The organism is Microbispora catharanthi (assembly GCF_006334915.2).
GTDB classification, from domain to species: domain Bacteria; phylum Actinomycetota; class Actinomycetes; order Streptosporangiales; family Streptosporangiaceae; genus Microbispora; species Microbispora catharanthi.
Genome location: NZ_VDMA02000010.1, coordinates 57672 through 170777 on the forward strand (window position 1 = coordinate 57672; position 113106 = coordinate 170777).

A 113106-nucleotide genomic window follows, 5' to 3' on the forward strand; every position below is an offset into this window, starting at 1 on the left:
AGCTGGTCCCGAACCTGAAGAACCTCTACCCCGAGGCGTCCCAGCTCGACTACGACAAGGGCAACGTCTTCTCCGTCCCGTACACCTGGGGGACCACCGGGTTGTGTTACCGCAGCGACCTGGTGAAGACGCCGCCGACGAGCTGGAACGACCTGCTCAGCCCGGCCCCCGAGCTGAAGAAGAAGATCACCATGATGACCACCGAGCGGTGGCTGGCGCTGCCGGCGCTCAAGCTGCTCGGAGCCTCGGTCAACACCACCGACCAGGCCACGCTCGACAAGGCCAAGGAGCTGCTGCTGAAGGTCAAGCCCGACCTGCTGGCCTACGACGACACCACGTTCGGCGACCGGCTCAAGTCCGGCGAGGCCGTGATGGTCGAGGCATGGGACGGCTGGTGCCCGACGTCGGAGAAGAACGTCGAGTTCGCGGTGCCGAAGGAGGGCAGCGACCTCTGGGCGGACACGATGGTGATCCTCAAGAGCTCCGCGAACAAGGAGGCGGCGCACGCCTTCGTCAACTACATCCTCGACCCCGAGGTGCATGGCTGGGTGCCCGCGAACATCCTTTACCGGATTCCCAACAAGGCGGCCATGGACAAGGTCGACCCGGCACTGCTCAAGAGCTACCCGGCGCTGGCGGAGCCGCCGTCCGAACTGCTCAAGGGTGAGAGCCTGATCGACCTGGGCGAGGCCTCCACCGCGTACACGCGCCTGTCCACCGAGGTCTCGGCGGCGCAATGACGGCTCGACAGCCCGCCCGCGTCGTCGGCAAGGCGGCCGGCCGCCTCGCCACGATGGGGCCCGGGTTCGGCTACCTGACCGTCTTCCTGCTGGTCCCGCTGGCGCTGGTGCTGAGCTACACCGTGTTCAGGCGGGGCCGGTTCGGGGGAGTGGTCTACGAGCCGACGGGGGAGAACTTCACCCGCCTCGCCGACCCGCTCTACCTCGACGTGGTGATCGGGTCGGTGAGGCTCGCGGCGATCACGACGCTGCTCGCCCTGCTGCTCGGGTATCCGACGGCGTACATGATCGCGAGGCTGCCCGCCCGGTGGAAGGTCGTCGCCCTGGTGGCGGTCGTGCTGCCGTTCTGGACGAACTTCCTCATCCGTACGTACGCCTGGATCGTGCTGCTCAACTCCGAGGGGCCGGTGAACTCCGGGCTGAAGGCGCTCGGCCTGGGGACGGTGGACCTGCTCTACACGGACGGCGCCATCGTCGCCGGGCTGCTCTACGCCTACCTCCCGCTGATGATCCTCCCGCTGTATTCGGCCGTGGAGCGGCTGGACCCGCAACTGCGGGAGGCCTCTGCGAACCTGGGCGCACGGCCGGCCAGGACGTTCTGGTCGGTGACGCTCCCCCTGTCGCTGCCCGGCGTGCTGACCGGATGCGTGTTCGTGTTCGTGCCGAGCCTGGGCAACTTCGTCATCCCGGAACTGCTCGGCGGCGGACGCCGGATCATGGTCGGCAACCTCATCCGCGACCAGTTCCTCAAGGCCCGCGACTGGCCGTTCGGGTCGGTGCTGGCGCTTGCCGTGATCGCCGTGCTCGTGTTGCTGCTGTTCGCCCAGGCGTGGGCCGCGCGGAGGGCGGGACGCGGTGCGTAGACACGGCTGGCTCCGGCTGCCCTTCTGGCTGACCTATCTGTTCCTGTACGCGCCGATCGTCATGCTCGTCGTGATGTCGTTCAACAGGAACAAGTCGCCCTACTCGTGGGGCGGCTTCTCGCTCGACTGGTACGGCAGGCTGGCGGGCAACGCCTCGATCCGCACCGGGCTGCTGAACACGCTGATCGTCGCTCTCGGCTCGACGGCGCTGTCCACGGTGCTCGGCACGCTGCTCGCGGTCGGGCTGGCCCGCCACACGCGCTCGCGGCTGCTCGACGCGCTCTCGACGCTGCCCGCGATCCTGCCCGACCTCGTCATCGCGATCGGGCTGCTGGCGTTCTACTCCGCGATCAAGCTGACGCTCGGGCTGCACTCCGTGCTGATCGCGCACACCGTCTTCGGCATGGCGTTCGTCGCGGCCGTCGTCCGGGCCCGGCTCGGCGGCATGGACACGTCGCTGGAGGAGGCGTCCCGGGACCTCGGCGCGACCCCGCTGACCACGTTCGTCAAGGTCACCCTGCCCACGCTCGCGCCGGGCATCCTCGCGGGCGCGCTGCTCGCCTTCACGCTCTCCCTGGACGAGTTCGTGATCGCGTTCTTCACCGCGGCTCCGTCCGAGCCGACGCTGCCGATCGTCATCTACTCCATGGTGCGGTTCGGCGTGACCCCCGAGATCAACGCGCTGGCGACGCTGCTGCTCGCGGTGAGCTTCACCGTCGTGATCGTCGCGCAGCGCCTGACCAGACTGACCGAGGCCCTGCGATGACTCTCATATCCATCGACGGCGTCAGCCGCCGGTTCGGCGAGGTGACCGCGCTCGACTCGGTCGGCCTCGACATCCGGCAGGGCGAGTTCTTCGCCCTGCTGGGGCCGTCCGGCTGCGGCAAGACCACCCTGCTGCGGATCCTCGCCGGGTTCGAGCAGCCGGACGCCGGATCGGTGCGCCTCGACGGCGCCGACCTGCTCGCGATCCCCGCGCACCGTCGCCCGGTCAACCTCATGTTCCAGTCGTACGCCCTGTTCCCCCACATGAGCGTGGAGAAGAACGTGGCGTACGGCCTGGAACGGGAGCGGCTGCCCCGCGCGGAGATCCGGGAACGGGTCGGCGCCGTGCTGGAGACCGTCGGCCTGGCCGCGCAGGCCCGCCGCAGGCCGCACGAGCTGTCGGGCGGGCAACGCCAGCGCGTCGCCCTGGCCAGGGCCATCGTCAAGCGTCCCCGGCTGCTGCTGCTCGACGAGCCGCTGAGCGCCCTGGACAAGAAGGTCCGCTCGGAGATGCAACTCGAACTCAAGCGGCTGCAGCACGAGGTCGGCATCACCTTCGTCGTGGTCACCCACGACCAGGAGGAGGCCATGTCGCTCGCCGACCGCATCGCGGTGATGAACGGCGGCCGGGTCGAGCAGGTGGACGCCCCCGTGGACCTCTACGAACGGCCGCGCACGCCCTTCGTGGCCGGCTTCATCGGGGCCAACAACCTCTTCACCGGCAGGGTCACGGGCAAGGGTCTGGAGGTCGACGGGCTGGGCGTGCTCCCCGCGCCCGCGGGGAGCGAGGAGGGCGGGACGGCGATGCTCGCGGTGCGGCCGGAACGGATCCGCCTCGGCCCGGTCACGGACGGCGAAGGGGTGCTGCGAGGCCGGGTCGTCGACGTCAGCTTCTACGGCGGCGTCTCCCATCTGGCGCTGAGCGTGCCCGGTCACGACCGCGCGGTGCTGGCGGCCACGCAGGGGCGGGCGAGGGTGGAGGCCGGCGCCGAGGTCGCCGTCTCCTGGGACGCCGCCGACGCCGCCCTCGTCGACGGGGTCAGCGGCGATCGGCGGGCCTGAGCGGGTTGCCCGTGGCCAGGCGGGCGTAGTCGAGGATCAGCTCGACGGCCTTGTCCGGGTCGATCGAGTGGTGCCGGGCGATGATGCGGTAGCCGTACGCGTCCTCGAGTGCGACGAGGTTGCGGGCGATGGTCTCGGAGTCCTGCGCCAGCGTGAAGACGCCGTGGGCGGCGCCCGTCTCCAGAATCGTCTGGTACATCGACACCTGCCGGTCGAACAGCGTGGTCAGCAGCGTCGCGTAGACGCGGTTGCGGCCGGCGGCGCCGCCGAGCTCGCACAGCAGCCGCACCCCCGCGTCGTCCGGGCCGTCGGGCAGGCCCGAGCGGATCGTGACGATGAGCTTGTCCGCCGGATCGGAGATGCCGCTGATCTTCTTCACGCGCCGCTCGTAGAAGCGCTCCATGCCGGCGTGCTGGGCCTCGATCAGCAGCTCGCGCAGGTCGGGGTAGTGGTAGAGCACCGCGCCGGAGGTGAGCCCCGCCTCCTCGGCGATCTGGTTGAGGTGGACCCCCTCGGCGCCGTGCTGGATCATCGCCCGGTGGGCCGCGTCGATGAGGTCGAGCCGCCGGTCCGCCTTGCTCTTGCGCTGTGTCATCCCACCCCTTCCATTGCACCCCGCTTCACATCGCGCCCACGATACTCCCCCAGCTCTTGACGGGTGTATCCCCCTCGTATTTGAATCTCGATTCAACTAGCCTCAGAGGAGCCCCGAATGACGGCCACGCCCTTGACGATCCTGTTCATGCCGGAGAGCGCCTACGGACCGACGAACAACTGCGTCGGGATCGGCGACGTCCTGCGCCGCCGTGGCCACCGCGTGGTGTTCGCCGCCGAGGCGTCGTGGAAGGGCAAGCTGGAGGCGCTCGGCTTCGAGGAGGACCTGGTCGACCTGGCGCCTCCGGCGCCCGAAGAACAGGACGCGGCGGAGCAGGACGCGGGCCAGTTCTGGAAGGACTTCATCCGCGACACCGCGCCGGAGTACCGCAAGAGCACCCTGGAGCAGCTGGAGACGGTCATCAAGCCGATCTGGGAGGCGCTCGCCGACGGCGCCAAGTACTGCGAGCCGCAGCTCAAGGCCATCATCGAGCGGGTCCGGCCGGACGTGATCGTCGAGGACAACGTGGTGGCCTTCCCCGCCCTGGTGACGGCGGGCGTCCCGTTCGTACGGATCGTCTCGTGCAACCCGCTGGAGGTGAAGGGCCCGGGAGTGGCCCCGCCGTTCTCCGGACTGCCGGCCGACGGCACCGGCTGGGCGGAGTTCCGGGCGGAGTACGACCGGACCCATCGTGAGCTGTGGGAGGCGTTCAACGCGTGGGTCGTCGAGCAGGGCGCCCCGGCCCTGCAGGATCTGGAGTTCATCCACGAGGGCGACGCGAACCTGTACGTGTATCCCGAGATCGCGGACTACACGGCGGAGCGTCCCCTGGGGGACTCCTGGACCCGTGTCGACTCGTCCGTCCGGGAGACCGACGAGGAGTTCACGCTGCCGGACATCCCCGGCGAGGGCTCGCTGATCTACTTCTCGCTGGGTTCGCTCGGCTCGGCCGACGTCGAGCTGATGCGCCGCGTGATCTCCGTGCTGGCCCGCACGCCGCATCGGTACATCGTTTCCAAGGGCCCGCTGCACGAGGAGATCGAGCTGGCCCCCAACATGTGGGGCGCGGAGTTCGTGCCGCAGACGAAGATCATCCCGCTGGTCGACCTGGTGATCACGCACGGCGGCAACAACACGACGACCGAGGCGTTCCACTTCGGCAAGCCCATGATCGTCATGCCGCTGTTCTGGGACCAGTACGACAACGCCCAGCGCGTGCACGAGACCGGGCACGGCGTCCGCCTGGACACCTACGGATTCGCCGACGAGGAGCTGACCGGGGCCATCGAGAGGCTCCTCGGCGACCAGGACCTGCGCGACCGGCTCGCGGCGGCCGGCGAGGAGATCCGCCGCCGTGACGGCCTGCGCGTGGCCGCGGACGTCATCGAGAACATCGCCACCAAATGATCAAGGGCAGCCGGCTGATCGAGGACGCCGCCCCACGGGTCTTCTGGACCGACCGGCCCGGGGCTCCCGGCCCGTACGAGCCCCTGCACGGCCGCACCACGGCGGACCTGCTGGTGGTCGGCGGCGGCTTCACCGGCCTGTGGGCCGCTGTGCTGGCCAAGGAGGAGAACCCCGCCTGCGACGTCGTCCTCCTGGAGGCGCGCTCGATCGCGTACGGCGCGAGCGGCCGCAACGGCGGGTTCGTCTCCGACTCGCTGACCCACGGGCTGGGGCAGGGAGCGAGGTTGTGGCCGTCGGAGAACGCGGCCCTGCTCGCGCTCGGGCGGGCGAACCTCGCGGCCATCGCCCGCTTCGTCGACGACCACGGCATCGACGCCGACCTCCGCCTGGTCGGCAAGACCACGGTCGCGGTGGCGCCTCATCAGGTGGAGGAGCTGAGGCGGGCCGAGAAGCTGCACCGCGAGCACGGCGAGGACGCGGTGTTCCTCGGCCGCGACGAGATGCGCGCGGACGTCGAATCGCCCACCTATCTCGCGGGGCTGCGCCTGCGCGGCACCGGCGGCGTTCTCGACCCCGCCGCGCTCGCGTGGGGCCTGGCCCGCGTCGCGGCGCGGCTCGGGGTGCGCATCCACGAGGGCACCGAGGTCACCGGGCTGACCCGGACCCGGACCGGCGTGGAGGCCGGGACGAGAGGCCATGCCGTGGTGAACGGCGCGGTGAGCGCCGGGCAGGTGCTGCTGGCCACCAACGCCTTCCCCTCGCCCCTGCGCAGGCTGGGCCTGTTCGTGCTGCCGATCTGGGACTACGTGCTCGTCACCGAGCCGCTGTCGCCCGAGCAGCGGGCGTCGCTCCGGTGGCCGGAGGGCCAGGGCCTGACCGACGCGGGCAACCGGTTCCACTACTACCGGCTCACCCGGGACGATCGCATCCTGTGGGGCGGGTACGACGCGATCTACAACTTCGGCGGCGGCGGCTCCGAGCAGCGGGACGCCACGCACGAGCGGCTCGCGCGGCACTTCTTCGCGACGTTCCCGCAGTTGCGTGGCCTGCGCTTCACGCACAGGTGGGGCGGGATGATCGACTCGACCAGCCGGTTCACCCCGTTCTTCGGCACGGCGATGGGCGGACGGCTGGCCTACGCCCTCGGATACACCGGCCTCGGCGTCGGCGCGTCCAGGTTCGGCGCGCTGACCGGCCTCGACCTGCTGGCCCGGCGGTCCACCGCGCGGACGCGGCTGCGCATGACCCGCCGACACCCGGTGCCGTTCCCGCCAGAGCCGCTGCGCTGGCCGGTGGTGCAGCTCACCCGCCGCGAACTCGCCCGCGCCGACGAGAACGAGGGCCGCAGGGGGCCCTGGCTGCGGTCACTCGACCGTTTCGGCATCGGCTTCGACAGCTGAGGACGACCTCATGACGACATTGATCAATCCCGCCGACGGCCGGGCCGTCGAGGACGTGCCCGACACCCCGCTCGACGGGGTGGCGCGGGCCGTACGCCTGGCCAGGGAGGCCTTCGAGCAGTGGCGTGAGACGACGCCGGGGGAGCGGGCGCTGGTGCTGCTGCGCCTGGCGGACCTCGTCGAGCGGGACGCCGCGGAGCTGACCCGGCTGGAGGTGGAGGAGACCGGCAAGCCCGCCGCCGTGTTCCGGGACGGCGAGCTGCCGTTCGCCGCCGACAACCTCCGGTTCTTCGCCGGTGGGGCCAGGTCCCTCGACGGCACGGGCGCCGGCGTGTTCAGCGCCGGATACACGTCCGTGCTGATCAGGCGGCCGATCGGGGTCGTGGGGGCGATCGCGCCGTGGAACTTCCCCCTCATCATGGCAGTCTGGAAGATCGGCCCGGCCGTCGCCGCGGGGAACGCCGTCGTGATCAAGCCGGCTCCCCGGACGCCCCGCACCACGCTGCGGCTCGCCGAGCTGTTCGCCGAGGCAGGGGCCCCGGAGGGCCTCGTGCGGGTGGTGACCGGCGGCGCGGACGTGGGACGGGCCCTGGTGACCGACCCCGGCGTGGACATGGTCAGCGTCACCGGGTCCACCGCCACCGGCCGCGAGGTCATGCGCGGCGCGGTGGACGGCCTCAAGCGGGTCCATCTGGAGCTGGGCGGCAAGGCCCCCGCGCTCGTGTTCGCCGACGCCTCGCTGGAGGACATGGCGGCCGGGGTGGTCATGGGCGCCACCTACAACACCGGGCAGGACTGCACGGCCGCGACCAGGGTGTACGTCGAGAGATCGCGGTACGCCGAGGCGGTCGAGGCGCTGCGGGAGGCCGTCGCCCGCGTCCGGCCCGGCGACCCCTGGGCGCCGGACGCCGACATCGGCCCGCTGATCAGCGCCGAGCACCGTGAGCGGGTCCACGGCTTCGTGACCAGGGCGTCCGGCCGCGTCGTCCACGGGGGCGCGCCGATCGACGGCCCCGGCTTCCACTACGCGCCGACGCTGATCGCCGACGCCGATCCGGCGAGCGAGATCGTGCGGAGCGAGGTCTTCGGCCCGGTGCTGGTGGCGATGCCGTTCGACGGCGAGGACGAGGCGGTGCGGCTCGCCAACGCCACGCCGTACGGGCTGGCCTCGTCGGTGTGGTCCACGGACGTGGCCCGCGCCCTGCGCGTCTCCCACCGGCTGGACGTGGGCGTGACGTGGGTGAACGACCACCTGCCGATCGCCTCGGAGGCGCCGCACGGAGGCGTGAAGGGCAGCGGGTTCGGCAAGGACATGAGCCAGGAGGCCGTGCTGGAGTATTCGGTCACCCGGCACCTCATGATCAAGCACGCGGCCCCGCAGGCGCGCGACTCGTTCCGCCCCGCCTGAGCAGCCCGCCCGCTCTATGCGTCAGGGACGTTGCGCAGCGCCTCGCGGCGGCTCAGCCCGCTGATGCCCTGGTGCTTCACGTAGCGGAGCACCTCCTGCGGGTTGGTCTTCGCGTACTCCCGCAGCGCCCAGCCGATCGCCTTGCGGGCGAAGAAGTCGGTGTCCGACAGGCTCGGCTCGATGCAGGCGTAGAGCAGGTGGACGTCGGTCCGGTCCTTGAAGGAGTTCTGGCTCAGGATGGCGGTGCGCCGCTTCCACAGGTCGGGGTCGTGCGCCCACTCAAGCACCAGGCGGCGCATGCTCTCGGGATAGAGCCGCAGCAGCGTGCCGATCCGGTGCACGGCGATGTCGTCCACCAGGTCCCACCACGCCCCGGTGACGATCATCTCCTCGTACATGGGGATCGTGTAGAGCGTCTGCCAGGACCGGTAGAAGCGGTGCGCGGACAGCTCGATGGCGGCGTAGCGCTCCTCGCGGTATTCCGCCTCGCGCCACAGCGCCAGCACCGCCCTGCGCCACTCGGGGGCGCTGTCCAGCCGGTGCTCGGCGAAGACCTTGCGCAGCGCGGCCCGCCGCGGCACGGCCGTCACCCCGAGGAAGGGCATCTCCGACTTCATGTACGACCGCATGCCCTCGGCGCGCGCGGGGTCGGCCAGCTCGGTCAGCGCGAGCCGTACGGCCTTGAGTAGCGTCATGACGGCTGGCTCGCCCGCTCACCGGTCGCCAGGCCGTCGAACAGCAGCTTGACGAAGTGGTCGGCCAGGGCGTCGGTGTCGAGCCTGCCGCCGGGGCGGAACCAGCGCACGGTCACCCAGATCGTGTCGCGGATCATCCGGTAGGTGAGCTTGGGATCGACGTCGGGGCGGAACTGGCCGGCGGCCTGGCCGCTCGTGATCTGCTCCACCCACATGCGCTCGACCTCGTCCTCGGCCCGCACCAGGTAGTCGAACCGGTCGCCGGGCAGCGAGCGCAGGTAGTTCCAGTCGTTCTGCATGACCGTGATGGCCGCCCGGTGGTCCTCCAGCGTGCCGAAGCCGATGCGGACCATCTCCGCCAGGACCGAGCGCGGGTCGGTGTGCGTGCCCAGCGCCGCGCGGTAGCGGTTGATCAGATCCTCGAGGAAGGTGCGCAGCACCTCGTCGACGATCGTCTCCTTGGAGTCGAAGTGGTGGTAGAGGCTGCCGGACAGGATGCCGGCCTCCAACGCGATCTCCCGCACGGTGGTGGCCTGGAAGCCCTTGCGCGCGAACAACTCGGCGGCGAGCTTGACGAGGTGGTCGCGCCGTTCGGACGCCGAACCGGCCGCCCCCCGCTTCGCCTTGACCGGCGCGGCCGTGCCGCCGGAGTCCTTACGCTGGTTCACGGCTCCCATTATGGCCGTCGAGCAAGAGCTTGTTCACATTCTCGCCTCGCCCGACCTTCCCGCATGGGCGGGATCAGTAGGGCAGGATCGAACCCATGGCGAAATTGGGCTATCCGTTCACCTTGGGGGTGGCGTCAGGAGAGCCGTTATCCGACGGCGTGATCCTGTGGACCCGTCTGGCCCCCGAGCCGCTGCATCCGACACAGCCCGGCGGCATGCCCAACCGGGCGATGACCGTACGGTGGGAGCTCGCCGAGGACGAGGCGTTCACGAAGGTGATCCAGTCGGGCACCGCGCCCGCGCAGCCGGACTGGGCGCACAGCGTGCACGTACGGGTGACCGGGCTGCGGCCCGGGGCCGGCTACTTCTACCGCTTCTCCATCGAGGGCCACGCCAGCCCGGTGGGCCGCACCAGGACGGCGCCCGGCCCGGACTCGACCGCCCCCGTCCGGTTCTGTTTCGTCTCCTGCCAGCGCTACGAGCACGGCTACTTCACGGCGCTGCGCCACCTCGCCGCCGAGCGGCCCGACCTGGTCCTCCACCTCGGCGACTACATCTACGAGTACGGCAAGCCGAAGAACCCCAAGCCGGGCCGCTGGGTGCGCCCGCTCGAGTCGACGGCCGAGTGCACGACGCTCGGCGCCTACCGCGACCGCTACGCCCGCTACAAGATGGACCCGGACCTGCAGGCCGCCCACGCCGCCGCGCCGTGGGTCGCGATCCCCGACGACCACGAGGTCCGCGACAACTGGGCGGGCGCGCTGCCCGGTGACGGCGGCAGCCCCGCCGCCTTCCTCAAGCGCAGGGCCGCCGCGTTCAAGGCGTACTACGAGCACCAGCCGCTGCGCGTCCATCCGTCCGGCTCCGGCCTGCAGAACTACCGCCGGCGGCCGTACGGCCGGGTGGCCGACTTCCTGCTCGCCGACACGCGGCAGTATCGCGAGGGGCGCGACATGCTCGGCGCCGAGCAGGAGAAGTGGCTGAAGGACCGGCTGCACGAATCGACGGCCCGGTGGAAGGTGCTCGCGCAGGCGGTGTTCTTGTCCCAGCGGAAGTTCCCGCTCGAACCCGTCAGTGCCGACGCCTGGGACGGCTACCCCGACTCGCGCGCCCGCGTGCTCGCCGCCGCCCCCGACGGGCTGGTCGTGCTGAGCGGCGACGTGCACAGCGCGTACGCCTGCGACGTGCGCGCCGACTGGGCGGACCCGGCCTCCCGCGCCCTCGGGGTCGAGTTCGTCGGGCCGTCGGTGACGAGCATGCCGGGCGTCACCGACGCGAGCGCGATCCTCGACCTGAACCCGCACATCGCGTTCTTCGACAGCCGCCACGGCTACGTGTCCTGCGTGGCGGACATGGAGAACTTCCGCGCGGACTACCGGGCCGTGGCCTTCGTGGACCGACCCGGCGCGCCGCTGACGACGATCGCCGGCTTCGAGGTGAAGGAGAACAAGCTCCACCGCACCGACGTGTGATCAGGAAACGGGCGACAACCCAGGCCTGCCCCCTAGCAAATAGGAAACTTTCCTATTAGATTGCGGGGCATGCCTGAGCGATGCCCTGCGGGCGCAGCATGAAGCGAAGCCCTGACCTGCTCCGTCTGGCCGACACGGTCCTGTTGCCCGGCTTCACCGGGACCACCGCCCCCGACTGGGTGCGGCGGCGGCTCGCCGGCGGGCTCGCCGGTGTGGTGCTGTTCTCCCGGAACGTCGACACCCCGGCCCAGCTCGCCGCACTCACCTCGGCCCTGCGCGCGGAGAATCCCGAGATCCTGATCGGCATCGACGAGGAGGCCGGGGAGGTGACGAGGCTTGAGGCCCGCACGGGCAGCTCACGACCGGGCAACTACGCCCTGGGCGTCGTGGACGACGTGGGCCTGACCGAGCGGGTGGCCCGCGACATCGGACGGGACCTGCGGGCGGCGGGGGTGAACATCGACTTCGCGCCGGCCGCCGACGTCAACTCCAACCCGGACAATCCGGTCATCGGTCTGCGGTCGTTCGGCGCCGATCCGCTGCTCGTCGCGCGGCACACGGCCGCCTGGATCCGCGGCCTGCAGTCCACCGGCGTGGCGGCCTGCGCCAAGCACTTCCCCGGGCACGGCGACACGTCGGTCGACTCCCACCACGGCGTCCCGCGTGTGACGGCCTCCCGGGAGGAGCTGGCCGAGATCGAGCTGGAGCCGTTCCGGGTGGCCATCGACGAGGGCGTGCGCTCGATCATGACCGGCCACCTGCTGGTCACGGCGTACGACGAGGAGCTGCCGGCGACGCTCAGCCCCCGCGTCCTCACCGGCCTGCTGCGGGAGGAGCTGGGCTTCGACGGCCTGATCGTCACCGACGGCATCGAGATGGCCGCCGTCTCGGGCCGGTACGGCCTGGGCGGCGCGAGCGCGATGGCCGTGGCGGCGGGGGCCGACGCGGTCTGCGTGGGCGGGGAGAACGCCGACGAGGCGACCCACGAGCACATCCGCGACGCCGTCGCGGACGCGGTGACCGAGGGCGGGCTGTCGGAGGAACGGCTCGCGGACGCCGCCGCGCGGGTGCGCGCCCTGACCGCCTGGCAGGCGCAGGCCCCGCCCATGGACGACCGCCAGGACGAGATCGGGCTGGTCGCCGCCCGCCGGGCCGTACGCGTGACCCGGCGCGGGGCCGGCGTGCTGCCGCTGGCCGCCGCCCCGCACGTGGTCGAGCTGGCGCCGGAGACCAACCTCGCGATCGACAAGGACATGCCGTGGGGCGCGGGGGAGCCGCTGAGCAAGCTGCTGCCCGGCACCACGGTCGCCCGGCTGCGGCGGCAGGACGTCCACGACGGCGTCGCCGGCACGGTGTTAAGCCAGGCCGCCGACCGGCCGCTCGTCATCGTGGTGCGGGACGCCCACCGGCACCCCTGGCAGACCGACCTGCTGGAGCGTCTGCTGGCCGCCCGGCCGGACGGCGTCGTGGTCGAGATGGGGCTGCCGGGCCGTACGGACCTGGGGGCGGCGCACATCGCCACGCACGGCGCCGCGCGCGTCTGCGGCCAGGCGGCGGCGGAGGTGCTGGCCGGCCTCGTCTGACATTGCCCATAGCATTGGTCACTGCTGACATGCGGATGGGAGCGTCATGAAGGTCGCCTACGTCACCACGGACCATCCGGCCGCCGAGCACGACGACGAGCGGGAGATCGCCCTCGCCGCCTGGCTCGGGGCCGGCATCGAGGGCTCGCCGGTGAACTGGCGCGACCCCCGCGTCGACTGGTCGGAGTTCGACGCGGCGGTCGTCCGCTCCGCCTGGGACTACATCGACCGCCGTGACGAGTTCGTCGCGTGGGCTCACCGGGTGGAGTCGGTGACGCGGCTGTTCAACCCGGCGCCGGTGATCGAGTGGAACACCGACAAGACCTACCTGCGCACGCTCGGTGTGCCCACCGTCCCCACGCACTGGGCCGAACCCGGGACGGACCTGCCCGAATGGGATGAGTACGTGGTCAAGCCCGCCGTCTCCGCGGGCGCCCGCGACACCATGCGCACCACGGACCGGGACGCCGCCGCGGGCCACGCGGCGACGCTGCTCGCCGCGGGCCGCACGGTCATGGTGCAGCCGTACATCCCGTCCGTCGAGCAGGAGGGGGAGCTGTCGCTGCTGTACTTCGGCGGCCATTTCAGCCACGCCGTACGGCGGCACCCGATGCTCGCCGGGGTGGCGGAGACCGCGGAGAACCGCGCCACGCTGCGCGACCCGGACGACGACCAGTTCGCCCTCGCCGAGCGGGTCCTGGCCGCCGTGCCGGCGAACCTGCTGTACGCCCGGGTGGACCTGGTGCGGATGCCGGACGGCGAGCCGGTCCTGATCGAGCTGGAGCTCACCGAGCCCTACCTGTTCCTCCGGGACGAGCTGGCCGCACCCGACCTGTTCGCCGAGACCCTCGCCGAGATGCTCAAGGGCTGAGACTGTCTAGGGGCTGAGCGGGCGGGCCCGCTCGGCGGCGGCGAGCGCCAGCCGCACGGCCTCGGCCGGGCCGGCGGCGGCCACCGGACCGGGCACGGGACGGCCCTCGGCGTCGAGGACCCGCCAGCCCCCGAGGGTGATCACCGGCGTGCCGCCCCGCTGGGCGAGCGCCAGCTCCGAGAGCGTGCCCCAGGAGCCGCCCACGACGACGACCGCGTCGGCGGCCCGCACGATCAGCGCGTTGCGGGCCTCGCCCAGGCCGGTGGGAAGGGCCACGGTGAGGTCCGGGCTCGCCCCGGCGCGGTCCCGGCCCGACAGGACGCCGACCACGACGCCTCCGACCTCCCGCGCGCCCGCCGCCGCGGCGGCCATCACCCCGCCGTACCCGCCGCACAGCACGACCGCGCCGCGCTCGGCCAGCAGGCGGCCCACGTCGCGGGCCGCCCGGGCGTCCTGCGGGGTGCACTCGCCCGGCCCGCACACCGCGATCTGCCGCATGGAGACCTGCCGCATGGGGGCCAGGCTACGCGGAGATCCCGCCGTCCACCGGGATCACGGCGCCGGTCAGGTAGGACCCGGCGCGTGAGGCCAGGAAGACCGCCGCGCCCGCCATGTCGTCGGGCCTGCCGATGCGGCCGAGCGGGACGTTGCTCTCGATCGCGCCGCGCATCTGGGGGTCGTCGAGCGCGAAGGCCATCATCTTCGACTCGAACGGCCCGGGCGCGATCGCGTTCACCGTGATCGACTCCCGGGCGAGCTGGCGGGCCAGATGCCGGGTCAGCATGTGGACGCCCGCCTTGGCCGCCGAGTACGCGTAGTTCTCCATGAACGGCACCCGGAGCCCGTCGATCGACCCGATGTTGATCACGCGTGCCGGGTCGTCGGGCGACGCGGCGGCGCGCAGGAGCGGCAGGAGGCGGCGGGTGAGGAAGAAGACGCCCTTGACGTTGATGTCCCAGAGCTTGTCGAATGCGTGCTCCGGATACTCCTCCAGCGGCGCGCCCCAACTCGCCCCCGCGTTGTTGACGAGCACGTCGAGCCGGCTCTCCCGCTCCGACACCGCCTGCGCCAGCGTCTCGACGCCGTCGGGGGTGGACAGGTCCGCCTGTACGGCATGACAGCCCAGCTCGGCGGCCGTGGCCTCCAGCTCGTCCTTCTTCCGTGAGGAGATGTAGACGGTGGCGCCCGCGTCGAGGAACCCCCGCGCGATCATCTTCCCGATGCCCCGGGACCCGCCCGTGACGACGACCGTCTTGCCTTCCACCGAGAACAGAGTCATGCGGGCAGCATACCGACCGGTCGGTTCCGCGTCAGGCACGTCACGCCTCGAAGCTCCCATAGGCTCCGCGGAAGAACACCAGCGGGCCGCCGTCGTCGTGCCGGTCGAGCCCCGTGACCCGGGCGACGACGATCACGTGGTCGCCGGCCGGATGCTCCTTGTCCACCGTGCAGTCGATCCAGGCGAGCGCGCCGTCCAGCACGGGCGCGCCGCCGGGGGACAGGGCCCACGGAAGGCCGCCGAACTTGTCCCCGCCCTTCGCGGCGAGCCGATCGCACACCTGCCGCTGGTGGTCGGCGAGCACGTTGACGCACAGGGTCGTCGCGGCCTTGAGGCGCGGCCAGCTCGTGCTGGTCCGCGAGACGCAGAACGACACCAGTGGCGGATCGAGGCTCACGGACGTGAAGGAGTTGACGGCCAGGCCGCACGGCTCCCCGGTCTCCGGGTCGATCGCGGTGACGGCCACGACGCCGGTGGCGTACCTGCCGAGGACGTTCCTGAAGTGCTGGGGATTGACGGCCGGAATCCTCCTGGCGCCGTCATGGCCGACCCTCCGGGCCACAGGGATGCTCATCGCGCACGTGCCTCCTCGGTCGCCTCCCCATGAAGTCAAGGAGGGCCGGAGTCGATGCATTCCCTGTGTGTGGTTAACGGTGGCGCGTCCTGGCGGGCGTGGGGGACCCGCCAGGACGCGCTCCGCCCCGGCGCGAGACCTCGACCCCGGCGAGGGTTGGGGTCGAGATCTCGTTCAATCGCACGGAGTCCATGGGGAGCGGCCGTCCTCGACCGGCCGCTCCGGCGTGCGGTGGTACCGCGTGCTCGGGCATGTCACGCCGTTCCCGCACAAGGCGGTCATGTCGGTGGATACCGACAGCTCTGACATGTCGTTCCCGTCGCTCTGATAGGTCTGGGCTCTGGCAGGTCTGGGCTCGCGCCAGGGCGACTTCGGCGTTCCCGCACCGACCGCCCTCACGGGCCCACCTCCATTGGATGGATTTGTACCAACGTTTGGATAATGCGCGGCTGGGTGGGCTCTGGTCAAGGGGTTGTTTCCCGGTAGAGCGAGATCCTCTAGATTTGTTGGAACAAAAGGGTGGATTGAGGAAAGATGGCACGATCGTCGCTCTACCAGCAGGTGGCCGCCGAGGTACGCAGGGCCATCTACGCGGGCGAACTCGCGCCGGGCGACCAGATCCCGACCGAGGCCGACCTCATGGAGGCGCACGGCGTCAGCCGCAACACCGTACGGCTGGCCCTGGGCGAGCTGGAGAACGAGGGTCTCATCCTGCGGATGCGCCGGCGTGGAACGTTCGTACGCGAGCGCCGTCCCCTCCTCATGCGCCCCCAGGACGAGTTCCTCCCGTACGACCAGGAGGGGCGGCGGTTCGACACGTTCGTCCACGCGGTCCGCTCCGAGGGCCGTACGGCGGACCAGAGGATCGAGGTCTCGATCGTCGAGCCGCCCGAGGACGTGACCACCCGCCTCGCCCTCGCCGACGGCGCCCTGGCCGTCGTGCGCCGCCGGCTGCGCTTCGTGGACGGCCAGCCGTACAACACGCTGGACTCGTACTTCCCCCTGGAGATCGTGGGGGGCTCCGAGATCGCCAGGCCCGGCGACATCACGCGCGGGGCCAACCGGGTGCTTGAGGAGCTGGGCCATCTCCAGGTTCGCGTGATCGACGACCTGTCGGCCCGCATGCCGACCTCTGACGAGTCGTCGCGGCTTCAGCTGGAGCCCGGCACTCCGGTCGTCGTCCACACCCGGGTCGGCTACGACGCCGACGACACGCCCGTCCGCGTCGCCGTGTCCGTGCTGCCCGCCGACAAGCATCTGATCCGATACGAGCTGGAACGTCATTGACGAGGCCCGGACGCCCCCTGGCCTGAGCGGGCGTCCCCGGCCGCCGGGCCCTCCTCAGGAGGGCCGCTCCCGCGATTCCCGTCCTGACCCCGGCAGGGGACCCCGCCGCACCCGCGCGCCCTAGCCGGGTCCGCCGTCTCCGGACGGACGCTGCACGGCATCATGCCGTCACTCTCAGTGATCAAACCGCCGCCGTCGGCACGAAAGGAATCAGGCATGCCCGCGAACACCCTGGATCTTGTTACGGAACTCACGCTGCGTCGCGCCACCCCGGCCGATCTGCAGGGGGTCCTCGCCCTGCTGGCGCGCACCGCCGGGTGGCTGAACGGTCTCGGCGTACGGCAGTGGCCCGCCGGGGGCTTTCCCGCCGAGCGCATCGAACCGCTGATCGGCGCGGGCGTCATGTACCTCCTGGACGCCGGCTCCCAGGTGCCGGCCGCCACGATCGCCGTGGACGGCCATGCCGACCCGGAGTTCTGGACCCCCGCCGACCGCCCCGGGGACGCGCTCTACGTCCACAAGCTCGCCGTGAGCAGGACCTACTCGGGCCGGGGCCTGGGGGACACGCTGCTCGACTGGGCCGCCCTGCGGGCCGCCGCTCACGACCGGCCGTACCTGCGGCTGGACTGCGCCAAGGACAACGCCCGCCTGCAGTCGTACTACCGGAAGGCGGGCTTCCGGCACGTCCGCACCGTCGACCTGCCGCACCGCGCCTCCGGCGCGCTGTTCGAGCGGGACGCCAGCGCCGCGATCCCGGCCGCGTTGTCCTATCGCCGCACGCCGGCGGTGCCGGCCCAGCGCTCGGGACATGCGGCGCAATCCTGGAGGGTTCTTGACATCACTGCACACAACGAGTTGATCGAGTGCTGAACAGGGCGGACGCCGTGAGGCGCCGCAAAGGGACCGGATACTGTTCACTTCATGACGGGATCCCTCCTTGAAGTGATCGCGCTCGACCTGCGTGACGCCGTGGCCGCCGAGGAGGGCGGAGCGGATCGCCTGGAGATCGTGTCCGACATGGACTCGGACGGGCTCACCCCCTCGGCGGAGCTCGTCGCGGCGATCTCGCGCGAGTGCGGGCTGCCGCAGATGGTCATGCTCCGCTGCAACGCCGGGTTCACCGTGACCCCGGAGGAGCTCGACCGGCTGCGCGGCCACGTCAAGGAACTCGCCGAGGCCGGCGCGGCGGGCTTCGTCTTCGGCTTCCTGTCCGAGGACGGGTCGGTCGACAGGGAGGCGACGGACGCGCTGATCCACGCGGTCTCGCCGCTGCCCTGGACCTTCCACCGCGCCGTGGACCACGCCGCCGACGTGCGGGCCGCCTGGCGCGCCGTACGGCTGCTGCCGAACCTGGCGACCGTCCTCACGTCCGGTTCGCCCGAGGGCGTCGGCAGCGGCCTCGGCGTGTTACGCGCGCGGGCCGAGGCGGGGGACGCCTCGCTCGTGCTCGCCGGCGGCGGGCTGCGCGAGGAGCACGTGCCGGTGCTGCTCGACTACGGCGTCCGCGCCTTCCACGTGGGCAGCGCCGTGCGGGGCTCGTGGCGCGAGCCGGTCGACCCGGACCGCGTCCGGCGCTGGCGCCGCGTCGTCGACCGGCTGTGACCGCCCGGTTGTGACCGAACAGCTCAGGCGCGGCGGCGGGCGACCAGGACGGCGTCGCGGATGGTGACCTCGCCGCCCTCCGGGTCCACCGCCGTGCGCGGCCGGGCCTCGGCCGCCGTGACCTCCCACTCGGCCGGATCGAGCGACGCCGCGACCTCCTCGGCGGTGAACATCATCTGCGGGAAGTGCATCCGCCGGACCTTGGTCAGCAGGTCCGACGGGTGGTGCCCGACGATCAGCAGGGTGCCGCCAGGAGCCACCGCGGCGGCCAGCCGGGCGAACAGCGTCCGCCTGGCCTCGCGCGGCAGGTGCATGTACTGCGCCGACACCAGGTCGTACGCGCCCTCGGGAAGGGCGTGGTCGCGCAGGTCCGCGCGCACCCACTCGGTGCGGTCCGCGACGTCCGCGCCCGCGTCGGCGGCGTGGGCGGCGGCCCGCTCCAGCGCCGTGGCGGAGATGTCGGCTCCCGTCACCCGCCAGCCCCTTGCGGCGAGCCAGACGGCGTCGGCGCCCTCGCCGGTGCCGACGTCGAGGGCCCGGCCCGGGGGCAGCTGCGCGGCCTCGGCCACAAGCTGCGGGTTCGGGCGGCCGCTCCAGACCGCCGGCCGGGAGCGGTAGCGCTCCTCCCAGGTCGCCTCATCGAACAGCGTGCGCACCTCGTTCCGGTAGGCGTCGACGGCCTCCCGGGTCTCCTCGGCAATGAGATCCATGTTGATCGCCGCGCCGGCGGCCAGGCCCGCCGCGGCGGACGCGATCACCACGGCGCGCACGTCCGTCACGTTCCCCGCCACCCAGACACCGGGCACGGCGGTCGCCCCGGTCGGCTCCGCGGCGATCCGGGTGCCCGCCACGTGACCGCCGAGCTCCACCTCGACCGGCTTGAGACCGAGCGATTCCAGCACCCCGGACCGGGCGGTGAGCGGCGCGCCGACGACGAGCGCGTCGAGCGCGACGACCTCGCCGGAGGCCAGCCGAACCCCGGTGAGCGCGTCGCCGGTCACCTCGATCCCCGTGACCGGGCCGTCGGCGACGGGGATCCGGCGCGCGGCGAGCCGCTCGGCATCCTCCTCGGACGGCGCGGGGCAGTGGTGGGCCAGGAACACCACGTCCTCGCTCCACTGCCGCCACAGAAGGGCCTGCTCGACGGCGAGCGGCCCGGTGGCCAGCACGCCGATGCGCCGGTCGCGGACCTCCCACCCGTGGCAGTACGGGCAGTGCAGCACGTCGCGGCCCCAGCGCTCGGCCAGGCCCGGCACGTCGGGCAACTCGTCCACGGCCCCGGTCGCCACCAGCAGGCGGCGGGCCCGGACGGCACGGCCGTCGTCCAGCGTCACGAGGAAGTCGTCGCCCTCCCGCGTCGCGGCCTCGGCCCGCCCGGCGACGACCTCGCCGCCGTAGCTGATCACTTCCTCGCGTCCGGCCGCTCGCAACTCGGCGGGCGGCGTGCCGTCCCCCGGCCGAGGTAGTTGTGCATGTGCGCGGCCGGCGCGTTGCGCGGCTCTCCTGCGTCCACCACCAGCACCGACCGCCGGGCCCGCGCCAGCGCCAGCGCGCCGCTGAGCCCCGCGGGGCCGCCGCCCACCACGACCACGTCGTACTTCTTCTTCTCGTCCACCCCGTGCCTCCTGCGTCGACGTCCGCTTCAGATGTCTGCTGTCGAACAGTGCGGCACAGGCGGCGAGAGCGGCAAGGAACCTTGCCGATACGGCAAACCTCAGCAGAGGGCGCGGTCGGCCCGGGCCAGGGCGGCGACCAGAGTCCTGATCGTCGCGGGCTCGTCCAGCACGCCCCCCGCGGCCTCGCGCCGTTCCTGCCAGGCGCGCACCCGGTCGGCGTACTTCTCGTAGCAGGCGAGGTGGAAGGCGTACACGGTCGTGAAGCGGCTGACGAGGTGCGAGGGGTGCATGTCCCACCCCTGATAGAAGCCGTGCGCCAGCGAGTGCGACACCAGCGCCGAGTGCCTGCGCAGCAGGGCGTGCACGTCGGCCGCCGCGTCCGAGGCCGGGGCCGCGGCCAGTGAGCCGTCCGACAGCTCCACCCCCGTCCCCGACAGCGCCGTCTGCATGACGTGCCGCGCGTGGTCGCAGGCCGGGTGGTCGAGCCGCTGCTCGCCCGGCGGCAGCCCGAGCGCGGCCGTGTAGTCGAACACTCCGAAGTGGGCCGCCGCCAGCCGCCCGCCCAGCGAGGGCACCAGGTCGGCCGACCGCTGGAGCATGAGCACGGTCTGCGGGGCCTCCACCTGCATCTCGAAGCGCAGTGTGCCTGAGGGCAGGCGCAACGCGCGCTCCAGCGCCTCCAGGCAGCCGGCGAACTGGCGCAGGTAGTCCTCCATCAAGACCTTGGGGAAGGTCACCGTGAACCCGTCCGGAAGCCTGCCGGCCCGCCGCACGACCCCGGTGAGGAACCCGTCGAGCGTGCGCACCGAGCGCAGGGGGTCGCCGTCGGCGAACGACTTCACCCGCAGCCCCCACCTGCGGGGCAGCGTGCCCGCCTCGTGCATCGCGGCCACGGCCGCCGCCGCCGACTCGGCGTGCCGGTCCTCCTCCTCGGGGGAGCGCCCGCCGTATCCGTCCTCGAAGTCGACGCGCAGGTCCTCGATCGGCTCGGCGTGCAGCTTCCGGCGTACCCGGTCGTGCACGGGCTGGGCCAGCTCGGGGTCGAGCTCGAACAGCGCGGCCAGCTCGGCGGGGGTGAACAGGAGCCGGTGGAGGAGGTCGGTCGCGGCGTGCCGCCACTGCTGGACGATCTCCGCCGTCACCCGGTCCGCGGGCACGTACACGGTGTGCACCGGCTGCCATGCGGGTTCCCGTACGGGAAACCGGGCGAGCTGCTCGCGATGGGTGCCGGCGAAGCCGTCGAGCACCCCGTCCACGCCGGTCAGCGTCGTCTCCATGGGGACGATCCTCGCAGAGTCCCGCCACGGTGAGGGCAATCACGCAACGTCGCTGCATGACGACGCAGCGTTGGCTATCCTTTTCCTCGAACAGCCGATCGAACAGGTGAGCGAAAAAGAAACGGCCCCCTGTCGGGGGCCGTAGAGCCCGGGGACGTAGCCGCGGGCGCGGTGACTCCATGTTAGGAGATGATGGCGGTGAGCGACAACCCCGTTCCCCAAGTCGTGCGTGTCGGGGTCTACGTCGACGGGTTCAATCTCTACTACGGGCTGCGCTCCCTACGGGGGCGGCGCTATCTCTGGCTCGATCTACGGGCGCTGGCCCTGCGGCTGCTGAGGACCGGGCAGACGCTGACCGCCGTCCGCTACTTCACCGCTCCCGTCCGAGGCGACGCTCGTGCCCTCGCCTGCCAGCAGACCTATCAGGCGGCCCTGGAGACCCTGGGGGTCGAGGTGGTGCTCGGGCGTTTCCAGGAGCAGCGGGCCTCCTGCCGGGCCTGCGGCGTCTCCTGGCGGACCTACGAGGAGAAGCAGTCCGACGTCGCCCTGGCCGCCGCCATGGTCGGCGACGTCGCGCTCGACCTGGTCGACACAGTGCTGCTGCTGTCGGCGGACTCCGATCTGTGCGCGGCCATCGAGGCGGTGCGCGAGGTGGACGCCCGGCGCGGCGGCAAGACCCGGGTCGTCACCGTCTTCCCGCCCGGCAGGCGCTCGGACGGCCTGCGCCTCGCGAGCGACGCCTGGTTTCCCCTCGGCGAGGCGCTCATCCGGCAGTCGCAGCTGCCCGGCTTCGTGCCCGGCCGCGACGGCGCGCGCTACCACCGGCCGGCCCACTGGTCCTGACCAGGACTCCCCCGAGGACGCGACACCCGTCAGGACCCGACACCCGTCAGGACGGGCCCCCCGGCCGGGCGAGCCGGCCGCACGCGCCCAGCATCGCGTCCCTGCCCACCAGCTTCACCCGTTCGCCCCTGCTCAGGCTGCCGGCCAGCGAGGCCTCCGCGGCCTCGATCGCGAGCCAGTCCTCGTACGTCACCGGGCTCAGCCCGCGCGCGGCGAGCAGGTCGTCCAGCCGGGCGGTCGCGGTTCCCGGCACCGCTTCGGCGAGCAGCGTGCGCACGGTCTCGGCGGCGTCGGACTTGTTCGTCCCGATCACGCCCGTCGGCCCCCGCTTGAGCCAGCCCGCGACGTACTGCCGGTCCGCCGCCTTGCCGGCGACGTTCGGCACCGTCATCGACCCCGGGTCGAACGGCACCCCGGGCAGCGCCACGCTCTGGTAGCCCACCGAGCGCATCACCATGTCCGCCGGGATCGTCTCGAAGTCGCCGGTCCCGACGACCCGCCCGTTCTCCAGCCGGGTCCGCTCCAGCCGCACGCCCTCGACCCGGGACACGCCGAGGATCTCCACGGGACGCAGCCAGAAGCGCACCTCCAGGCGGCGGGGCCGGTCGGCCGTCTTGCGCTCCGACCACGACCGCAGCACGTCCACATTGCCCCTGACCTGCCGCGACAGCGTGGTCATGTCGGCGACCGCGACCTCGTCCGGGAAGGTGAGGACGTCGGCGTTCAGCAGCTCGCCGAGCTCGCGCAGCTCCTTCAGGGTGAATTTCGCGTGCTCGGGGCCGCGCCTGCCGACCATGTGGACGCGCTTCACCTTGGAGGCGGCCAGCCGGTCGAGCACCTCCTCGGGCACGTCGGTGCCGCGCAGCTCGTCGGCCGTCTTGGCCATGATCCGCACCACGTCCACGGCGACGTTGCCGACGCCGATGACGACGACCTCCTCCGCGTCGAGGGAGAAGGCGTCCGGCGGTACGTCGGGATGGCCGCAGTACCAGTTGACGAAGTCGGTCGCCGCGACGCTGCCCGGCAGGTCCTCGCCCGGGACGCCGAGGTGCCTGTCGACCATCGCCCCTGTGCAGTAGACGACGGCGTCGTAGCAGGACAGCAGGTCGTCCACCGAGAGGTCCGCGCCCAGCTCGACGCCGCCCAGGAAGCGCACCCCCGGAGTCTCCAGCACCCTTCGCAGGTAGCCGGCGATCGACTTGATCGACGTGTGGTCGGGGGCCACGCCGTACCGGACGAGCCCGTACGGCGTCGGCAGGCGTTCGAGGACGTCCACCTCGACGGGGTCGTGCGACTGTTTGACCAGTGCCTCGGCCGTGTAGATGCCGGCCGGGCCCGACCCGACGATCGCGACGCGCAGTGTCACCATGGCCTCCAGCAGCGGCGTCTTCAGCGGCGATTCTTCACCATAGGAGGGCGTGCGGCCAGGACCACGGGGAAACCGGCCGCGGCGAGGGCGTGTCGCCGCGGCGGGCGGTCACCATCCGCGGTCTCTGATGACCACCGATTGTGCGTTGCCGGTGGCCTGGTCGATGGCGTGAACGCTCAGCACGCCGTTGGCGTCGATGTCGAAGGTGACCTCGATCCGCGGTACGCCGTGCGGCGCCGGGGGGATGCCGGTCAGTTCGAAGGTGGCCAGCTTCCTGTTGTCCGCCGCGATCTCGCGCTCGCCCTGGTGAACCTGGATCTGCACGGACGGCTGGTTGTCCTCGGCGGTGGTGAAGATCTCCGAGCGCTTCGTCGGGATCGTCGTGTTGCGCTCGATGATCCTGGTGAAGACGCCGCCCTTGGTCTCGAGACCCACGGAGATCGGCAGAACGTCGAAGAGGAAGCCGGGGGTCTCCCCCCGGAGCATCCCGGCATGCAGTGCGGCGCCGATCGAAACGACCTCGTCCGGGTTGACACCCCCTTCGGGCTTCCTGCCGGTCAGCTCCGCGACCAGGCCGGACACGGCCGGCATACGGGTCGAGCCGCCGACCAGGATCACCCGGTCGATCTCGGAGACCCTGATCCCCGCGTCCTTGACGACCTGGTGGAAGGGGCCCTTGCAGCGCTCGAGCAGGTCCGCGGTGATCCGCTGGAACTTCGCCCGGGTCAGCTTCTCCTCCAGGTGCAGCGGACCCTCGGAGGAGGCGGTGATGTAGGGCAGGCTGATCGTGGTCTCGGTCTGGGCCGAAAGCTCGATCTTGGCCTTCTCCGCCGCCTCGCGCAGGCGCTGGAGGACCATTGCGTCCCGCGACAGGTCCACGCCGTGGGCGCGCTTGAAACGGGTCACCAGCTCGTCGACGATCCGCTGGTCCCAGTCGTCCCCACCGAGCCGGTTGTCACCGCTGGTGGCCTTGACCTCGACGAGATCGAGCCGGTCCGAGTCGTCGAGGACGTACACCTCGAGGAGGGACACGTCGAGGGTGCCGCCGCCGAGATCGAAGACCAGGACGAGCTGTTCCTGGTCGGTGCCATGGTCCGCGCAGTAGACCAGGGCCGCGGAGCTGGGCTCGTTGACGATGCGCAGCACGTTGAGACCCGCGCTTCGTCCGGCCTCCTTGGTGGCCTGCCGCTGGGCGTCGTCGAAGTACGCCGGGACGGTGACGACCGCGTCGGTGACCGTCTCACCCAGGTATGCCTCCGCGTCCTGCTTGAGCTTGCGCAGGACGAACGCGCTGATCTGCTGGGGCGTGAGCCTCTTGCCGTCGATCTCGACGGTCCAGTCCGTGCCCATGTGGCGCTTGACCGAGCGGATGGTCCTGCCGACGTTGGTCACCGCCTGCCGCTTGGCGACCTCGCCGACGAGAACCTCCCCGTTCTTCGCGAACGCGACCACCGACGGGGTGGTCCGCGACCCCTGCCCGTTCATGACGACCACGGGTGTCCCGCCCTCGACGACCGAGACGACGGAGTTGGTCGTGCCCAGGTCGATGCCGACGTAGCGTCCGGTGGGAGTGGCCCGGGAGGAAGAGGCCTGCGGTTCGGTCCTGACCGAGTGCACGGGCTCCCGCGCCGTCGGGACGGGCGAGGCGGGACCGGACGGTCCGCGGGCGCTCCGGAGGCTCCATTGGCGGTTGCGCACCAGGCCGATGCGGTCGCCGTTGTCGTACTGGCTGGACCTCGGCTCGGGCATGCCCTGTTTGAGGAGATTTAGCCGAACTATATGTGCTATGTCCGAGAGGGCGAGATATTCGCTCGTGGTCGAAATCCCTTCTCGCAGCACGCGGAGGAGTTGGCCGGTGAACACGGTGTTCCGCTCTCCGGGAAGAGCCAGCGACAGGGCGTTCTTCGCGGATGAGGTCATCACGTACGCGTTGGTCCGGCTGATCTGGGCGTCGAGAAACGACGCGTTGTCGGCCATTCCATGCGCCATGCCGCTGTAACAGCAATCCAGGATCACCACCGCGTTGAGGCAGCGGCGTGTCCGGATGAGGTGGCTCACGTCCGAATACACGACGCTGCGGTACGGCTTGTCCATGGTGGTCGTGGAGAGGGTCAGGCGTAATTCCTGGAAGGTGCGAGAGCCGTGCCCGGCGTAATAGATGATGGCGGTGTCGTTCGCCTTACGGGTCGCCTCCGCGATTGCGTCGAGCACGTCGCCGCCGTCCCGGGGGTCGAGCAGGGTGGTGCAGTTCTCCTCCGGGAGCCCCCAGAGCTCCGGATCGGTGAGAGTCTGCCGCAGGTCGGCCACGTTGGCGCGGACCGCGGGCAGCGGGGGCCACTCCTGGGGGTCCGCGTAGTCGGCGACACCGATCAGCACCGCTCGGGAGGCCCGCGGATCGGGATGGTAGATCATTTCTCCCTTGATTTCGGCTCGGTGAGGTCGAGTTCGCGCAGCAGCTCGATGATCTGCCGCGGATCCCTGGCGGATTTGGCGTCCACTTCCACCGTCCGGTCGCCGTTGGAGATTCTCACGGTGATTCCCGAGGGGCGGCCGCGGAGCCAGCCGAAGACGCCCTCGACCACCGCGACGCCGGCGCCGCCCGTGGTGAACGCCACGAGGAGAGTCTCGGTTATCGGTCCCATCCCGCCTGCCGGCAGGCTTGTGCGGCTTTCTATGGTCGCGCCTCGAAGCGCGTCGTCAATGAGCAGATCTTCCCGTAAGGACTCCAGCTCGACGCCTGTCGATTCGGGTGCGGTGAGCTCGATGGTGAGATTCACGATGCAAGTATCGGCATGCCGCGCAGAGTGGCGCAATGAGCGGAGAAACAGGCCGCGTCCGCGATTCTCCGGCGTGGGCCGGGGCCGCTCATTTCCTCCATATCCCCGCGAACCTCCCGGGGCTCCCGCGCCTCGCGGGGAGGCTGCGGGGGTTTGCGGCGACCCGGCCGCGGGGGTTGCGGCGACCAGGCGGCCGCGATCAAAGTGATGCCCGTGGGCAGTGGGGCTAAAAGACGGGGAAACCCGCGGACGAGAAGGCCGGGCGGTGGCACCCTCCCTGACATGAGGGGACTCCGCGGGGGGCGGGACGAGCCCGGGGCCTCACCGGCCACGGCGTACGGCCCGCAGAACGGTCAAGACGACGGCGACGCGCCGTCGCCGCACGGCTCGGGGCCGGACGGGCTCAGGTATGAGGCGCTGGGGCGGGTCATGGCAGCCCTGTCCGGCGAGGCAGAGACGTTGGAAGCGTGCCGCGACCTCACGTGGTGGCGGGGCACCGACCGCTCCTGGCACATCGAGTGGCGCGACGGCCCGTACGCCGCCGAGGTGGCGGCGCTGCTCCTGGAACGGATCGGCGAGCCGGGCCCGGACGCCGTGCGGGCGGCGCCCGCGGGCCCGGCGACCACGTCGACCGCGATGCTGAACGTGATGGGCGTCACCTTCGTGCTGCGGGCCATCGACCCGTTCGGCATGGAGCGGCTGCGGACCAGGCCCGGCCTGTGGCGGCTGTCGGCGGCGCTGGACGGCCCGGCAGGCCCCGTGGGCATGGGCGGGCGGTCCCGTCAGCACTGGGAGGAACTGCTCGGCGGCTGACATCGGCGGGCCGATATCGGCTCGCCCGTCGTTTACGTGAGGCGGTGGGGCCCCCGGAGTCGATAGCCTTGGGAGCACATCGTCTTCGTCTCGTCTCTCCGGTCGTCTCCGAGGGTCCGCGAGGAGATCCGCATCTCGCTTCCCGAGGAGGCGCCGCGGACGAGACCTCTCACGAGCAAGGAGTAGCCGTGCTGCTGCGTATGTCGACCCTGTTCCTGCGCACCCTGCGTGAGGATCCGGCGGACGCGGAAGTGCCGAGCCACAAGCTGCTCGTCCGCGCCGGCTACATCCGCCGCGTCGCGCCCGGCATCTACTCCTGGCTGCCGCTCGGCAAGATCGTGCTGGAGAACGTCGCGCGGGTCGTGCGGGAGGAGATGGACCGGATGGGCGCGCAGGAGGTGCTGTTCCCCGCGCTGCTGCCCCGGGACTTCTACGAGCCCACGGGCCGCTGGACCGAGTACGGCGACACGCTGTTCCGGCTGAAGGACCGCAAGGGCGCCGACTACCTCCTCGGGCCGACCCACGAGGAGATGTTCACCGACATGGTGAAGGGGGAGTACTCCTCCTACAAGGACTATCCCGTCACCCTCTATCAGATCCAGACCAAATACCGCGACGAGGCCCGGCCCCGGGCGGGCATCCTGCGGGGCCGCGAGTTCGTCATGAAGGACTCCTACTCCTTCGACCTCGACGACGACGGCCTGAAGCGGTCCTACGAGATGCACCGCGAGGCGTACATCCGCATCTTCGAGCGTCTCGGCATCGACTACCGGATCTGCTTCGCGATGTCGGGAGCGATGGGCGGGTCGGCCTCCGAGGAGTTCCTCGCCCCCTGCCCGACCGGTGAGGACACCTTCGTGGCCTGCCACAACTGCGGCTACGCGGCCAACGCCGAGGCCGTCGTCACGCCCGCGCCGCCCGCGGTCACCGCCACGCAGCCGCCCATGCAGGTGCTCGACACGCCCGACACCCCGACGATCGAGTCGCTCGTCTCGTACGTCAACGAGCGCCACAGCCTCGGCATCACCGCCGCCGACACGCTGAAGAACCTCGTCGTCAAGGTCCGCACGCCGGGCTCCGACGAGATCAAGACGGTGATCATCGGCGTGCCCGGCGACCGCGAGGTCGACTTCAAGCGCCTGGAGGCGGCGCTCTCGCCCGGCGTGCCGGAGATCTTCGAGGCCGAGGACTTCGCCCGCCACCCCGGCCTGGTGCGCGGCTACATCGGCCCTCAGGTGCTCAGGGACCTGGGGATCACCTACCTGGTCGACCCGCGCGTGGTGGACGGCTCGGCCTGGGTGACGGGCGCCAACGAGCCGGGCAGGCACGCCGCGCACGTGGTCGCGGGCCGCGACTTCCAGCCCGACGGCACGATCGAGGCCGCCGAGGTGCGGGCGGGCGACTCCTGCCCCCGCTGCGCGCACCCGCTGTCGATCGACCGGGGCATCGAGATCGGCCACATCTTCCAGCTCGGCCGCAAGTACGCCGACGCCGCCCAGCTCGACGCGCTCGGGCCCGACGGCAAGCCCATCCGCATCACCATGGGCTCGTACGGCGTCGGCGTGTCCCGGGCGGTGGCCGTGCTCGCCGAGCAGCGCCACGACGAGCTGGGCCTGGTGTGGCCCAGGGAGGTGGCGCCCGCCGACGTGCACATCGTGGGCACCGGCAAGGAGAACCAGATCGAGGTCGCCAGCACGCTCGCCGAGACCCTCGAGGCGCGGGGGCTGCGGGTGCTCGTGGACGACCGTCCCGGTGTGTCGCCCGGCGTCAAGTTCAAGGACTCCGAGCTGCTCGGCCTGCCCACCGTGCTGATCGTCGGCCGGGGCCTGGCCAACGGCGTGGTCGAGCTGCGCGACCGGGTCACCGGGACCAAGGAGGAGATCCCGCTGGACGAGGCCGTCGAGCGGGTGCTGGCCGCCTGCCGGGCCTGATCGCCGCGGACACAGGGCGCCGCCGTCCCCCATGGGGGCGGCGGCGCCGCCTTTCCCGGGAGCCGCTCCTTGTGCGGGAGCCGCTCACGGCCGTGGGTCGCGGCCCGCGCCGTCTACTGGCCGTCCGGCGCGGACGGCTCCGGCTGGGCCTCCTGGCCGGGTGCGCCGGCGGACCCCGCCGGCCCCGAGGAGGCCGCCGACGGGGACTCGGCCCCCGGAGTGGGGATGGCGACGTCGAAGTCGGCACCGGCTCGGTCCATGCCCGGGAAGGGGCCGATCTTCGGCTGCCAGCCGTACGCCCGGGTCGCGCACTCCTGCGCGGCCAGCGCGGCGATCCGCCGCAGCGCCGGGTCGCGGTCGGCGGCGAGCTCCAGGTAGGCGGTGGTCACCCGCTGCTCCACCAGCACGGCCAGGCGCACCGCGTCGGCCGGTCCGCGCACCTCGAAGGGCAGGCGGTAGGTGGGGCCGGGCTCGGCGGGCGTCCCGCCCCGCTGCGTGATGAGCGTGCGGAGCTGGTCGCGCCGTGCCCGGTGGGCGTCGAACCCCGCGGTGGCGCGCCTGAGCAGCGCGCCGCTCGTCTTCCCGCCGATCACCCCGTACGCGTACACGGCGGCGTGCTCGGCGGACAGGGCCCGGCCGAGCGCGTCGCCGACCGGTGCCCCGGTCGGCGCTCGGGCGGGCTCGGCCGAGGTCTCAGTCACGCACCCTCCCCAGGGCGACGACGTGGACGGCCTCGCACGCGCCGATGCTCGCCAGGAGCTGGGCGAGCGCGGGGGAGGCCGTGGCCATCTGCGCCGGTCGCGCCGACGCCGCGCGCCGCTCGGCGTCCCTGAGCGCCTCGACGGAGACCGCGGACGGGCGCTCCGACGGGGACGCGGAGGACGACGCCGGCGCAGGGCTCGCGGGGAACGTTCCCGTGCCGCTACCGGCGGGCAGGAGCGCGCGCAGGGCCTGCAGATGAGCCGCGTGACGCTGGCGGAACGGCTCCAGCGCGGCGGTCCGGGCGGGCAGGGCGGCGACCGCGCGCCCGTAGAGCGACACCAGTTGCTCCTTGCCCGCGATCAACGAGGTGAGCAGCACGGTCTGCGGATCCGGAGGGGCAGGCGCGGCAGGTTTGCGCGGGGCCGAGGAACAGCCGGCCGCGGCCAGACCGGCCGCGGCGGCGGAGCCCAGCAACGCGCGTCTCGTCACCTGTGCCCCGCCGCTGTGTCTCACGACACAGCATCGTACGGCGCGCCGCCCACTGGTCATCGCCCGTGACCGTGATGATCGTGCACGTGTCGGATCGCCGCTCGGGTGTGGCGCTGTTTCCACCTCCCGGTGTCGATAGGCTGTTGGCACATCGGGCTAGGCACACGGTCACAGCCACACGGTCATTGGGAGGTCGGCATGGGCATCGACGCTCGACGCGGCCGCCTGGTTGAGCTGCTCGGCCCGGTGGTCGCCGCCGAGGGATTCGACCTGGAGGACGTCACGGTCACACCGGCGGGTCGCCGGCGGCTGGTGCGCGTCGTGGTGGACAAGGACGGCGGCGTGAGCCTGGACGACGTGGCCGACGTGAGCCAGTCCGTCTCCAAGCGGCTGGACGAGGTGGACGTCCTCGGCGGCAGCCCGTACGTCCTCGAGGTCACCTCTCCCGGAGTCGACAGGCCGCTCACCGAGCCGCGCCACTGGCGCCGGGCGCGCGGGCGGCTGGTGAAGGCGGAGCTGAGTGACGGCACCTCCGCGGAGGGCCGTGTGACCGAGGCCGACGAGACCGGTGTGGAGCTGGACGGCGCGCGCCGCATCGCGTACGGCGAGCTGGTGCGCGGCCGGGTGCAGGTCGAGTTCAACCGGCGCGACGCCGGGCTCGACGACGAACTTGATGAGGACCTCGATGTCGACGAAGACATCGACGACGCCGACGACGAGGGCTAGGGGGAGCCTTGTGGACATTGACATGAGCGTCCTGCGCAGCCTGGAGCGGGAGAAGGACATCTCCTTCGACCTGGTCGTCAAGGCGATCGAGGACGCATTGCTGATCGCGTACTTCCGCACGGAGGGCGCGGCGCAGAAGGCGCGGGCCGAGCTGGACCGCGACACGGGCCACGTGATCATCTGGGCCGCCGAGCTGGACGAGAACGGCGAGGTCGTGCGGGAGTACGACGACACCCCGTCCAACTTCAGCCGGATCGCCGCCACCACGGCCAAGCAGGTGATCCTCCAGCAGTTGCGCGACGCCGAGGACGAGGTCAACTTCGGCGAGTTCGCCAGCCGCGAGGGCGAGCTGGTCGCGGGCGTCATCCAGCAGGGCAAGGACCCGCGGGTGGTGCTGGTCGACCTCGGCAAGATCGAGGCGATCTTGCCGCACAACGAGCAGGTCCCGGGCGAGGAGTACGCGCACGGCGAGCGCATCCGCTGCTACGTGGTGCAGGTGAAGAAGGGGCCCAAGGGGCCGTCGGTCACCCTTTCGCGCACGCACCCCAACCTCGTGAAGAAGCTCTTCGCGCTGGAGGTGCCGGAGATCGCCGACGGCACGGTGGAGATCGCAGCCATCGCCCGTGAGGCCGGCCACCGCACCAAGATCGCGGTGAGGTCGCGCAAGCCCGGCGTCAACGCCAAGGGCGCCTGCATCGGCCCGATGGGCTCGCGCGTGCGCAACGTCATGACGGAGCTGCACGGCGAGAAGATCGACATCATCGACTGGTCGGAGGATCCGGCCGAGTTCGTCGGGAATGCCCTGTCGCCGGCGCGTGTTTCCCGTGTCGAGGTGGTCGACGCCGACAGCCGCACCGCGCGGGTGATCGTGCCCGACTACCAGTTGTCCCTGGCGATCGGCAAGGAGGGCCAGAACGCCCGCCTCGCCAACCGTCTGACGGGCTGGCGGATCGACATCCGGCCGGACACCGAGCAGGCACCTGCTGATCCCGCTGATGCGTCGGCAAGGTAAGCTGGAATATGGTTGCCGGGCAGCCCCGCTGAGAACATGTGTGGGCTGCCGGGTTCGCACGGTAAAGTCCGAGTTGCTCCGCTTGGTTGTGGTCGAGGGCGTGATCGTCCCCGACACGCGAGGACGGCTCCCGGGACGCGGTGCCTCGTTGCACCCGTCCCCGCGCTGTCTGGAGCTCGCCGAGCGTCGCCGGGCGTTCCCACGCGCGTTCCGCGCGCAGGGATCGCTTGACACGTCGCTCTTGCGGGCTCACTTGGAGGGGTTGACTCCGGGGCGGTCCGGGTGAATGGTTACCGCTGGCCCTCGGTATCGGCTCCGGGAGCCAGGGCACAACGAAATTGTCATGTAGGACGCCGAGTTGATGGGCGGAGTCAGATTGCTATGAGCGCCTGATGAGCACGCGGCGATGAGTACGTTCAGGTAGCGACGGTCCGGCGGCACTGCGAGCCTCCCGGGCCGAGTTAGGGAGTGCAGTGGCGAAGGTCCGGGTATACGAGCTCGCCAAGGAGTTCGGGGTCGAGAGCAAGGTCGTCATGGCCAAGCTCACCGAAATGGGCGAGTTCGTGAGGTCGGCGTCCTCGACGATAGAGGCGCCGGTCGTCCGCAAACTGACCGAGGCGTTCAAGGGTGACGCCTCCAAGGGCGGGGGCAAGCCCGCCCGTCCGGCGCAGCCGAAGCCTGCGCCGAGGCCGGCAGAGAGCCAGGCCAACGGGGGCGCCCCACAGGCGCCCGTTTCCCAGTCCACCGGCGCGGTGGCCAAGCCGGGCCCGAAGCCCGGTCCGCGGCCCGCTCCGCGTCCGGTTCCGATGCCTCACCCGCCGGTGTCACAGCCGGACGCGGCGCGCCCCGAGGCCGCCCGTCCGCAGACGCCTCGCCCGGAGGCCCCGCGTCCCGCGGCCGCCGGCCCGAGGTCGGGTGGCCCCGGCGCCGGTGCGCCCAAGCCGGGCCCCAGGCCGGCTCCGGCCCCGCGCCCGGGTGGCGCACCCGCCGGTCCCGGCGCGCCCACAGGTGGCGCTCCGCGCCCCGGCGGGCCCAAGCCGGGTCCGCGCGGCCCGCGTCCGGGCAACAACCCGTTCTCCTCGACCGCAAGCGGCATGGGTCAGCGCCCCGCGCGGCCCGGCGGCCGTGACGGCGGTCGTCCCGACCGCGGGGACCGTCCCGAGCGTGGCGACGGCGCCCCCCGCGAGCCGCGTCGTGACGGCGCCATGCCGCGTCCGCCGGGCGCGCGTTCCGGCGCTCCGGGCGCCGGCGGCCCGCGTCCCGGACCCGCGGGTCCGCGTCCCGGGCCGGGCATGGGCGGTCCGCGTCCGGGTCCCGGCGCAGGTGGTCCGCGTCCGGGTGGTCCGCGTCCGAACCCGATGATGATGCCGCAGGGCCGTCCGGCCGCGCCGGGCGGCGGTGGCCCTCGTCCCGGCGGCGGCGGCGGTCGTCCCGGTGGTCCCGGCGGCGGTGGCCGTCCGGGCGGCGGCGGCGGTCGTCCCGGTGGGGGCTTCGGCGGTCCGCGTCCCGGTGCCACGGGTGCCGGTCGCCCCGGTGGTCCCGGCGGCGGTCCTGGCGGTGGCGGCGGCGGTTTCGCCGGCCGTCCGGGCGGTGGCGGCGGCCGTGGCCGCGGTGGCGGCACGGCGGGCGCCTTCGGGCGTCCGGGAGGCCGTCCGACCCGTGGCCGCAAGTCCAAGCGCCAGAGGCGCCAGGAGTTCGACAACATGCAGGCCCCGGCGATCGGCGGCGTGCAGGTTCCGCGTGGCGGCGGCCAGATCATCCGCCTCCCGCGTGGCGCGTCCCTGTCGGACTTCGCCGACCGGATCGGCGCCAACCCCGCCTCGCTCGTGCAGATCATGCTGCACCTCGGCGAGATGGTGACGGCGACCCAGTCGGTCAACGAGGAGACGCTGCAGCTTCTCGGCGCCGAGCTGGACTACAACGTCCAGGTCGTCAGCCCGGAGGAGGAGGACCGCGAGCTCCTCGAGTCCTTCAAGATCGAGTTCGGTGAGGACGAGGGCGACGAGGGCGACCTCGCGCCGCGCCCGCCGGTCGTGACCGTCATGGGTCACGTCGACCACGGTAAGACGAAGCTGCTCGACGCGATCCGCCACACCAACGTGGTGGCCCGCGAGGCCGGCGGCATCACCCAGCACATCGGCGCCTACCAGGTGGCGACGACGCACGAGGGCGAGCAGCGGAAGATCACCTTCATCGACACCCCGGGTCACGAGGCGTTCACCGCCATGCGTGCCCGTGGTGCGCAGGCCACCGACATCGCGGTGCTGGTGGTCGCGGCCGACGACGGTGTGAAGCCGCAGACCATCGAGGCGCTGAACCACGCCCAGGCGGCGAACGTCCCGGTCGTGGTGGCGGTCAACAAGATCGACAAGGAGGGCGCGGACCCGACCAAGGTGCGGGCCCAGCTCACCGAGTACGGCCTGGTGGCCGAGGAGTTCGGTGGCTCCACCCTGTTCGTGGACATCTCCGCCAAGCAGGGCGTCGGCATCGACAACCTGCTCGAGGCCATCCTGCTGACCGCGGACGCCGAGCTGGACCTCCGGGCCAACCCGGAGATGGACGCCCAGGGCCTCGCGATCGAGGCGCACCTCGACAAGGGCCGCGGCCCGGTGGCGACCGTGCTCGTGCAGCGCGGCACGCTGCGGGTGGGCGACTCGATCGTCTGTGGTGAGGCGTTCGGCCGCGTCCGCGCCATGCTGGACGACAACGGCGAGACGGTCGACGAGGCCGACCCGTCGCGTCCGGTCCTGGTCCTCGGTCTGACGGCCGTCCCGCGCGCCGGTGACAACTTCATCGTCGTCACCGACGACCGCATGGCCCGCCAGATCGCCCAGCAGCGGGCGGCCAGGCAGCGGATCGCCGACATGGCCAAGTCCGGCCGCCGGCGCACCCTCGAGGAGCTGTTCAAGGACCTCGAGAAGGGCCAGGTCGACGAGCTCAAGCTCATCATCAAGGGTGACGTCTCCGGTTCCGTCGAGGCCCTGGAGGACGCGCTGCTCAAGATCGACGTCGGCGAGGAGGTGCGCCTGCGGGTGCTCCACCGCGCGGTCGGCGCCATCACCGAGCACGACGTCAACCTGGCGATGGGCGACGACAACGCCGTCATCATCGGCTTCAACGTGCGTCCCGAGGTGCGGGCGCGCGACCTGGCCGAGCGCGAGGGCGTGGACATCCGGTACTACTCGGTCATCTACCAGGCGATCGAGGAGATCGAGGCGGCCCTCAAGGGCATGCTCAAGCCGGAGTTCGAGGAGGTCAGGACCGGCACCGCCGAGATCCGCGAGGTCTTCAAGGTCCCGCGGATCGGCAACGTCGCCGGTTCGATCGTCCGCTCGGGCGTGATCACCCGCAACAGCAAGGCCCGGCTCATCCGCGACGGCGTCGTGGTGGCCGACAACCTCACCGTCTCGTCGCTGCGTCGCTTCAAGGACGACGCGACCGAGGTCCGCGAGGGCTTCGAGTGCGGTATCGGTATCGGCTACAGCGACATCAAGCTCGAGGACGTCATCGAGACGTTCGAGATGCAGGAGAAGCCGCGCGTCTGACGCTCCGTCCCGCCGCCCCCGCCACGCGCGGGGGCGGCGGCCGGGCGTCCGTGACGTGGTGACAACGCATGTTCATCGGTGCTCTCACTCTTGACATCCTGCTGGGCGACGTCCGTTCGCTGAAGCAGAAGCGCTCGGTGGTCCGGCCGATCATCGCCGAGATCCAGCGGAAGTACCCCGCCGTCGCCGTCGCCGAGGCGGGCCACCTCGACCTGCACCGGCGCGCCGAGATCGGCGTCGCCGTGATATCGGCGTCCGCGGCCAACTGCGACGAGGTGCTGGACGCCTGCGAACGCCTGGTCGCCTACCACCCCGAGATCGAGCTGCTGTCCGCGCGGCGGCGGCTCTTCAACGACCACGAGGAATAGACGGCCCGGCCCGCGCGTCAGCCGTACAGATACGAGGGAGCGTGAGCATGGACGCAGCGCGTGCCAGGAAGCTGGCCGACCGCATCCAGCAGGTGGTCGCGGAGATGCTGGAGCGGCGGATCAAGGATCCGCGGCTGGGGTTCGTGACGGTGACAGACGCGAGGGTCACCGCGGACCTGAGCGACGCGACCGTCTACTACACGGTCTTCGGCTCCGAGGCGGAGCGGGCCGACACGGCCGCCGCCCTGGAGAGCGCCAAGGGCATCATCCGCTCCGAGGTCGGACGGCAGACCGGCCTGCGGCACACTCCCAGCCTCACGTTCGTGCACGACCCCCTCCCCGACAGCGCCCGCCACATGAACGACCTCTTCGAACTGGCGAAGGCGAAGGACGCGGAGATCGCCCGCCAGTCGGAGGGCGCGCAGTTCGCCGGCGACTCCGACCCCTACCGCTTCGAGGAGGACCTCGACGCCGAGGCGGCCGAGGAGGCGGGCGAGGACGAGCCCACCGGCCAGGCGGGGCGCCCCGCCCGGTGACCACGAACGAAAGCGCCGTCGGCGAGGCGGACTGGCGGCGCGCGACCGAACTGATCCGTGCGGCCGACACGCCGGCGCTCGCCTGCCACGTGTCCCCGGACGCGGACGCCCTCGGCTCGATGCTGGGCCTCGGGCTGGCGCTTGCGCGTACGGGCAAGAAGGTCGTCGCGTCCTTCGGTGACCGCGTATTCGCCGTGCCCCGGCTGCTGCGGTTCCTGCCCGGTCAGCACCTGCTGGTGGAGCCCCCGGCCTACCCCGCCGAGCCCGACCTGATGATCACCTTCGACGCCTCCACGATGGAGCGGCTGGGCCTGCTCGCGCCCCACGCGGGCAAGGCCGGCGAACTCCTCGTGATCGACCATCACGTGTCGAACACCCGCTTCGGGACGGTCCACCTCGTGGATCCCGGGGCGGCCTCGACCACGATGGTCGTCGAGGAGCTCATCGACCGGCTCGGCCTCCCGATCGACCGGGAGGTCGCCACCTGCCTGTACGCGGGGCTGGTGACCGACACCGGCTCCTTCCGGCACTCCATCACCACCCCGGCCGCGCACGCCCTGGCCGGCCGGTTGCTGGCCACGGGGCTGCGCCCGGAGGAGATCGCCAGGGACCTGTGGGACCGCTCGCCGTTCGCGTACCTGCGGGTGCTCGGCACGGCGCTCGGGCGGGCCACCCTGGAGCCGGACGCCGTAGGCGGCCTGGGGCTGGTGTGGACCTACGTGACCCGCGCCGACCGCGCCGCGGAGGGCCTGCCGTACGACGAGGTGGAAGGTATGATCGACGTCGTGCGCCGGGTCGACGAGGCGGAGGTCGCGGTCGTGCTCAAGGAGGACGACGAGGGCGGCTGGAACGTCTCGACCCGGTCGAAGGGCACGGTGGACGTGGCCCGGGCCTGCGCCGCGCTCGGCGGCGGCGGTCACCCGCGTGCCGCCGGGTTCTCCTCGGCGCTGACCGTGGCGGACACGATGGCCGCCCTGCGTCCCCTCCTCGCTCCGGAAGGGAGCCGGTCGTGAGCACGGCCAAAGCCAGAAGGACCCCGCCGCCGAGCGGTCTGATCATCGTGGACAAGCCCGCCGACTGGACGTCGCACGACGTCGTCGGCAAGATGCGCGGCATCGCGGGGACCCGCAAGGTCGGCCACGCGGGCACGCTCGACCCGATGGCCACCGGCGTGCTGGTGGTCGGGGTGGAGAAGGCGACCCGCCTCCTCGGGCACCTCGCGCTGACCGAGAAGGTCTACGAGGCGACGATCCGCCTGGGCGTGACGACGAACACCGACGACGCCGAGGGCGAGGTGGTCGCCACCACCCTCGCCGGGCACGTCACCGACGAGCAGGTGCGCAAGGGCGTCGCCGCGCTCACCGGCGAGATCATGCAGGTGCCGCCGCAGGTGAGCGCCATCAAGGTCGACGGGCAGCGGGCCTACAAGCGGGCCCGCGCCGGCGAGGAGGTGGCACTGGCCGCCCGGCCGGTCACGATCCACGCGTTCGAGGTCGGGGAGATCCGGCGGACCCCGGAGACGGTGGACCTGGACGCGGTGATCACCTGCTCCAGCGGCACCTACATCCGGGCGCTGGCCCGCGACCTCGGTGCGTCGCTCGGCGTCGGCGGCCATCTCACCCGGCTGCGCCGCACCCGCGTCGGGCCGTACGGCATCGAGGCGGCGCGCACGATCGAGGACCTGGCCCGGGAGTGCGTGATCATGCCCATGGCCGACGCGGTGGCGGCGGCCTTCCCCCGCAGGGACGTGGGCGAGGACGAGGCGCGGCTGGTCGCGCACGGCGGGAGGCTGCGCGCGGCGGGCCTCGGGACGGGCCCGATCGGCGTCTTCGGGCCCGACGGCGCGCTGCTCGCGCTCGCCGAGGAGCGCGGCGGGACGGCCAGGCCTCTGGTGGTCTTCGCCTCCTGACGCCGGGGGCTGGTTCCCCGGCACCCCGCGGGGCATGGCAGTCTTGTCTACTGCGCTTCCGATGCGGGGCAACTCAGCCGCCTTGCCGAAGGCGAGGCAATCAGACACGAAGCGAGGTCGAGGTGCAGAGCTGGCACGGGCTGGACGAGGTCCCGCAGGACTGGGGCAGGTCCGTCGTCACGATCGGCGTGTTCGACGGTGTGCATCTCGGTCACCAGCGGATGGTGGCCCGCGCGGTGGACATGGCCCGCGACCTGGAGCTGCCCGCCGTGGCGGTCACCTTCGACCCGCACCCCGACGAGGTCGTGCGGCCGGGCAGTCATCCGCCGCGGCTCACCACCACCGACCGCCGGGCCGAGCTGCTCTTCGCGCTGGGCATGGACGCGGTGTGCGTGCTGCCGTTCACGCTGGAGTTCTCCCGGATGTCGCCGGACGAGTTCGTCCAGACGGCTCTGGTCGACCGGCTGCACGCGGCGGGGGTCGTGGTGGGGGAGAACTTCCGCTTCGGCCACAAGGCGTCGGGCGACCTGGAGACGCTGCGGACGCTGGGGGAGAAGTACGACTTCCAGGCCGAGGGCGTGCCCCTGGTCAGCGACGGCGACGCCATCTCCTCCACGGTGATCCGGGAGCGGCTGGCCGTGGGTGACGTCGCGGGCGCGGCCGTCCTGATGGGCCGCCCGCACCGGGTCGAGGGCGTGGTGGTCCGGGGCCACCAGCGCGGCCGGGCGCTCGGCTTCCCCACCGCCAACGTCGAGTCGCCGCAGCACACCGCCATCCCCGCCGAGGGCGTCTACGCGGGATGGCTGCAGTGCACCCAGAGCCCCTCGCCGTACGAGGGGGAGCGCTGGCCGGCCGCGATCTCGATCGGGACCAACCCCACGTTCGACGGGGTGGAGCGAACGGTCGAGGCGTACGCGCTGGACCGCGACGACCTGGACCTGTACGGCGCGCACGTGGCCGTGGACTTCGGCGAGCGGCTGCGCGACACGCTGAGGTTCGACTCGATCGAGGCGCTGATCGAGCAGATGCACGCCGACGTCGCCAGGGCCCGCGAGTTCACCTCCTGAACCTGCTGCGTGGCGCGTCGTGACTGGATGTGTCCGACGAGCTGGTAGGGTTGTATGTCAGCCATGCTCAGGTGGTGTGAGCCACCCGGCTGTCCTGTCACGGCGACTGTAGGCACGCACGGTCGTTCGCGGGATGGGAACCGTTGCGCGTGCCATTTCACCAGAACGGAGAAGCAGTGTCGCTTGACGCCGCTACCACCAAGTCCATCATCAGCGAGTACGGCACCACCGAGGGTGACACCGGGTCGCCGGAGGTCCAGATCGCGCTTCTGAGCAAGCGGATCAGCGACCTCACCGAGCACCTGAAGACGCACAAGCACGACCACCACAGCCGTCGTGGTCTGCTCCTGCTGGTGGGCCGCCGGCGCCGGCTGCTGAAGTACCTGCAGGCCAAGGACATCACCCGCTACCGCTCCCTCATTGAGCGGCTGGGCCTTCGCCGATAAGGTGAGGAAGGAGCGGCGATTCTTCGCCGCTCCTTTTCCATAACCGGCCACAATGGCCTGAGCACAACAACCGAATAGCCGAGACCAAGTGCCCCGCGTCCGCAAGCAAGCCGCAGCGCGATCCCGCGGCGTGAGAGGGCCGGTCCTCGGTAGTGGCCCCCGGTCGGCACGGCGACAGCCGTGCGGACGGACCGGGCGCTTCGATCGAAGACCGGCACTGCACCTGAACGGGGAGCCCGGCGACGCAGGACGCGGGAGACCGACCCAAGAGGAGGTCCCCCGTGGAGGGTGTCCACAGCACAGAGGCCGTTATCGACAACGGTCCCTTCGGCACGCGCACGATCAGGTTCGAGACCGGGCGGCTGGCCCGGCAGGCGGCGGGCAGCGCCGTCGCGTACCTGGACGACGAGACGATGATCCTGTCCGCGACCACCGCGTCCAAGCATCCCAAGGAGAACCTGGACTTCTTCCCGCTGACGGTCGACGTCGAGGAGCGGATGTACGCGGCCGGCCGCATTCCCGGCTCGTTCTTCCGCCGGGAGGGCAGGCCGTCCGAGGACGCGATCCTCACCTGCCGTCTCATCGACCGGCCGCTGCGCCCGTCGTTCGTGAAGGGCCTGCGCAACGAGATCCAGATCGTCGCGACGGTCATGGCCCTGCACCCCGAGCACCTGTACGACGTGATCGCGATCAACGCCGCGAGCATGTCCACGCAGCTCGCCGGGCTGCCGTTCTCCGGCCCGATCGGCGGCGTGCGCGTCGCGCTGATCGACGGCCAGTGGGTGGCGTTCCCGACCCACACCGACCTGGAGCGCGCCACGTTCGACATGGTCGTCGCCGGGCGCGTCCTGGCCGACGGCGACGTCGCGATCATGATGGTCGAGGCCGAGTCGACCCGCGACACGCTCAAGCTGGTCGCCGATGGCGCGGTCGCCCCGACCGAGGAGGCCGTGGCCCAGGGCCTGGAGGCCGCCAAGCCGTTCATCAAGGTGCTCTGCGAGGCCCAGTCGAAGCTGGCCGAGGTCGCCGCCAAGCCGACCGCCGAGTACCCGATCTTCCTCGACTACCAGGACGACGCCCTGGAGGCCGTGACCGCCGCCGTGAAGAGCGAGCTCGCCTCGGCGCTGACGATCGCGGGCAAGCAGGAGCGCGAGCTGGAGATCGAGCGGGTCAAGATGCTGGCGGCGGAGAAGCTGCTGCCCGACTTCGAGGGCCGTGAGAAGGAGATCGGCGCCGCGTTCCGGTCGCTCACCAAGAAGCTGATGCGCGAGCGCGTCATCAGCGAGGGCGTCCGCATCGACGGCCGCGGGCCGAAGGACATCCGGCAGCTCAACGCCGAGGTCCACGTGGTGCCGCGGGTGCACGGGTCGGCCCTGTTCGAGCGGGGCGAGACGCAGATCCTCGGCATCACGACGCTGAACATGCTGCGCATGGAGCAGATGATCGACACGCTCAATCCCGAGCGGACCAAGCGCTACATGCACAACTACAACTTCCCGCCGTACTCCACGGGCGAGACGGGCCGCGTCGGTTCGCCGAAGCGCCGCGAGATCGGCCACGGCGCGCTGGCCGAGCGGGCGCTGATCCCCGTGCTGCCGACGCGTGAGGAGTTCCCGTACGCCATCCGGCAGGTGTCGGAGGCGCTCGGATCGAACGGCTCGACCTCCATGGGGTCGGTCTGCGCCTCGACGATGGCCCTGCTCGACGCGGGTGTCCCGCTCAAGGAGATGGTCGCCGGCATCGCGATGGGGCTCATCGGCGAGGGCGACACCTACGTCACGCTGACCGACATCCTCGGGGCCGAGGACGCCATGGGCGACATGGACTTCAAGGTCGCCGGCACCAAGGACGTCATCACCGCGCTGCAGCTGGACACCAAGCTGGACGGCATCCCGGCCAGCGTGCTGGCCGCCGCGCTGAAGCAGGCGAGGGGCGCCCGGCTCGCGATCCTCGACGTGATGCAGGAGGCGATCGACTCCCCGGCGGAGATGAACCCGACCGCGCCTCGCATCATCACGATCAAGGTCCCGGTAGACAAGATCGGCGAGGTCATCGGCCCGAAGGGCAAGATGATCAACCAGATCCAGGACGACACGGGCGCCGAGATCACCATCGAGGACGACGGCACGATCTACATCGGCGCCACCGACGGCCCGTCCGCCGAGGCCGCCCGTACGCTGATCAACGGCATCGCGAACCCGCACATGCCGGAGGTCGGCGAGCGTTACCTGGGCACGGTCGTCAAGATCGCCGCCTTCGGCGCGTTCGTCTCGCTGCTGCCGGGCAAGGACGGCCTGCTGCACGTCTCGCAGATCCGCAAGCTGCACGGCGGCCGCCGGATCGAGAACGTCGAGGACGTCATGAACGTCGGCGAGAAGATCCAGGTGGAGATCGCCGAGATCGACTCGCGTGGCAAGCTCTCGCTGGTCCCGGTCGAGGTGGTCGAGAAGGAGGCCGCCGAGAAGGCCGCCGCGGACGAGAACGGCGAGGCCGCGCCCGCTCCGGCGGAGGCCGCCGCCGCGCCGGCGGATGAGGAGCAGCCGCGAACGCCGCGGCGCAGCCGCAGCCGCACCCGTGGCGGTCGGGACGAGCGCAACTCGTGACGACTGAGACACTGTTCCCGGGCAAGGACGGTGCGGGGGTCATCCGCCGCACCGTCCTCCCCGGCGGCCTGCGGGTCGTGACCGAGACGATGCCGACCGTGCGCAGTGTGGCGGTCGGCCTCTGGGTGGGCATCGGGTCGCGCGACGAGGCCCCCGAGCACATGGGGGCCACCCACTTCCTGGAGCACCTGCTCTTCAAGGGCACGCCCACGCGCGACGCCATGGAGATCTCGGCGTCCATCGAGGGCATCGGCGGTGAGATCAACGCGTTCACCGCCAAGGAGTACACCTGCTACTACGCCCGGGTGCTCGACGAGGACCTGCCGCTGGCGATCGACGTGCTCGCCGACGTGGTGACCTCCTCGCTGATCACCGAGGAGGACGTGGAGTCGGAGCGCGGCGTGATCCTGGAGGAGATCGCCATGCACGACGACGACCCCTCCGACGTGGTGCACGAGCAGTTCTCCGCCGAGCTGTACGGCGACACGCCGATCGGCCGCCCGATCCTCGGCAACGAGGAGTCGATCAACGCGCTCAGCCGTGACCGCATCCGCGAGTACTACCAGCGGTTCTACGTCCCGCCCCGCACGGTCGTGTCGGTGGCGGGCAACATCGACCACGAGCAGGTGGTCGCACTGGTCGCGGCGGCGTACGAGCGGGCGGGCGCGCTGGGCGGCTCCGCCGCGCCCGCGTCCCCGCGCATCGGCGGCCCCGGCGTGGACGTCAGGACCGGTGTCCGGGTGGTCGACCGGCCCACCGAGCAGGCCAACCTGGTCCTCGGCATGACCGCCTTCCACCGCAACGACGACCGGCGCTTCGCCCTCGGCGTCCTGAACGCCGCGCTCGGCGGCGGCATGTCGTCGCGTCTGTTCCAGGAGATCCGGGAGAAGCGCGGCCTTGCCTACAGCGCCTACAGCTACACCTCGCAGTACGCCGACACCGGCCAGTTCGGCATCTACGTGGGCTGCCTGCCCTCGAAGGTGGACGACGTGCTGAAGATCTGCCGTGACGAGGTGGCCAGGGTCGTGGCCGAGGGGATCAGCGCCGACGAGATCGCCCGCGGCAAGGGCCAGATGCGCGGCGGACTGGTGCTCGGCCTGGAGGACACCGGCTCGCGCATGTCCAGGATCGGCAAGAGCGAGCTCGTGTACGAGCGGCTCATGACGGTCGACGAGGTGCTCGGGCGGATCGAGGCGGTCACCCCCGAGGAGATCGCCGCGGTCGCGGAGGACATCCTCAACCGGCCGCTGACGCTCGCGGTGATCGGTCCCTACACCGACAAGGACTTCGGCTCCGCCATCGCCTGACCGTGCCGTTGGAGGCCGCGCCGATGCTCTTCCGCACCGGCGCGGCCTCGTCGTTCCTCCCCCTACGGCTCTCGCCTGAGGCGGCCCCTCCCGCCGCACGGGACTCGGGCGCGTCGGTCCGCTCCTCGCCGTCCCGCCTCCCACCGTCACGTATAGCCTTGGGCGCGTGATTAAGGTCGGTGTTCTGGGCGCCCGCGGGCGCGTGGGTGTGGAAGTGTGCAAGGCCGTCGCGGCGGCCGATGACCTGGAGCTCGTGGCGGAGGTCGACAAGGGCGATCCGCTCGACGCGCTGACCGGGGCCGAGGTGGTGGTGGACTTCACCCACCCCGCCATCGTCATGGGCAACCTCGAGTGGTGCGTCTCCCACGGCATCCACACGGTCGTGGGCACGACTGGTTTCGACGCCGGACGGCTGGAGACCGTGCGGGGCTGGCTGGCCGCCAACCCCGGCACGAACTCGCTCATCGCCCCCAACTTCGGCATCGCGGCCGTGCTGATGATGCACTTCGCCGCGCAGGCGGCCAAGCACTTCGAGTCGGTCGAGATCGTCGAACTGCACCACCCGCACAAGGCCGACGCCCCCTCCGGCACCGCCCGCCGTACGGCGGAACTGGTGGCGCGGGCGCGGCGCGAGGCGGGTCTCGGCCCCTCTCCCGACGCGACCACCACCGCACTCGACGGCGCCAGGGGCGCGGACGTCGACGGCGTCCATGTGCACGCCGTACGGCTCGCCGGGCTGATCGCCCACCAGGAGGTCATCCTGGGCGGCGAGGGGGAGACCCTCACGATCCGGCACGACACGATGAACCGGGCGTCGTTCACGCCGGGCGTCCTGCTGGGCGTACGCCGCGTGCAGGGGCTCGACGGCCTCACCGTGGGCCTGGAGCGCCTTCTCGACCTGTAGTAGTCGCGCCCGCCGCCCGGCCTGGACGTCATCCCGGACAGGGCCGGGCGGCCTCTCGTCGTTGCGCGGTCGACCGGCTCAGCGCCGGTCGACGGCGGCCCGGTGAGCCGGCGGTGAGGGAACGGTGAGCGGTCCTCGTCAGTGTTGAGCCATCGCCGGATCCACCGGGGATCGGCCTCAGAGAGGGAACACGACGATGGGCGAGCTGAGCGGCAAGACGGCGCTGGTGACGGGCGGATCGCGGGGGATCGGGCGCGCGGTCGCGTTGCGGCTGGCCGGCGAGGGGGCTCTGGTCTGCGTCCACTACGGCGGTGACGAGGACGCGGCCAAGGAGACCGTGGCGCGGATCCTGGACGCGGGTGGCCGGTCGTTCGCCGTACGGGCCCGGTTCGGTGAGGACGGCGCGGTGGACAGGCTGTTCGAGGGGCTGACCGCAGGGCTGGCGGAACACGGCGTGAACGGCCTGGACATCCTGGTCAACAACGCGGGCATCGCTTCCACCAGCCCTATCGCGCAGGTCACCGAGGAGGAGTTCGGCAGGCTGCTGGCGATCAATGTGAGCACCCCGTTCTTCGTGATTCAGCGGGCACTGCCGCTGCTGAACGACGGCGGCCGGATCATCAACATGGGCTCGACGGCCAGCCGGTTCGCGGTCACCATTCAGATCGGTTACACCATCAGCAAGGCGGCGCTGGAGTCGATGGCCCCGACGCTGGCCAACGAGCTGGGCAGGCGCGGCATCACCGTGAACACGGTCGCGCCCGGCGCGGTCTGGACCGATATGACCATCGGCTACACCTCGATGCCCGAGGTGGTGGCGGGGCTGGAGGCGATGGTCGCGCTGGGGCGGCTCGGCGAGCCGGAGGACGTCGCGGACGTGGTCGGGTTCCTGGCGGGTCCACGCGGCCGGTGGGTGACCGGGCAGACCGTCGACGTGTCGGGCGGGACCTACCTGGGGCCCATCGTCCCCGCGTGATCTCCACTGTGATCTTCCCTCGGGGGATATCGCGGGATAATCACGGGCATGCGGTTCGGAATCCTCGGCGAGACCCGGGTGTGGCGCGACGACGGGACCGAGGTCCCCCTGGGCGGACCGGCGCGGCGCGCGCTGCTGGCGCTGCTGCTGATCCGCCCCGGTCAGGTGGTGTCGTCCGACCGGCTGATCGAGGAGATCGATCCCGACGGCGCGCTGTCGGCGCACGCGCTGCAGTCGCAGGTGTCCCGGCTGCGCACCGCGCTGGGGCCGGCGGCCGCGATCGAGCGGAGCGGCGCGGGATACCGCGTCGTCGTCACGGACGACGACGTGGACGCCTGCCGGTTCGAGCGGCTGGCCGGGCAGGGCCGGACGGCGTTGCGCGACGGCGAGGCGGAACGAGCGGTGACGCTGCTGCGCGAGGCGCTGGACCTCTGGCGCGGCCCCGCGCTGGCCGAGCTCACCGAGAGCGAGACGGCACAGGCCGCCGCGATGCGGCTGGAGGAGCTGCGGCTGGCGGCCCTGGAGGACCGGATCGAGGGCGAGCTGCGGCTCGGCGAGCATCGCGCCGCCATCGCGGAGCTGCGCGAGCTGGTCGGCCGCCACCCGCTCAGGGAACGGCTGGCCGGATTGCTGATGCGCGCGCTGTCCGCCGAGGGCGGGCAGGCCGAGGCGCTGGTCGTGTTCGAGGAGAGCAGGCGCCACCTGGCAGAGGAGCTGGGCGCGGATCCTTCGCCCGAGCTGGTCGCGCTGCACCGGGAGTTGCTGAGCGTCGATCCTTCGCCGTCGCCGGCCGCGCCGCCCGCCCAGCTGACCTCCTTCGTCGGCCGCGACGAGGAGGTGGCGGAGGTCGCCGGCCTGCTTCGGGTGGCCCGGCTGGTCACGTTGCTCGGCCCCGGCGGTGTGGGCAAGACCCGGCTGTCTGTCGAGGTGGCCGGGGTGGCGGCCGACGAGGTGTGCTTCGTGGAGCTGGCCGCGCTGGCCACGCCGGGCGACGGGGCCGGGCCGGCGCGGGCGGTGCTCGGCGCGCTCGGCCTGCGCGAGAGCGGGCTGCAGGTGGGGGACGGCCCGCGGACGCCGGTCGACCGCCTGATCGCGGCGCTGTCCCACCGGGTGCTCCTGCTCGTGCTGGACAACTGCGAGCACGTGGTCGAGGAGGCGGCCGCGCTGGCGGCGCGGCTGCTGGCGGCCTGCCCCTGGCTGCGGGTCCTGGCCACCAGCCGTGAACCGCTGGGAGTCATCGGCGAGCACCTCTACCAGGTGCGTCCGCTCGACGGCGACGCCGCGGTGCGGCTGTTCGCCGACCGGGCCCGCGCCGTGCGACGCGGTTTCGCCGCCGACCCTCGGCGCGTACGGCGAGTCTGCGCGGCTCTGGACGACCTGCCGCTGGCCGTCGAACTCGCGGCTGCGCGGCTGCGCTCGCTGGACCTCGGCGAACTCGAGGGGCGGCTGAACGACCGGCTCGCGATCGCGTCCCGCGGCAGCCGCCCGGCCGACGGCCGGCACCGGACGCTGCGTTCGGTGGTCGCGTGGAGCTGGGACATGCTGACCGAACCCGAGCGGCGAGCCGCCCGGCGGTTCACCGTCTTCGCGGGAGGCGCGACGGCGGAGTCGGCGCGGCAGGTGTGCGGAACGGACGCCGAGACGCTGGAGTCGCTCGCCGACAAGTCGCTCCTGGAGGTCTCCCGCGGCCGCTACCGGATGCTGGAGACGATCCGCGCCTACGGCACCGAGCGGCTCGACGAGGCGGGCGACCGCGAGACGGCGCTGCGCGCCCACGCCCGGCACGTCCTGGAGCTGGTGCGGACCGCCGATCCGCACCTGCGGCGGGCGGAGCAACTGGAATGGCTGCCGCTCCTCGTCGCCGAGCACGAGAACCTGCTGGCGGCGGTGCGCTGGGCGGTCGAGGCCCGGGAGATCGCGACGGCGCTGGAACTGCTCGCCGCGGCCTCGGCCTACCTGTGGATCCGGGGCGCGTCCGCCGCGGTCGCGCCGTACGCGATCGGGCTGCTCGGCGCGCTCGATGACACGCCTCCGGACGGCCTCGGCGAGGAGTACGCGACGTGCGTGCTGCTGGGCGCGTTCGACCGCGCGACATGGCTCCGCCACCGCGCGGCGGCGGACAGGGCCCTGGCCGCCGCGTGGTCGGGCGACCGGCCGGGCCGCTACCCGGCGGCCCTGCTGACGTGGATGATGCGGAACGTCGGCGAAAGCGACGCGCAGGCCGCGTTCACCCTCCTGTCGGCTCAGCACGACAGCCCCGAGCCGTGGGTGCGGGCGGTCGCCCGATTCGTGTCAGGCTTCGGCGCCCTGGACGCGAGGGACGTCGCACCGGCGGAGCGTGAGTTCGGCGCGGCCGCCGAGGAGTTCCGCGTTCTCGGCGACCGATGGGGCGCCGCACTGACTCTGGACATGCTCGCCGGGCTGGCGGGCGGGCGTGGCGACCACGCGCGCGCGATCGCGCTGACCGATGAGGCCCTCACCCTGAGCGGGCGGCTCGGCGCCCAGGAGGACGCCGCCGATCTGCTGGTCAACCGGGGCGACTACCTCGCCGCCGCCGACGACGCGCAGGCGGCTCGCGCCGACTATGCGAAAGCCGCCGATCTGGCCCGCCGCGCCGGCAGCACCACCTGCCTGGGGGCGGCCCTGCGGGGACTCGGCGACATCGCCCTGCGGAAGGGCGACCTGGACGAGGCGGAACGGCTGTACACCGAGGCCGCGGAACGGATCGACCCCCACTGGATCAGAAGCCTCGGCAACCGGGTGCGCACGCTCGCCGGGCTGGGCCGCGTCGCCGAAGCGCGCGGCGACCACGCCACGGCCCGGACACGCTACCGGGAGGCCGCCGAGGCCGCGGCGGCGAGCGGCTCGGCCCCCGACGCGCTGCGCCTGCTGGGACTTCCCGATGCCCTTTCCGATGCCCTCGCAGAGGCGGTGAGCCGGCGGTGAGCCTCCGGTGAGCCCTCACCGGCAGGCTCTCTGCCATGGACAACGCAATGACGAACCGCAGCGTGCTGATCTCCGGTGCCTCCGTCGCCGGCCCCGCCCTCGCCTACTGGCTCCACCGCCACGGCTTCACCCCCACCGTCGTGGAGCGCGCCCCCGCGCTGCGCGACGGCGGCTACGCCGTCGACTTCCGGGGTGAGGCGCACCTGTCGATCCTGCGCCGGATGGGCATCCTGGACGACATCGAACGCGCCCGCACCGGCATGGGCTCCATGTCGTACGTCAACAGCGCCGGCAAGCCGCTGGCCAGGATGCCCGCCGACCTGTTCGCCGGAGACGTCGAGATCCTCCGCGGCGATCTGGCCCGCATCCTCTACGACGCCACCAAGGAGCACACCGAGTATGTCTTCGGCGACTCGATCACCTCGCTCACCGAGGACGCCCACGGGGTGACGGTCACCTTCGAACGTGGCGCGCCGCGCCGGTTCGACCTGGTCGTCGGCGCCGACGGCCTGCATTCCATCACCCGCCGCCTGGCCTTCGGACCCGAGGAGGACTACGTCAGGCACCTGGGGCTCTACTGCGCGATCTTCACCACCGCCAACCACCTCGGTCTCGACCACACCGGCCACGTCTACCGCACCGCCAACAAGCTGGTGGCGATGTACAGCGCGCGCCGCAACACCGAGGCCAAGGCCGTCTTCTACTTCGGCTCGCCGATCCTGGACCTGGACCGCCGCGACGTGGCCCGGCAGCAGGCCGTCCTCGCCGACCAGTTCGCCGGCAACGGCTGGCAGAGCGATCGGCTGCTGCGGGAGATGCGCGTCGCGCCGGACTTCTACTTCGACTCGGTCGGCCAGGTCCGCATGGACTCCTGGACCCGGGGGCGGGTGGCTCTGGTAGGCGACGCCGCCTACTGCCCGTCCTCCCTGTCCGGGATGGGGTCCGGCCTCGCCCTGGTCGGCGCGTACGTCCTGGCGGGTGAACTGGCCGCCGCGCACGGCGACCACCGCGTCGCGTTCGCCGCCTACGAGCGGGAGATGCGCGAGTACGCGGAGGGCTGCCAGAAGATGGGCGACGGCGTGGCCAAGCTCATGGTCCCCGGCAGCCGATTCCTGGCCTCGGCCCTCAACCGCTACTACAAGATCATGCCCTACCTGCCGGGAAAGAACATGGCCACCAAGATCGCCCGCAAGACCGCCGAGAACATCACCCTCCGCGACTACGCCGAAGTCAGCGCAGCTCGACCGTGACGTCTGCCTCGGCGAACATGCCCGCCCGCGGGGGACCGGCCGGATCGCAGCCGAGCAGCGTGTAGCGCTCCGGTTCCGGCAGCGGCTCGGGTGCGACGAACATCCCGTCGACGTCGGCGCAGACCCCCACCGCGACGTCCGTGTCGCCCGTGTACCCGTCGACCAGCAGCCACCGCAGCGGCAGGTGCCGGTCCCAGGTCCACAGGTGTTCCATCGGATTCCCAGCCAGACGCGGGCGCGGTCAGAACAGGGCCAGGCCGAGGGTGAACAGGGCGCCGAAGACCAGTTGCAGGCGGCCCGTCTGCTGGAGCGTCGCGATGAGCGCGGGACCGGTCGCCCCCGAGCGGACCGCCCTGATCGGGGCCACCACGAAGGGGAGCGCCAGCACGGTCAGCGCGGCGAAGGGCCGCACCGGCACCAGGGCGAGCGCGAACACGAAGGGCAGCACCAGGGTCGCCGAGTAGGACAGGCGCGTGCGGCTGTCACCCAGCACCACGGCCAGCGTGCGCTTGCCGGAGGGGCCGTCGGTCACGATGTCGCGGAGGTTGTTGACCATGAGGAGCGCGCAGGCGAGCAGCCCCACGGGCACGGCCGCGGCCAGCGAGAGCCAGGTCAGCCGCTCCACCTGGACGTACGTCGTCCCGGCGACGGCCACGATGCCGAAGAACACGAAGACCGAGATCTCCCCGAGCGCGCGGTAGCCGTACGGGCGGGAGCCTCCCGTGTAGAACCAGGCGGCCAGGATGGAGGCGAGGCCGACGAGCAGCAGCCACCACGCGCGGGTGGCGACCACCAGGACGAGCCCGGCGACCGCGGCGGCGAGGAAGCAGCCGAGGGCGGCGGCGAGCACCTGCTTCGGGGCCGCGACGCCCGAGCCGACCAGCCGCAGGGGCCCGACGCGGTCCTTGTCGGTGCCCTTCACGCCGTCGCTGTAGTCGTTGGCGTAGTTGACGCCGATCTGCAGCGCCAGCGCGACGAACAGTGCGAGCAGGGCTCGCCACCAGACCGCGCCGTCCTCCGCGACGGCGGCGCCGGTGCCGACGGCGACCGGGACGACGGCGGCGGGCAGCGTACGGGGGCGTGCGCCCGCTAACCATTGAGCTGGGGTGGCCACGTGACTCCCTTTTCCTACCTGTGCGTAGCCGGTGAAGGCGTACCTAGTTTGGCCAATCCCCTGTCAAGTCGTGACAGCGGGGTTGGCGGAGGCGACACCGCCGGGGGCGAAAGCCGTACGGACGGGCGGAAAGGGAGGTCACTCAGCTGATGTCGGTGGTGAGGCGGATCATCCTGATCGGGCGGCCCATGTCGAGGACGCGCTCGGCCTCGTCCTCGCCCCAGCCGGCCGACTCAAGGAAACCGATCATCTGGTGGTTGTCGGCGAAGACCCAGGTGACGACCGTGTTGTAGCCGTCCTCGCGCAGGTGGTCGACCGTGGCGTTGAGCAGCCTGCTGCCGTGTCCGCGCCTGATGTGGTTGGGATCGACGAGCAACGTCATCAACTCGGCCGTGGTGGCCGGGTGCAGATCGGGGTCCTCGGCGGGTCCGTGCGACGCCAGCCCCACGACCCGGTCGGAGGCACGCTGCGCCGCGGTCGCCAGGATGCCGCCGGGGCCGAGCGCGGTGAACGCGTCGGTGTCGGGCACCACCCGCTCGACGGCGACGAGCAGACGGTGACGGGGCGTGGGCGGCGAGAGGATCGCCTCCTCCCACTGGCGGCGCCACATCTTCTCCGCCGCCGGCCCGGTCATCTGCTCCAACGGGATCGGTGGCAGGAAGTCGCGATAAACCGCCTTCCACGCCCGGATCTGGGTGCTGGTCACCGCGTCGACGTCCTCGAGGCGGGCAGCTCTAACACCCATTCGGCGGGCTCCTTTCTTAGCCTGTAACACCGTACTGGTCAGGAGGGCCTCGGCGTACCTTCCGCCTGGCGTCGTGCCCGATATGCCCGGGTTTTTGTGCGGTTTCCGCAGACGCGCATGGAGCACCAGGAGCGAGACCGGTTTTTCGAGGAGTCGATGAACGCCCATTGACAGGTGCTCTCGGCGCAGACCTTCAGCCGTGGCCAGGTGCCGTCGGCGTGGGCGGCCGGGATCAGCGCCGCGAGCCGTGTGAGCCCGCCCGCCACTCCGGACCTCACGGGCTCGAGCGCCGGCGTCCCCGCCGAGAGCGTCACGCGGACCGGCAGTCCCGCCAGCGCCGCGTCCAGCCCCTCCGGAACCTCGTACGGACCTCCGTCGTGGTTGCCGCGCAACGCGGCCCGCAGTCCTTCGCGCAGCTGGGTCGCCACCGCGAGGTCCTCGTCGGCGGCGCGGTCGTCGTCGCCGATCAGCCCGCGTTCGCGCAGCCAGACGGACAGTTCGGCCGGCGAGGCCAGCTCGTCGGCGTCTCCCTCGACGTCGTAGGTGTTCACGAAGTCGCGGAGCAGCTCCGCCGGGCCCGTCATGATCGATCACCCCTCGTGACCACTGTACGACAGTCGGAGGTCGCGAAATACCAACACCATCGCAAGCGTTTCACTGGTGTCGGCTATTCCGAGGAGGATTCCATGCGTGTCGGCTACCTGGCCTATCTGGCATCGCGAAACAAGGAGCGCCGCGAGCGCGTGTCGGAGGAGCGCCGGCGAGCGGAGGCGCCGATGACCCAGGGATCTAGAGTCCGAGCCGCCGCACCGCGGTCCGCCAGTTCTTGGCGATAGCCTGCTGCGCCTTGGCGAGCGGCACCTCGCCGTGGCACACGGCCCTCCACAGGGTGAGCTCGACCGCGTCCTTGTCGGCCGGGGTCTTGCCCTTGCCCGCCAGAACCGGCTGGGGCCACAGGTTCTTCGCGCTCTTGGGCGACCCGCCCAGGGACAGCGGGATGAGGTGGTCCTCCTTGTAGTGCGACGGCCTCCTGTCCGCGTAGCCGTACTGGGCGATCTGCGTGACGCGCAGCGCGTTGGCGTAGCTCACCGGAGGCGCGACCTTCCTGCTGTAGCCGGGGCTGCAGATCGTGGACTTGATCGTCTCCTGGGTGACCGCGGGGTTACGCGTCCCCGGCTGGCACTTCGGGTCCGGCAGCGGCAGGTACTTCTGGGAGCATTTCGACCCCGCCGGCCTCGCGGTCGGCGTGGGCTTCGGGGTCGGCTTCGGGGTCGGCTTGGCCGTCGGCTCCTGTGTCGCGCCGCCGGAGGAGCCGGCCGGCTTCCACCGCCAGTAGGAGCCGTCCTGCACACAGCGGTAGGAGTCGCCGTCCTCCGAGGTTCCGTTCCTGCCGTGCGCCGCCGCCGGGCAGAAGGCGCCGGGCGTGACGCATTCCCAATGGTCCCCGACCTGGTGGTAGCAGCCCGCCGAGGCGGAGGAAGTCCCGGTGGGGGCGGCCTCGGCGGCGAACGGGACGACGAGCAGGCCGGCTGACGCGAGCACGGCGCATAACGCGATCAACAGAGAGCGGACGCGCACGGTGTCTCCTCTGTGAGGGGGTTGAAGGGCGACAGAGAAAAGACGACTCAGCCGGGGCGAAGGTTCACCAGTGGGACTGATGTGGCTCGCGGGACAGGACCGGGGCGAGGCGGCGGATGCCCTCTTCCAGCTCGGGCAGGCCGGTCGCGGCCGTGTGGGTCAGCCGCAGCCGCGGTCCCGGGGGCTCGGCGGGGTAGTAGATGCGCCCCGGGCTCACCAGCACGCCCCGCGCCTGCGCCGTCTCGACCACCTCCGCCTCGTCGGTGCCGGGCGGCAGCCGTACCCAGACGTGCAGGCCACCGGGAGGCGCCAGGTGCACCTCGGCGGCGGGCGCGTGGCGGGCGAGCCCGGTCAGCAGCGTGGCCTGCCGCACGCCGATCTCCTGCCGGACGGTGCCGATGTGACGCCGCCAGGCGGTGGAGCCCACGAACTCCACGGCCGTCTCCTGCAGGGGCCGGGCGACGAAGAACGACTCCACCACCTGGCAGGCCCGCAGCCGGTGCGCGGCCGGGCCCCGCGCGGTCAGGCCCGCCACTCGCAGACTGGGCGATGTGATCTTGCTCAGCGACAGGATGTGGACCACCGTGCCGTGGGCGTCCATGGTCACCATGGGCGGCGGGACCGGTCCTGTGGCCAGATATCGCGCGTAGTCGTCCTCGATCACGAACGCCCCCGCCGCCCGGGCCACGGCGAGCACCTGCTCCCTGCGCTCGCGGGTCAGCGTCGCCCCGGTGGGATTGTGCAGCGTCGGCTGGCAGTAGAACACCCGCGCCCCCGTCATAGCGAACGCCTCCGCCAGGAGGTCGGGCCGCACGCCGTCCTTGTCGAGCGGCACCGCGCTCGCGCGCAGTCCGGCCGCCTTGGCCGCCGCGAGCGCGCCCGGGTAGGTGGGGGTCTCGACAAGGATCGGCGAGCCGGGAGCCGCCAGCGCGCGGAACGCGAGAGTGAGCGCCGACTGTCCGCCGCTCACCACGAGCACGTCGTTCTGCGTCACCGCGCCGCCGACCTCCATGGCGAACCACCGGCGCAGCTCCGGCAGGCCGTTCAGCGGCGGCATGCTCCACGCCTCCGGCCGGCGTACGGCTCTCGCCGCCGCCGCGGCCAGCCCCTTGACCGGGCGCAGCTCGGGGTTGAGATAGCCGCCCGTGAGCGGCACGACACCGTCGGGGGGCTGGGCCAGCAGGCTCGCCGTCGCCGAGTCGTCCACCACCCGGTCGCCCAGGGCCACGGTCTGCCACGACAGGTCGGGCGCCTCCGCGACCGGCCGCCGGGCCGGGGCCACGAACACGCCCGCGCCGGGACGGGTGACGACCCGGCCCTCCGCCGCGAGCTGCGCGATCGCCCGCGAGACCGTCACCGGGCCCACGCCGTGGCGGCGCATGATCTCCCTGCTGGACGGCAGCCGTTCGCCCGGCCGCGACCGTTCCGTCTCCTCCCGGAGTATCGCGGCGAGACGGACGATACTGCTATCGTCATGCATGAAAGCTGACGATAGCGCTATTGACCTCCTTCCGATAGCGGACGCTCCCGCCGCGAATGCCCCTCGCCGCCTGGCATGGCGGGGCAGCCTCCTGGCGGGCGCGGGCGTCCTGTCGTTCTCGGGCTCGTTTCCCGCGACCGTGTTCGCGATGCGGGGGTTCGATCCGTACCTCGTCGCGATCGGGCGCGCCGCGCTCGCGGCGCTCGCCGCGGTGATCTGCCTGAAGGCCGCCGGGGCGCCGCTCCTGCCGCCCCGCGCCCACCTGCGGTCGTACGCGATGATCGCGCTGGGCGTGGTTCTCGGCTTCCCGCTGTTCAGCGGCCTGGCCCTGGACGGCGGCGCGAGCACGGCCCACTCGGCCGTCGTCATCGGCCTGCTCCCGGCCGCCACGGCCGCGTTCGCCGTGCTGCGGGCGGGGGAGCGGCCGAAACCCCTGTTCTGGGTGGCCTGTGCGGCCGGCGCGCTGTCGATCACCGTGTTCACGCTGACCCGGGGGACCGGCCGCTTCGCCGGGGCCGACGTGCTGCTCGTGCTCGCCCTGCTGTCGGCCGCCGTCGGCTACACCGAGGGCGGACGCCTCGCGCGGGAGACCCCCGGCTGGCGCGTCATCTCGTACGCCCTGGTGCTCGCGGCCCCGCTCACCGTGCCCGTGACGGCGGTGCTGGCGATCACCACGCCCATGGAGCCGTCGGCCGAGTCGCTGGCCGGGTTCGCGTACGTCGGGCTGGTGTCGATGTTCCTCGGGTTCATCCCGTGGTATGCCGGGCTCGCGATGGGCGGGATCGCCCGTGCCGGCCAGATCCAGCTCGCCCAGCCGCTGATCACGCTGGTGTGGGCCTGGCTGCTGCTGCACGAGGAGATCGGCGTCGCGACGATCGCGGCGGCCCTGGCCGTGCTCGTGTGCGTGGCGGTCACACAAGCCAGCCGCGGGCGGCGCGGTGTGGCCACTTGATTGGTGTGACGGCACGGCGCAGGATGAGGCTGACGGTGTTACAAGATGGGGTTACGCAAGCGAGCCGGTCACACGCACGCGGGATGGTGAGGCGATGTCGGACGTCGTGGTTCCTGAGGGTGGTTTCTGGCCGGCGCCCGAGATCCCGCAGCCCAACATCTACCCGATGGAGTGGCGGGTGGAGACCGAGAAGCTCGCGGCGATCTACGAGAAGTCCAAGCGGATGGTCTGGAACCCCGCCGACCTGCCGTGGAACCTGCTCGATCCCGGCCAGTTCACGGCCGAGCAGCGGCTGGGGATCATGTACTGGTTCTCCGTGCTGGCCAACTTCGACGCCTCAGGCCCGGCCGTCTTCGCCCGCGCCACCATCCAGGCGTTCGAGAAGCACGAGGAGGATCCCGTACGCAAGTGCTTCTTCTCGATCACCCGTGACGAGATGAACCACGAGGAGTGCTGCCAGCGCGCGATCGCGCGGCTGTGGCCCGGCGGCCCGCTCGACTGGCAGCCCTCCACCGACCTGGAGCGGGCGGCGCACAACAATATCGGCTGGCTCTACCACAATGGCGGGCGCTACTGGAACGGCTACAACGCGGCCGTGGGCAAGTACTCGCTCGCCGTGCTGTTCACGAGCTTCATGATGGGGGAGATGGCGGCCTCGACGCTGTTCCGGGGGATGGCCTCCGGCACCGAGCACCCCCTGTTCTCGGACATGTTCCACAAGATCGGCCGGGACGAGTCGCGGCACCTCCAGATCTGCATGACGATCCTGGAGAACGAGTGGCCCGGGCTCACCGACGACGTACGCGGCCTGATCACGCGGCAGCTGCGCGCCGGGTTCGTGTTCCTGTCGATGATCCTGTGGGAGCCGCCCGAGGGCTTCTGGGAGCTCCCGCCGTACTTCCTGCACAACCACCGCGTGCTGATGGACCACGCGCGGGAGGGCGGCCTCGGCGTGCTGTCGTACGAGGAGCAGGCCGACAACTGGCGGGTGGCGATGGCCCGCGTACGCGCGATCGTCGAGCGGTGGGGGATCGAGTTCCCCGCGATCCCGGAACTCGACATCGACGGTGTGGATGTCGACGTCATCGACCCGGAGGACATCATCCCGGTGTTCTGAGCCCTATCGAACGGCGGAACGCAGGGCCGCGATCAGCGCGACGACGGCGGGGTGGCCGCCGGCGCCCCGGCGGAAGGCGACACGGGTGCGGCGGCGCATCGACAGCGCGGTCAGCGTGACGCCTTCGGGCGGGTCGGCGGTGCCCAGCTCCGGCACGAGCGCCACGCCCTGCCCGACGGCGACCATCGCCAGGACCGTGGCGAAGTCGTCGATATGGTGGCGTACGCGAGGGGAGAAACCGGCCGCCTGGCAGGCGCGCACGGTCATCGCGTGGCAGAGCGTGCCGGGGGTGGAGACGATCCACGGCGCGTCCCGGCAGGTGAGGAGCGTGGCCGCGTCCCCCTCGCCGCTCACGGTGTGCACGGTGGCCAGGTACATGGGTTCGTCGAGGAGGGGGACGGCGTCCAGGGCGAGGTCGGGCTCGGCCGGGACGAAGTCGTACTCGTGGACCAGGGCGACGTCGAGCTCGCCGGCGCGCAGGCGCGGCGCGACCTCGGCCGGGTCGACCTCGTCCACCATCGGATCCAGGCTCGGGTGGCTGCGGGCGAGCGCCGCCAGGGCGGAGGGGAGGATGGCGCGGGTCGCCGTGGGAAAGGCGCCGATCCGCACGGTCCCGGCCAGGTTGGTTCCGGACAGGTCGGTCCTGGCCGCGGCGAGTTCCGCCGCCGCCTGCTCCAGCCGTTCGAGGACGGCCTCCGCGTGCCGCACCAGCGCCACGCCGGCGGGGGTGAGCACGACCCGGCGTCCGGTGCGCTCCAGCAGGGCGACCCCCGCCTCGCGTTCCAGCGCGGCGAGCTGCTGGGAGACGGCCGAGGGGGTGAACGTCAGCGCCTCGGCCACCGCCGCGATCGTGCCACGGTAGGCGAGCTCACGGAGCAGGCGGAGCCTGCGGACATCGAGCATCAGCGCAGGCGGAGCCTGTGGGTATCGATCATCAGTTCAGCTTAACGGTTTCGACAGAAATGCGAACTGGACCTACACGGTTGCTCGCCGGAAGGATCGCGGTATGACTCTTTCCGGCATCCATGTCCCGCTGATCACCCCATTCGCCGAGGACGGCGAGATCGCGTTCGAATCGCTCGAAGACCTGGCCCACGCCGTGCTCGACGACGGCGCGTCCGGGCTCGTCGCGCTCGGCACCACCGCGGAGGTCGCCACGCTGGCCGAGGAGGAACGGCGCGCGGTGATCGAGATCTGCGGCCGGGTCTGCCGGGAGCGGGGCGCCACGCTCACCGTCGGCGCGGGGTCGGCCGACACGCGGAGCACGGCCGAGGCGCTGCGCGCCCTCAAGGGGGAGGCGGACGCGGCGCTGGTGACGGTTCCGGCGTTCGTCCGCCCGTCCGAGGCCGGCGTGCTCGCCCACTTCACCGCGCTGTCCGAGCAGACCCCGGTGCCGCTGGTCGTCTACAACATCCCCTACCGGACCGGGCAGTCGGTGGGCGCGGCCACGCTGCGCCGGCTGGGCGAGCTGCCCATGGTGGCCGGGGTCAAGCACGCGGTCGGCGGCGTCGACCTCGACACGGTCGCCCTGCTCGCCGACCCGCCGGCCGACTTCGCGGTGCTCGCCGGGGACGACCCGTTCCTGTCCGCGCTGCTCGCCCTGGGCGCCGCCGGCGGCATCCTCGCCTCCGCCCACCTGCGCACCGGCGAGTTCGCCGAGCTCTTCCAGGCGTGGCGGGCCGGGGAGGTCGAGCACGCCCGCGCCCTCGGTCACCGGCTGTCGCTCATGTCGGCGGCCATGTTCGCCGAGCCCAATCCGACCGTCCTGAAGGGCGTCCTGCACGCGCAGGGCCGCATTCCCACCGCCGCCGTACGGCTCCCGCTCGTCCCGGCGAGTCAGGCGTCGATCGAGGCCGCCCTGCGGACACTGTGACCGCCGGAGGGGGACGCCGGCAGGACTCTTGGAGATAATCCGCAAGCGGACGAATTGATAGCCTGGACGCATGACCGCCATGGCACCCTCGCGTAACGAGCCCGACCTGTCCTTCCTGCTCGACCACACCAGCCACGTGCTGCGAACGCAGATGGCGGCGGCCCTCGCCGAGATCGGCCTGACGGCGCGCATGCACTGCGTGCTCGTCCACGCGCTGCAGGAGGAGCGTACGCAGATCCAGCTCGCCGAGCTCGGCGACATGGACAAGACCACGATGGTGGTCACCCTCGACGCTCTGGAGAAGGCCGGCCTCGCCGAGCGCCGCCCGTCCAGCACCGACCGGCGCGCCCGGATCGTCGCGGTCACGGAGAAGGGCGCGCAGGTGGCGAAGCGGAGCCAGGAGGTCGTCGACGGCGTCCACCGGGCCGCCCTCGGGTCGCTGCCGGAGGAGGAGGCGGAGGTGCTCGTACGCGCGCTCAACCGGCTGGTCACGGGGCATCTGGCCACGGCGGTGGAGGCGCCGCAGCCGGTCAGGCGGGCGCGTCACCGCGGATGATCGGTCCATAAGGGATCGTCTACAACAAAACTATCTGCTACGGTTTTTCCTGTTCCTCATGAACAGGAGGCGACTCATGTCGCGTATATCCCGATCCCGGTGGCTCGTGCTGGGCGTGCTGTCCGCCACGATGCTGATGACGGTGCTCGACGGCAGCATCGTGACTGTGGCCATGCCCGCCATCCAGCGGGATCTCGGCTTCGCGCCCGCTGAGCTGAGCTGGACGGTGAACGCCTACCTCATCGCGTATGGCGGACTGCTCCTGCTGGCGGGCCGGCTGGGCGACCTGATCGGCCGCCGGGCCATGTTCCTGGCGGGCAACGCCGTCTTCGCCGCCGCCTCCCTGCTGGCCGGAGCCGCCACCGGGCCGGGGGCGCTGATCGGCGCCCGATTCCTTCAAGGCGTCGGCAGCGCCATGGCCTCGGCGGTCGTGCTCGGCATCCTGGTGACGACCTTCACGGACGCGGGGGAGAGGGCGAAGGCCATCGGCGTCTTCAGCTTCACCGGCGCCGCCGGGGCGTCGCTGGGCCAGGTGCTCGGCGGAGTCCTCACCGACGCGCTGGGCTGGAACTACATCTTCCTCGTCAACGTGCCGATCGGCGTGGTCACGATCGCGCTGGCGGTCCGGGCGCTGCCCGCCGAGAGGGGGCTCGGGCTGTCGGCGGGCGCGGACGCCGTCGGCGCCCTGCTGGTCACGGCCGGTCTCATGCTGGGCATCTACGCCGTGGTCCAGATCGAGCGGTACGGCCTGCGCTCCCTGTGGTTCGGCGCGGTGTCGCTCGTGCTGCTGGCCGCGTTCCTCGTCCGCCAGGCGACCGCCCGGACCCCGCTCATGCCGCTGCGGATCCTCCGCTCGCGCGCCGTCGCCGGGGCCAACCTGGTGCAGGTCCTGACGCTGGGCGCGATGTTCGCCTTCCAGGTCATGGCGGCGCTGTTCATGCAGCAGGTGCTCCGGTATGGCGCGCTCGACACCGGCCTGGCCATGCTCCCGGCGGCGCTGGCCATCGCGGGGGTGTCGCTGTTCGCGTCCCCGCGGCTGAGCACCCGCTTCGGCGCGCGTGCCGTGCTGCTGGGCGGCCTGGTGCTCCTTATCGGCGCGATGGCCTGGCTCACCCGCGTCCCTGTCGACGCCCGCTACGTGACCGACCTGCTCCCCGTGATGGTGCTCATCATGGGCGGAGGCCTGGTGCTTCCGGCGCTGACCGCGCTCGGCATGTCCGGCGCCCGTTCCGACGACGCGGGCCTGGTCTCGGGGTTCTTCAACACGACCCAGCAGGTCGGGATGGCCGTCGGCGTCGCGCTGCTGTCCACGCTGGCCGCCTCCCGCACGGAGGGGCTGCTGGCGGGCGGGGCGAGCGAGGCGGTCGCGCTGACCGGCGGCTACCGGCTGGCCTTCACGGTCTCCCTGGTCCTGCTGGTCAGCGCCCTCGTGGCCGCGTACGTCGTCCTGCGACGGCCCCGGGCGGGCGTGGAGCAGGCGGCGGAGCTCCAGCCCGAGCGAGTCTGAGGGCTGCCGCGCCCCAGGGCCCTGTGACTCCAACGAAACGGCCCCCGGCTGTCACCGGCCGGGGGCCATGCTGCGTCCTCTCCCGTGCGACCAGTGTTGACGGAGGCGGAGATGCGCGTTCCCTCGCAGGCCATGCGCGCACCCGCGGTGCGGGTGACGACCCGCGCCCGCCTCACGCACTGCCTCGCCCGGCCGGTGAGTGACGGTGACCGCGCCCCCGCGCGACCGGCTTCCGTACGGCGACGCGTTCGTCGCCGGTCTGTCCCCCGACTACGGAGCCATGGTGGATTCCCAGACTCTTCTCGTCCTCGCCGGAGCCTTCTTCGGCATCTGGCTCGTCTCCGACTACGTACGCAACTACCTGTCCAGGTGCCCCAAGTGCAAGGGCAGTGGCACGCTCAAGGCCACCTGGTGGTCCGGGCGATACCGGCCCTGCCCGCGCTGCGGACGCAAGGGAGAGGTCCCGCACGCCTTCGGCCCCAAGAGCTGAGCCGCCGGGAAACATCGCTTTCCGGATGATCCGTTGTCAGGCTGCTCCTGACGGCCTAGCCTGTGGGGCGAGCGTCAGGAACAGCCTGACACGTTATCCCCTTGGAGGCGACATGCCGGCTCCTTCTCTGGCGGAACAGGACATCCGCTGCTCGTTCTGCTCCAAGCCGAAGACCGATGTGGCCAAGATGATCGCCGGTGCCGGCGTCCACATCTGCAACGAATGCGTCGGGCTCTGCGCCGAGATCCTGGCAGCCCAGTCGGTCGAGACGCCGGAGATCCCGTACACCGAGAGCATGACCGTCGAGCAGATCCTGGAGTTCCTTCCGCGGATCGCCGAGGTGGGCGCGCAGGTCGAGGACAACCTGCGGGTCTGGGTCCAGCGGGCGCGCGACCGGGGCGCCACCTGGGCCAGGATCGGTGCCGCGCTCGGCATGACCCGGCAGTCCGCCTGGGAGAGGTTCTCCGGCGAGGAGTGACGCGGGGCCGATCGTGTTCTCGAGGTTCAGGTGCACTTGGCGCCGTTGACGCTGAAGAACGTCGGCGCCGGATTCGTTCCGGTGTTCGTGCCGGTGAAGCCGATGTACACGGTCTGCCCGGGAGCGAGGTCCCTGTTCCACTCGTAGCCCTGGGCGTCCACACTGCTCCCGCTCTGGGTCCACTGGGCCGACCAGCCGGAGGTCACGTGCTGGCCGCCCGAGGGGAAGACGAACGCCAGGTGCCAGCCGGGAATGATCCGCGAACCGGTGTTGGTGACCGCGATGGAGGTGCTCGTGCCGCCCTGCCGGGACGTGGAGGTGTAGTTCACCTGGCAGGAGGGCGGGATGGGCGGCGCCGACGGAGACGGCGAGGTGGGCAGCACGTCGTTGTAGACCGTCACCGTGACCGGCTCCGACGGGGCCCGGGACGCCCTTGGTGTCGACGGCCCTCACGTAGAGGGTGTGCGTCTCGGACGCGACCCCGTACGGGGGGAACGGCAGGGTGACGGTCCCTTCGGTCGCGAGGGGGATCGCCGCGACCGCTGCTCGTCCTCCACACCTCCGACCTCGACGTGGTCGCCAAGCGGCTGCGCGAGCACGGCGTACGGGTCTGGGACGAGCGCGAGGACCCCGGCAGCCGCTCCCTCCACTTCGCCGACCTGTACGGCAACGTCATCGTCGTGGCCCACCTGCTGTCGTCTTGATCACCTTCGCTGCGCATGCCGTCCCGCGCAGCGGGACTGTTGCCGCCGAGAGGCGTGCGCCCGGCGCGGCGGCTGAGCATCGGACTCCCGTCAGGGCACGAGCACGATCTTGCCCATGGCGGCCCTGTCCTCCATGCGCCGGTGTGCCTTCGCGGCTTCCGCGAGTGGGAGCACGGTGTCGACCTGCGGGAGGAGGCGGCCCTCGGCGACCATGCCCAGCACGTCCGCGCGGGCGGCCAGCACCCCCTGAGCCCAGGCGTCCATGCCGCCGCAGCCCACGAGGGTCAGCCCGCGCCGCAGGAGGTCCATGGGAGCGATGCCGGGCGCGCCGTTGAGTACGCCGTAGAACATGATCCGGCCGCTGCCGGGCGTGAGCGCGTCCAGCAGTCGCCCGGCCGAGGCGCCGCCGAGGGATTCGAAGACCACGTCCACCGTCTCGCCGTCGAGAGCGTCGCGTACCCCGTCGGGCCAGTCAGGGTCCGAGTGGTCGAGCACGTGGTCGGCGCCCAAGGCCTCTGCCCTGCGTCGCTTGGCTTCGCTGGCCGCCGTCCCGATCACCCGGCCGGCGCCCGACTCCCTGGCGAGCAGGGTCAGGTAGCCCCCGGTGCCGCCTCCCGCCGCTTCGATCAGCACGTTCTCCGTTCCGTTCAGGCGCGCCGCCCGTAGCAGGGCCAGCGCCAACGCCCCCTGCACGGCCACGGCGACGGCGTCCGTCGCCGTCACCTCGTCGGGAATGAGGGTGAGAGCACCCGCGTCCGCCGCCACGTACTCGGCGTACGCGCCGCTCGCGCCGTCCAGGTTCATCACGTGTGCGCGGGCGCCGGACAGGGACGGGTCCACCCCCTTCCCGACCTCGGTGACCGTCCCGGCGGCCTCGAAGCCGAACACCGCCGGAAGCGGCGCGGGGAAGGGGAACGCGCCCCCGCGCAGCAGCGTGTCGGCGTAGCCGACGCCCACCGCCTCCGTCCGTACGAGCACCTGCCCGGGGCCCGCGGTGGGTGTGGGGACCTCTTCCAGCCGAAGGACCTCGGGTCCGCCGCTCTCGTGCATCACGATCGCACGCATGTGTTTCCCCTCTTTCCGGAGTTAACTGGACCTCAGGTCAAGTTGATGTGAGCGCTACTATATGGACCGTTGGTCAAGTTGTCTATCGAGAGGGCACGAGTGGGCGAACAGCGGCGCGAGCGCGCTGACGCGGCGCGAAATCGGCGCGCGATCCTGGAGGCGGCGGAGGAACTGCTGCGGCTGCACCGGCCCGACGAGGTGTCGATTGAGCAGGTCGCGGCGGCCGCGGGCGTGGGCAAGGGCACGGTGTTCCACCGTTTCGGCAGTCGGGCAGGGCTGATGCTCGCCCTGATGGAGGAACGCGCACAGGAGCTGAGCGAGGCCATCGCCGCCGGTCCCCCTCCGCTGGGTCCGGGGGCGCCGCCGCACGAGAGGATCCTGGCCTTCCTCGACGCCATGGTGGCTCTCGCCTCGCGAAACGTCGGCCTGATCACGGCGCACGAACACGCCGTGGCCACGCAGAGAAGCGCGGCCGGTCCCCGGGAGGCCAACCCGGTCTACCGGCGGTGGCATGCTCATGTCTCGGAGCTGATCGCGCGGGCGCGCCCGGACCTGGACGCCACGCTCGTCGCCCACCTCCTCATCGGCTCGCTGCACAACGAACCGGTGGCGCGGCTGCTGCTCGACGGTGAGTCCGAGCGGCTCGCCGCCGGACTGCGGTCGCTCGCGACGTCCCTGCTCGGCCCGGGCTCGGCCCCGATGTAGTGGAGATCACGGTGCAGTGGAGATCACGGTGCGGTGGGGATCAGCGGCGCGAGCGAGGTGTGATGCCGCAGCCGGGCGGCCGTGGCAGGCCGCCACCCGGCCGCCCGGCAGCAGGAGCGCGCCCACGTGGGTGCCGGTCATCGTGCCCTCGGTGAAGGCGGGGTCCTCGCAGGGAGCCTTGCATCAGGCGGTGTAGCAGATGTCGGGGAAGCTCTTGCAGAGGGGCGGGCCGCGATCGCAGCCTCGTGGCGCCCGTTGGCGTAATGTGCAATATCCGTGTCGTTGACGCCATGAAGCCCCGCTCGGAAGCATTGGGGCATGCAGCGACGCGTGGTCATCGTGATCTTCGATGGCTTTCAGATGTTCGATCTCGCCGGACCGGCCGACGTCTTCACCACGGCGAACCTGCTCGTGCTGGAGCCCGGCTACCGGGTCGAGGTGACGGCCGTGCGCGGCGGTGCCATACCGGCCCAGAACGGGATCGCGACCGTCGCGGAGACTCCGCTGGCCGAGGTCGCGGTGCCGATCGACACGCTGCTGGTCGTGGGCGGGCTGTCGGTGCCGGAACACCTGCGCGATCGGGAGCTGATCGCTGGCGTCGCCCGGCTGGCGGCGGGGGCCGGGCGCGTCGCCTCCGTCTGCAACGGGAGCTTTCTCCTCGCGGAGGCCGGGCTGCTCGGCGGCAGGCGCGCGACCACCCACTGGCTGGTCGCGGGGGAGATGGCCGACCGCTATCCGGACGTCGAGGTGGACGCCGATCCCATCTACATCCGCGACGGGAACGTCTGGACTTCGGCCGGGGTCAGCTCGGGAGTGGATCTCGCCCTGGCGCTCGTGGCCGACGACCACGGCCACACGCTCGCCCGCAACGTCGCCCGCGGACTCGTGGTGTACCTGCACCGCCCGGGCGGGCAGAGCCAGTTCAGCGCGCCGATGAGGGCAGCGGTCCCGCGCGCCGAGCCGCTGCGCGAGATCCAGGCGTTCATCGACGCCAACCCGGCCGCGGACCTGAGCGTGCCCGCGCTCGCCCGGCGGGCCGGGATGAGCGAGCGGCACTTCTCCCGCGTCTTCACCGAGCAGACCGGGGTCTCACCCGGCAGGTACGTCGAACGCAGCAGGGCCGACGCCGCCCGGCGGCTGCTGGAGACCACCGGCCACCCCCTGGACAGGGTGGCCAGGGAGTCGGGACTCGGCGTCCCCGAGACCCTCTACCGGGTCTTCCACCGCCACTGGCGCGTCTCACCCGGCGACTACCGCCGCCGGTTCCGATCGAAGGAAGGCAGCAGATGACGAACATCGCCATCCCCCTCTATCCCCGGTTCACCGCGCTCGACGCCGTCGGGCCGTACACGGTGCTGGCCTTCGCCCCGGGCTGCACGGTCACGTTCGTCGCGGCCGAGCCCGGGCCCGTGCTCGACGACCGGGGGAGCCTCAGCCTCGCGGCCACCGCGTCGTACGACGACCTGCCCGCGCCGGACGTGATCGTCGTACCGGGAGGACCCGGAACGATCGAGGCACTGTCCGACGCGGAGCTTCTGGGCTGGATCGCGCGGGCCCACGAGCGCACCCGGTGGACCACCTCGGTGTGCAGCGGCTCGTTCCTGCTGGGCGCGGCGGGCCTGCTGAAGGGCCGCAGGGCGACGACCCATTGGGGATGGCTCGACCAGCTCGCCGGGTTCGGCGCCGAGCCGGTGAGCGAGCGCGTGGTGGTCGACGGCAAGATCGTGACGGCGGCGGGGGTGTCCTCCGGCATCGACATGGCTCTGACCCTGCTGGCCGCGATGCGCGACGAGGAGACGGCGCAGGCCGTGCAGCTCGCGATCGAGTACGACCCGCGGCCGCCCTTCGACGCCGGCAACCCGAAGACCGCCCCGGCGGGCCTGAGCGACAAGGCGATGGCCCTCATCAACTGAGCCTTTCCATCCGGCGGGCTTCGGGGAGGCGCCGGCGACGCCTGATGATGCTCTCGACCACGACCAGGTTGACGACCCAGCCCAAGGTCTGACCGATCGGGATCATCGAGATCGCGAGTTCTCCCGTCGATCCCGGATCGGCCCCGCGGAAGGGGATCTGGACCAGCAGGAACAGGGGAACGAGGATGCGCGCGGTGACCGCGAGGAACGTCAGGGCGTAGTTGCGCATCATCCAGTTGCGGTGGGCGGTGAAGTCGCGCCGGCGGGCGGCCCGGTACGCGAGACCGCCGGTGATCAGCCACAGAACGGCCGCGGTCGTGAGGCCGACCTGCGTCATGAGGCGGCCCGACCACAGCGCTACCGGGATCGTGGCCACCGCGGACGGCAGCACCCCGGCGAGGAGATAGACCCGGCCGAGCGTCCGGTGGACCCGCCTGCGCGCCCGCACCTTGGGCATGAACTGCAGGGAGCCGAGCACGAGCGCGACCGCGGCGGTCCCGATATGACCGACCAGAACGTAATAGTGGAGGCTGTCGCGCACATCGAGGCGGCTGTCGTCGATATCAAGGCCCAGGTACGGATAGACGAGCACCGAAGTCGCGATGACCGCGACGGTGAAGATCACCCATGCCGTTCGCCTGTTCATGGCCCGGAGCCTCGCAGGCACGGGCTGCTCCGGCATCCGCCCGCGGATGGCTGCGCGCCTACGCAATTCGGCGTACGGACCCCGTCGCTTGAGCGTTCCGTCGGCCCTTCGACGGCGGCAGCCGGAGAAACGCGGCCTCGTCAGGCGACTCCCCTCATGCCCGAGGAAGCGCGGAGGGGGATCGGGGAGTCGCCCGACGTTCGCGGTTACGCTTCGAGGCCCTCGCTCTTGGCGATCACACGAGCGACCTTGTCGGAGAACTCCTCCCGCCACGCCTTCTGGATCCGGATTTCGTCCAGTACGACGGCGAAAGCGCCGCGGAACTCCTCCAACGTCTGGCGGATCGCGGCTGTGTCGGCGCGCAGCTCTTCCTGCCCCTTGCGGAGGTCGTCCGTGATGGAACGCAGCTCCTCTTGCCCCTTGCGGAGCTCAGCCGTTTCGGTTCGCAGCTCGTCCTGTCCGGCTCGCAGTTCGTCCTGGCCGGCTCGCAGTTCGTCCTGGCCGGTACGCAGTTCGGCTGTGATGGTGCGGAGCTCTTCCTGCCCCTTCTGCAGCTCGTGCTGACCCGTGCGCAGATCGCTCATCTGCTCACCGCACTTGATCAGCATGGCGTTCTGCAGTCGGACATCGCTCCTGATGCCGGTGATTTCCCGCTCTATGGCGTCGATGCGTTCCTCGGTCTGTGGCATGCCGACAGGATAGGGACATCGGAGCGATCACGCACAGTGAAATCACGATCTCTCTGTGTCCGAATCTTGCGGCTGTCCTTCCGGTCGGTACGCGCCAGGAAGTTCAGACGGACGTGAACTGCCATGAGACGGCGGTCAGACGCGGTACGGCATCCGGATTCGCGAACTGCGCGAAGGCTGGACGGCTCAGGTCGAGGTGGTTGGCCGCGCAGCCGGGACAGAGGTCTCTGATCGGCACCTTGATGGTCTTGCCGCCGTACGTGATCAGCACTGCCTGCTTGCAGAGCGGGTCGTTCATGTGCGTGGTGCCTCCGCAGGAACCGTAGCCCGCGCGCGCGAGCATGTGTCTCGTCGATAGAGATCCCCCAGCGGACTCGTGAGGTGATTGCTCGGAAACGCTACGTCGCCGATCTTGTGAACTCCATCAGCGTCGCGGCGGGGTCGTGAACCAGACATGCACGCAGTGGAAGCTGAGGATCACCTGTTGGTGAGACGGTGTCGGGGCCGCTCAAGCTCTCGGACAGCGTCGCCAGGTCGGTCAGGCCAGTTCTCGGGCGCGCGCACGTAGGAACCGCGATGAGGGACGGTGAAGACGTAGCCCTGGTCCCGGAGGAGTCCGATGGCCTGGCGCACGGTCACCTTGGCCACGCCGTACTGCTGCATGAGTGACTTCTCGCTCGGGATCGGCCGGTTCGGTTTCAGCTCTCGCCGCCTGATGCGTTCAGCGATCTCTGTCGCGATCAGCTCGTACAGGGGCGGGTTACGACGGGGACGGTAGACGGTGCCGTCTCCTACGAAGGTCCCTACCCCTTGCAGGGTATGAACGAGGCCAAGATCCCTCAGTTCCCGGGTGACGCGCCGTGCCGTGGGGCGAGCCACCCTGTATTCGGCCTCCATCTCAGCCTCACTCGGGATGGCATCACCTTCGACCAGCTCGCCCCGGCGGATCTGTTCCTGGATCAGGTCGGCGATCTGCTTGTAAACGGGTACCGGTCCATCACGGTCAAGCATGGGTCGACCGTAGACCGACCCAGACGACTAGACGATGGAAACCGCTAATCCGCCGGCCACTTGTCCTCCGGTGAGACGAAGCTCCCTCGCTGGGGGACGGTGTAAACCCAGCCCTGCTCGCGGAGACGACCGATCGCCCTGCGTACCGTCTCGCGTGCCACCTCGTACTTCTGGACCAGCGCTGTCTCGCTTGGTATGGGACGACGCGGGCGCAGGTCGCCGTCGCGAATCCCCGCGACGATGTCGTCTGCGATCTTCCGGTACATCGGAATCTTTCGCGGCTCTCGCGGCGCGGTGTCCGGTGAGGTCACGAACGTGCCCTCGCCCTGCACCGTGTAGATCAGGCCTTCTTCCCGCAGCATGTGGAAGGCGCGTCGTGCTGTGGTCCGGGCCACGCCGAACTCACTCTGGATGGTGGCCTCGCTCGGAATGGGGTGTCCGGGCGGAAGGTCACCTCGCTGGATCTGCTGCCGGATGATCTCGGCTATCTGCACGTACAGATGCGTGTCACCGTCGTGGTCGAGCACGCGCGAAGCCTAGACGACCCACTACGAGCCGGTCTGTATGACTATGCCTGATTAGGCGTTGTGTTTTGTCCTGGGCAAGGCCATACAACTAGACGTACTATGCAACTATGCATTCTCGGGAGGAGGCCAAGGGACGCGGCGCCAGGCGGTGTCGGTGACGATCACGTGGTCGAGGAAGCGGAGGCCGACGGTGTCGGCGGCCTCGTGGAGGCGGGCGGTGACCTCGACATCGGCGGGGCTGGGGACGAGCGATCCGCTCGGGTGGTTGTGGGCGAGGCCGAAGGCGGCCCCGCCGGAGAGGAGGACGGTGGTGACGATGTCGCGGACGGGCGCGGGGGTGTGGTCGCTGCCGCCCTCGGTGACCACGGCGAGGCGCAGCACGCCGCCGCGCCCGTCGCACACGACCACGACGAGCCGCTCGCGCGGCTGTCCGTGCAGCAGGGGAGCGGCAGCCGAAGCGATGTCGGCCGAGCAGGTGATCCGGCTTCGCTCCGGCTCCGCCTGGGCCCGCCGTACGAGATGGAACGCGGCCGCCACGCGGGCGGCCTTGGCGGGACCCACGCCGGGGACGGCGAGCAGCCGATGGGCTTCGGAGCGGGCCAGCTCGCCGAGGTCGCCGCAGTGGGCGATGAGCTGGGAGGCGAGCTCGACGGCGCTCACGCCCCTGCTGCCCGAGCCGAGCAGCAGGGCGAGCAACTCCCTGTCGGCGAGCGCGGCGGCTCCCGACGCCAGCAGCCGCTCACGCGGCTGGTCGGCCAGGGGCATGTCCTTGACGCGCATCGGCACCTCCGGATGGGGGATCCGGATCGGTTGTACCAGTGGGCACCGACAGTCAGAGGGGACTGGGAATGCCGTAGACCAGGCGGAATCTGTCGCCGGGCACCACGGCGTCGCTGGTCTCCACCGGGCGCTCCCCGGCCCAGTACGTGCGCTCGATCTGGAGCACCTGGACGCCGGCGGGCAGCTCGAGCAGGTCGCTCTCGGTCGGCTGGGGGACACGGATGAGCACGGTCTCGCTGATCTCGGTGAGCGGCAGGCCGCTCGCCACGAGCCGGAAGGCCGCGCTCCTGCGTTCGTACGTGCCCTCCTCGGGCGCCTGGCTCTGGCCTGGCTCGACCGGTTCGTACGAGGTGAGCAACTGCACCGGGCGGCCGTCCCCGCGGAAGACGTAGCGGGTCCTGATCACGGGGCTGCACTCCCCGACGCGCAACCGGTGGGCGATGTCGGGAGGGGCGTCGGCGAGCTCGCTGCGCCAGCTCCAGCTGGGTTGTCGTCCGCCCGCCTGCATGTCGTTGGCGAAGGCGGCGTGCGGTTCGGGGAGGCGGCTGCGGTGGAGCGGGAGCAGGATCGGTTTCTCCCGCACCCGGTGCCCGGAGCCCACGCGGCCGATGATGAGGCCCTCCTGGGCGAGCACGCGCAGCGCGTGGCGGGCGGCCGTCTCACCGACGCTGTACTTCCGGGTGATCTGGTGCCGCGAGGGGATCGGTGCGCCCGGGGGGAGCGTGCCGTCGACGATCTGGCGGCGAATGTCCTCGACTACGCGCAGGTAGACCGGATCAGAGTTTGCCATCAATCCATCCCTGAGGGGGTGACGGGTCCTCCAAATCTTGGCGTATTCGCCGGGCGACCGAGAGTGACGGAGATGGCCTGTGACTCCAACTTTGCCTGGTGAAAGGGCTGCTAATGGGTGATTGTGCCGCTAAGCGGCCAGGTGCTGATATTCCCCTCCCGCCGCCCTATCACGGCATCCATGCCAGCCCTCCCAGGGACGGGCACAAGAAGATCAGCTGGATGAAGCCCACCAACCGGAGCGATCGCGTGCGGGTGCGCCGCCACACGTGTGAGTGCAAGGCGACGATCTACGAGCTGTGCGCGGCGGGCGGGCTGTTGTTCATCCGGCGGACGACGCGGGGCAAGAAGGTGGAGATCCGCGAGACCGAGCGCCTCGTCGCCACGCGGATGGAGGAGCTGTGGGTGAGGCTCCTCTCGGGGGAGGTCCACTGATCCGCTGGGGCGTATCCCGCCGAGGCTCTGCCGCCGGCCCCCGAAGGCGCCCCAGGGGTGCAGAAGCCGCTGTTCGCGGGCGTTCCGGAAAAATTTCGTCAGCGGTGTGTAACATCCGCGTAAGGCGCGGCGATTCCCGGTTAGAGGTCGCTGATGTGTGTACCCCCGAGCACATATCGGCGGCCTCTTCCGCTGCCGGCGGCGTCCGCGGGGCGGTACTGGACATAACGGGGTGGCGAGGTCCATCACTCCTGCGGATCCGGGTACCGTTCGGTCTATGGCATCGCCTACTGGAACCTCCGACGCCCCCTTCGGCCGCACGCTGACCGCGATGGTCACGCCGTTCACCTCTGACGGCGCCGTCGATTACGAGGGCGTCCAGCGGCTCGCCGCCTATCTCGTGGACGAGCAGCGCAACGACGGCCTGGTCGTCAGCGGCACCACGGGGGAGTCCCCCACCACCTCCGACGAGGAGAAGGACCGGATCCTCCGTGCGGTCGTCGAGGCCGTGGGCGATCGGGCCACCGTCGTGGCCGGCGCCGGTACGAACGACACGCGGCACAGCGTCGAGCTGGCCGAGGCCGCGGAGCGGGCGGGTGCGCACGGTCTCCTGGTGGTGACGCCGTACTACAACAAACCGCCGCAGGAGGGCCTGCTCCGGCACTTCACGGCCGTCGCGGACGCGACCGGCCTTCCGGTGATGCTGTACGACATTCCCGGCCGCGCCGGGGTGCCCATCACGATCGAGACCCTGTTCCGGCTGGCCGAGCACCCGCGCATCGCCGCCGTCAAGGACGCCAAGGGCGACCTGTTCGCGGGCTCGCAGGTGATGGCCTCCACCGACCTCGTCTTCTACTCCGGCGACGACCTGCTGAACCTGCCGTGGCTCTCGGTCGGCGCCGCGGGGTACGTCAGCGTGGTGGGCCACGTGGTGGGCGCCGAGCTGGCCTCGATGGTCGACTCCTACCGGTCCGGTGATGTCGAGAACGCACTGGCCGTCCACCGTCAGCTCCTCCCGGTGGTCTCGGCGATCATGACACGCACCCAGGGGGCGATCATGGTCAAGGCGGCGCTGAAGCTGGTGGGCCAGGACGCCGGGTACGTCCGCCCGCCGCTCGTGGACGCCACGGAGGAGCAGATCACAGCGCTTCGGGAGGACCTCATCACGGGGGGCCTCAAGCTTGTGGATTAGATCAACAGATGGAGCCGAATGAGCGACTTGACCAGAAGAAATGAAAACAGGGAACCGCGCGTGAGCGCGTACGGCGCCGGGCGCGGGGCGGAGGGCGCGGAATGAGTCATCCGCATCCCGAACTCGGGCCGCCTCCGCCGCTGCCGGAAAACGGCCTGCGCATCGTCGCGCTGGGCGGTCTCGGGGAGATCGGCCGCAACATGGCGGTCTTCGAATACGACGGCCGTCTGCTCGTGGTGGACTGCGGCGTGCTGTTCCCCGAGCCCGACCAGCCGGGCGTCGATCTCATCCTGCCCGACTTCGACTACATACGGGGGCGGCTCGACGACATCGAGGCGCTCGTGCTCACCCACGCCCACGAGGACCACATCGGCGCGGTGCCGTACCTGCTGCGGGAGCGGCGCGACATCCCGGTCGTCGGCTCGCGGCTGACGCTCGGGCTCATCGAGAGCAAGCTGAGCGAGCACCGGATGCAGCCGGTCAAGGTCGAGGTGATCGAGGGCGAGCGGCGTTCGTTCGGGCCGTTCGAGTGCGAGTTCGTCTCGGTCAACCACTCGATCCCCGACGCGCTGGCCGTGGCGGTCCGCACTCCTGCGGGCCTCGTCCTGCACACCGGCGACTTCAAGATGGACCAGCTTCCGCTGGACGGGCGGCTGACCGACCTCGGGGCGTTCGCCCGGCTCGGGGGCGAGGGCGTCGACCTGCTGATGTCCGACTCCACCAACTCGGAGGTGCCGGGCTTCGTCACCAGCGAGCGGGAGATCGCGCCGGTCATCGACGACGTCTTCCGCGGCGCGTCCAAGCGGATCATCGTGGCGAGCTTCGCCTCGCACATCCACCGCGTCCAGCAGATCATGGACGCGGCCGAGAAGCACGGCCGCAAGGTCGCGCTCATCGGCAGGTCGATGGTCCGCAACATGGGCGTGGCACGCGAACTCGGCTACCTGAAGGTGCCCGCGGGGCTGCTCGTGGACTCCCGGGAGATCGAGGAGTGGCCGCCTGAGGACGTGGTGCTGATCTGCACCGGCTCCCAGGGCGAGCCCATGGCGGCGCTGTCGCGCATGGCCAACCGCGACCACCCGATCAGGATCGCCGAGGGCGACACCGTCCTGCTCGCCTCGTCGCTCGTGCCGGGCAACGAGACGGCGGTCAGCAAGGTCATCAACGGCCTCAACCGCTGGGGCGCGCGCGTGGTCCACAAGGGCAACGCGCGGGTGCACGTCTCCGGCCACGCCGCCGCGGGCGAGCTGCTGTACGTGCTCAACCTCACCAAGCCGTCCAACTTCATGCCGGTGCACGGGGAGTGGCGGCACCTGCGGGCGCACGCGCGGCTGGCCGAGCTGACCGGCGTCCCCCAGGAGAACATCGTCATCGCCGAGGACGGCGTGGTCGTGGACCTCGTCGACGGCCAGGCGAGGATCACCGGCGCGGTCCCGTGCGGGTACGTCTTCGTCGACGGCACCTCGGTGGGCGACATCACCGACGTGGCGCTCAAGGACCGGCGCATCCTGGGCGACGAGGGGTTCATCTCCATCGTCGTCGTCGTGGACTCCACCACCGGGAAGCTCACCGGCGGGCCGGAGATCACCGCCCGCGGCTCGGGCATCGACCCCGACGCGTTCGACGCGGTCATCCCGCAGATCGAGGCCGCGCTGCAGGAGGTCGCCGCGTCCGGCGTGGCCGACGAGATGCAGATCCGCCGGACCATCCGGCGTACGGTGGGCCGCTGGGTGAGCGACACCTACCGCCGCCGCCCGATGATCATCCCGGTGGTCGTCGAGGTCTAGCCGGTAATCCCGTTGTACTCGGAGACGGGCGTGGCGTAGCGTCCCGCCCGTGTCCGAGGTGAGGATCATCTACCGCAAGTACGGCGGATCGCTGCACTGGCACCACCACGCGAGGGTGCTGGGCGAGGACGAGCACGGAGTCTGGGTCGGCTGTCCCTCCGGGATGATCGCCCAGCGGGGGCACGAGCCCTCGACGATCTTCGAGTTCGCGTCCGTCATCCTGTTTCCCCGCGACGCGTGGTGGACGGCGGCGTTCAACGCGCCGCCGCACAAGGCGGAGATCTACTGCGACATCACGACGGTCCCCGTGCGCGGCGACGCCCGGATCACGATGGTCGACCTCGACCTCGACGTGCTGCGGATGCGCGACGGACGACTGATCCTGGACGACGAGGACGAGTTCGCCGAGCACCAGGTGCGGTACGCGTACCCGGAGGAGATCATCAGGCAGGCGGAGCGGTCGGCCGCCTGGCTGATGAAGGCCGTGGGCAGCCGTACCGGCCCCTTCGACGGCGCCCACGACCGCTGGCTGTCCCAAGTCACATGACCGGGGATCACTTGACCGGGACCGGCTCGTCCACGGTCTCGGGGATCACCTTGGGCACGCCGCGCAGCGCGAACGGCACCGCGACCGCGAGCACGAGCAGGATGGCCGCGCCGGTCAGCACGGTGACGTGGATGCCCTCGACGAACGCCTGGCGGGCGGCCCGGGCGACGGCCCCCGCGGCGTCGCCCGGGAGCGCGGCAGCGGCCTTCAGCGCGCCGGCGAGCGTGTCGCGGGCCTCGGCCGCCGCGCCGCCGGGCAGGCCGGGCGGAAGCACCAGGCCGTTGCGGTAGGTGCTGGTCAGCACGGTGCCGAGCACGGCGATGCCGAGCGCGCCGCCCATCTCGTGAGCGGTCTCCGAGATCGCGCTCGCCGCGCCGGCCCGTTCCTTGGGCACCGAGGCGAGCAGCGTGTCGCCGGTCACCGCGAACGTGAAGCCCATGCCGACGCCCTGGATGAGCATGGCGACGAGCATGTAGAGGTAGGGCGTCTCGGTATCGATCCGGCTGAACAGGATGAACCCGATCGCGGTCAGCACCAGCCCGAGGCTGACGACCGGTCCACGCCCCAAGCGGTGCACGAGCACTCCTGACAACGCGCCGCCGAGGCCCCCGGCGAGGCCGCCCGGCATGCCGGCGAGCCCGGAGGTCAGCGGCGACCAGCCCATGACGAGCTGGAAGTACTGCGCGAAGACCACCGACATGGCGAGCATCGCGAAGACCGCGACCAGTTCGGCGCCGACCGTGGCCGCGAACGCGCGCCGCCGGAACAGCGCGATGTCGATCAGGGGCTCGGCCAGCCGGGTCTGCCTGCGGACGAACACGACCAGCGCGGCGACCGCGATCACCGTCGCGACGATCACGGGGGCCTGCGCGACGCCGCCGGTCGTGGCCTCCTTCATCGCGTAGATCAGGCCGAGCACGCCCACGGCGGACAGCGGGACGCTGACGAGGTCGAGCCGTCCGGGACGGGGGTTGCGCGACTCGGGCAGCACGACGAATCCGGCGGCCAGGACGGCCACGACGACGGGCACGTTGATCAGGAAGACCGAGCCCCACCAGAAGTGGCCGAGCAGCAGGCCGCCGACGATCGGCCCGAGGGCGAACCCGACCGCGCCCACGCTGCTCCAGATGCCGACCGCGGTGGTCCGCTCCTTCGGGTCGGGGAACACGTTGCGGATCAGCGACAGCGTCGAGGGCATGATCGTCGCGCCGGCCACGCCGAGCAGGGCGCGGGCGGCGATCAGCAGCGGCGCGTTCGGCGCGTACGCCGTCAGCACCGAGGTCGCGCCGAAGGCGGCCAAGCCGACGAGCAGCAGCCGCCTGCGCCCGATCCGGTCGCCGATGTTGCCCATGGTGACGAGCAACGCGGCCAGCGCGAAGCCGTAGATGTCGGCGATCCACAGCAGTTGGGTGGCCGAGGGTGCGAGGTCCTCGCCGAGCTTCGGCAGGGCGAGGTGCAGCACGGTGAGGTCGAGGGACAGCAGGAGCATGGCCAGGCAGGCGATGACCAGCGTGCCCCACTTGCGGGAGGTGTCGTTCATGGCCGTCAGCGTGCGCGCGGACGCTGACGGCTCACCCACCGAGCGCTGACAGGTGCCCTTCGACGATGGTCAGCGCCGCCCCATCCGTGTCCGCGGTGATCGCCATCCGCTCGCGCGCGTACGCCCTGCCCTGGCCGTACGCCCGGTCGAACGCCTCGCCGCCAAGGGCGGCCCGCGAGCGCCCCTCGACCCGGGCGACGTCCGGGTCGCCCGCGGCCGGGGCCCCGCGCAGGGCGGCGCCCACGCCCAGCAGCCACGCGGACCGCCCGGGATCCCCCTCCAGCAGCGCGACGCCGGCGACTCCCTCCGCGACCGCGGCGGTCATCCCGAAGCTGCGGCGAGTGCCGGGCACGGTGGTGAGGGCGCGGCGGTGCCACGCCAGCGCCTCGGCGGCCGACTCGGAATTCTGCGCGGCCCAGCCGAGCGCGAGGTAGATGCGCGAGCGCGTCTCCTCGACGTTGAACCACGCGGTCGTGCACTCCGCGAGGGCCGCCTCATACCGGCGCCGGGCCCCGGCCATGTCACCGTCCAGCCTGGCGAGCTCGCCGAGCCCGAGGAGCGCCGCGGCGAGCACCTCCGGGGCGCCCGTGCGGCGGGACAGTGCGGCGGCGCGGTCGTAGTCGTCCTTCGCGGCGTCCACGCGTCCGGAGCGCATCCGTGCCCAGGCGCGCCGGCAGAGGGTCTCCGCGACGTCCGACGTCGCGCCGAGCCGCTCGGCCAGCTCAAGCGCCTCGTTCACCAGCGCCTCGACCTGTTCGTGGTCTCCCCGCCGGTCGGCGACGTCGGCCACCGCGGACAGGATGATCACCAGGACCCACAGGTCGCCGATGGAACGGGCCTCTCGGAGCGCTTCGGCGAGCTCCTGTTCCGCCTCCGCGAGCCGGCCGTCGAACATCTTCAGGTACGAGAGGCTGAAGCGGCTGAGCGTCCGCGTCCACGGGTCGCGGTTGAGCGCGTCGAACAGGCCCCCCAGGTCGTGGAACTCCTCCCGTGGGGGCGGGCCGTTGATCAAGGCGTGCAGGACGAGGAGGAACGGCTGCCGGGGCGGCATGGGCAGGGTGTAGGTCCGCCGGGCGGCCTCGGCCACGCGGGTGTCCAGGCCGGGGCCGCTCATTCCGCCCCAGCCCACGAGGCAGGCGCACACGATGTACTCCTCTTCCAGCCCCTCGGGCGGCGCGGAGCCGATCCTGCCGAGCAGTTCGGCGGCCGACCGGGCCGCCTCCCCACGCAGGCCGCGCAGGATCCAGTAGCCGCTCATGGCCGACAGCATCCGCAACGCCGGCGCCACATCACCCGCGCGTACGGCGCGGCGCAGCGCGGCCTGAAGGTCGTCGCGCTCGCCGTCCAGCCGGCGCAGCCACTCGATCTGGTCCGGCCCGCGCAGGTGCGGGTCGGCCGTGGTGACCAGGTCCAGGACGTACGCGAGGTGGGCCTTGCGCATGGGCTCGCTCTCGCCGGCCTCGGCCAGCCGTTCGGCGCAGAAGGCCCGGATCGTCTCCAGCATCCGGTAGCGGTCGTCAACCACCTCGACGAGTGACTTGTCCACCAGAGAGGCGAGCACGCCGTCGGTGTCGGGCAGGCCGCACACCCGCTCGGCCGCCTCCAGCGTCGCACCGCCCGCGAAGATCGTCAGGCGTCGCGCGAGCGCGCGTTCCGGTTCGTCGAGCAGGTCCCAGCTCCACTCGACGACCGCGCGCAGCGTCCGGTGGCGCGGCTGCGCCGTACGGCTGCCGCGCGACAGCAGCGCGAAGCGGGGCGCGTCGCCCTCCGCCACGGGGTCGCCGTCGTCGCTTCCGAGACGGGCGGCGATCCGGGCGAGGGGCAGCGAGCGCAGCCGCGCGGCGGCCAGCTCGACGGCGAGCGGCAGCCCGTCCAACGCCCGGCAGATCCGCAGCACGTGCTCGACGTCGCCGGGCGCGAGGGCGAAGCCGGGCCGTACGGCGGCCGCCCGCTCGACGAACAGCCCTACGGCCGGATAGGCGAGCGCGTCCTCGACCGCGAGCTCGTCGCCGGGCGGGGGGACCCGGAGCGGGGGAACCGGGCACAGGCGCTCGCCGGTGATGCCGAGCGCCTCTCTGCCGGTGGCCAGCACGCGCAGGGCGGGGCACGCCGCGAGCAGCCGGTCGGCGAGCCGGGCCGCCTCCTCCACGACGTGCTCGCAGTTGTCGAGCACGAGCAGCACCGGCCGCAGGGTGAGGGCCGCCACCAGACGGGTGACGGGATCGGCGGTGGTCTGCCGGGTCCCGGGAGTGGGGATGGTCACGGCGGTCTCGCGCAGCCCGAGCGCGCCGAGCACGGCCTGCGGCACGTCGGCGCCGTCGGTGAGCGGGGCCAGTTCCACGAGGCAGACCTCGCCGGGCCACCGGGTGGCCGCCTCGAGCGCCAGCCGGGTCTTCCCGGTGCCGCCCGGACCGGTCAGCGTCACCAGCCGCGCCTCGGCGAGCAGCGCCTCGATGCGCTCCAGCTCGGCGGCGCGGCCCACGAGCGAGGTGAGCGGCACCGGCCGCCCGCCGGGCGCTGCGGAGGCGGGGGTGAGGGCCGGATCGGAGCGCAGCACCGCGAGGTGGATCGCGGAAAGCTCGGCCGACGGGTCGGCGCCCAGTTCGTCGGCGAGGACCCGCCGGGTGTCGTCGTAGGCGGCCAGCGCCTCCGCCGGGCGGCCCGCGGCGTACAGCGCGCGCATGAGCTGCCCGCGCGAGCGCTCCCGCAGCGGGTGCGCGGCGATCCGTTCCTGCAGCTCAGGGAGCAGGTCGCGGTGCCGTCCGAGGGCCAGGCCCGCCTCGGCGAGGTCCTCGGCCGCCGACAGGCGCAGCTCCTCCAGCCGGGCCGCCTGGGCGGGTGCGAACGGCGCGTCGGGCACGTCCGCGAGCGCCGGGCCGCGCCACAGCGCGAGGGCCTGACCGAGCAGGCCGGCGGCCCTGGCGGGGTCGCCCGCGTCGAGCGCCCGCCGCCCCTCGGCCGCCAGCCGTTCGAAGCGCGACGCGTCCACGTCGTCCGGGTCCACCGCCAGCCGGTAGCCCGCCGGTTCCCGCACGACCAGGTCGCCCAGGTCGCCCAGGCTGGCGAGGTGCCGGCGTAGCCGCGACACCTGGGCCTGCAGCGCGTTGTCCGCCCCGGAGGGAGGCTCGGCGCCGTACAGGCCGTCGATCAGGCGGTCGATGGTGACCACCCGCCCCGCGTTGAGGAGCAGCAGGCCGAGCAGCGCCCGCAGCCCCGGCCCGCCGACCGGCACCGGGCGGTCGCCGTCGGGCCGCGCCTCCGTCGGGCCGAGGATGCCGAACCGCATGCCCATGATTGTCCCGCATCGTCCGGCACTGTGCGGCGCGGTGCGCGGTGCGGCGCGGTGCGGCTCAGCGGCGGACGGCCTCCGTGATCGCCTTCAGCCGGGCGGCGGAGGCGAGGCCGCCGTGATACCAGTGGATCTCGGCGGCGCCGGCCGCCGTGTAGGCCTCGGCCAGGAACGACAGCGCCGCGCCGTCCGCCGGGCGCGGGGGCAGGGCCAGCACGTACGCGCCCACGCGGGGGCCGAGCCGGCCCAGGGCGCGCAGCCCGGCCTCGTCCACCTCGGGGGCGTTCCAGCAGTTGCCGACGAGCAGGTCGACGTCCACCCCCTCGGCCACGGTCGCGAACGGGCCGGTCGCCCACGGGTCGGCGTTCGCGTGCAGGGCGATCTTCAGGTCCGGCCGCACCGCTCTGGCCTCGGCCAGCAGCAGGTCGCGCAGTTCGCCCGCGAGCCCCGTGCGCAGGTCGCGCATCGCGCCGGCCAGGTCGCCGAGCGCGTCCTCGACCGAGCCCGGCGCGCCGTCGACGCCCGCCCGCACCCGCGCGCGTACCTCGGCGACGTCCAGCCCGGCCGCCTCGTAGCGGCGTACGCAGGCCGCGCAGAAGCACAGCGACAGCAGCGCGACCTGCGCGGGCGACCAGTCCGCGCCGTCGGTCTTCTCGTGGTGGCCGCCGTGGCGGAAGCCGAGCGCGCCGCACGCCTCCAGGATCAGCGCGTCGGGGTCGCCCACCTCGACGACCTCGTGGACCAGCGTGCGGCAGTAGTCGCGCACGTCCGCCGCCGCCGGGCACAGTGCATAGGGGTAGATCTCGCCGAAGGCGTTGGTGACGACCAGGTCGGGGTTGGCCGAGCCGAGCAGCGTGTTGTGGGTCAACACGGTCCACGCCTGCACCGGCAGGCCGGCGGCGCGCAGGGCGTCTCTGGCCTCCCCGAACGGGTCGGCCGAGTCCATCCACGACGGCGTGCCGGGCACCAGCCGGTTGCCCTTCCACGCCTCCTCGCGTACGGGGACGTAGCAGGCCGCGTGCCGCGCCTCGACCAGCCGGTGGGCCGGATGGGCGGGGGTCGCGGCGCGAGTGGTGTGGTAAGACGCGGCGAGCGCCACCGCGTCGACGCCGAGCGCCTTGAGGCGCGCGGCGGCGCCGGGGTCGCCGGCGATGTCCCAGGGGTAGGCGTAGATGACGTTCACCAGCGTGGCCTCCGTGCGGAGAAGGACGGGTCGACCGACCTCATGTACGTCGTGTCGTCGCGGGAGCGGACCCCGCACTTCTCATACTGCTCGTTCATGATTGCGAGGGCGTCGCGGTCGAGTTCCACCCCGAGCCCCGGGCCGTCCGGCACCGGGACCGCGCCGTCCACGAACCGCAGCGCGCCTTTACCGCCCGAAGACGGGGCGACCACGTCCTGGCCGTCCTGCCAGGGGGTGTGGGTGTCGCAGGCGTGGGTGACCGCCGGGGTGGCGGCGGCCAGATGGGTCATCGCGGCGAGGCTGATGCCGAGGTGGGAGTTGGAGTGCATGGACAGCTCGATGCCGAAGGTCTCGCACAGTGTGGCGATGTGCGCCGAGCGCACCAGACCGCCCCAGTAGTGGTGGTCGGTGAGCAGCACGCCGATGGCTCCCTGGCGTACGGCCGACGGGATGTGCTCGGGGGTGACGACGCACATGTTCGTGGCGAGCGGCATCGGCACCTCGGCGGCGACCCGCGCCATGCCCTCGATGCCCTCGGTCGGGTCCTCCAGGTATTCCAGCACGCCGTCGAGCTCGCGGCCCACGCGGATCGAGGTCTCCACGCTCCAGACGGCGTTGGGGTCGAGGCGCAGCGGATGCTCGGGGAACGCCTCACGCAGCGCGCGGATCGCCTCGATCTCCTGCTCGGGCGGGAACACGCCGCCCTTGAGCTTGATCGAGCGGAAGCCGTACCGGCCGATCAGCAGGCGGGCCTGCTCGACCACCCCCTCGGGGTCGAGTGCGGCGCCGAAGCCGTCCTCCGGCGCGCCCGGATGACCCGCCCACTTGTAGAACAGGTAGGCGCTGTACGGCACGGCGTCGCGCACCCTGCCGCCGAGCAGGTCCACGACGGGCCGGCCCACGGCCTTGCCGCGGATGTCCAGGCAGGCGACCTCGAAGGGGGAGAAGATCCGGTCGACGGTCTTGGCCCGTGAGGAGGTGCCGGTCAGGCCGTGCAGGTCGGTGACGACGTCGGCCCCGACGAGGCCGGCCACGGTGGCGTACATCGCGTTGTGGCCGTAGACGTCGTGGCCGATCAGCGCCTCGGCGGCGGCCCGCACCCGCACGAGGTGGTCGAGGTCGCCGTAGGTCTCCCCGAGGCCGGTCAGCCCCTCGTCGGTGACGACCTCGACGACCGTGCGCAGCGCCCAGGGCTCGTGGACGCCTGCGGCGTTGAGCAGCGGCGGGTCGCGGAAGGCGACCGGCGTGACGTTGATCTCGCGAATCCTCATCCGGCTCCTCATCCGACGATGTCCAGTCCGGTCGCGATCAGCTTCTCCAGCCGGGCGACGTGCTCGGGCGCCGCGTCGACCAGCGGCGGCCGCACCGGGCCCACGTCGAGGCCGCGCAGGGCGACGCCCGCCTTGACGAGCGAGACGGCGTAGCCGGGCACCAGGTCGCGCAGCTCGACCAGGGGGCGGTAGAAACCGGCGAGCAGGCGCCGCACGAGGTCGTCGTCCCCGGCGGTCACGGCCTTGTGGAAGGCCAGCGCCACCTCCGGGAGGAAGCAGAACACGGCGGAGGAGTACAGGCTCACGCCGATCCCCCGATAGGCGGGCACGGTCATCTCGGCCGTCGGCAGCCCGTTGAAGAAGGTGAAGTCGCGGTCGGTCGCCTCCCGCACGGCGAGGATGATCCGCTGCATCGCGTCGATGTCACCGAGGCCGTCCTTGAACCCGACGACGCTGGGGATCTCGGTCAGCGCCGCCGCGGCGGCGGCCGTGAAGCGGGCGTTGGCCCGCTGGTAGACGATGATCGGCAGGTCGGTGGCCGCCGCGACCTCGCGGACGTAGCGCACCAGCCCGTCGGCGGGCGCGCTGACCAGGTAGGGCGGCAGCAGCAGCAGACCGTCCGCGCCCGCGTCGGCGGCCCTGCGTGCGCACTCGCGGGCGAACGGGAGCGAGCCTCCGGCGCCGGACAGGACGGGAACCCGCCCACCCGCCGACTCGACGGCGATCCGCACCACCCGCGCGTACTCGTCGATGCCCAGCGCGTTGAACTCGCCCGTGCCGCAGGCGGCGAACACCCCGCCCGCTCCCTCGGTCACCCCCCGGGTCACGTGCTTGGCCAGCACGTCCTCGGCCAGCTCACCGTCCGGGCCGAACGGTGTGACCGGAAAGAAGAGAACGCCGTCGAGCTGCATCCGCCCACTCCCTTGGGTGTCCATATATATGGACAAAGTTCTTCAATATGTCCACGAAGCTAGCCGGGTGATCCGACGAAAGTCAACCTGGCCAGCCTTGACCGCGGCGCTGGTCAGCCCGCGCATGAACTGCCGCTCGAAGGCCGGGAACGTGAGCGGTCGTGCGTAGCCGACCGAGTGGATGACGCTGACCGGGTAGACGACGCGGCATGCGCCCGCCTCCAGTTCGCATGCTCGACCTGTCCACGTTTCTGAATCGGCTCCGCAATTGTGTTTAGTTGCTAGCAAGACCGTAGAAATTGACAACAGTTGCGTCAAGAAGAGATCGTGGGTCAGATATGTGAATCATGCCCGTAGTTGTGAACGGTTGAGAGTTACTGCGAGACTGGCGCCGTTCGGCATTGACACGGTCCGCACGTCGCGCGGACGATCACGGAGCGCCGCGCTCTATTGCAGGGCCGATCCGACAGGAGGCACATGCGAATTCTCATGACCGGCGCGGCGGGCGGCGTCGGCACCCTGCTGCGACCCCGGCTGGCCAGGGAGGGGCGCGTGCTGCGCCTGCTCGACGTCGTCCCGCTGGAGGCGGGGCCGGGCGAGGAGGCGGTGACCGCCGACATCACCGACCCCGAGGCGATGGACGCGGCGATGGACGGCGTGGACGCGGTGCTGCACCTGGGCGGCCACAGCCTCGAACAGCCGTGGGCGGACATCCTGCAGGTCAACATCCACGGCACCTACGTGGTGCTGGAGGCCGCGAGGCGGGCCGGAGTGCGCCACGTCGTGCTGGCCAGCAGCAACCACGCGGTCGGGTTCTTCCCGCGCAGCGAGGGCGAGGCCCCCGACTACCTGTTCCCGCGCCCCGACACCTTCTACGGCGTGAGCAAGGTGACCAAGGAGGCGCTCGGCTCGCTCTATCACGACCGTTACGGCATGCAGGTGACGTGCCTGCGCATCGGCTCGTGTTTCGAGCAGCCCAAGGACGTGCGCATGCTGTCGACCTGGCTGTCCCCGGACGACTGCGCCCGGCTGGCCGAGGCGTCGCTGGCGGCCGACGGCTTCCACGTGGTGTGGGGCGTGTCGGCCAACACGCGCCGCTGGTGGTCGCTGGAGGAGGGCCGGGCCATCGGCTACGAGCCCAAGGACGACTCGGAGGCCTACGCCGAGAAGCTCATCGCCGAGCACGGCGAGCCCGATCTCGGCGAGCTGCCGCATTCGCTGGTCGGCGGGGCGTTCTGCGGCCCCCGCTACGATGTCGAGAACCTTACGACGGGGGGATGAGGTGACCGGCCAGGTGAACGATGCCGTCCAGGCGGCGGTCGAGCGGGCCGCCGCGGCGGGCGAGGCATGGCGGGCGACGCCCCCGGCCGAGCGTGCCACCGTGCTCGAAGGCGTCTCCGACGCCCTGCTCAAGCACGCCGAGGAGCTGTGGCCGGCCGCCGCGGAGGAGACCCGGCTGCCGGAGGCGCGGCTGCGCGGCGAGATCGCCCGTACGGCCGCGCAGTTCCGGCTGTTCGCCGACGTCCTGCGGGACGGCGGCTGGGTCGAGGCGGTGATCGACCACCCCGACCCCGGCGCCACTCCGCCGTGTCCCGACGTGCGCCGGATGAACCACCCGCTCGGCGTCGTGGCCGTCTTCGCGGCCAGCAACTTCCCCTTCGCGTTCTCAGTGGCGGGCGGCGACACGGTGTCGGCGCTCGCGGCCGGCTGCCCGGTCGTGGTCAAGGCCCACGAGGGGCATCCCCGCACCTCCGACCTGACCGCCTCCGTCGTACGGCAGGCTCTGCCGGACCCCGACCTGCTCGGGCTCGTGCACGGGTTCGAGGCGGGGGCCCCGCTGGTGAAGCACCCGCTCGTCACGGCGGTCGGCTTCACCGGCTCGCTCGCGGGCGGGAAGGCCATCCAGAAGCTGATCGACGAGCGGCCCGACCCCATCCCGTTCTACGGCGAGCTGGGCAGCGTCAATCCGGTCGTCGTGCTGTCCTCGGCCGACCCCGCCGAGGTGGCCTCCGGGTTCGCGGCCTCGCTGACGCTGGGCGTGGGACAGTTCTGCACCAACCCCGGCCTGGTGTTCGTCCCGGCGGAGGGAGGGTTCGAGCAGGCCGTCGCCGAGGCGGTGGGCGCGACCAGCGGCGGGCCCATGCTGACCGACAAGATCCGCGAGGGCTATCTGCGGGCGTCCGGCCGGCTGGCCGAGCGGCTCACCGTGCTGGCGAGCGGGGGCGCGGTGGACGGCATCACCCCGCAGGTCTTCGCCGCCGACCTGGAGGCGTTCGCGGACGGGCTGCCCGAGCTGGGGGAGGAGTGCTTCGGCCCGTCGGCGATCGTCGTCCGCTACCGCGACCCCGCCGACCTGCCCGCGGTGCTGCGCCGGCTGCCCGGGTCGCTGACCGCGACCGTCCACGCGGCCGGCCCGGAGGAGGCCCGCGACCTGGTGCCGGTGCTGAACCGGCTGGCCGGGCGGCTCATCTGGAACGGCTGGCCCACCGGTGTCGCCGTCTGCTGGGCGATGCACCACGGCGGCCCCTGGCCCGCATCCACGGCCCCGGCGCACACCTCCGTCGGCGCGGCCTCGATCAGGCGCTGGACGACCCCCGTGGCCTACCAGGACTGGCCGGCGGACCTGCTGCCGCCGGAACTGCGCGACGACAACCCTCTCGGCGTGCCGCAACGTGTGGACGGCCGCCCGCGCGTCTGACGCCCCGCCGTGCGCGTTTCCGCGCCGCTCTCCCTTCTGGGGGAGCGGCGCCTCCATGCTCGGACCCGGACGAAGAGGACAAAAACCTCGTCTCGATAGCCTGGACTTCCGGATGCGGGAATCGGGGGTCTCGCGGTGGTCGACGTGGTGGACCGATATTTCGGCGCGTACAACGCCCATGATCTGGACGCGCTCATGGGGTGTTACTGCTCCCAGCCCGTCGCGGTGGGGCCCGGCGGACCCGCGAGGGGCCGCTCGGATGTCGCGTCCTACCACACGCTGCTCTGGCAGGCGTTCCCCGACGCGCGCGTCACGGTATGGCAGAAGATCGTCAAGGACGAGGCCGTGGCCGCCGTCGGCGTGGGAATCGGCACGCACACGGGCCCGTTCCCGCTCACCACGGGCGAGGTCGTCGAGGCCACCGGACGTCGGGTAAGCGTGCGCTGCTGCTGGATATTCGAGATCGAGGGCTGCCTGATCGCCTGCAGCGAGGTGTTCTACGACCAGCTCGAGCTGTGCATCCAGCTCGGACTCCGCCTGCCCGCCTGAGGCGCGCCGTACGGAACGCGCGGCCCCTCTGGGGTGCAGAGGGGCCGCGCGCCTCCGGCCGTCAGTGGATCTCGCCGGCCCCGGCGTGCCGGGAGACCTCCCTGCGCACGGTCTCGGCGGGGTCGATCCCCGTGTGCAGGGTCGGCGTCCAGCCCGCGTCGGCGCCGAGGTCGGGGTCGTTCTTCGCGTTGTAGGCGGCGATCAGGTCGATGGGCTGCTCCTCGCCGCCGACTCGCAGCAGGTTGCCCTTGGCCGTCAGTGTCGTGCCGCCCCAGTTGTAGAGCAGGTCGGCCGGGTCCACGCTCCGGCTCAGCCGGAAGTAGTTGTTCTCGGCGTAGATCTGGGACTCCACGCCCACGCCCAGCGCGTACTCGAAGGGCTCGGCGTCGGGCACCTGGTAGTAGTTGTTGTAGACGTGCACCTTGCCGAACCGCACGCGGGGCAGCCGCTGGAGGTTGCCGGAGAACTCGTTGTGGTGCACGGTGACGCTGAGCTTGCCCCGGTCGTTGGCGGGGTTGTTGGTCGAGCCGATCAGCATCGTCTTGTCGTGGTCGGAGAACTTGTTCCACGACACGGTCACGAAGTCGGACGCGCTGGTGATGTCGGCCTGCCCGTCGTGCACCTGGTAGGGCCGGCCGAAGTAGACCGGCTGGTTGGAGTCGGGGTTGTCTCCGTCGGTGAACGAGTTGTGGTCGATCCAGACGTGGGTCGAGTTGGTGACCGAGATGTTGTCGTAGAGGGAGTTCCAGTTGCCCTCGGCGCCGTCGGTGGGGTCCCACTGGGGGAAGCAGTCGGCCGCGTCCTCGAACCGGATGTTGCGGATGATGACGTTGTCCGCCTTGTCCACGTGCAGGTTGATGTGCCGGATGGTCGCTCCCGGCAGGCCCACGATCGTGGTGCCGGACGGCACCTTGAGCTTGATGTACTTCGTCTGCGCCGCGGCGGAGGCCGCCCGCGCATCCTCCATCGGCCCGGACGGCTCGGCGTCGCGGCCCCACACCGCCGGGTCGTACGCCGCGAGGTAACCGGCCGGCGTGTAGCCGCCGGTGGCGAAGTCCGCACAGGTCTTGTCGACGTCGATGACGCCCTTGACGTAGATGATGCGGGGGCCGGGGGAGGCGAGCGCCGCGGCCAGGCCCGCGCGGTCGGTCACGACGTGGACGTTCGACGCGGGGGCCGCCGCGCCGCCGGTGGTGCCGGTGCCGGCCGAGGCCCAGCCGTCGCCCGCGGGCAGCGTCTGCCGCCCGAGATCGGCCGGCTTCCCGGCCGGCGGGGTGGCCGCCCCGGCGGGGCCCGCTCCCAGCACGGGGACGGCGGCCGTGATCGCGAGGGCGGCCGACAGGAGTAAGGATCTTCCGGGCATGACTGTCTCCGTTCCGCGGTCGCTCCCCCGAGACGAGTCCGTACGTGTCGCCGGCGCTCAGGCCGGGTTGGGCGACCGCTCCAGTTCTTCGAGAAGGGCGAGACCGCGGTCGATCAGCGCGGCGAGCCTGTCGAGGTGCTCGGGGCTGGGATCGGACAGCGGCCGGCGGACGGGTCCCACGTCCAGACCACGCAGGCGCACACCCGCCTTGACGAGCGAGACGGCGTATCCCGGGCCCTCGCCGCGGAGGTCGACCAGGGGACGGTAGAAGCCCTCGATCAGACGGTTCGCGACGTCGTCGCGGCCGTCCCGCAGCGCCCGGTAGCAGGCGAGCGCGAGGTCGGGGAGGAAACAGAAGACGGCGGAGGAGTAGCGGACCACCCCGAGGTCCCGGTAACCGGGCTGGGACAGCTCCGCTGTCGGCAGGCCGTTGAAATAGAGCATTCCGGGCGGGGCGGCCTCGATGATCCGGCGCATGAGGCCGAGGTCGCCGTAGCCGTCCTTGAGCCCGATGACGCCCGGGTGCTCCGCGAGCGCCGCGACCGTCTCCGGCTCGAAGACGGCGTTGTCCCGCTGGTAGAGGATGATCGGCAGCCGGGTGCCGTCCGCGATCGCCTCGTAGTGGCGGCGCAGGCCGTCCTGACCCGCCTGCACGAGGTATGGCGGCAGCGCGAGCAGGGCCGAGGCCCCGCCGTCCGCTGCCGCCCTGGCGAACTCCAGGGCCATCGCGGTGCCGTAGCCGGTCCCGGCGACCACCGGGACGCGGCCGGCCGCCTCCTCGACCGCCGCGGCCACGCAGGCGGTGTAGTCGCGCAGGCTGAGCGAGGGGAACTCACCGGTGCCGCAGCAGGCGAACACCGCGCCGCACCCCGCCTCGACGCCCTGCCGCACGTGCCGGCGGAACACCTCGAGGTCGAGCCGCTCCTCCTCGTCGCAGGGCGTGACCGGGAAGAACAGCAGGCCGTCGAATGTCACCGGCTTCCTCCGTCATCCTTCTGAGTTGTCATTCATCTGACATCCATCTGAACCTGATTCATATTCATGAACACCGGGACCGTACGGTGCGCGGCGGCGCGCGGTCAAGACGTGCGCCTCAAGAGGGTGAATGTTTCGAATAGGACACGGGTTCTTGACAGGACCGAGGCCCGAACATCACCGTTGATCCGTCCACGTTTGTGAACTACGTTCAGGAATATGTCTTGAACATGGTTCAGGAAAAGTCACAGAGGAGATGCGCCGGTGACGACGATGCGCCGCAGGGCCGTGCCGTACCTGCTGATCTCACCGACGGTCGCGCTCATCGCCGCGTTTCTCGTCTACCCGATCGCCAGCGTCGCGTACTACAGCCTGCAGCACCGCAACCTCACCCGGCCATGGGCGGACGGCTTCGCCGGTCTCGACAACTTCCGGCAGATGCTGTTCGAGGACGAGGTCTTCTGGCACAGCCTGGGCTTCACCGCCAAATGGGTGGTCGTCGAGATCGGCCTTCAGCTGATCCTCGGGCTGGCCCTGGCCCTGATCGTCAATGAAAGTTTCATCGGCAGGGGGCTCGCCCGGTCGCTCGTCTTCTCCCCCTGGGCCGTCTCCGGGGTGCTGACGACGGGCATCTGGATCCTGCTCTACACGCCGAGCACCGGGGTGCTGCGCTTCCTCGGGCAGCCCGAGGCGGCGGTCCTCGGCAATCCCGACACGGTCTTCCCGGCCGTGGTGGTGACCGAGCTGTGGCGCGGCGTGCCGTTCTTCGCGATCCTCCTGCTCGCCGGCCTGCAGGGCATCCCGGGCGAGCTCTACGAGGCGGCGGCGGTGGACGGCGCCGGGCGGATCAGGCGCTTCCTCCACGTCACGCTGCCGCACCTGCGGGACGCGATCGTGCTGGCCACGCTGCTGCGCGGGGTCTGGGAGTTCAACAACGTCGACCTGCTCTACACGCTCACCGGCGGCGGCCCGGCGCAGGTCACGACCACGCTGCCGCTGTACGTCGCGCAGCGGGCCGTCGACTCCAAGGACTTCGGGTACGGCTCGGCGCTGACGATGGCGGGCTTCGTGATCCTGCTGTTCTGCTCCATCCTCTACCTCCGGCTCAGCCGGTTCGGCGAGGAACGATGAAGAGGCGAGGGGTTTCGCAATGAGCGCCGACGTGATGACCCGCCCGCGCACCCGAGCGGTGCCCGCGGGGACCCGCCGACGGAAGAGGCGCGATCCCGGCCGCGTGCTGCGGCTCTACGTCCCCCTCGGGATGTACCTGGTCTTCACCCTCGTGCCGTTCTACTGGATGCTCGTGTTCGCCCTGCGGCCGGCCGGATCGACCGACCCGGTGCCCTGGCCGATCACGTTCGAGCACTTCGAGACCGTCTGGAACGACATCGGCTACGCGGTGTTCTTCAGGAACAGCGTGATCGTCGGGGTCTGGTCGCTGCTGTTCACCACGGTCATCGCGGTCATGGGCGGGTACGCGCTGTCGCGCTACCGGTTCCGCGGCCGGGGCCTGTTCATGGTCGTGCTGCTGTGCACCCAGTTCATCCCCGGCGCGATGATGCTGATCCCGCTGTTTTCGATCTTCAAGACGCTCGGCCTGATCAATAACCTGGCCAGCCTCGTCGTCGCCGACACCGTCTTCAACCTGCCCCTGTCGATCATTTTGATGAGCGGGTTCATCTCGGCCGTGCCGTTCACGGTCGAGGAGGCCGCGATGGTCGACGGCTGCACCCGGTTCCGCGGTTTCCTCGCCATCGTGCTGCCGCAGCTGCGGCCCGGCCTGATCGCCGTGGGGTCGTTCGCCTTCATCCACACGTGGAACAACTTCCTGTTCGCGCTGATGTTCGTCAGCAAGCAGGACAGCTTCACGATCCCCGTCGGGCTCAGCTACACGATCGGGGAGTACAGCGCCGACTTCGGGGCTCTCGCGGCCGGGGGCGTCGTCGCCGCCCTGCCGGTGGTCTGCGTGTTCGCAGTGGTCCAGCGCTATCTCGTGCACGGCATCAGCGCCGGTGCGGTCAAGGGATAGCAACCCCCCAACCATTGAAGAGACCAGCCTGTCGTAAGCAGGAGGAACCATGAAGATCAAAGTGGCCTGGGCGGCGCTCGCCGTTCTCGCCGTCACCGCTACCGCATGTGGGTCGGACTCGGGTTCCGGCGAGGGCTCAGGCAAGACGACCATCACGTTCTGGGACAACAACGGGGGCGCCCGCACCCCGATCTATCAGGAGCTGATCAAGCGGTTCGAGGCGGCCAACCCCTCGATCCACGTCGAGTACGTCGGCGTCCCCATCGCCTCCGTCCAGCAGAAGTACGACACCGCCATCGCCGGCGGGGACACCCCAGACGTCGGCGGCGTCACCACGTCGTACCTGGCCAACCTGACCGGCCAGCAGGCGCTGGAGCCGGCGGACGAGTGGCTGGCCAAGAGCTCGGTGAACGGCAAGCTGGCCACGCCGATGCTCGACTCGGTCCGCAAGACCGTGCCCGACGGCAAGCTCTACCTGGTGCCCAACACCTCCAACATGGACGTGGTGTGGTACCTGAAGGACAAGCTCCAGCAGGCGCCGAACACCTGGGACGAGTTCTTCAAGGACGCCGACGACCTGACCAAGAAGCCCGACGAGTACGGCTACACCATCCGCGGCGGCGCCGGCTCGATCTTCCAGGTCCTGGCCGAGATGTACTCCTACTCGGGCGTGAGCGAGTTCTTCGACGGGTCCGGCAAGAGCACGGTCAACGACCCGAAGAACGTCGAGTTCCTCACCAAGATGGCCGGGCTGTACAAGAAGGACACCCCCGAGGCCGACGTCACCAACGACTTCCCGAAGATGGTCGCCGCGTTCGGCACCGGGAAGATCGCGATGATGCACCACAACCTGGGCTCCTACAACGACCACGTCAAGGCGCACGGCAAGGACAAGATCGGCGCCTTCGCGCTGCCGACCGGTCCCGGCGGCAAGCGGACCGTCGTCGCCAACCCCGTGGACGGCTTCGCGGTGTTCAAGAGCAGCGAGCACAAGGACGCCGCCTGGAAGTTCGTGGAGTTCCTGGTCTCCCACGACAGCAACAGCTACTGGAACCAGCAGACGGGCCAGATCCCGGCCAACACCGAGGCGCAGGGCGACTCCTGGCTGCAGGGCCTGGAGCACCTGAAGACCGCCGTCGACACGCTGAACGACCCGAACACCCAGGTCGTGTCGCCGCCCTACTACCTGCCCCAGTTCTCCTCCATCACCAAGGCCGACACCGAGCCCCTCTTCCAGAAGGTGCTGCTCGGCCAGATGAAGCCCCAGGAGTTCCTCGACACCCTGGCGCAGAAGCTGACCGACGCCCAGGCCGAATGGAAGAAGGCGACCGGCGGCTGACAACCGCCGCCGCGTCCCGGGACCGGGCCGGTGCGTCCCTGACCGCGCACCGGCCCTCCGGGCCCCTCCAGCACCGAAAGAGAAGGGAAGAGTCCATGGCGGTCGTCGAACGCGTCATCGTCACGGTCTTCGCCACGGTCACCAAGTCCGTGGTCGACGGGCACGGCCACCGGCATCCCGGCCCGCCGCGGGAGGTGCGGGAGGCGCTGCTGGCCATCACCGACAGCGACGGCGCGACCGGATACTGCCTGGCGGCGCCGGACACCGTCAGGGAGGCGGTGATCACGAGCCACATCGGGCCGGCGCTGATGGGTCAGGACAGCCTCGACCGGGAGCGGCTGTGGCACCGCGTCGCCCGCCGGCAGCGGGGCGCGCAGGGCAACCTGTCCGACCGGGCGCTCAGCGCGGCCGACCAGGCCCTGTGGGACCTCGCCGGGCGCAAGCTCGGCCTGCCGGTCTGGAAGCTTCTCGGCGGCGCCCGCTCCGAGGTGCCCGCCTACGCGAGCACGATGTGCGGCGACGACATCCCCGGCGGCCTGGCCACCCCCGAGGACTACGCCGCCTTCGCCAAGGAACTCGTCTCCCGCGGCTATCGCGGGATCAAGCTGCACACCTGGATGCCGCCCATGCCGTACGGCGTGGACCGCGACATCGAGGCGTGCGCCGCGGTCCGGGAGGCGGTCGGCCCGGACGTCGCGCTCATGCTCGACAGCAACCACTGGTACTCCCGCTCCGAGGCCCTGGCCCTCGGCAGGGCCCTCGACGAGCTGAACTTCGCGTGGTACGAGGAGCCCATGGAGGAGGCCTCGGTGCAGTCGTACCGATGGCTCGCCGACCAGCTCAGGACGCCGATCCTCGGGCCGGAGACCTCCTGGGGCAAGCACATGGCGCGGGCGGAGTGGGTGGCCGCGGGGGCCTGCGACATCCTCAGGGTCGGCGTGGTCGGCTCCGGCGGGATCATCCCGGCGATCAAGGCGGTCCACCTGGCCGAGTCGTTCGGCATGGACTGCGAGATCCACGGCAACGGCTCCGGCGCCCTCGCCGTGATCGGCGCCACGCTGTGCGGACAGTGGTACGAGCGGGGGCTGCTGCACCCGCACTCGAACTACGACACGCCCGCCCCGCACCTGCGGTCGATCGTCGATCCGCTCGCCGACGGAAAGGTGCGGATGCCGGACACTCCCGGACTGGGGGATGATCTGGATATGGACTACATCGCCTCCCGGACGGTCACCTCCTGGGGAACCGGCTCACAATAGGAGGCGGACAGGCGGGTCAGGGAGGTTACACATGGCGGAACCCGTGCCGCACGTGAAGTCGGCACTCCGGACGGTCGAGCTGCTCGACTTCTTCGCGCAGTATCCCGGACTGCACAGCCTCACCGACCTACAGGGCAAGCTGGGCTACCCCAAGAGCAGCCTGCACGCCCTGCTGCGCACGCTGGTCGACCTCGGCTGGATCGAGACCGACGTCACCGGCACGCTCTACCGGATCGGCATGCGGGCTCTGCTGGTCGGGGCGACGTACATCGACGGCGACCCGGTGGTCCAGCTCGCGCACGACGCACTGGACTGGCTGGCCGAGGTCACGGGCGAGACGGTGCACCTCGCCCGTCTCGACCACTTCGACATCGTGTACCTCGCCACGCGCGCCTCGCGGCACTACCTGCGGCCGTTCTCACGCGTGGGCCGCCGCCTGCCGGCGAGCACCACGTCGCTCGGCAAGGCGATCCTGGCGAGCAGGGACGACGGCGAGGTGCGCGCGATGCTGCCCGCCGAGCTGCCCTCGCTGACGGCCCACACGATCGTGGACGCCGAGGAGTTGCTGGTCGACCTGCACCGGGTGCGCAAGCAGGGCTACGCGGTGGACCGCGAGGAGAACACCGAGGGACTGCGCTGCTTCGGCGTCGCGCTGCACATCAGCGACCCGCCGCGCGACGCCATCAGCTGCTCGGTGCCGATCCCCCGCCTCACGCCCGAGCGGGAGAAGGAGATCGCCTCCTGCCTCCTTGAGGCGCGCGAGCGCATCGAACGCTCCGCCATGCGGCAGCGCCGCGCCTACTGACCGGCTCCGCCCCCGGCGGCGGAGCCGTGTCCTGCGCCTCACGCTCTCCAGCCGGTGGCGCGCAGCCACGTCTCCAAGGTCATCAGCCCCGGGTGCTCGGATCGCAGGGCCGGCAGATCGACCTGTGCGGACGGTTGCTCGTCGAAGAACTCGAACATCCGGGCCACCCACTCGTCGAACGCGCGCACCTGCTCGATCGGCGTCCGTTCGAAGCGGGCCGGCAGGCCGCACACCCGGCCGAACGTCTCGGCGATCTCGGACGGGGTGAGCTCGTCGGCGCCCAGGTCGACGGTACGGCCGAGGAACCGGCCGGGGCGCTCGAAGGCGAGGGCGGCGAACACCCCGATGTCCTCCACGCCGATCAGCTGCATCGGCTTGCCGGGCTGCGCGGGGAGCCGCACGACCAGCGTGCCGTCCTCCAGGACCGGCCGGTTGTAGGTGGCGAAGTTCTCCATGAAGGAGACCGGGCGCAGGACCGTCGCCGGGAGCCCGAGGGCGTGGATCTCGCGCTCGATCCGTGCCTTGCTCTCGAAGTGGGGGATCCCGGAAGGGGCGTCCGCGCCGGGGACCGAGCTGTACACCAGGTGTCCCGTGCCGATCTCCGCGGCCAGCCGGGCCACCGTCAGGCCCCGCCGCTCCTCGGCGGCGGCGCCCTCGACGGTGATCCTCGGGCCCTGCATCATGGTCAGCGCGAGGAAGACCCCGTCCACGCCCCGCATCGCGTGGCGCAGCGACGCCTCGTCGTCGAGGTCGCCCACGACGAGTTCCGCCCCCGACTCTTCCAGGGTCCTCGCGGCGGAACGGTCCGGGTCGCGCACCAGGGCGCGCACGCTCCGGCCCCGGGCGAGCAGTTGCCGCGCGGCGGCGCCGCCCTGCCGGCCCGTGGCGCCGACCACCAGTACGGGATCGCTCATGGCGCCTACCTCCGTGGCACACTCGCGGTGTGAAGGATCATGGACGTCACGATAACGAGAGGGCGTCCGGCGGTCCTGGCACTCGTGCTGCCAGTCACGCGCCCGGCCGCCGCGCCAGGGTGTCGGACCGCAGGGCCGAGCTCGGCGCGTTCCTCCGCGCCCGGCGGGCCCGCCTGCGTCCGGCCGACGTCGGCCTGCCGGAAGGCGAGCCGGCCCTGCGCCGCACCCCCGGCCTGCGCCGCGAGGAGATCGCCGAGCTCTCGGGTGTCGGTGTCACCTGGTACACCTACCTGGAACAGGGACGGGACATCTCGGCGTCGGCGCAGGTGATCGACGCGCTGGCCCGCGCGCTGCTGCTCGATCCCGACGAACACCGCCACCTGCGCGACCTGGCCGGCCTGGCCCCGCCGGACACGCCGTCCGGCGAGGGGGAGCGGCCACGTGACCGGCTGCGGCTCCTGGTGGACTCCGCCGCCCCGAACGCCGCCTCCGTGTACGACGCGCGCTTCGACTATCTGGCCTGGAACACCCCCTACGCCCTACTCCGCCACGATCCGCTGACGCTCCCGCCGGGCAGGCGGAACCTGCTGTGGATGATGTTCACCGACGCCGGCAACCGCGCCCGGATGGTCCATTGGGAACCCGCCGCCCGCGCCGTGATCAGCCAGTTCCGCGCCGCGATGGGACGCCGGCCGGGTGATCCCGCCTTCACGGCGCTGGTGGCGGAGCTGAGCGAGGTCAGCCCGGAGTTCCGGGAGTGGTGGGCGGACTATCCGGTCCGCCGCTTCAGGCCCGCGACGGTCGCGATCGACCACCCCGAGATCGGGCGGCTGGACCTCGAAGTGTTCCAGTTGCGTCCGGCGGAGCACCCCGATCTCCTGCTGGTGCTGCAGGTGCCGGCGGGCGAGGACGGCCGCAGGCGGGTGACCTCGCTCCTCGATGGACGGCGGGACTCCGGCGGCGCCCCGAAGAGCAGCGCCCTAGAGGGCGGCGCCTCAGAGGGCGGCGCTCCAAAGGGCGGCCTCCCGGCGCGCCGCCCCGGTAATCGCCCGCATCCGGGGTAACTTCGGCATCATGGCCACCCGTACGTCCGGACAGGGGTCCGGCAAGCGCCCCGCGTCGCGCTCCGGATCCCGTACGGCTTCCGCGAAGCGATCCCCGGCGGGTTCCCGAGGCAGGGCGGCGCCCAAGTCCGCGCCCAAGCGGCCGGTCGCCACCGGACAGGACCCGATCAGCTGGTTCTTCCTTGTGATCGGCAAGCTCGTCATCGGCATGTGGATGCTGGTGGCGAACGGCGTGGGCATGGCGGCGCGGGCCCTCGGGCAGGGAGCCCGCGACCTCGACCCCGTGCACCGCCGCGACGGGCAGGGGCTGTCGGTGCTCGCGGCCGCCATCGTGCTCGCCGCCCTGACCTGGCGGGACACCAAGACGGGATTCGCCGCGTTCGTCGACACCGTGGTGCGCGGGACGGTGGGATCGCTCGCCTGGGCGGTGCCCGTGCTGCTCGCGCTGCTCGCCTGGCGGCTGCTGCGCCACCCCGACCAGAACGCCGAGACCGGCAGGATGGGCATCGGCTGGACCGCGCTGCTGGCCGGGATCCTCGGGATCGTGCACGTCGCCCACGGCACGCCGTACCCCTCAGGCGGGCCCAACGACGGCATGGACAACGTGTCGGCGGCGGGCGGCATGATCGGCTTCATCGTCTCGGCTCCGCCGTCGAGCATCCTGCCGGCGTTCATCACGATCCCGCTGCTGGTGATGCTGTCCGGCTTCGGCCTGCTGGTGATCACAGCCACTCCGGTCCACCGCATTCCCGAGCGTCTCGCCGAGATCCAGCACATGCTCTTCCAGCGGCCGGAGGAGACCGGGGAGCCCCGCAAGGCCCCCGCGCCGGCCAAGAAGCGCACCCGCAAGCAGCAGGGTGGCGGGCGCGACGCCGAGGGCGGCGACGGCGTCAAGCCGTACGACACGCCCGTGCTGTCGGAGAAGGACCACTCGCCGGAGATCGTCCCCGGCCTCGTGGACGACGTCGTGGAGTCGGCCGAGCCGACCGAGCCGGAGATACCCAAGCCGGCGCCTCAGCCTCCGCTGCCGACCCCCGCGCCGCGCAAGGTGGAGCAGCTCGTCCTGTCCAGCCAGGAGGGGCCGTACACGCTGCCGGACCTCACGATGCTGCGGCCGGGCAGCGCGCCCAAGCAGGAGACCAAGGGCAACCGGACGGTCGTGAACGCGCTGACCAGCGTGCTGGAGCAGTTCTCCATCGACGCGCAGGTCGTCGGCTTCACCCGGGGCCCGACGGTGACCAGGTATGAGATCGAGCTGGGCCCGGCCGTCAAGGTCGAGAAGGTCACCGCGCTCACCAGGAACATCGCCTACGCCGTCAAGTCCGCGGACGTCCGGATCCTGTCTCCCATCCCCGGCAAGTCGGCCATCGGCGTGGAGATCCCCAACGTCGACAAGGACCTCGTGTCGCTCGGCGACGTGCTGCGCTCGCAGGTGGCCCAGGCCGACCACCACCCGATGATCGTCGGGCTCGGCAAGGACGTCGAGGGCCGCACCATCGTGGCCAACCTGGCCAAGATGCCGCACATCCTCATCGCGGGCGCCACCGGCGCGGGCAAGTCGACCTGCATCAACGGGCTGATCTCCTCGATCCTCCTGCGGGCCACGCCCGACGAGGTCCGCATGGTGCTGGTCGACCCCAAGCGGGTCGAGCTCAGCTCGTACGAGGGCATCCCGCACCTCATCACGCCCATCATCACCAACCCGAAGAAGGCCGCCGAGGCCCTCGAATGGGTGGTGGGCGAGATGGACCGGCGGTACGACGACCTGGCGGCCAGCGGCTTCCGGCACGTGGACGACTTCAACAAGGCCGTGCGCGCGGGCAAGCTGGTGCCGCCGCCGGGCAGCGAGCGCGTCTACCAGCCGTACCCGTACCTGCTGGTGATCGTGGACGAGCTGGCCGACCTGATGATGGTCGCGCCGCGCGACGTGGAGGACTCGATCGTCCGCATCACACAGCTCGCCCGGGCCGCCGGCATCCACCTGGTCATCGCCACCCAGCGGCCGTCCGTGGACGTCGTCACCGGCCTGATCAAGGCGAACGTGCCCTCGCGGCTGGCGTTCGCCACCTCCTCGCTCGCCGACTCGCGGGTCATCCTCGACCAGCCGGGAGCCGAGAAGCTCGTCGGGCAGGGCGACGCGCTGTTCCTGCCCATGGGCGCGAGCAAGCCGATGCGACTGCAGAACGCGTTCATCTCCGAGAAGGAGATCGCGGAGGTCGTCGCCCATTGCAAGGCCCAGATGCAGGCCGAGTATCGGGAGGACGTCGCCGCGCCCGCCGCCGCGAAGCGGGAGGTCGACGAGGAGATCGGCGACGACCTCGACCTGCTGATCCAGGCCGCCGAGCTGATCGTGTCGACCCAGTTCGGCTCGACGTCCATGCTCCAGCGCAAGCTGCGCGTGGGCTTCGCCAAGGCCGGGCGGCTGATGGACCTGCTGGAGAGCCGCAACGTGGTCGGCCCGAGCGAGGGGTCCAAGGCCCGCGAGGTGCTGGTCAAGCCCGACGAACTGCCCGGCCTGCTCGCCGAGCTGCGCGGCGGGGAGTAGCCGCCGGGCCTCGCCAGGCACTTCAGGGACCAACCGGCGCGCCTCGGCGGCGCACGGGTGCACGCCGGCCCCCCGGACGACGTCTTCCAACGCATGAGCCCGAGGAGGCAGGCGTGGGCGCCGAACAGCCCGTCGCGGGCCTGCGTCAAGAAGTGGCTGGGCAGCGCCTGGGGCCCCGACGTCTGCACGGGCTGGATCACCTGACGTCAGCGCCGGCGACCCGGTGGGCGGCGGTAGCGAGCAGCAGGGCCGCGTGCGCGCCGGGGTCGGTCACCGGATGGCCCAGCAGCGTCTCGATGCGCTGCAGCCGCTGGTAGAACGTCTGCCGCCCGAGGTGCAGCGCGGCGGCCGCCCGAGTCGCGCTGCACCCGTGCAGCAGGAAGACCTCCAGCGTGCCGACGAGGTCGGTCCGGTGGGCCGTGTCCCAGTCCACCAGCGGGCCGATGGTCCGCCGTACGAGCTCGGCGGCGTGCCGGGCGTCGGCGTGGCGGGTGAGCTCCAGTTCGAGGGCGAGCGCGCGGGTGGTGACGAGCCGGGCGCCCCGCCGCAGCCCGAGCGCGGCCCGCGCGTCCCGCAGCGAACCGCCCAGCTCGGCCAGGCCGGTCGCGGCGTGCCCCACGGCGACTCTGAGCTGGGGGGTGTGCAGCCGCCGCAGCGCCTCCTCCAGCGCCTGGGCGGCCGCGCCAGCGGCGTCCGCCACGGCCACCGGCACCGCGAGGGCGCCGAGCACCAGGCGGCCCACCCGCCCCCGCAGGGCGGTCGTGTGCAGGATGTGCGCGGCCCGGTCGAGCACGGCGAGCGCGGCCGCCGTCTCCAGGGCGTCCACGGCCACGCCCACCAGCAGGTGGCCGGGCCCGGTGGGCAGGCCCGCCATGACCGCCCGTACGCCGGGGTCGGCCTCGGCCGTGCCCTCGATGAGGTCCCGCAGCAGCGCGGACGCCTGGCGGTCGCGCTCGCTCGGCGGACTGCCCGTCCTGAGCATGGCGAGGGCGAGGGCGACGGCCGTCCGCTCCAGCGCGATCGCCAGGTCGTCGGCGGGCAGCGCCGAACCGGGGCCGGCCACCAGCCGCCCCCAGGGGTGACCGTGGAGGGTGACCGGTGACTCGCAGACCGCACGCTCGGCCGCGCGCCAGGCGTCCCGGTCGCTGCCCACGCCGTGGGCGGCGACCAGCGCTCCGCTGGCGGACAGCAGCATCAGCGGTGCCCCCACCACCTCGGCTCCGGTCGCCAGTACCCCGGCGACCCCGGCGCCGGCGATGAGCGCCTCGTTGAGGGCGCGAGTGGCCGCGTCGCCCACCCGCAGCCGCCGGCTCGCGTAGTCGACGATCAGCGTGTTGACGTGCTCGGTGATCCGGATGAACGGGACGACCGCGTGCAGGGTGATGAAGGGCAGCTCCTGCCTGCGGGCCTCCTCCACCAGCTCGGGCGGCGTCTCGGGGAACGTGCGGCCGAGTTCGAGGGCGACCCCGGCCACGCCCCTGGCGGCGATCTCCCGCAGGTAGTGCCGCCGCGCCCCCGCGTCGGTGCCGGCCAGGCCGAGCCCGGTCGTCAGCAACAGCTCGCCGCCGGTGAGCAGGGGACCGATCTCGTAGATCTCGCTGGAGTGCACCCATCGGACCACCCGGTCGAGCGCACCCTTCCCGGCGAGGACCTCCGGCCGGGCCTCCCGCAGCACCTCGAAGGACAGCAGCTCGCGCAGGGTCAGAGGCATCGGTGCACCCCTATACGGATCGTCCGTTAAGGGTCGTCATAGTACGGACGTTTCGTCCGTTCCCGAAGGCCCGGCATGGAGGGATAGTGAGCGCATGACGAGCGACGCAGCCATGCTCAGCGTGGCCCTGGAAGAGGCAAGGAAGGGGTTCGCCGAAGGCGGCGTGCCGGTCGGCGCGGCCCTGTTCGGCCCGGACGGCCGCCTGCTGGGGCGCGGGCGAAACCGCCGGGTCCAGGACGGCGACCCCTCGGTGCACGGGGAGACCGCCGCCTTCCGCGACGCGGGCCGCCAGCCCTCCTACCGCGGGACCACCATGGTGAGCACCCTGTCGCCCTGCTGGTACTGCAGCGGCCTGATCCGGCAGTTCCGCATCCCGCGGCTGGTGGTCGGCGAGTGTCGCACGTTCATGGGCGCGCACGAGTGGCTCGCCGAGGCCGGGGTGGAGGTCGTCGTGCTCGACGACCCCGAGTGCGCCGGGCTCATGACGGCCTTCATCGCGGCCAACTCGGCCCTCTGGAACGAGGACATCGGAGATGAGGCATGAATTCGGTTCCCGTCGTCGACCTGACTCCCTGGTTCTCCGGTGAGGCGGACGGCCGGGCGCGGGTGGCCGCCCAGGTCGACGCCGCGCTGCGCGAGATCGGCTTCCTGCTGGTCACCGGGCACGGCGTGCCGGCCGCGCTGCGCGAGGACGTGCGCGCCGCGGCCCGGCGGTTCTTCGCCCTGCCCGCCGAGGCGAAGCAGCGGTACGCGGCCATCGTGGGAGAGCGGGGCTGGCTGCCGCCGGGCGTCGAGGCCAACGGCTACGCCGAGGGCACGCCCACTCCGCCCGACCTCAAGGAGACCTTCGCGGTGGGCGCCGACCAGCCGATCGGCGTCCCGGAGATCGACGCCGACTGGTTCCTCGCCAACGTCTGGCCGTCCGAGGTGCCCGAACTCCAGATGCTGCTCACCCGCTACTTGGCGGAGATGCGCTCGCTGGCCGGCGAACTCCTGGTGGTCTGCGCGGCCGCTCTGGGAATCGAGGAGGACTTCTTCGCCTCCCGGGCCGACCACCCGTCGTACACGATGAACATCAACCGCTACCCGCCGCTGTCGCAGGTGGGCGAGCCGGAGCCGGGGCAGTTCCGGATCGGGCCGCACACCGACTTCGGCACCGTGACCGTGCTCGACCGGCAGCGGGGCGTCGGCGGCCTGCAGGTCTACACGCTCGACGGCGAGTGGATCGACGCGCCGTTCGTGCCGGACTCGTTCACGATCAACATCGGCGATCTGCTGGCCCGCTGGACGGGCGACCGCTGGCGCTCCACCCGGCACCGGGTGCTCCCGCCCGACCCGTCGGCGCCGGACGAGGAGCTGATCTCGCTCATCTACTTCTACGAGTGCAACCCCCTGGCCGAGGTGGAGTCGCTCGGCCCCCCGATCGGCCGGGTCTCCTACGAGCCCGTCCGCGCGTCCGACTACCTCCTCGAGAAGCTGAGGGCGATCACCGTATGACAGTTCTGGAACCCCCCGAAGTCGCCGTACGCGAGGGCCGGTACGGCGACAAGGTCGCCGCGATCGAGCCGGGCGGCATCGAGTTCATCCCCCTCTCCGAGCGCCACGGCAGGCCCCGGCAGCTCTTCTGGACGTGGACCTCGCCGAACCTGGAGTTCGCCACGATCTTCCTCGGGGTCCTCGCCGTGGCGGCGTTCGGGCTGGGCTTCTGGCAGGCCGTGCTCGCCGTCGTCGTGGGCAGCGGCCTCGGGGCCCTCACCCACGGCGTGCTGTCGGCCAGGGGCGTGAGTGCGGGGCTGCCGCAGATGGTGCTCGGCAGGCTGCCGTTCGGCTATTGGGGCAACGTCATCCCTTCGGCGTTCAACTCCGTCGCCGCCGGAATCGGCTGGTTCGCGGTCAACAGCGTGAGCGGCGCGCTCGCGCTGAACACGCTGACGGGTCTGCCGGGCTGGGCCTGTCTGCTGATCGTCGTCGCGGTCATGGTGGTGCTCGGGTTCTTCGGCCACAACCTCGTGCAGGCCTTCGAGAAGTACGCGTTCCCGGTTCTCGCGGTGATCTTCGCGGTCACCTCCGTGATCATCCTGTCGAAGGCCGAGCCGGGCTACGCGGGCAGCGGGGGAGGGCCCGGCGGCTTCCTGCTGACCGTGGGCGCCACGTTCGGCTACGCGGCCGGCTGGAACCCGTACGCCGCCGACTACACGCGGTACCTGCCGCAGGACGCGAGCAGGCGGGCCACCGGCTTGTCGGCGGGCCTCGGCGTGTTCGTGTCGTGCGTGCTGCTGGAGGTCGTCGGCGCGGCGTCCGTGACGATCGGGGGCGGCGACGCCCTCGGGCAGCCCACCTCGGCGTTCACCGGCCACCTGCCCGCGCTCGTGGCGAACCTGACGCTGCTCGCGATCGCCCTCGGGGCCGTGTCGGCCAACGCGCTCAACGTCTACTCGGGTGCGATGTCGCTGCTCGCCCTCGGCGTACGGCTGCCGCTGACGATGCGGCGGGCCATCGTCGCGCTGGCCTGCGGCGTGATCGGCTTTGCGGTGGCGCTGTCGGGCCTGGAGGACGCCGGGCACAAGTATGAGGCGTTCCTGCTGGTCATCGCGTATTGGATCGGCCCCTGGCTGGGCGTGGTGCTGACGGACATGCTGCTGCGGCGCGGCCAGGACGTCCGCGCGCTCGAACCGCTCATGTTCGACCGGCGGCACGCCAACTGGGCCGGGCCTGTCGCGATGGTGGCGGGGGTCGTCCTGTCGGTCTGGCTGTTCTCCAATCAGGAGCAGTACGTCGGCGTGGTGCCGCGCAGCGTGCCCCAGGTGGGGGACATCGCGTTCGAGGCCGGGTTCCTCATCTCCGCCGGGCTCTATCTCGCGCTGAAGCCCCTGCGGCGCGGCTGAACGGGCTCCGGGCCGCTCCCCGGCGTGCACTCTCCGTGCATATTCGACCCACCCACGGGTACCCATCGTAGCCAGTTACTGATTGAATGTGACTAACTACGCATTGTGGGGCGAGCTGTTCAGCTCGGACAGGGGGCGGAACGATGAGCGTTGGTGCTGTTTTGGCCGAAGCCCGTGAGCGCGCCGGGCTGACCGTGCGTCAGCTCAGCGAGCGCACGCGGATCCGCGAGACCGTCATCGAACGCTTCGAGCGCGACGACTTCTCGGTGGGCGACTTCTACGCGCGCGGGCACATCCGGACCATCGCCTCCGACCTCGGCCTGGACCCGGACGAGATCCTGCGGCAGTACGAGCAGGAGAACGCCGACATCGCGTCACCGGTCAAGGCGTCGGCGGTGTTCAGGGGCGACGTGGGGGAGCGGGCCCGCAGGGCCCCCAGCTGGACGATGGCCGTCGCGGTGGCCCTGGCCATCGTCGCGGTCGTCGTCGTCGCGCGGATGCTCGGGGGCTCCGGCGGGAAGACGGGCCCGACGGCCGCCCAGCTCCCGGTGACCGCGCCGCACGCGCACGCGCGTCACGACAAGGGCCACGAGAAGAAGACCCTCGAGGAGGCCGTCGCGCCCGGCCTCGTGGTCGTGAAGGTCACCGCGCGCAAGCCGGCCTACCTCAACGTGAGAGACGCCAAGGGCCACGAGATCTTCCAGGGGACGCTGCCCGAGGGGAAGACCACGACCTATTCGGCCAAGGACCGGATGAAGGTGACCATCGGCGACGCGGGGGCGGTGCGGCTGGAGGTCAACGGAAGGGACCTCGGCACGCCCGGCAAGGACGGCCAGATGATCCGGCGGACCTTCGACGCGGGCGGCCCGAGTCCCCGTTAATCGCCGACTGCCGATACCGTAGTTCGCATCATGTCTTCTCGCCGAACCGTATCGCTGATCACGCTGGGCTGCGCCCGCAACGAGGTCGACTCCGAGGAGCTGGCCGCGCGGCTGGAGGCCGCCGGCTGGCACACCGATGACGACGATCCCGACGTCGTCGTCGTCAACACGTGCGGCTTCATCGATTCGGCGAAGAAGGACTCCATCGACACCCTGCTCGCCGCGGCCGACTCGGGCGCGAAGGTGGTGGCGGCGGGCTGCATGGCCGAACGGTACGGCGCGCAGCTCGCCGACGCCCTGCCCGAGGCGACCGTGATCTCCTTCGACGACTACGCCGAGATCGGGGAGCGTCTCGACGACGTCCTCGCGGGCAGGACGCTGGTCCCGCACTCGCCGCGGGACCGCCGCACGCTCCTGCCGATCACGCCGGTGGAGCGCGCGGCCGCCCGGGCCCACATTCCCGGTCACGCCCAAGAGGACCCGCTGCCGGAGGGCGTCGCCCCCGCCAGCGGCCCGCGCATGCTGCGCAAGCGGCTCGGCTCGGGGCCGGTGGCCTCGCTGAAGCTCGCGTCGGGCTGCGACCGGCGCTGCACGTTCTGCGCGATCCCGGCCTTCCGCGGCTCGTACGTCTCGCGCCGCCCGGAGGACCTGCTCGCCGAGGCCGCCTGGCTGGCCGGGCAGGGCGTCAGGGAGCTCGTGCTGGTCAGCGAGAACTCCACGTCGTACGGCAAGGACCTGGGCGACCTGCGCGCACTGGAGAAGCTGCTGCCCCCGCTGGCCGCGACCGAGGGCATCGAGCGGGTGCGGGTCAGCTACCTGCAGCCCGCCGAGCTGCGGCCCGGGCTGCTCGACGTGATCGCCTCCACCGAGGGGGTCGCGCCCTACTTCGACCTGTCCTTCCAGCACGCCAGCGGGACCGTGCTGCGGCGGATGCGGCGCTTCGGCGACCCCAAGCGGTTCCTCGACCTGCTCGCGCAGATCCGTGACCGCGCGCCCGAGGCGGGCATCAGGTCCAACTTCATCGTGGGGTTCCCGGGGGAGACCCAGGAGGAGTTCGACGAACTGGTGGGCTTCCTGGAGGAGGCCAGGCTGGACGTCATCGGCGTCTTCGGCTACTCCGACGAGGAGGGCACCGAGGCGTACGGCTTCGAGGGCAAACTCGACCAGGACGTGATCGAGGAGCGGGTCGCGACGCTGACCGAGCTCGCCGAGGAGCTGACCGCCCAGCGGGCCGAGGAGCGCATCGGCACCGAGCTGGAGGTCCTGATCGAGGAGGACCTCGGGGACGGCGGCTACGAGGGCCGGGCGGCGCACCAGGGCCCCGAGGTGGACGGTGCGGTCACGGTCCAGGGGATCGGCCTGGTTCCCGGCCAGATCGTCCAAGCGGTCGCCGTCGACTCCGAGGGGGTCGACCTCATCGCCCGGATCAAGGCAGGCACATGACGGAGCGCGGTGAGCCGCCGGTGGACGTGGCGGGCCCGGGAGAGGTGACACCGGAGCCCGCGGCGCCGCCGGTCGCCGCCGTGCCCGTCGCGCCGGTGGCGATACCGGCGTCCGCCGACGTGGCCGGAGCGGTCGCAGGAGAGGGCGCCGGAGACGGCACGGTCCGCCACGTCAGCACCTGGAACATCGCGAACGTCCTGACCATCGCCCGGCTGGCGATCGTCCCCGTCTTCACCGTCTTCCTGTTCGCCGAGGGGGAGGGCTGGCGCCTGGCGGCCCTCGGCGTCTTCCTGCTCGCGTCCCTCACCGACCAGCTCGACGGCTGGCTCGCCAGGAAGTACGCGCTGATCACCGACTTCGGGAAGATCGCCGATCCGATCGCGGACAAGGCACTGATCGGCGCCGCACTGCTCAGCCTGTCGTACCTCGGCGAGATCCCGTGGTGGGTCACCCTGGTGATCGTCGCCCGCGAGGCAGGGGTCACGCTGCTGCGCTTCCTCGTGATCCGGCACGGGGTTATCCCGGCCAGTTACGGGGGCAAGGTGAAGACCGTGTTGCAGATCGTGGCCATCGCGCTCTACATCGTGCCGGGGGTGCCGGATCTGATCAGGTGGGTGGCCATGGGCCTCGCCCTGGTGGTCACGGTGGGGACCGGCGCCGACTACGTGGTGCGGGCGGTGCGGCTGCGGCAGGTGGCGAGGAGCGCGCGAAGCCGATGATGGGCGTGGCGAGCGAGGTGCTGTCCCTGCTGGTTCGCCAGGGCGCGACGGTCGCCGTGGCGGAGTCGCTCACGGGCGGCCTGATCGGGGCCGCGATGACCGGTCCGATGGGGGCCTCGGCCGCCTTCCGGGGCGGGGTGATCGCCTACGCCACGGATCTCAAGGCGAGCGTCCTCGACGTGCCGTCCGACCTCCTCGGCAGGGAGGGAGCGGTGCACCCGGACGTGGCCGCGGCCATGGCCACGGGAGTGCGCAAGCTCGCGGACTCCGACTACGGCCTGGCGGTGACCGGGGTCGCCGGCCCCGATCCCCAGGACGGCAAGCCGGTCGGCACGGTCCACATCGCGCTGGCGGGACCGGGAGAGCGGCTCTGGCACCGCGACCTGCGCTTGACCGGAGACAGGGACGGGATCAGAACTGCCACCTGTCAGGAGGCGTTGACCCTGCTGGAAGGTGTGCTGAAGGCAAATTTGGGGGAACATTCGGGGTGATTACCGCGTTACGTCCCCAGCGAACATGCTCGCCTCGGTCTGCCGCGGTGTCGCCCTCTACAGGTACGGTGGAGCTGTGAGTGAGGTCCGTGAGCCAACGGCGAGGAGCAAGACAGGCGCACGCCCGGCGAAGGGGCCGAGCGAACCCATGATGACGGCGAGGCGTATGTACGAAGGGCAGACGAAGAAGGGGCGACATGAGCCCACCGTGAGAGGCGTCGTGAAGGCGCCCCCCTTGGGGAGGGAGCGACAGATGATCCTGCTGCGTCAGCTGCTCGGTGACGTGCTGCGGCGGCTGAGGGTGCGGCAGAATCGCACCCTTCGCGAGGTCTCCACTCTGGCGCGTGTCTCACTCGGCTATCTGTCCGAGGTCGAGCGCGGTCAGAAGGAAGCCTCCTCCGAACTGCTCGCCTCGATCTGCGGCGCGCTCGGGGTCCCGCTGTCCCAGGTGTTGCGCGAGGTGTCCGACCAGTTCGCGCTGGCCGAACTGCAGGCCGCCCCCGTGCTGGCAGAGGTGCCTGAGCACGAGCGCCTGCCCATCCCCGAAACCGTGCCCGCAGGGCCGGAATTCGAGGGCTTCCCCGAGGTCAAGGACATGGTCGCCGCTTAGGCGGCGTCCCGACGCCCCGCCGCGCCGGCGGTCGGCGTCTCCACGACTTCGCCTGACCGTCCCCACAGGCCCCATAAAGACACGGCTCGATAGGACACGCCCGGCAGCAGGCCAGGCGTGGCCCCGCGCTCGCAGTCCGGCTCGACCCGGACCCGGGTGCCCTGTCCCGATCCCACGGGCGGGCGCCTGGCCCCCGCAGGCACGGTTCGCAGGCATGGTTCGCAGGCATGGTTCACAGGCACGGTTCCGTTCCGGCGTGCCCATCCGGGCCCCGTTCGCGCTCGGTCGCGCTCGTCCGCTCCCGTCTCCGCGGTCTCTTCCGCACCGCGGTCCCGCGGCGTCCTCACGTCCCTCGGTCGCGTGGCTCCCTTGTCTCCGTACGGCTGTCTTCGCTGACCGCCGTGATCACGATGCCTGGATCTCGACCACCCTGCCGTCCGGGTCGGTCATGAGGTGCCGGCCGGGCTCCAACCGCGGCTCGGCGGTGGCGCCGTCCACATGGAGACCGAGCCGTACGGCTCCGGTTCTGCGCTCGGCGGTCGCCGGGTACAACTCGAACACGGTGCCGTCGGCCAGGACGGCGGCGTAGTGCTGCGGGCCTCGGCCGTGCCGCTCCCGGGTGAATTCGACGCCGAGTGCGCCGTAGAAGGCGCGGCACTCCTCCAGCCGATCGGTGTACAGGACGAGCAGCATGACGCGGGCGGCGGTGGGCGGCACGGAATCCCCTTCGTCTCTACGCACCGCCCTATTGTCGGTTCTCAGTCCCGCTGGCAGGCGGGGCACCAGTAGATCAGCCGCTCGGCCGGCTGCGGTCCCATCTCCCCGCCGCTGACCGGGGCGCCGCAGCGGCGGCACGGGCGGCGTGCCCTGCCGTAGACGAGCAGCGACCGCCCGGGGCGCGGATCGCCCGTCGTCACCGGGAGCGGCGCGTCCTTGCTCGCGTCCATCAGACGGTGGGCGACCGTGACCAGCGCCTCCAGCTCGTCCTGCGGGATCGACCCCACGGGGCGCCACGGGGACATCCGCGCGGCGTACAGCGTCTCGGCCCGCCAGATCGTGCCGATGCCCGCCAGGTCGCGCTGGTCGAGCAGCGCCTCCCCGATCGTCCGTTCCGGAGCGCGCAGCAGGTTCCGTACGGCGAGGGCGGCGTCCCAGTCCGGCCCGAGCAGGTCCGGGCCGAGATGCCCCACGACCCGCTCCTCACGGTCGGTCGGCACGAGATCGACCATCCCCAGCCGTGTGCCGACCGCCTGCCACTGGATGTTGGCGAGGATCAGCCGGACCACGTCGCCCCTCGGCGCCGGACGACCCGCCGGGCCCACGCGCCAGCTTCCCTCCATACGCAGGTGGGTGTGGACGGTGAGCCCGCCCTCCACCCGGGTCAGGAGGTGCTTGCCGCGCGAGACCGTCGTCAGCACGGTCCGGCCGCGCAGATCGGCGGTGGCGTACCGGGGCACCCGGAAGTCGCTGCGGGTCAGCCTCCGGCCGTCGAGGGCCTGCCTGAGCCGCTTGGCGGTCCGGTAGACGGCGTCACCCTCCGGCACGGCTCTCCTCCCGGGAGGATCGGGTTCAGGCGGCTCACACGGGCATGTGTGAGTCCCACGCCGCCGGGTCGGCGGCGAGCTCGGTCACTCGGTCCGGCAGCTCGCCCTTGGCGATCTGCTCCAGGGTGACCTCTTCGAGGATGGCCCGCTCACTCGCCCGCAGCGCGATCCACACCTGCTGCAGCGCCTGGGCGGCGCCCTGGTAGCCGACGTGCTCGGGCCGCTCGCCCCGCACGTTGGCCAGCGGCCCGTCCACCGCGCGGATCACGTCGGCGAGCGAGATCTGACTGGCCGGCCGTGCCAGGACATAGCCCCCCTCTGGGCCCCGCTGCCCGCGCACCAGTCCGGCGCGGCGCATCTGCAGCAGGATGTTCTCCAGATATTTGGGGGGCATCTCCTGCTCCTTGGCCAGCTCGCCCACCGTGGTGGGTCCCTCACCCGCCGCGGCGAGTTCGGCGGCGGCACGGAGGGCGTAGTCGACACGGGCAGAAAGTCGCATGTAGTCGATTATCCCGCCTGGTTGGCATCGGTAGGACGCCCGCCCGCCAACACGGCCCGGCCGGGCCTAATCCAGCCGGAGCCGCACGACGAGCGGGAGGTGGTCGGAGAACGGAACCCGGGGCGCGTCGGCCGCCACCGCGGTGAGCCCGTCCGAGATCAGCACGTGGTCGATGCGCCGCACAGGGGCGTCGGCGGGCGAGGTCGGCGGGTCGCCGAGCGCCCGCAGGGGGTCGGACAGGCCCGCGGCCTCCAGCACGCGCATCTGGGGATCGGACGGCGTCGTGTTGAGATCTCCCGCCACGATCACCGGTCGTGGGTCGGCCACACCGATGCCGGGTGGGAGGGTGTTCGCGGCGAGCCGCCGGGCGATCGCCGCCACCTCGGGCGCCTGCCCGCGCGGCTCCTGCAGGTGCGTGTTCACGATCCCCACCTCGTGGTCGCCGATGTTCAGCACGATCGACTGGGCCTGGGCGCCGGTCGGGTATCCGTGCCGCCCCAGCCGGGTCGAACCGATCTCAGCGACGGGCAGGTTCGTGAGCAGCGCGTCGCCCCAGAGTCGGTCCGCGGCGGGGGCGAAGTAGTAGCGCATGCCCAGGCCGCGGGCGATCCTCGCCAGGTCGTCGTGCCCGCCGTTGAGCAGCCAGCCCCGGTCCACCTCGCTGAGCAGCACCACGTCGGGGCGTCGCGTCGCGGCCCAGGCGGCGACGCGGTCGAGGTCGAGCCGCCCGCCGAGCCCGAAGCCCATCCGGATGTTGTACGCCACGAGTGTGAACTCGTTCCCCGTGATCGTTTTCGTGGCCGGCGGCGACTGCCAGGTGAGGAGGCCGGTCAGCAGGGCCAGCGACACCGTGATCGACCCCCATCGGCGCGGCGCCCGCCGTACCGGGGTGGTCGGGCGCCGCCGGCCCCCGCGTACGGCGACGGCGGCGACCGGAACGGCGACCGCCACCGGGACCAGGGCGTTGGGAAACCCCAGGTCGGCGTCGAAGGCCGCGTAGTAGAGGAACGCCCCGGCCAGGAACACGAGCATCCCGCCCAGCACCGCGACGCCGCCGCGCCCGCCCGCGCTTCCCACGGTTGGGGCCGTGTGCCGCCCGGCGGCGCCGGCGCAGGCTCCGAGGGCGACCGTCGTCACGAGGGCCGGCAGGCCCTGCACGCCGGTCTCCGCCGCCGCCACCCCGGCGATCAGGAAGAGCCCGGCCGTCCAGCCCCACGACGTGGTCCAGGTGTAGACGACGGCCGCGCACAGCGCCGCGACCTGGAGCGCGACCGCCAGAGCGGTGAAGGGCGCACTGTGCTGCGCGGTGTCCTGCGCGAGTATGGCCGGGCCGCCGCAGTACATGCCCGCGAGCATGAGCATCGGGCCGAAGGCGAACCACACGGCCGCCGGGGCGAGGATGGGCGACGCGGGCGAGAGCCGTACGGACCGCAGGAAGGCGACGCAGAGGGCGACGGCGGCGAACCAGGGGAGCGGCCCGACCCGCCAGACGAGGTCCACCCGGTCGAGGGCCAGATGGACGATCGACGCGCCGGCCAGGCCGCCGATCAGTCCGGCGGGCACCCACGTGTCCGCCACCGTCCGCGCGCAGCCGTAGAGGAAGACCAGGCCCGCCGTGACCCCGGCGGAGGCGAGCAGAAGCTGGGGGGCGCCCCCGTCTGCGGCCTGCAGGCCGAGCCGGGCCACGACGAGCGCCACCGCGCCCGCCGTCCTGACGATCCGGGGCGACGCGAGCCGCGCCGCGGGGACGGCGGCGAACGGCAGGACGAACCACAGAGCGGCGTACATCCCCATGCTCGCGGGGTCGGTCTCGCCCGCCCTGCCGTACAGGGTGATGAGGGACGGCAGGAACACCCGCACCACGTCGAACAGGAGCGCGACGCCCGTCACAAGCATGACCAGTGGCCATGGGGGAGCGGGAAATCGGCGGGTCGGTGTGGTGCGCGGCTGCCTGGCCGTCTCGGTCATGGCGCTCCCTTCAGGCTCATATGAGCCATCCTCATGAAACATGGGAGCGTTACCAATACGTTCGACCTGGGGCGTTCCCCGCCCTTGTCCGCTCGCTAAGCTTGCTGGAAACCTTGTTGTTCATTCACGGGCGCACATGATCGAAGCGCCGCCGGGGGCCGAGCGAACCGGAGGGGCGTGGGTGGGCGCACCGACGGCGAGCCGGAGACTCAGACGATGGGAAGCAGGAGCATGGAGCGACGTCCTGGCGTGCCCCGGCTGCTCCGGGAGATCAACGACCGGGCCGCCCTGGAACTGCTGCTCGCCTCGGGTCCCCTGACGCGCGGCCAGATCGGGGAGCTCACCGGCCTGTCCAAGGTCACCGCGTCCCAGACGCTGGCGCGTCTGGAGGAGCGCGGCCTGGTGGAGGTCGTGGGGGAGCAGGCGGGCAACAGGGGACCCAACGCCGCGTTGTACGGCGTGATCGCCTCCTGCGCGTACGTCGCGGGGCTCGAGGTGGGCCCCGACCGGGTGTCGGCGTCGATCGCCGACATCAACGGCGACGTGGTGGCCGAGGTGACGGCCTCCCCCGAGGGGCAGGACGACCCGGTGTCGCTGGTGCACGCGGCCGTGGTGAAGGCCTGCAGGAGCGCGAAGGTGGCGCTGTCGCGGCTGCGCGGCGTGGTCATCGGCACGCCCGGCGTCGTCGACCCCCGCACCGGCGATGTACGGTTCTCCTTCGACCTGCCGCAGTGGCACGAGGGCATCCACGAGGCGCTGGCACGCGACCTGCGCCGGGACGTCACGATCGAGAACGACGTCAACCTCGCCGCGATCGCCGAACGCGCGAAGGGCTCCGCCCAGGAGGTGGACGACTTCGTGCTCGTGTGGGTGGGCCGGGGCATCGGCCTGGCCGTCGTGCTGGGCGGACGGCTGCACCGGGGCCGGTCGGGCAGCGCGGGGGAGATCGGCTACCTCCCGGTGCCCGGCGTGCCGCTCGCCGACGACGTGAGGGCGGTCCCCGGGCGTCTGCCGTCGCTCGGGGGCGGCCTGCAGTCGCTGGTCAGCTCCGAGGCCGTCACCGAACTGGCCCGCGGGCACGGCTTCGCCGGAAACACCGCCGCCGACTGCGTGACCGCGGCCGTCGCCGCCGGGTCCGCGGGCGAGCCCCTGCTCGACGAGGTCGCCTCGCGGCTCGCCCTCGGCGTGGCGTCGGTGTGCGTGGTGCTCGACCCCGGCCTCGTGGTGCTGGCCGGAGAGGTCTGCCGGGCCGGCGGGGCGGCGCTGACCACCCGCGTGGAAGAGGCGGTCGCGCGCATCTGCCCGGTCCCGCCGCAGGTCGTCACGAGCCAGGTGGAGGGCAATCCGGTGCTGCGCGGCGCCGTCCTCGCCGCGCTCGACCAGGCCCGTGAAGAGATCTTCACGGCATAGGGAGTGCTTCCAGCCGAAGCCCCGATCCGGACGGGTGACGGCGTCGCCGTTACGAGCCGTCCATGGAGTGGCCCGGAACGTTTCCGTTCGCGTCGGTCACCATGAGCGTCCCGGCCATTCCCATGTCGGAGTGGCTTTGTACGTGGCAGTGGTACATCCACATTCCGGGGCCGACGAGTTCGCCCGCGATCACTTGGAAGCCGAACGATTCGGCGGGTCCTGTGGTCTTGGTGTCGATGATCCGGCTTTGGTCTTGCGGGTCTTTGAGCATGCCGGTGCGGTTGTCGGCCCAGCGGTGTCCGTGGATGTGGAAGGTGTGGAAGAAGTTGCCGTGGGCGATGACGATGAACTCCACGCGTTCGCCGAGTTCGGCGGTGAAGTCGGGTGCCTGGGTGAGGTTGTTGGTTTTCATGTCGTTGAAGACGACGGTGAAGGTCTTGTCCGGGAGTATGTCGCCTGTGCGGCGTACCACCAGTGGCCCGTAGAGTCCGCGCAGGATGCCGCCTGTGCCGTGGTCGGTTCCCACGACGTGGTCGTGGTAGTGCCAGTAGCCGGCGCTGCCGGGTGCGATGGTGCCGTCCGGGCGGGTGGCCGGGGTGTGGGTGCGCCAGGTGTAGACGTATCGGCTTCCCGGTTCCACCACGCTGTTGTTCATCCGCGTGCCGTCGCTGGTCGTTTCGTAGTCGACTCCGTGCGCGTGCAGGCTGGCGGTGACGTCGGTGTTGTTGACCAGCTCGATTTCGAGGGTCTCGCCCTCGATCATCTCGATGAGGGGGCCGGGGATCGTGGGCTTTCCGGGCTCCAGGCCGTAGCCCATCTGACCGTCCGGCAGGTTGTCCGCGTAGAGG

109 protein-coding genes and 2 pseudogenes (2 of these 111 running past the window's edge) are annotated in these 113106 nt (G+C 71.6%); 66 read left to right on the forward strand and 45 right to left on the reverse strand.

What is annotated here, in order from left to right; genetic code table 11:
- The 4 genes in view from FH610_RS19925 to FH610_RS19940 are tightly spaced (each overlapping or abutting the next) and all read left to right on the forward strand, a layout consistent with a single transcriptional unit that may run on beyond the window.
- Positions 1-740 carry the 3' portion of a polyamine ABC transporter substrate-binding protein gene (locus FH610_RS19925; RefSeq protein WP_139576033.1) on the forward strand. 358 nt of this gene lie to the left of the window's left edge, so 740 of the gene's 1098 nt are visible here — the last part of the coding sequence; its start codon lies beyond the left edge, outside the window; the stop codon is at positions 738-740.
- Positions 737-1603, forward strand: a complete 867-nt coding sequence (locus tag FH610_RS19930) for an ABC transporter permease (protein WP_139576034.1) — start codon at positions 737-739, stop codon at positions 1601-1603. Before FH610_RS19925 ends, FH610_RS19930 begins: the two co-directional genes overlap by 4 nt.
- Positions 1596-2369 carry an ABC transporter permease gene (locus FH610_RS19935; protein WP_205825913.1) on the forward strand — a complete coding sequence of 258 codons (774 nt, stop codon included), beginning with the start codon at positions 1596-1598 and terminating at the stop codon, positions 2367-2369. Before FH610_RS19930 ends, FH610_RS19935 begins: the two co-directional genes overlap by 8 nt.
- Positions 2366-3430: an ABC transporter ATP-binding protein gene (locus FH610_RS19940; protein WP_139576035.1), complete on the forward strand. Its 1065-nt coding sequence runs from the start codon at positions 2366-2368 to the stop codon at positions 3428-3430. Before FH610_RS19935 ends, FH610_RS19940 begins: the two co-directional genes overlap by 4 nt.
- On the opposite strand, the gene FH610_RS19945 is transcribed toward FH610_RS19940, so the two are convergent.
- Positions 3408-4025 (reverse strand): TetR/AcrR family transcriptional regulator, encoded by a 618-nt coding sequence (locus FH610_RS19945; protein WP_139576036.1) that lies wholly within the window; start codon positions 4023-4025, stop codon positions 3408-3410. The genes FH610_RS19940 and FH610_RS19945 overlap by 23 nt on opposite strands.
- 117 nt (positions 4026-4142) lie before the next feature.
- Here FH610_RS19945 and FH610_RS19950 point away from each other — a divergent pair, with 117 nt between their 5' ends.
- From FH610_RS19950 to FH610_RS19960, 3 genes are read left to right on the forward strand one after another with little or no spacing between them, the layout of a single operon-like run.
- Entirely contained in the window at positions 4143-5432 is a 1290-nt protein-coding gene (locus tag FH610_RS19950) for a glycosyltransferase (protein ID WP_139576037.1), read from the forward strand.
- Positions 5429-6832, forward strand: coding sequence for an NAD(P)/FAD-dependent oxidoreductase (locus tag FH610_RS19955; protein ID WP_139576038.1), 1404 nt, complete (start codon positions 5429-5431; stop codon positions 6830-6832). The genes FH610_RS19950 and FH610_RS19955 overlap by 4 nt, the downstream gene beginning before the upstream one ends.
- Before the next feature lie 10 nt (positions 6833-6842).
- Positions 6843-8240: an aldehyde dehydrogenase family protein gene (locus FH610_RS19960; protein ID WP_139576039.1), complete on the forward strand. Its 1398-nt coding sequence runs from the start codon at positions 6843-6845 to the stop codon at positions 8238-8240.
- Positions 8241-8254: 14 nt separating this feature from the next.
- Here FH610_RS19960 and FH610_RS19965 read toward each other — a convergent pair whose 3' ends face one another.
- Together FH610_RS19965 and FH610_RS19970 are read right to left on the reverse strand one after the other, a co-directional pair.
- Positions 8255-8935 carry a DNA alkylation repair protein gene (locus FH610_RS19965; protein ID WP_139576040.1) on the reverse strand — a complete coding sequence of 227 codons (681 nt, stop codon included), beginning with the start codon at positions 8933-8935 and terminating at the stop codon, positions 8255-8257.
- The gene (locus tag FH610_RS19970) at positions 8932-9612 is read right to left on the reverse strand and encodes a TetR/AcrR family transcriptional regulator (RefSeq protein ID WP_139576041.1); all 681 of its coding nucleotides are present in this window, start codon (positions 9610-9612) and stop codon (positions 8932-8934) included. Before FH610_RS19970 ends, FH610_RS19965 begins: the two co-directional genes overlap by 4 nt.
- Before the next feature lie 86 nt (positions 9613-9698).
- Here FH610_RS19970 and FH610_RS19975 point away from each other — a divergent pair, with 86 nt between their 5' ends.
- The 3 genes from FH610_RS19975 (at position 9699) to FH610_RS19985 (ending at position 13529) form a co-directional block, all read left to right on the forward strand.
- On the forward strand, positions 9699-11075 hold the full coding sequence (locus tag FH610_RS19975) for an alkaline phosphatase D family protein (protein ID WP_139576042.1): 1377 nt from the start codon (positions 9699-9701) through the stop codon (positions 11073-11075).
- A 98-nt stretch (positions 11076-11173) separates the two neighbouring features.
- Entirely contained in the window at positions 11174-12658 is a 1485-nt protein-coding gene (locus FH610_RS19980) for a glycoside hydrolase family 3 protein (protein WP_139576043.1), read from the forward strand.
- Between the two features lie 46 nt (positions 12659-12704).
- Positions 12705-13529: an ATP-grasp domain-containing protein gene (locus FH610_RS19985; protein ID WP_139576044.1), complete on the forward strand. Its 825-nt coding sequence runs from the start codon at positions 12705-12707 to the stop codon at positions 13527-13529.
- A gap of 6 nt (positions 13530-13535) precedes the next feature.
- Here the strand turns inward: FH610_RS19985 and FH610_RS19990 are convergent, their stop codons facing one another.
- From FH610_RS19990 to FH610_RS20000, 3 genes are read right to left on the reverse strand one after another with little or no spacing between them, the layout of a single operon-like run.
- Positions 13536-14042 carry a TIGR00725 family protein gene (locus FH610_RS19990; RefSeq protein ID WP_139576045.1) on the reverse strand — a complete coding sequence of 169 codons (507 nt, stop codon included), beginning with the start codon at positions 14040-14042 and terminating at the stop codon, positions 13536-13538.
- 10 nt (positions 14043-14052) lie between these two features.
- Positions 14053-14808: an SDR family oxidoreductase gene (locus tag FH610_RS19995; protein WP_139576046.1), complete on the reverse strand. Its 756-nt coding sequence runs from the start codon at positions 14806-14808 to the stop codon at positions 14053-14055.
- 40 nt (positions 14809-14848) lie between these two features.
- A complete protein-coding gene (locus tag FH610_RS20000; RefSeq protein WP_139576047.1) occupies positions 14849-15382 on the reverse strand; it encodes a flavin reductase family protein in 534 nt (177 codons plus the stop codon).
- Between the two features lie 534 nt (positions 15383-15916).
- On the opposite strand from FH610_RS20000, the gene FH610_RS20005 reads away from it, so the two are divergent.
- The 3 genes from FH610_RS20005 (at position 15917) to FH610_RS20015 (ending at position 18271) form a co-directional block, all read left to right on the forward strand.
- A complete protein-coding gene (locus tag FH610_RS20005; protein ID WP_139576048.1) occupies positions 15917-16669 on the forward strand; it encodes a GntR family transcriptional regulator in 753 nt (250 codons plus the stop codon).
- A gap of 216 nt (positions 16670-16885) precedes the next feature.
- Entirely contained in the window at positions 16886-17539 is a 654-nt protein-coding gene (locus tag FH610_RS20010) for a GNAT family N-acetyltransferase (RefSeq protein ID WP_139576049.1), read from the forward strand.
- A gap of 51 nt (positions 17540-17590) precedes the next feature.
- A complete protein-coding gene (locus tag FH610_RS20015) occupies positions 17591-18271 on the forward strand; it encodes a copper homeostasis protein CutC (RefSeq protein WP_139576050.1) in 681 nt (226 codons plus the stop codon).
- A 23-nt stretch (positions 18272-18294) separates the two neighbouring features.
- Here the strand turns inward: FH610_RS20015 and FH610_RS45485 are convergent, their stop codons facing one another.
- The 3 genes from FH610_RS45485 to FH610_RS20025 all read right to left on the reverse strand — a co-directional run bounded on the left by FH610_RS45485 (position 18295) and on the right by FH610_RS20025 (position 21164).
- On the reverse strand, positions 18295-19677 hold the full coding sequence (locus FH610_RS45485; protein ID WP_338104558.1) for a methyltransferase domain-containing protein: 1383 nt from the start codon (positions 19675-19677) through the stop codon (positions 18295-18297).
- Positions 19674-19886, reverse strand: a complete 213-nt coding sequence (locus tag FH610_RS45490) for an FAD-dependent oxidoreductase (RefSeq protein WP_338104559.1) — start codon at positions 19884-19886, stop codon at positions 19674-19676. Before FH610_RS45490 ends, FH610_RS45485 begins: the two co-directional genes overlap by 4 nt.
- 99 nt (positions 19887-19985) lie before the next feature.
- Entirely contained in the window at positions 19986-21164 is a 1179-nt protein-coding gene (locus tag FH610_RS20025; protein ID WP_139576051.1) for a DUF6986 family protein, read from the reverse strand.
- Between the two features lie 198 nt (positions 21165-21362).
- Here FH610_RS20025 and FH610_RS20030 point away from each other — a divergent pair, with 198 nt between their 5' ends.
- The gene (locus FH610_RS20030; protein ID WP_161628034.1) at positions 21363-22007 is read left to right on the forward strand and encodes an NYN domain-containing protein; all 645 of its coding nucleotides are present in this window, start codon (positions 21363-21365) and stop codon (positions 22005-22007) included.
- Positions 22008-22053: 46 nt separating this feature from the next.
- Here FH610_RS20030 and FH610_RS20035 read toward each other — a convergent pair whose 3' ends face one another.
- The 4 genes and pseudogenes from FH610_RS20035 to FH610_RS20045 all read right to left on the reverse strand — a co-directional run bounded on the left by FH610_RS20035 (position 22054) and on the right by FH610_RS20045 (position 26153).
- Complete coding sequence (locus tag FH610_RS20035; RefSeq protein WP_139576053.1) at positions 22054-23376, reverse strand: FAD-dependent oxidoreductase; 1323 nt, start codon at positions 23374-23376, stop codon at positions 22054-22056.
- Between the two features lie 126 nt (positions 23377-23502).
- Positions 23503-24993 (reverse strand): annotated as a pseudogene (gene dnaK, locus FH610_RS44530) (molecular chaperone DnaK); the annotation flags it as partial.
- A 156-nt stretch (positions 24994-25149) separates the two neighbouring features.
- Positions 25150-25788, reverse strand: a pseudogene (locus FH610_RS44535) (caspase family protein); the annotation flags it as partial.
- The gene (locus FH610_RS20045) at positions 25785-26153 is read right to left on the reverse strand and encodes an effector-associated constant component EACC1 (protein ID WP_139576054.1); all 369 of its coding nucleotides are present in this window, start codon (positions 26151-26153) and stop codon (positions 25785-25787) included. The gene FH610_RS20045 and the pseudogene FH610_RS44535, both read right to left, overlap by 4 nt.
- 282 nt (positions 26154-26435) lie before the next feature.
- Here FH610_RS20045 and FH610_RS43745 point away from each other — a divergent pair, with 282 nt between their 5' ends.
- Both FH610_RS43745 and FH610_RS20055 read left to right on the forward strand, forming a co-directional pair.
- Entirely contained in the window at positions 26436-26966 is a 531-nt protein-coding gene (locus FH610_RS43745) for a hypothetical protein (protein WP_205825914.1), read from the forward strand.
- Positions 26967-27154: 188 nt separating this feature from the next.
- Entirely contained in the window at positions 27155-28897 is a 1743-nt protein-coding gene (locus tag FH610_RS20055; RefSeq protein ID WP_205825915.1) for a proline--tRNA ligase, read from the forward strand.
- A gap of 113 nt (positions 28898-29010) precedes the next feature.
- On the opposite strand, the gene FH610_RS20060 is transcribed toward FH610_RS20055, so the two are convergent.
- Together FH610_RS20060 and FH610_RS20065 are read right to left on the reverse strand one after the other, a co-directional pair.
- Positions 29011-29598, reverse strand: coding sequence for a ferritin-like domain-containing protein (locus FH610_RS20060; RefSeq protein WP_139576055.1), 588 nt, complete (start codon positions 29596-29598; stop codon positions 29011-29013).
- On the reverse strand, positions 29591-30112 hold the full coding sequence (locus FH610_RS20065; RefSeq protein ID WP_139576056.1) for a hypothetical protein: 522 nt from the start codon (positions 30110-30112) through the stop codon (positions 29591-29593). Before FH610_RS20065 ends, FH610_RS20060 begins: the two co-directional genes overlap by 8 nt.
- Positions 30113-30286: 174 nt before the next feature.
- Here FH610_RS20065 and rimP point away from each other — a divergent pair, with 174 nt between their 5' ends.
- From rimP to FH610_RS20145, 16 genes are all read left to right on the forward strand, one after another.
- Positions 30287-30814 (forward strand): ribosome maturation factor RimP, encoded by a 528-nt coding sequence (gene rimP / locus FH610_RS20070; protein WP_139576057.1) that lies wholly within the window; start codon positions 30287-30289, stop codon positions 30812-30814.
- A gap of 22 nt (positions 30815-30836) precedes the next feature.
- Positions 30837-31826: a transcription termination factor NusA gene (nusA, locus tag FH610_RS20075; protein WP_204053599.1), complete on the forward strand. Its 990-nt coding sequence runs from the start codon at positions 30837-30839 to the stop codon at positions 31824-31826.
- Entirely contained in the window at positions 31810-32112 is a 303-nt protein-coding gene (locus tag FH610_RS20080) for a YlxR family protein (protein ID WP_139576058.1), read from the forward strand. The genes nusA and FH610_RS20080 overlap by 17 nt, the downstream gene beginning before the upstream one ends.
- Before the next feature lie 187 nt (positions 32113-32299).
- The gene (gene infB, locus FH610_RS20085; RefSeq protein WP_139576059.1) at positions 32300-35371 is read left to right on the forward strand and encodes a translation initiation factor IF-2; all 3072 of its coding nucleotides are present in this window, start codon (positions 32300-32302) and stop codon (positions 35369-35371) included.
- Positions 35372-35439: 68 nt separating this feature from the next.
- Positions 35440-35739 (forward strand): DUF503 domain-containing protein, encoded by a 300-nt coding sequence (locus FH610_RS20090; protein ID WP_139576060.1) that lies wholly within the window; start codon positions 35440-35442, stop codon positions 35737-35739.
- 47 nt (positions 35740-35786) lie between these two features.
- Complete coding sequence (rbfA, locus tag FH610_RS20095) at positions 35787-36275, forward strand: 30S ribosome-binding factor RbfA (protein WP_139576061.1); 489 nt, start codon at positions 35787-35789, stop codon at positions 36273-36275.
- Entirely contained in the window at positions 36272-37288 is a 1017-nt protein-coding gene (locus tag FH610_RS20100) for a DHH family phosphoesterase (RefSeq protein ID WP_139576062.1), read from the forward strand. Before rbfA ends, FH610_RS20100 begins: the two co-directional genes overlap by 4 nt.
- Positions 37285-38184, forward strand: coding sequence for a tRNA pseudouridine(55) synthase TruB (gene truB, locus FH610_RS20105; RefSeq protein ID WP_139576063.1), 900 nt, complete (start codon positions 37285-37287; stop codon positions 38182-38184). The genes FH610_RS20100 and truB overlap by 4 nt, the downstream gene beginning before the upstream one ends.
- 122 nt (positions 38185-38306) lie before the next feature.
- Positions 38307-39251, forward strand: coding sequence for a bifunctional riboflavin kinase/FAD synthetase (locus FH610_RS20110; protein WP_139576064.1), 945 nt, complete (start codon positions 38307-38309; stop codon positions 39249-39251).
- 176 nt (positions 39252-39427) lie between these two features.
- A complete protein-coding gene (gene rpsO, locus FH610_RS20115; protein WP_139576065.1) occupies positions 39428-39697 on the forward strand; it encodes a 30S ribosomal protein S15 in 270 nt (89 codons plus the stop codon).
- Positions 39698-39978: 281 nt separating this feature from the next.
- Positions 39979-42300 carry a polyribonucleotide nucleotidyltransferase gene (locus FH610_RS20120; protein WP_139576066.1) on the forward strand — a complete coding sequence of 774 codons (2322 nt, stop codon included), beginning with the start codon at positions 39979-39981 and terminating at the stop codon, positions 42298-42300.
- Positions 42297-43607, forward strand: coding sequence for a M16 family metallopeptidase (locus FH610_RS20125; RefSeq protein ID WP_139576067.1), 1311 nt, complete (start codon positions 42297-42299; stop codon positions 43605-43607). Before FH610_RS20120 ends, FH610_RS20125 begins: the two co-directional genes overlap by 4 nt.
- 166 nt (positions 43608-43773) lie before the next feature.
- The gene (gene dapB, locus FH610_RS20130; RefSeq protein ID WP_139576068.1) at positions 43774-44511 is read left to right on the forward strand and encodes a 4-hydroxy-tetrahydrodipicolinate reductase; all 738 of its coding nucleotides are present in this window, start codon (positions 43774-43776) and stop codon (positions 44509-44511) included.
- 196 nt (positions 44512-44707) lie between these two features.
- On the forward strand, positions 44708-45487 hold the full coding sequence (locus tag FH610_RS20135; RefSeq protein WP_139576069.1) for an SDR family NAD(P)-dependent oxidoreductase: 780 nt from the start codon (positions 44708-44710) through the stop codon (positions 45485-45487).
- A 48-nt stretch (positions 45488-45535) separates the two neighbouring features.
- A complete protein-coding gene (locus FH610_RS45250) occupies positions 45536-48433 on the forward strand; it encodes an ATP-binding protein (protein WP_139576070.1) in 2898 nt (965 codons plus the stop codon).
- Positions 48434-48468: 35 nt separating this feature from the next.
- Positions 48469-49683, forward strand: a complete 1215-nt coding sequence (locus tag FH610_RS20145) for an FAD-dependent monooxygenase (RefSeq protein ID WP_240809077.1) — start codon at positions 48469-48471, stop codon at positions 49681-49683.
- Here the strand turns inward: FH610_RS20145 and FH610_RS20150 are convergent.
- From FH610_RS20150 to FH610_RS20175, 6 genes are all read right to left on the reverse strand, one after another.
- Positions 49664-49897, reverse strand: coding sequence for a hypothetical protein (locus FH610_RS20150; RefSeq protein WP_139576071.1), 234 nt, complete (start codon positions 49895-49897; stop codon positions 49664-49666). The two genes, FH610_RS20145 and FH610_RS20150, sit on opposite strands and share 20 nt — an antisense overlap.
- A 27-nt stretch (positions 49898-49924) precedes the next feature.
- The gene (locus tag FH610_RS20155; protein WP_139576072.1) at positions 49925-50797 is read right to left on the reverse strand and encodes a 1,4-dihydroxy-2-naphthoate polyprenyltransferase; all 873 of its coding nucleotides are present in this window, start codon (positions 50795-50797) and stop codon (positions 49925-49927) included.
- A 142-nt stretch (positions 50798-50939) separates the two neighbouring features.
- The gene (locus FH610_RS20160) at positions 50940-51542 is read right to left on the reverse strand and encodes a GNAT family N-acetyltransferase (RefSeq protein ID WP_139576073.1); all 603 of its coding nucleotides are present in this window, start codon (positions 51540-51542) and stop codon (positions 50940-50942) included.
- A gap of 38 nt (positions 51543-51580) precedes the next feature.
- Positions 51581-52126 carry a CGNR zinc finger domain-containing protein gene (locus FH610_RS20165; protein ID WP_139576074.1) on the reverse strand — a complete coding sequence of 182 codons (546 nt, stop codon included), beginning with the start codon at positions 52124-52126 and terminating at the stop codon, positions 51581-51583.
- Between the two features lie 205 nt (positions 52127-52331).
- The gene (locus tag FH610_RS20170) at positions 52332-53120 is read right to left on the reverse strand and encodes a hypothetical protein (RefSeq protein WP_139576075.1); all 789 of its coding nucleotides are present in this window, start codon (positions 53118-53120) and stop codon (positions 52332-52334) included.
- 64 nt (positions 53121-53184) lie between these two features.
- Positions 53185-54600, reverse strand: a complete 1416-nt coding sequence (locus tag FH610_RS20175) for an aminotransferase-like domain-containing protein (RefSeq protein ID WP_139576076.1) — start codon at positions 54598-54600, stop codon at positions 53185-53187.
- Between FH610_RS20175 and FH610_RS20180 the strand changes: the two genes are divergently transcribed.
- Positions 54599-55552 carry a DMT family transporter gene (locus FH610_RS20180; protein ID WP_139576077.1) on the forward strand — a complete coding sequence of 318 codons (954 nt, stop codon included), beginning with the start codon at positions 54599-54601 and terminating at the stop codon, positions 55550-55552. The genes FH610_RS20175 and FH610_RS20180 overlap by 2 nt on opposite strands.
- A 94-nt stretch (positions 55553-55646) precedes the next feature.
- A complete protein-coding gene (locus tag FH610_RS20185; RefSeq protein ID WP_139576078.1) occupies positions 55647-56669 on the forward strand; it encodes a hypothetical protein in 1023 nt (340 codons plus the stop codon).
- Between the two features lie 3 nt (positions 56670-56672).
- On the opposite strand, the gene FH610_RS20190 is transcribed toward FH610_RS20185, so the two are convergent.
- Positions 56673-57572, reverse strand: coding sequence for a LysR family transcriptional regulator (locus tag FH610_RS20190; protein WP_139576079.1), 900 nt, complete (start codon positions 57570-57572; stop codon positions 56673-56675).
- Positions 57573-57675: 103 nt separating this feature from the next.
- Here FH610_RS20190 and FH610_RS20195 point away from each other — a divergent pair, with 103 nt between their 5' ends.
- The 5 genes from FH610_RS20195 (at position 57676) to FH610_RS20215 (ending at position 61573) form a co-directional block, all read left to right on the forward strand.
- Complete coding sequence (locus FH610_RS20195; protein ID WP_139576080.1) at positions 57676-58542, forward strand: dihydrodipicolinate synthase family protein; 867 nt, start codon at positions 57676-57678, stop codon at positions 58540-58542.
- A 70-nt stretch (positions 58543-58612) separates the two neighbouring features.
- Positions 58613-59098: a MarR family winged helix-turn-helix transcriptional regulator gene (locus FH610_RS20200; protein ID WP_139576081.1), complete on the forward strand. Its 486-nt coding sequence runs from the start codon at positions 58613-58615 to the stop codon at positions 59096-59098.
- A gap of 76 nt (positions 59099-59174) precedes the next feature.
- The gene (locus FH610_RS20205) at positions 59175-60605 is read left to right on the forward strand and encodes an MFS transporter (protein WP_205825916.1); all 1431 of its coding nucleotides are present in this window, start codon (positions 59175-59177) and stop codon (positions 60603-60605) included.
- 205 nt (positions 60606-60810) lie between these two features.
- Positions 60811-61095, forward strand: a complete 285-nt coding sequence (locus FH610_RS20210; protein ID WP_139576083.1) for a hypothetical protein — start codon at positions 60811-60813, stop codon at positions 61093-61095.
- Between the two features lie 112 nt (positions 61096-61207).
- Entirely contained in the window at positions 61208-61573 is a 366-nt protein-coding gene (locus FH610_RS20215) for a ClpX C4-type zinc finger protein (RefSeq protein ID WP_139576084.1), read from the forward strand.
- Between the two features lie 26 nt (positions 61574-61599).
- Here the strand turns inward: FH610_RS20215 and FH610_RS20220 are convergent, their stop codons facing one another.
- A complete protein-coding gene (locus tag FH610_RS20220) occupies positions 61600-61974 on the reverse strand; it encodes a cellulose binding domain-containing protein (protein ID WP_139576085.1) in 375 nt (124 codons plus the stop codon).
- A gap of 171 nt (positions 61975-62145) precedes the next feature.
- Here FH610_RS20220 and FH610_RS45255 point away from each other — a divergent pair, with 171 nt between their 5' ends.
- Positions 62146-62277: a VOC family protein gene (locus FH610_RS45255; RefSeq protein WP_276607694.1), complete on the forward strand. Its 132-nt coding sequence runs from the start codon at positions 62146-62148 to the stop codon at positions 62275-62277.
- Between the two features lie 90 nt (positions 62278-62367).
- Here FH610_RS45255 and FH610_RS20225 read toward each other — a convergent pair whose 3' ends face one another.
- A complete protein-coding gene (locus tag FH610_RS20225) occupies positions 62368-63342 on the reverse strand; it encodes a quinone oxidoreductase family protein (RefSeq protein ID WP_139576086.1) in 975 nt (324 codons plus the stop codon).
- Between the two features lie 69 nt (positions 63343-63411).
- Between FH610_RS20225 and FH610_RS20230 the strand changes: the two genes are divergently transcribed.
- The 3 genes from FH610_RS20230 (at position 63412) to FH610_RS20240 (ending at position 65960) form a co-directional block, all read left to right on the forward strand.
- Entirely contained in the window at positions 63412-64047 is a 636-nt protein-coding gene (locus FH610_RS20230) for a TetR/AcrR family transcriptional regulator (RefSeq protein ID WP_240809078.1), read from the forward strand.
- 318 nt (positions 64048-64365) lie between these two features.
- Positions 64366-65337, forward strand: a complete 972-nt coding sequence (locus FH610_RS20235) for a GlxA family transcriptional regulator (protein ID WP_139576087.1) — start codon at positions 64366-64368, stop codon at positions 65335-65337.
- Complete coding sequence (locus tag FH610_RS20240) at positions 65334-65960, forward strand: DJ-1/PfpI family protein (RefSeq protein ID WP_139576088.1); 627 nt, start codon at positions 65334-65336, stop codon at positions 65958-65960. Before FH610_RS20235 ends, FH610_RS20240 begins: the two co-directional genes overlap by 4 nt.
- Here FH610_RS20240 and FH610_RS20245 read toward each other — a convergent pair.
- From FH610_RS20245 to FH610_RS20275, 7 genes are all read right to left on the reverse strand, one after another.
- Positions 65953-66606 carry a DUF2306 domain-containing protein gene (locus FH610_RS20245; protein WP_139576089.1) on the reverse strand — a complete coding sequence of 218 codons (654 nt, stop codon included), beginning with the start codon at positions 66604-66606 and terminating at the stop codon, positions 65953-65955. The genes FH610_RS20240 and FH610_RS20245 overlap by 8 nt on opposite strands.
- 206 nt (positions 66607-66812) lie before the next feature.
- Entirely contained in the window at positions 66813-67295 is a 483-nt protein-coding gene (locus FH610_RS20250) for a hypothetical protein (RefSeq protein WP_139576090.1), read from the reverse strand.
- A 103-nt stretch (positions 67296-67398) separates the two neighbouring features.
- Positions 67399-67593 carry an RlpA-like double-psi beta-barrel domain-containing protein gene (locus tag FH610_RS20255; RefSeq protein ID WP_205825918.1) on the reverse strand — a complete coding sequence of 65 codons (195 nt, stop codon included), beginning with the start codon at positions 67591-67593 and terminating at the stop codon, positions 67399-67401.
- A gap of 179 nt (positions 67594-67772) precedes the next feature.
- Complete coding sequence (locus tag FH610_RS20260; protein ID WP_139576092.1) at positions 67773-68306, reverse strand: GntR family transcriptional regulator; 534 nt, start codon at positions 68304-68306, stop codon at positions 67773-67775.
- 44 nt (positions 68307-68350) lie between these two features.
- Complete coding sequence (locus FH610_RS20265; protein WP_139576093.1) at positions 68351-68833, reverse strand: GntR family transcriptional regulator; 483 nt, start codon at positions 68831-68833, stop codon at positions 68351-68353.
- Between the two features lie 105 nt (positions 68834-68938).
- Positions 68939-69613, reverse strand: a complete 675-nt coding sequence (locus FH610_RS20270) for a JAB domain-containing protein (RefSeq protein WP_139576094.1) — start codon at positions 69611-69613, stop codon at positions 68939-68941.
- Between the two features lie 52 nt (positions 69614-69665).
- Entirely contained in the window at positions 69666-70403 is a 738-nt protein-coding gene (locus FH610_RS20275; RefSeq protein ID WP_139576095.1) for a GntR family transcriptional regulator, read from the reverse strand.
- Between the two features lie 221 nt (positions 70404-70624).
- Here FH610_RS20275 and FH610_RS20280 point away from each other — a divergent pair, with 221 nt between their 5' ends.
- The 4 genes from FH610_RS20280 (at position 70625) to FH610_RS20295 (ending at position 74363) form a co-directional block, all read left to right on the forward strand.
- Complete coding sequence (locus FH610_RS20280) at positions 70625-70837, forward strand: hypothetical protein (protein ID WP_225898376.1); 213 nt, start codon at positions 70625-70627, stop codon at positions 70835-70837.
- A gap of 277 nt (positions 70838-71114) precedes the next feature.
- Entirely contained in the window at positions 71115-72029 is a 915-nt protein-coding gene (gene dapA, locus FH610_RS20285) for a 4-hydroxy-tetrahydrodipicolinate synthase (protein ID WP_139576096.1), read from the forward strand.
- A gap of 101 nt (positions 72030-72130) precedes the next feature.
- Complete coding sequence (locus FH610_RS20290; RefSeq protein ID WP_139576097.1) at positions 72131-73816, forward strand: ribonuclease J; 1686 nt, start codon at positions 72131-72133, stop codon at positions 73814-73816.
- A 49-nt stretch (positions 73817-73865) separates the two neighbouring features.
- A complete protein-coding gene (locus FH610_RS20295; protein ID WP_205825919.1) occupies positions 73866-74363 on the forward strand; it encodes a DUF402 domain-containing protein in 498 nt (165 codons plus the stop codon).
- Positions 74364-74370: 7 nt separating this feature from the next.
- Here the strand turns inward: FH610_RS20295 and FH610_RS20300 are convergent, their stop codons facing one another.
- The 5 genes from FH610_RS20300 to FH610_RS20320 form a co-directional block, all read right to left on the reverse strand.
- Positions 74371-75903 carry a DHA2 family efflux MFS transporter permease subunit gene (locus tag FH610_RS20300; protein WP_139576098.1) on the reverse strand — a complete coding sequence of 511 codons (1533 nt, stop codon included), beginning with the start codon at positions 75901-75903 and terminating at the stop codon, positions 74371-74373.
- A gap of 31 nt (positions 75904-75934) precedes the next feature.
- Positions 75935-79189, reverse strand: coding sequence for an AfsR/SARP family transcriptional regulator (locus FH610_RS20305; RefSeq protein WP_139576099.1), 3255 nt, complete (start codon positions 79187-79189; stop codon positions 75935-75937).
- A gap of 64 nt (positions 79190-79253) precedes the next feature.
- The gene (locus FH610_RS20310) at positions 79254-80375 is read right to left on the reverse strand and encodes a hypothetical protein (protein ID WP_139576100.1); all 1122 of its coding nucleotides are present in this window, start codon (positions 80373-80375) and stop codon (positions 79254-79256) included.
- The gene (locus FH610_RS20315) at positions 80372-81646 is read right to left on the reverse strand and encodes a glucarate dehydratase family protein (protein WP_139576101.1); all 1275 of its coding nucleotides are present in this window, start codon (positions 81644-81646) and stop codon (positions 80372-80374) included. The genes FH610_RS20310 and FH610_RS20315 overlap by 4 nt, the downstream gene beginning before the upstream one ends.
- 8 nt (positions 81647-81654) lie before the next feature.
- On the reverse strand, positions 81655-82557 hold the full coding sequence (locus FH610_RS20320) for a 5-dehydro-4-deoxyglucarate dehydratase (RefSeq protein ID WP_139576102.1): 903 nt from the start codon (positions 82555-82557) through the stop codon (positions 81655-81657).
- A gap of 477 nt (positions 82558-83034) precedes the next feature.
- On the opposite strand from FH610_RS20320, the gene FH610_RS20325 reads away from it, so the two are divergent.
- The 3 genes from FH610_RS20325 (at position 83035) to FH610_RS20335 (ending at position 85804) form a co-directional block, all read left to right on the forward strand.
- Positions 83035-83838 (forward strand): NAD-dependent epimerase/dehydratase family protein, encoded by an 804-nt coding sequence (locus FH610_RS20325; protein ID WP_139576103.1) that lies wholly within the window; start codon positions 83035-83037, stop codon positions 83836-83838.
- Positions 83839-83851: 13 nt separating this feature from the next.
- Complete coding sequence (locus FH610_RS20330) at positions 83852-85255, forward strand: aldehyde dehydrogenase (NADP(+)) (RefSeq protein WP_240809079.1); 1404 nt, start codon at positions 83852-83854, stop codon at positions 85253-85255.
- A gap of 135 nt (positions 85256-85390) precedes the next feature.
- A complete protein-coding gene (locus tag FH610_RS20335) occupies positions 85391-85804 on the forward strand; it encodes an ester cyclase (protein ID WP_161628036.1) in 414 nt (137 codons plus the stop codon).
- 61 nt (positions 85805-85865) lie between these two features.
- Here the strand turns inward: FH610_RS20335 and FH610_RS20340 are convergent, their stop codons facing one another.
- Positions 85866-87167, reverse strand: coding sequence for a pectate lyase family protein (locus FH610_RS20340; protein WP_139576106.1), 1302 nt, complete (start codon positions 87165-87167; stop codon positions 85866-85868).
- Positions 87168-87224: 57 nt separating this feature from the next.
- Positions 87225-88142, reverse strand: coding sequence for a 5-dehydro-4-deoxyglucarate dehydratase (locus tag FH610_RS20345; protein ID WP_139576107.1), 918 nt, complete (start codon positions 88140-88142; stop codon positions 87225-87227).
- A 273-nt stretch (positions 88143-88415) separates the two neighbouring features.
- On the opposite strand from FH610_RS20345, the gene FH610_RS20350 reads away from it, so the two are divergent.
- From FH610_RS20350 to FH610_RS20370, 5 genes are all read left to right on the forward strand, one after another.
- On the forward strand, positions 88416-89273 hold the full coding sequence (locus FH610_RS20350; protein WP_139576214.1) for a carbohydrate ABC transporter permease: 858 nt from the start codon (positions 88416-88418) through the stop codon (positions 89271-89273).
- Between the two features lie 19 nt (positions 89274-89292).
- Positions 89293-90171, forward strand: coding sequence for a carbohydrate ABC transporter permease (locus FH610_RS20355; RefSeq protein WP_139576108.1), 879 nt, complete (start codon positions 89293-89295; stop codon positions 90169-90171).
- A 49-nt stretch (positions 90172-90220) separates the two neighbouring features.
- Positions 90221-91510: an ABC transporter substrate-binding protein gene (locus FH610_RS20360; protein WP_139576109.1), complete on the forward strand. Its 1290-nt coding sequence runs from the start codon at positions 90221-90223 to the stop codon at positions 91508-91510.
- Positions 91511-91605: 95 nt separating this feature from the next.
- On the forward strand, positions 91606-92769 hold the full coding sequence (locus FH610_RS20365) for an enolase C-terminal domain-like protein (RefSeq protein WP_139576110.1): 1164 nt from the start codon (positions 91606-91608) through the stop codon (positions 92767-92769).
- Between the two features lie 31 nt (positions 92770-92800).
- Positions 92801-93574, forward strand: coding sequence for an IclR family transcriptional regulator (locus FH610_RS20370; RefSeq protein ID WP_139576111.1), 774 nt, complete (start codon positions 92801-92803; stop codon positions 93572-93574).
- A gap of 38 nt (positions 93575-93612) precedes the next feature.
- Here FH610_RS20370 and FH610_RS20375 read toward each other — a convergent pair whose 3' ends face one another.
- Entirely contained in the window at positions 93613-94488 is an 876-nt protein-coding gene (locus FH610_RS20375; RefSeq protein ID WP_139576112.1) for an NmrA/HSCARG family protein, read from the reverse strand.
- A gap of 119 nt (positions 94489-94607) precedes the next feature.
- Between FH610_RS20375 and FH610_RS20380 the strand changes: the two genes are divergently transcribed.
- A complete protein-coding gene (locus FH610_RS20380; RefSeq protein ID WP_139576113.1) occupies positions 94608-95552 on the forward strand; it encodes a helix-turn-helix transcriptional regulator in 945 nt (314 codons plus the stop codon).
- A gap of 10 nt (positions 95553-95562) precedes the next feature.
- Entirely contained in the window at positions 95563-98097 is a 2535-nt protein-coding gene (locus FH610_RS20385; protein WP_205825920.1) for a DNA translocase FtsK, read from the forward strand.
- A gap of 196 nt (positions 98098-98293) precedes the next feature.
- Here FH610_RS20385 and FH610_RS20390 read toward each other — a convergent pair whose 3' ends face one another.
- Positions 98294-99808, reverse strand: a complete 1515-nt coding sequence (locus FH610_RS20390) for a PucR family transcriptional regulator (RefSeq protein WP_139576115.1) — start codon at positions 99806-99808, stop codon at positions 98294-98296.
- Positions 99809-99902: 94 nt separating this feature from the next.
- On the opposite strand from FH610_RS20390, the gene FH610_RS20395 reads away from it, so the two are divergent.
- The 8 genes from FH610_RS20395 to FH610_RS20430 all read left to right on the forward strand — a co-directional run bounded on the left by FH610_RS20395 (position 99903) and on the right by FH610_RS20430 (position 106837).
- Positions 99903-100352, forward strand: coding sequence for a nucleoside deaminase (locus FH610_RS20395; RefSeq protein ID WP_139576116.1), 450 nt, complete (start codon positions 99903-99905; stop codon positions 100350-100352).
- Positions 100349-101305, forward strand: a complete 957-nt coding sequence (locus FH610_RS20400) for an isopenicillin N synthase family dioxygenase (protein ID WP_139576117.1) — start codon at positions 100349-100351, stop codon at positions 101303-101305. Before FH610_RS20395 ends, FH610_RS20400 begins: the two co-directional genes overlap by 4 nt.
- Positions 101302-102693: a purine-cytosine permease family protein gene (locus FH610_RS20405; protein ID WP_139576118.1), complete on the forward strand. Its 1392-nt coding sequence runs from the start codon at positions 101302-101304 to the stop codon at positions 102691-102693. Before FH610_RS20400 ends, FH610_RS20405 begins: the two co-directional genes overlap by 4 nt.
- 161 nt (positions 102694-102854) lie before the next feature.
- A complete protein-coding gene (locus FH610_RS20410; protein WP_161628037.1) occupies positions 102855-103574 on the forward strand; it encodes a helix-turn-helix domain-containing protein in 720 nt (239 codons plus the stop codon).
- Between the two features lie 30 nt (positions 103575-103604).
- Positions 103605-105017, forward strand: coding sequence for a 30S ribosomal protein S12 methylthiotransferase RimO (rimO, locus tag FH610_RS20415; protein WP_139576120.1), 1413 nt, complete (start codon positions 103605-103607; stop codon positions 105015-105017).
- Complete coding sequence (gene pgsA, locus FH610_RS20420) at positions 105014-105736, forward strand: CDP-diacylglycerol--glycerol-3-phosphate 3-phosphatidyltransferase (RefSeq protein WP_139576121.1); 723 nt, start codon at positions 105014-105016, stop codon at positions 105734-105736. The genes rimO and pgsA overlap by 4 nt, the downstream gene beginning before the upstream one ends.
- Positions 105733-106227: a CinA family protein gene (locus FH610_RS20425; RefSeq protein WP_139576122.1), complete on the forward strand. Its 495-nt coding sequence runs from the start codon at positions 105733-105735 to the stop codon at positions 106225-106227. Before pgsA ends, FH610_RS20425 begins: the two co-directional genes overlap by 4 nt.
- A gap of 253 nt (positions 106228-106480) precedes the next feature.
- Positions 106481-106837, forward strand: a complete 357-nt coding sequence (locus FH610_RS20430; RefSeq protein WP_139576123.1) for a helix-turn-helix domain-containing protein — start codon at positions 106481-106483, stop codon at positions 106835-106837.
- A gap of 405 nt (positions 106838-107242) precedes the next feature.
- Here the strand turns inward: FH610_RS20430 and FH610_RS20435 are convergent, their stop codons facing one another.
- The 4 genes from FH610_RS20435 to FH610_RS20450 all read right to left on the reverse strand — a co-directional run bounded on the left by FH610_RS20435 (position 107243) and on the right by FH610_RS20450 (position 110848).
- On the reverse strand, positions 107243-107530 hold the full coding sequence (locus tag FH610_RS20435) for a VOC family protein (RefSeq protein ID WP_205825928.1): 288 nt from the start codon (positions 107528-107530) through the stop codon (positions 107243-107245).
- Positions 107531-107595: 65 nt separating this feature from the next.
- Entirely contained in the window at positions 107596-108381 is a 786-nt protein-coding gene (locus FH610_RS20440) for a DNA-formamidopyrimidine glycosylase family protein (RefSeq protein ID WP_139576125.1), read from the reverse strand.
- A 34-nt stretch (positions 108382-108415) separates the two neighbouring features.
- Positions 108416-108880 carry an RrF2 family transcriptional regulator gene (locus tag FH610_RS20445; RefSeq protein ID WP_139576126.1) on the reverse strand — a complete coding sequence of 155 codons (465 nt, stop codon included), beginning with the start codon at positions 108878-108880 and terminating at the stop codon, positions 108416-108418.
- Positions 108881-108946: 66 nt separating this feature from the next.
- Entirely contained in the window at positions 108947-110848 is a 1902-nt protein-coding gene (locus tag FH610_RS20450) for an endonuclease/exonuclease/phosphatase family protein (protein ID WP_139576127.1), read from the reverse strand.
- Positions 110849-111079: 231 nt separating this feature from the next.
- Here FH610_RS20450 and FH610_RS20455 point away from each other — a divergent pair, with 231 nt between their 5' ends.
- On the forward strand, positions 111080-112258 hold the full coding sequence (locus tag FH610_RS20455; RefSeq protein ID WP_139576128.1) for an ROK family transcriptional regulator: 1179 nt from the start codon (positions 111080-111082) through the stop codon (positions 112256-112258).
- Positions 112259-112307: 49 nt separating this feature from the next.
- On the opposite strand, the gene FH610_RS20460 is transcribed toward FH610_RS20455, so the two are convergent.
- On the reverse strand, positions 112308-113106 hold the 3' portion of the coding sequence (locus FH610_RS20460) for a multicopper oxidase domain-containing protein (RefSeq protein ID WP_139576129.1). The gene runs 179 nt beyond the window's last position; the window shows 799 of its 978 coding nt (coding positions 180-978); its start codon lies off the right edge, out of view; it ends in the stop codon at positions 112308-112310.

What these genes read in the sequence shown, in the direction of transcription:
- FH610_RS19930 (WP_139576034.1), top strand. Translation starts at nt 737, where the DNA reads ATGACGGCTCGACAGCCCGCCCGCGTCGTCGGCAAGGCGGCCGGCCGC.
- FH610_RS19940 (WP_139576035.1), top strand. Translation starts at nt 2,366, where the DNA reads ATGACTCTCATATCCATCGACGGCGTCAGCCGCCGGTTCGGCGAGGTG.
- FH610_RS19945 (WP_139576036.1), bottom strand. Translation starts at nt 4,025, where the DNA reads ATGACACAGCGCAAGAGCAAGGCGGACCGGCGGCTCGACCTCATCGAC.
- FH610_RS19950 (WP_139576037.1), top strand. Translation starts at nt 4,143, where the DNA reads ATGACGGCCACGCCCTTGACGATCCTGTTCATGCCGGAGAGCGCCTAC.
- FH610_RS19955 (WP_139576038.1), top strand. Translation starts at nt 5,429, where the DNA reads ATGATCAAGGGCAGCCGGCTGATCGAGGACGCCGCCCCACGGGTCTTC.
- FH610_RS19960 (WP_139576039.1), top strand. Translation starts at nt 6,843, where the DNA reads ATGACGACATTGATCAATCCCGCCGACGGCCGGGCCGTCGAGGACGTG.
- FH610_RS19965 (WP_139576040.1), bottom strand. Translation starts at nt 8,935, where the DNA reads ATGACGCTACTCAAGGCCGTACGGCTCGCGCTGACCGAGCTGGCCGAC.
- FH610_RS19970 (WP_139576041.1), bottom strand. Translation starts at nt 9,612, where the DNA reads ATGGGAGCCGTGAACCAGCGTAAGGACTCCGGCGGCACGGCCGCGCCG.
- FH610_RS19975 (WP_139576042.1), top strand. Translation starts at nt 9,699, where the DNA reads ATGGCGAAATTGGGCTATCCGTTCACCTTGGGGGTGGCGTCAGGAGAG.
- FH610_RS19980 (WP_139576043.1), top strand. Translation starts at nt 11,174, where the DNA reads ATGAAGCGAAGCCCTGACCTGCTCCGTCTGGCCGACACGGTCCTGTTG.
- FH610_RS19985 (WP_139576044.1), top strand. Translation starts at nt 12,705, where the DNA reads ATGAAGGTCGCCTACGTCACCACGGACCATCCGGCCGCCGAGCACGAC.
- FH610_RS19990 (WP_139576045.1), bottom strand. Translation starts at nt 14,042, where the DNA reads ATGCGGCAGGTCTCCATGCGGCAGATCGCGGTGTGCGGGCCGGGCGAG.
- FH610_RS19995 (WP_139576046.1), bottom strand. Translation starts at nt 14,808, where the DNA reads ATGACTCTGTTCTCGGTGGAAGGCAAGACGGTCGTCGTCACGGGCGGG.
- FH610_RS20000 (WP_139576047.1), bottom strand. Translation starts at nt 15,382, where the DNA reads ATGAGCATCCCTGTGGCCCGGAGGGTCGGCCATGACGGCGCCAGGAGG.
- FH610_RS20005 (WP_139576048.1), top strand. Translation starts at nt 15,917, where the DNA reads ATGGCACGATCGTCGCTCTACCAGCAGGTGGCCGCCGAGGTACGCAGG.
- FH610_RS20010 (WP_139576049.1), top strand. Translation starts at nt 16,886, where the DNA reads ATGCCCGCGAACACCCTGGATCTTGTTACGGAACTCACGCTGCGTCGC.
- FH610_RS20015 (WP_139576050.1), top strand. Translation starts at nt 17,591, where the DNA reads ATGACGGGATCCCTCCTTGAAGTGATCGCGCTCGACCTGCGTGACGCC.
- FH610_RS20025 (WP_139576051.1), bottom strand. Translation starts at nt 21,164, where the DNA reads ATGGAGACGACGCTGACCGGCGTGGACGGGGTGCTCGACGGCTTCGCC.
- FH610_RS20035 (WP_139576053.1), bottom strand. Translation starts at nt 23,376, where the DNA reads ATGGTGACACTGCGCGTCGCGATCGTCGGGTCGGGCCCGGCCGGCATC.
- FH610_RS43745 (WP_205825914.1), top strand. Translation starts at nt 26,436, where the DNA reads ATGAGGGGACTCCGCGGGGGGCGGGACGAGCCCGGGGCCTCACCGGCC.
- rimP (WP_139576057.1), top strand. Translation starts at nt 30,287, where the DNA reads ATGGGCATCGACGCTCGACGCGGCCGCCTGGTTGAGCTGCTCGGCCCG.
- nusA (WP_204053599.1), top strand. Translation starts at nt 30,837, where the DNA reads ATGAGCGTCCTGCGCAGCCTGGAGCGGGAGAAGGACATCTCCTTCGAC.
- FH610_RS20080 (WP_139576058.1), top strand. Translation starts at nt 31,810, where the DNA reads ATGCGTCGGCAAGGTAAGCTGGAATATGGTTGCCGGGCAGCCCCGCTG.
- FH610_RS20090 (WP_139576060.1), top strand. Translation starts at nt 35,440, where the DNA reads ATGTTCATCGGTGCTCTCACTCTTGACATCCTGCTGGGCGACGTCCGT.
- rbfA (WP_139576061.1), top strand. Translation starts at nt 35,787, where the DNA reads ATGGACGCAGCGCGTGCCAGGAAGCTGGCCGACCGCATCCAGCAGGTG.
- FH610_RS20135 (WP_139576069.1), top strand. Translation starts at nt 44,708, where the DNA reads ATGGGCGAGCTGAGCGGCAAGACGGCGCTGGTGACGGGCGGATCGCGG.
- FH610_RS45250 (WP_139576070.1), top strand. Translation starts at nt 45,536, where the DNA reads ATGCGGTTCGGAATCCTCGGCGAGACCCGGGTGTGGCGCGACGACGGG.
- FH610_RS20145 (WP_240809077.1), top strand. Translation starts at nt 48,469, where the DNA reads ATGGACAACGCAATGACGAACCGCAGCGTGCTGATCTCCGGTGCCTCC.
- FH610_RS20150 (WP_139576071.1), bottom strand. Translation starts at nt 49,897, where the DNA reads ATGGAACACCTGTGGACCTGGGACCGGCACCTGCCGCTGCGGTGGCTG.
- FH610_RS20160 (WP_139576073.1), bottom strand. Translation starts at nt 51,542, where the DNA reads ATGGGTGTTAGAGCTGCCCGCCTCGAGGACGTCGACGCGGTGACCAGC.
- FH610_RS20165 (WP_139576074.1), bottom strand. Translation starts at nt 52,126, where the DNA reads ATGACGGGCCCGGCGGAGCTGCTCCGCGACTTCGTGAACACCTACGAC.
- FH610_RS20180 (WP_139576077.1), top strand. Translation starts at nt 54,599, where the DNA reads ATGAAAGCTGACGATAGCGCTATTGACCTCCTTCCGATAGCGGACGCT.
- FH610_RS20175 (WP_139576076.1), bottom strand. Translation starts at nt 54,600, where the DNA reads ATGCATGACGATAGCAGTATCGTCCGTCTCGCCGCGATACTCCGGGAG.
- FH610_RS20185 (WP_139576078.1), top strand. Translation starts at nt 55,647, where the DNA reads ATGTCGGACGTCGTGGTTCCTGAGGGTGGTTTCTGGCCGGCGCCCGAG.
- FH610_RS20190 (WP_139576079.1), bottom strand. Translation starts at nt 57,572, where the DNA reads ATGCTCGATGTCCGCAGGCTCCGCCTGCTCCGTGAGCTCGCCTACCGT.
- FH610_RS20195 (WP_139576080.1), top strand. Translation starts at nt 57,676, where the DNA reads ATGACTCTTTCCGGCATCCATGTCCCGCTGATCACCCCATTCGCCGAG.
- FH610_RS20200 (WP_139576081.1), top strand. Translation starts at nt 58,613, where the DNA reads ATGACCGCCATGGCACCCTCGCGTAACGAGCCCGACCTGTCCTTCCTG.
- FH610_RS20205 (WP_205825916.1), top strand. Translation starts at nt 59,175, where the DNA reads ATGTCGCGTATATCCCGATCCCGGTGGCTCGTGCTGGGCGTGCTGTCC.
- FH610_RS20215 (WP_139576084.1), top strand. Translation starts at nt 61,208, where the DNA reads ATGCCGGCTCCTTCTCTGGCGGAACAGGACATCCGCTGCTCGTTCTGC.
- FH610_RS20225 (WP_139576086.1), bottom strand. Translation starts at nt 63,342, where the DNA reads ATGCGTGCGATCGTGATGCACGAGAGCGGCGGACCCGAGGTCCTTCGG.
- FH610_RS20235 (WP_139576087.1), top strand. Translation starts at nt 64,366, where the DNA reads ATGCAGCGACGCGTGGTCATCGTGATCTTCGATGGCTTTCAGATGTTC.
- FH610_RS20240 (WP_139576088.1), top strand. Translation starts at nt 65,334, where the DNA reads ATGACGAACATCGCCATCCCCCTCTATCCCCGGTTCACCGCGCTCGAC.
- FH610_RS20245 (WP_139576089.1), bottom strand. Translation starts at nt 66,606, where the DNA reads ATGAACAGGCGAACGGCATGGGTGATCTTCACCGTCGCGGTCATCGCG.
- FH610_RS20250 (WP_139576090.1), bottom strand. Translation starts at nt 67,295, where the DNA reads ATGCCACAGACCGAGGAACGCATCGACGCCATAGAGCGGGAAATCACC.
- FH610_RS20255 (WP_205825918.1), bottom strand. Translation starts at nt 67,593, where the DNA reads ATGAACGACCCGCTCTGCAAGCAGGCAGTGCTGATCACGTACGGCGGC.
- FH610_RS20260 (WP_139576092.1), bottom strand. Translation starts at nt 68,306, where the DNA reads ATGCTTGACCGTGATGGACCGGTACCCGTTTACAAGCAGATCGCCGAC.
- FH610_RS20270 (WP_139576094.1), bottom strand. Translation starts at nt 69,613, where the DNA reads ATGCGCGTCAAGGACATGCCCCTGGCCGACCAGCCGCGTGAGCGGCTG.
- FH610_RS20275 (WP_139576095.1), bottom strand. Translation starts at nt 70,403, where the DNA reads ATGGCAAACTCTGATCCGGTCTACCTGCGCGTAGTCGAGGACATTCGC.
- FH610_RS20280 (WP_225898376.1), top strand. Translation starts at nt 70,625, where the DNA reads ATGAAGCCCACCAACCGGAGCGATCGCGTGCGGGTGCGCCGCCACACG.
- dapA (WP_139576096.1), top strand. Translation starts at nt 71,115, where the DNA reads ATGGCATCGCCTACTGGAACCTCCGACGCCCCCTTCGGCCGCACGCTG.
- FH610_RS20290 (WP_139576097.1), top strand. Translation starts at nt 72,131, where the DNA reads ATGAGTCATCCGCATCCCGAACTCGGGCCGCCTCCGCCGCTGCCGGAA.
- FH610_RS20300 (WP_139576098.1), bottom strand. Translation starts at nt 75,903, where the DNA reads ATGAACGACACCTCCCGCAAGTGGGGCACGCTGGTCATCGCCTGCCTG.
- FH610_RS20305 (WP_139576099.1), bottom strand. Translation starts at nt 79,189, where the DNA reads ATGCGGTTCGGCATCCTCGGCCCGACGGAGGCGCGGCCCGACGGCGAC.
- FH610_RS20315 (WP_139576101.1), bottom strand. Translation starts at nt 81,646, where the DNA reads ATGAGGATTCGCGAGATCAACGTCACGCCGGTCGCCTTCCGCGACCCG.
- FH610_RS20320 (WP_139576102.1), bottom strand. Translation starts at nt 82,557, where the DNA reads ATGCAGCTCGACGGCGTTCTCTTCTTTCCGGTCACACCGTTCGGCCCG.
- FH610_RS20325 (WP_139576103.1), top strand. Translation starts at nt 83,035, where the DNA reads ATGCGAATTCTCATGACCGGCGCGGCGGGCGGCGTCGGCACCCTGCTG.
- FH610_RS20340 (WP_139576106.1), bottom strand. Translation starts at nt 87,167, where the DNA reads ATGCCCGGAAGATCCTTACTCCTGTCGGCCGCCCTCGCGATCACGGCC.
- FH610_RS20350 (WP_139576214.1), top strand. Translation starts at nt 88,416, where the DNA reads ATGCGCCGCAGGGCCGTGCCGTACCTGCTGATCTCACCGACGGTCGCG.
- FH610_RS20355 (WP_139576108.1), top strand. Translation starts at nt 89,293, where the DNA reads ATGAGCGCCGACGTGATGACCCGCCCGCGCACCCGAGCGGTGCCCGCG.
- FH610_RS20360 (WP_139576109.1), top strand. Translation starts at nt 90,221, where the DNA reads ATGAAGATCAAAGTGGCCTGGGCGGCGCTCGCCGTTCTCGCCGTCACC.
- FH610_RS20365 (WP_139576110.1), top strand. Translation starts at nt 91,606, where the DNA reads ATGGCGGTCGTCGAACGCGTCATCGTCACGGTCTTCGCCACGGTCACC.
- FH610_RS20370 (WP_139576111.1), top strand. Translation starts at nt 92,801, where the DNA reads ATGGCGGAACCCGTGCCGCACGTGAAGTCGGCACTCCGGACGGTCGAG.
- FH610_RS20375 (WP_139576112.1), bottom strand. Translation starts at nt 94,488, where the DNA reads ATGAGCGATCCCGTACTGGTGGTCGGCGCCACGGGCCGGCAGGGCGGC.
- FH610_RS20385 (WP_205825920.1), top strand. Translation starts at nt 95,563, where the DNA reads ATGGCCACCCGTACGTCCGGACAGGGGTCCGGCAAGCGCCCCGCGTCG.
- FH610_RS20390 (WP_139576115.1), bottom strand. Translation starts at nt 99,808, where the DNA reads ATGCCTCTGACCCTGCGCGAGCTGCTGTCCTTCGAGGTGCTGCGGGAG.
- FH610_RS20395 (WP_139576116.1), top strand. Translation starts at nt 99,903, where the DNA reads ATGACGAGCGACGCAGCCATGCTCAGCGTGGCCCTGGAAGAGGCAAGG.
- FH610_RS20400 (WP_139576117.1), top strand. Translation starts at nt 100,349, where the DNA reads ATGAATTCGGTTCCCGTCGTCGACCTGACTCCCTGGTTCTCCGGTGAG.
- FH610_RS20405 (WP_139576118.1), top strand. Translation starts at nt 101,302, where the DNA reads ATGACAGTTCTGGAACCCCCCGAAGTCGCCGTACGCGAGGGCCGGTAC.
- rimO (WP_139576120.1), top strand. Translation starts at nt 103,605, where the DNA reads ATGTCTTCTCGCCGAACCGTATCGCTGATCACGCTGGGCTGCGCCCGC.
- pgsA (WP_139576121.1), top strand. Translation starts at nt 105,014, where the DNA reads ATGACGGAGCGCGGTGAGCCGCCGGTGGACGTGGCGGGCCCGGGAGAG.
- FH610_RS20425 (WP_139576122.1), top strand. Translation starts at nt 105,733, where the DNA reads ATGATGGGCGTGGCGAGCGAGGTGCTGTCCCTGCTGGTTCGCCAGGGC.
- FH610_RS20430 (WP_139576123.1), top strand. Translation starts at nt 106,481, where the DNA reads ATGATCCTGCTGCGTCAGCTGCTCGGTGACGTGCTGCGGCGGCTGAGG.
- FH610_RS20435 (WP_205825928.1), bottom strand. Translation starts at nt 107,530, where the DNA reads ATGCTGCTCGTCCTGTACACCGATCGGCTGGAGGAGTGCCGCGCCTTC.
- FH610_RS20445 (WP_139576126.1), bottom strand. Translation starts at nt 108,880, where the DNA reads ATGCGACTTTCTGCCCGTGTCGACTACGCCCTCCGTGCCGCCGCCGAA.
- FH610_RS20450 (WP_139576127.1), bottom strand. Translation starts at nt 110,848, where the DNA reads ATGACCGAGACGGCCAGGCAGCCGCGCACCACACCGACCCGCCGATTT.
- FH610_RS20455 (WP_139576128.1), top strand. Translation starts at nt 111,080, where the DNA reads ATGGAGCGACGTCCTGGCGTGCCCCGGCTGCTCCGGGAGATCAACGAC.